General features: G+C 22.8%; 90 protein-coding genes, 7 tRNA genes, 1 rRNA gene and 2 pseudogenes (2 of these 100 running past the window's edge). 54 read left to right on the forward strand and 46 right to left on the reverse strand.

From position 1 onward, the window contains the following. The 7 genes from rpsB to dnaE form a co-directional block, all read left to right on the forward strand. Window positions 1–667, forward strand: partial view of a 30S ribosomal protein S2 gene (gene rpsB / locus APCICUMA2628_RS00750; RefSeq protein WP_154027321.1) — the 3' portion only. It extends 59 nt beyond the left edge of the window; only the last 667 of its 726 coding nucleotides appear in the window; its start codon lies beyond the left edge, outside the window; its stop codon occupies window positions 665–667. Window positions 668–722: 55 nt separating this feature from the next. Continuing rightward, on the forward strand, window positions 723–1,544 hold the full coding sequence (gene tsf / locus APCICUMA2628_RS00755) for a translation elongation factor Ts (protein ID WP_154027323.1): 822 nt from the start codon (window positions 723–725) through the stop codon (window positions 1,542–1,544). Between the two features lie 93 nt (window positions 1,545–1,637). Continuing rightward, a complete protein-coding gene (pyrH, locus tag APCICUMA2628_RS00760) occupies window positions 1,638–2,360 on the forward strand; it encodes a UMP kinase (RefSeq protein WP_154027325.1) in 723 nt (240 codons plus the stop codon). Window positions 2,361–2,409: 49 nt separating this feature from the next. Next, the gene (gene frr / locus APCICUMA2628_RS00765) at window positions 2,410–2,967 is read left to right on the forward strand and encodes a ribosome recycling factor (RefSeq protein WP_154027327.1); all 558 of its coding nucleotides are present in this window, start codon (window positions 2,410–2,412) and stop codon (window positions 2,965–2,967) included. 99 nt (window positions 2,968–3,066) lie between these two features. Further along, entirely contained in the window at window positions 3,067–5,493 is a 2,427-nt protein-coding gene (gene bamA, locus APCICUMA2628_RS00770; protein WP_154027329.1) for an outer membrane protein assembly factor BamA, read from the forward strand. A 76-nt stretch (window positions 5,494–5,569) separates the two neighbouring features. After that, entirely contained in the window at window positions 5,570–6,028 is a 459-nt protein-coding gene (gene fabZ, locus APCICUMA2628_RS00775; protein WP_232036804.1) for a 3-hydroxyacyl-ACP dehydratase FabZ, read from the forward strand. Window positions 6,029–6,324: 296 nt separating this feature from the next. Beyond that, the gene (gene dnaE, locus APCICUMA2628_RS00780) at window positions 6,325–9,849 is read left to right on the forward strand and encodes a DNA polymerase III subunit alpha (protein WP_154027331.1); all 3,525 of its coding nucleotides are present in this window, start codon (window positions 6,325–6,327) and stop codon (window positions 9,847–9,849) included. A gap of 121 nt (window positions 9,850–9,970) precedes the next feature. Here the strand turns inward: dnaE and proS are convergent, their stop codons facing one another. After that, complete coding sequence (proS, locus tag APCICUMA2628_RS00785; protein ID WP_154027333.1) at window positions 9,971–11,581, reverse strand: proline--tRNA ligase; 1,611 nt, start codon at window positions 11,579–11,581, stop codon at window positions 9,971–9,973. Window positions 11,582–12,058: 477 nt separating this feature from the next. Between proS and APCICUMA2628_RS00790 the strand changes: the two genes are divergently transcribed. Together APCICUMA2628_RS00790 and APCICUMA2628_RS00795 are read left to right on the forward strand one after the other, a co-directional pair. Next, complete coding sequence (locus tag APCICUMA2628_RS00790; RefSeq protein WP_154027335.1) at window positions 12,059–13,177, forward strand: EscU/YscU/HrcU family type III secretion system export apparatus switch protein; 1,119 nt, start codon at window positions 12,059–12,061, stop codon at window positions 13,175–13,177. 27 nt (window positions 13,178–13,204) lie between these two features. After that, window positions 13,205–15,295, forward strand: a complete 2,091-nt coding sequence (locus APCICUMA2628_RS00795) for a flagellar biosynthesis protein FlhA (RefSeq protein ID WP_154027337.1) — start codon at window positions 13,205–13,207, stop codon at window positions 15,293–15,295. 25 nt (window positions 15,296–15,320) lie between these two features. Here APCICUMA2628_RS00795 and argS read toward each other — a convergent pair whose 3' ends face one another. After that, window positions 15,321–17,036, reverse strand: coding sequence for an arginine--tRNA ligase (gene argS, locus APCICUMA2628_RS00800; protein WP_154027339.1), 1,716 nt, complete (start codon window positions 17,034–17,036; stop codon window positions 15,321–15,323). 441 nt (window positions 17,037–17,477) lie between these two features. Between argS and APCICUMA2628_RS00805 the strand changes: the two genes are divergently transcribed. The 8 genes from APCICUMA2628_RS00805 (at window position 17,478) to tadA (ending at window position 21,855) form a co-directional block, all read left to right on the forward strand. Continuing rightward, window positions 17,478–19,032, forward strand: a 16S ribosomal RNA gene (locus APCICUMA2628_RS00805). A gap of 61 nt (window positions 19,033–19,093) precedes the next feature. Further along, window positions 19,094–19,170 (forward strand) — tRNA-Ile (locus tag APCICUMA2628_RS00810). A 12-nt stretch (window positions 19,171–19,182) separates the two neighbouring features. Beyond that, window positions 19,183–19,255: transfer RNA gene (locus APCICUMA2628_RS00815), tRNA-Ala, on the forward strand. A gap of 92 nt (window positions 19,256–19,347) precedes the next feature. Next, window positions 19,348–20,055 carry a DNA polymerase III subunit epsilon gene (gene dnaQ / locus APCICUMA2628_RS00820; RefSeq protein ID WP_154027341.1) on the forward strand — a complete coding sequence of 236 codons (708 nt, stop codon included), beginning with the start codon at window positions 19,348–19,350 and terminating at the stop codon, window positions 20,053–20,055. 64 nt (window positions 20,056–20,119) lie between these two features. After that, window positions 20,120–20,193, forward strand: a tRNA-Asp gene (locus APCICUMA2628_RS00825). A 78-nt stretch (window positions 20,194–20,271) separates the two neighbouring features. Further along, window positions 20,272–20,823 (forward strand): nucleotide exchange factor GrpE, encoded by a 552-nt coding sequence (locus APCICUMA2628_RS00830; protein ID WP_154027343.1) that lies wholly within the window; start codon window positions 20,272–20,274, stop codon window positions 20,821–20,823. A gap of 75 nt (window positions 20,824–20,898) precedes the next feature. Next, on the forward strand, window positions 20,899–21,372 hold the full coding sequence (smpB, locus tag APCICUMA2628_RS00835) for an SsrA-binding protein SmpB (protein WP_269472304.1): 474 nt from the start codon (window positions 20,899–20,901) through the stop codon (window positions 21,370–21,372). A gap of 21 nt (window positions 21,373–21,393) precedes the next feature. Continuing rightward, complete coding sequence (tadA, locus tag APCICUMA2628_RS00840; protein ID WP_232036805.1) at window positions 21,394–21,855, forward strand: tRNA adenosine(34) deaminase TadA; 462 nt, start codon at window positions 21,394–21,396, stop codon at window positions 21,853–21,855. 15 nt (window positions 21,856–21,870) lie between these two features. On the opposite strand, the gene acpS is transcribed toward tadA, so the two are convergent. The 5 genes from acpS to lepA all read right to left on the reverse strand — a co-directional run bounded on the left by acpS (window position 21,871) and on the right by lepA (window position 26,584). Then, the gene (gene acpS / locus APCICUMA2628_RS00845; RefSeq protein WP_172598573.1) at window positions 21,871–22,251 is read right to left on the reverse strand and encodes a holo-ACP synthase; all 381 of its coding nucleotides are present in this window, start codon (window positions 22,249–22,251) and stop codon (window positions 21,871–21,873) included. Window positions 22,252–22,285: 34 nt separating this feature from the next. Continuing rightward, the gene (gene era / locus APCICUMA2628_RS00850) at window positions 22,286–23,128 is read right to left on the reverse strand and encodes a GTPase Era (RefSeq protein WP_154027351.1); all 843 of its coding nucleotides are present in this window, start codon (window positions 23,126–23,128) and stop codon (window positions 22,286–22,288) included. Between the two features lie 8 nt (window positions 23,129–23,136). Beyond that, complete coding sequence (gene rnc / locus APCICUMA2628_RS00855; protein ID WP_154027353.1) at window positions 23,137–23,817, reverse strand: ribonuclease III; 681 nt, start codon at window positions 23,815–23,817, stop codon at window positions 23,137–23,139. Between the two features lie 87 nt (window positions 23,818–23,904). After that, entirely contained in the window at window positions 23,905–24,771 is an 867-nt protein-coding gene (gene lepB, locus APCICUMA2628_RS00860; protein ID WP_154027355.1) for a signal peptidase I, read from the reverse strand. Window positions 24,772–24,793: 22 nt separating this feature from the next. Beyond that, entirely contained in the window at window positions 24,794–26,584 is a 1,791-nt protein-coding gene (gene lepA / locus APCICUMA2628_RS00865; RefSeq protein ID WP_154027357.1) for a translation elongation factor 4, read from the reverse strand. Window positions 26,585–26,913: 329 nt separating this feature from the next. Here lepA and mnmA point away from each other — a divergent pair, with 329 nt between their 5' ends. The 5 genes and pseudogenes from mnmA to lipA all read left to right on the forward strand — a co-directional run bounded on the left by mnmA (window position 26,914) and on the right by lipA (window position 32,980). After that, the gene (mnmA, locus tag APCICUMA2628_RS00870; RefSeq protein ID WP_154027359.1) at window positions 26,914–28,017 is read left to right on the forward strand and encodes a tRNA 2-thiouridine(34) synthase MnmA; all 1,104 of its coding nucleotides are present in this window, start codon (window positions 26,914–26,916) and stop codon (window positions 28,015–28,017) included. A gap of 180 nt (window positions 28,018–28,197) precedes the next feature. Next, window positions 28,198–28,959: an enoyl-ACP reductase FabI gene (locus APCICUMA2628_RS00875; protein ID WP_154027361.1), complete on the forward strand. Its 762-nt coding sequence runs from the start codon at window positions 28,198–28,200 to the stop codon at window positions 28,957–28,959. A gap of 142 nt (window positions 28,960–29,101) precedes the next feature. Further along, on the forward strand, window positions 29,102–31,051 hold the full coding sequence (locus APCICUMA2628_RS00880; protein WP_154027363.1) for an exoribonuclease II: 1,950 nt from the start codon (window positions 29,102–29,104) through the stop codon (window positions 31,049–31,051). 319 nt (window positions 31,052–31,370) lie between these two features. Further along, window positions 31,371–31,936, forward strand: a pseudogene (lipB, locus tag APCICUMA2628_RS02130) (lipoyl(octanoyl) transferase LipB). 90 nt (window positions 31,937–32,026) lie between these two features. Beyond that, on the forward strand, window positions 32,027–32,980 hold the full coding sequence (gene lipA, locus APCICUMA2628_RS00890) for a lipoyl synthase (RefSeq protein WP_154027365.1): 954 nt from the start codon (window positions 32,027–32,029) through the stop codon (window positions 32,978–32,980). Between the two features lie 196 nt (window positions 32,981–33,176). On the opposite strand, the gene sppA is transcribed toward lipA, so the two are convergent. The 7 genes from sppA to trpD all read right to left on the reverse strand — a co-directional run bounded on the left by sppA (window position 33,177) and on the right by trpD (window position 41,271). Further along, entirely contained in the window at window positions 33,177–35,045 is a 1,869-nt protein-coding gene (gene sppA, locus APCICUMA2628_RS00895; protein WP_154027367.1) for a signal peptide peptidase SppA, read from the reverse strand. 265 nt (window positions 35,046–35,310) lie between these two features. Beyond that, window positions 35,311–35,730, reverse strand: a complete 420-nt coding sequence (locus APCICUMA2628_RS00900; protein WP_154027369.1) for a hotdog domain-containing protein — start codon at window positions 35,728–35,730, stop codon at window positions 35,311–35,313. A gap of 238 nt (window positions 35,731–35,968) precedes the next feature. Beyond that, window positions 35,969–36,697, reverse strand: a complete 729-nt coding sequence (locus APCICUMA2628_RS02135; protein ID WP_420021843.1) for a YciC family protein — start codon at window positions 36,695–36,697, stop codon at window positions 35,969–35,971. Window positions 36,698–36,829: 132 nt separating this feature from the next. Next, complete coding sequence (gene trpA / locus APCICUMA2628_RS00910) at window positions 36,830–37,651, reverse strand: tryptophan synthase subunit alpha (protein WP_154027373.1); 822 nt, start codon at window positions 37,649–37,651, stop codon at window positions 36,830–36,832. Window positions 37,652–37,668: 17 nt separating this feature from the next. Continuing rightward, complete coding sequence (trpB, locus tag APCICUMA2628_RS00915; RefSeq protein ID WP_154027375.1) at window positions 37,669–38,844, reverse strand: tryptophan synthase subunit beta; 1,176 nt, start codon at window positions 38,842–38,844, stop codon at window positions 37,669–37,671. A gap of 37 nt (window positions 38,845–38,881) precedes the next feature. Continuing rightward, the gene (trpCF, locus tag APCICUMA2628_RS00920; protein ID WP_154027377.1) at window positions 38,882–40,252 is read right to left on the reverse strand and encodes a bifunctional indole-3-glycerol-phosphate synthase TrpC/phosphoribosylanthranilate isomerase TrpF; all 1,371 of its coding nucleotides are present in this window, start codon (window positions 40,250–40,252) and stop codon (window positions 38,882–38,884) included. A gap of 8 nt (window positions 40,253–40,260) precedes the next feature. Further along, window positions 40,261–41,271 carry an anthranilate phosphoribosyltransferase gene (gene trpD / locus APCICUMA2628_RS00925; protein ID WP_154027379.1) on the reverse strand — a complete coding sequence of 337 codons (1,011 nt, stop codon included), beginning with the start codon at window positions 41,269–41,271 and terminating at the stop codon, window positions 40,261–40,263. 582 nt (window positions 41,272–41,853) lie between these two features. Here trpD and APCICUMA2628_RS00930 point away from each other — a divergent pair. Next, window positions 41,854–42,606 carry a pseudouridine synthase gene (locus tag APCICUMA2628_RS00930; RefSeq protein WP_154027381.1) on the forward strand — a complete coding sequence of 251 codons (753 nt, stop codon included), beginning with the start codon at window positions 41,854–41,856 and terminating at the stop codon, window positions 42,604–42,606. 49 nt (window positions 42,607–42,655) lie between these two features. Here APCICUMA2628_RS00930 and APCICUMA2628_RS00935 read toward each other — a convergent pair whose 3' ends face one another. Next, window positions 42,656–43,471 (reverse strand): inositol monophosphatase family protein, encoded by an 816-nt coding sequence (locus tag APCICUMA2628_RS00935; RefSeq protein WP_154027383.1) that lies wholly within the window; start codon window positions 43,469–43,471, stop codon window positions 42,656–42,658. Window positions 43,472–43,657: 186 nt separating this feature from the next. Between APCICUMA2628_RS00935 and rlmN the strand changes: the two genes are divergently transcribed. From rlmN to glyA, 3 genes are all read left to right on the forward strand, one after another. Then, window positions 43,658–44,758, forward strand: coding sequence for a 23S rRNA (adenine(2503)-C(2))-methyltransferase RlmN (gene rlmN, locus APCICUMA2628_RS00940; RefSeq protein ID WP_154027385.1), 1,101 nt, complete (start codon window positions 43,658–43,660; stop codon window positions 44,756–44,758). A gap of 111 nt (window positions 44,759–44,869) precedes the next feature. Then, window positions 44,870–46,147 carry a histidine--tRNA ligase gene (gene hisS, locus APCICUMA2628_RS00945; RefSeq protein ID WP_154027387.1) on the forward strand — a complete coding sequence of 426 codons (1,278 nt, stop codon included), beginning with the start codon at window positions 44,870–44,872 and terminating at the stop codon, window positions 46,145–46,147. A gap of 109 nt (window positions 46,148–46,256) precedes the next feature. Then, a complete protein-coding gene (glyA, locus tag APCICUMA2628_RS00950; protein WP_154027389.1) occupies window positions 46,257–47,504 on the forward strand; it encodes a serine hydroxymethyltransferase in 1,248 nt (415 codons plus the stop codon). A 214-nt stretch (window positions 47,505–47,718) separates the two neighbouring features. Here glyA and APCICUMA2628_RS00955 read toward each other — a convergent pair whose 3' ends face one another. Together APCICUMA2628_RS00955 and mfd are read right to left on the reverse strand one after the other, a co-directional pair. After that, window positions 47,719–48,714 (reverse strand): beta-propeller fold lactonase family protein, encoded by a 996-nt coding sequence (locus tag APCICUMA2628_RS00955; RefSeq protein WP_154027391.1) that lies wholly within the window; start codon window positions 48,712–48,714, stop codon window positions 47,719–47,721. A 130-nt stretch (window positions 48,715–48,844) separates the two neighbouring features. Beyond that, window positions 48,845–50,932 carry a transcription-repair coupling factor gene (gene mfd, locus APCICUMA2628_RS00960; RefSeq protein ID WP_154027393.1) on the reverse strand — a complete coding sequence of 696 codons (2,088 nt, stop codon included), beginning with the start codon at window positions 50,930–50,932 and terminating at the stop codon, window positions 48,845–48,847. A gap of 665 nt (window positions 50,933–51,597) precedes the next feature. On the opposite strand from mfd, the gene gap reads away from it, so the two are divergent. Then, window positions 51,598–52,605, forward strand: a complete 1,008-nt coding sequence (gap, locus tag APCICUMA2628_RS00965; protein ID WP_172598581.1) for a type I glyceraldehyde-3-phosphate dehydrogenase — start codon at window positions 51,598–51,600, stop codon at window positions 52,603–52,605. 126 nt (window positions 52,606–52,731) lie between these two features. Here gap and APCICUMA2628_RS00970 read toward each other — a convergent pair whose 3' ends face one another. After that, the gene (locus APCICUMA2628_RS00970) at window positions 52,732–53,271 is read right to left on the reverse strand and encodes a flavodoxin (protein WP_154027397.1); all 540 of its coding nucleotides are present in this window, start codon (window positions 53,269–53,271) and stop codon (window positions 52,732–52,734) included. 793 nt (window positions 53,272–54,064) lie between these two features. On the opposite strand from APCICUMA2628_RS00970, the gene APCICUMA2628_RS00975 reads away from it, so the two are divergent. The 5 genes from APCICUMA2628_RS00975 (at window position 54,065) to pfkA (ending at window position 61,148) form a co-directional block, all read left to right on the forward strand. Continuing rightward, window positions 54,065–54,814: a Nif3-like dinuclear metal center hexameric protein gene (locus tag APCICUMA2628_RS00975; RefSeq protein ID WP_154027399.1), complete on the forward strand. Its 750-nt coding sequence runs from the start codon at window positions 54,065–54,067 to the stop codon at window positions 54,812–54,814. A gap of 62 nt (window positions 54,815–54,876) precedes the next feature. Next, a complete protein-coding gene (locus tag APCICUMA2628_RS00980) occupies window positions 54,877–57,678 on the forward strand; it encodes a 2-oxoglutarate dehydrogenase E1 component (protein ID WP_154027401.1) in 2,802 nt (933 codons plus the stop codon). 20 nt (window positions 57,679–57,698) lie between these two features. Beyond that, window positions 57,699–58,910: a dihydrolipoyllysine-residue succinyltransferase gene (gene sucB / locus APCICUMA2628_RS00985; protein WP_154027403.1), complete on the forward strand. Its 1,212-nt coding sequence runs from the start codon at window positions 57,699–57,701 to the stop codon at window positions 58,908–58,910. 374 nt (window positions 58,911–59,284) lie between these two features. After that, a complete protein-coding gene (gpmA, locus tag APCICUMA2628_RS00990) occupies window positions 59,285–59,977 on the forward strand; it encodes a 2,3-diphosphoglycerate-dependent phosphoglycerate mutase (protein WP_154027405.1) in 693 nt (230 codons plus the stop codon). A gap of 205 nt (window positions 59,978–60,182) precedes the next feature. Continuing rightward, window positions 60,183–61,148, forward strand: a complete 966-nt coding sequence (pfkA, locus tag APCICUMA2628_RS00995) for a 6-phosphofructokinase (protein ID WP_154027408.1) — start codon at window positions 60,183–60,185, stop codon at window positions 61,146–61,148. 251 nt (window positions 61,149–61,399) lie between these two features. Here the strand turns inward: pfkA and tpiA are convergent, their stop codons facing one another. The 5 genes from tpiA to serS form a co-directional block, all read right to left on the reverse strand. After that, on the reverse strand, window positions 61,400–62,164 hold the full coding sequence (gene tpiA / locus APCICUMA2628_RS01000; protein ID WP_154027410.1) for a triose-phosphate isomerase: 765 nt from the start codon (window positions 62,162–62,164) through the stop codon (window positions 61,400–61,402). Between the two features lie 452 nt (window positions 62,165–62,616). Then, a complete protein-coding gene (rpsA, locus tag APCICUMA2628_RS01005; protein WP_154027414.1) occupies window positions 62,617–64,287 on the reverse strand; it encodes a 30S ribosomal protein S1 in 1,671 nt (556 codons plus the stop codon). Between the two features lie 306 nt (window positions 64,288–64,593). Then, the gene (gene aroA / locus APCICUMA2628_RS01010) at window positions 64,594–65,892 is read right to left on the reverse strand and encodes a 3-phosphoshikimate 1-carboxyvinyltransferase (protein WP_154027416.1); all 1,299 of its coding nucleotides are present in this window, start codon (window positions 65,890–65,892) and stop codon (window positions 64,594–64,596) included. 61 nt (window positions 65,893–65,953) lie between these two features. Next, window positions 65,954–67,042: a 3-phosphoserine/phosphohydroxythreonine transaminase gene (serC, locus tag APCICUMA2628_RS01015; protein WP_154027418.1), complete on the reverse strand. Its 1,089-nt coding sequence runs from the start codon at window positions 67,040–67,042 to the stop codon at window positions 65,954–65,956. A gap of 84 nt (window positions 67,043–67,126) precedes the next feature. Further along, a complete protein-coding gene (serS, locus tag APCICUMA2628_RS01020; protein ID WP_154027420.1) occupies window positions 67,127–68,431 on the reverse strand; it encodes a serine--tRNA ligase in 1,305 nt (434 codons plus the stop codon). Between the two features lie 286 nt (window positions 68,432–68,717). Between serS and trxB the strand changes: the two genes are divergently transcribed. The 4 genes from trxB (at window position 68,718) to APCICUMA2628_RS01040 (ending at window position 72,635) form a co-directional block, all read left to right on the forward strand. Then, on the forward strand, window positions 68,718–69,683 hold the full coding sequence (trxB, locus tag APCICUMA2628_RS01025) for a thioredoxin-disulfide reductase (protein ID WP_154027422.1): 966 nt from the start codon (window positions 68,718–68,720) through the stop codon (window positions 69,681–69,683). 35 nt (window positions 69,684–69,718) lie between these two features. Further along, window positions 69,719–69,934 carry a translation initiation factor IF-1 gene (gene infA / locus APCICUMA2628_RS01030; protein WP_075474709.1) on the forward strand — a complete coding sequence of 72 codons (216 nt, stop codon included), beginning with the start codon at window positions 69,719–69,721 and terminating at the stop codon, window positions 69,932–69,934. 154 nt (window positions 69,935–70,088) lie between these two features. Further along, the gene (gene aspS, locus APCICUMA2628_RS01035; protein ID WP_154027424.1) at window positions 70,089–71,798 is read left to right on the forward strand and encodes an aspartate--tRNA ligase; all 1,710 of its coding nucleotides are present in this window, start codon (window positions 70,089–70,091) and stop codon (window positions 71,796–71,798) included. Window positions 71,799–71,909: 111 nt separating this feature from the next. After that, window positions 71,910–72,635, forward strand: coding sequence for a YebC/PmpR family DNA-binding transcriptional regulator (locus tag APCICUMA2628_RS01040; protein ID WP_154027427.1), 726 nt, complete (start codon window positions 71,910–71,912; stop codon window positions 72,633–72,635). 350 nt (window positions 72,636–72,985) lie between these two features. Here the strand turns inward: APCICUMA2628_RS01040 and pyk are convergent, their stop codons facing one another. Further along, window positions 72,986–74,428 (reverse strand): pyruvate kinase, encoded by a 1,443-nt coding sequence (gene pyk / locus APCICUMA2628_RS01045; protein ID WP_154027429.1) that lies wholly within the window; start codon window positions 74,426–74,428, stop codon window positions 72,986–72,988. Between the two features lie 416 nt (window positions 74,429–74,844). Here pyk and zwf point away from each other — a divergent pair, with 416 nt between their 5' ends. Together zwf and tsaB are read left to right on the forward strand one after the other, a co-directional pair. Continuing rightward, window positions 74,845–76,311: a glucose-6-phosphate dehydrogenase gene (zwf, locus tag APCICUMA2628_RS01050; RefSeq protein ID WP_154027430.1), complete on the forward strand. Its 1,467-nt coding sequence runs from the start codon at window positions 74,845–74,847 to the stop codon at window positions 76,309–76,311. Between the two features lie 419 nt (window positions 76,312–76,730). Beyond that, window positions 76,731–77,405, forward strand: coding sequence for a tRNA (adenosine(37)-N6)-threonylcarbamoyltransferase complex dimerization subunit type 1 TsaB (gene tsaB / locus APCICUMA2628_RS01055; RefSeq protein ID WP_172598575.1), 675 nt, complete (start codon window positions 76,731–76,733; stop codon window positions 77,403–77,405). A gap of 29 nt (window positions 77,406–77,434) precedes the next feature. Here the strand turns inward: tsaB and minE are convergent, their stop codons facing one another. Genes minE through minC form a run of 3 tightly spaced genes read right to left on the reverse strand, consistent with a single transcriptional unit; the run spans window position 77,435 to window position 79,254 of the window. Next, window positions 77,435–77,683 carry a cell division topological specificity factor MinE gene (gene minE, locus APCICUMA2628_RS01060; RefSeq protein ID WP_154027434.1) on the reverse strand — a complete coding sequence of 83 codons (249 nt, stop codon included), beginning with the start codon at window positions 77,681–77,683 and terminating at the stop codon, window positions 77,435–77,437. A 2-nt stretch (window positions 77,684–77,685) separates the two neighbouring features. After that, window positions 77,686–78,498 (reverse strand): septum site-determining protein MinD, encoded by an 813-nt coding sequence (gene minD / locus APCICUMA2628_RS01065; protein ID WP_154027436.1) that lies wholly within the window; start codon window positions 78,496–78,498, stop codon window positions 77,686–77,688. A 33-nt stretch (window positions 78,499–78,531) separates the two neighbouring features. Then, window positions 78,532–79,254, reverse strand: a complete 723-nt coding sequence (minC, locus tag APCICUMA2628_RS01070; RefSeq protein WP_154027438.1) for a septum site-determining protein MinC — start codon at window positions 79,252–79,254, stop codon at window positions 78,532–78,534. A gap of 248 nt (window positions 79,255–79,502) precedes the next feature. Between minC and rsmC the strand changes: the two genes are divergently transcribed. Further along, a complete protein-coding gene (gene rsmC / locus APCICUMA2628_RS01075; RefSeq protein ID WP_154027440.1) occupies window positions 79,503–80,534 on the forward strand; it encodes a 16S rRNA (guanine(1207)-N(2))-methyltransferase RsmC in 1,032 nt (343 codons plus the stop codon). Between the two features lie 19 nt (window positions 80,535–80,553). On the opposite strand, the gene APCICUMA2628_RS01080 is transcribed toward rsmC, so the two are convergent. The 4 genes from APCICUMA2628_RS01080 to APCICUMA2628_RS01095 form a co-directional block, all read right to left on the reverse strand. Continuing rightward, a tRNA-Leu gene (locus APCICUMA2628_RS01080) sits at window positions 80,554–80,638 on the reverse strand. A 34-nt stretch (window positions 80,639–80,672) separates the two neighbouring features. After that, window positions 80,673–80,743 (reverse strand) — tRNA-Cys (locus tag APCICUMA2628_RS01085). Between the two features lie 29 nt (window positions 80,744–80,772). After that, window positions 80,773–80,857: transfer RNA gene (locus APCICUMA2628_RS01090), tRNA-Ser, on the reverse strand. 83 nt (window positions 80,858–80,940) lie between these two features. Continuing rightward, a complete protein-coding gene (locus APCICUMA2628_RS01095; RefSeq protein ID WP_154027442.1) occupies window positions 80,941–81,981 on the reverse strand; it encodes an outer membrane beta-barrel protein in 1,041 nt (346 codons plus the stop codon). 1,096 nt (window positions 81,982–83,077) lie between these two features. Between APCICUMA2628_RS01095 and APCICUMA2628_RS01100 the strand changes: the two genes are divergently transcribed. The 10 genes and pseudogenes from APCICUMA2628_RS01100 to APCICUMA2628_RS01145 all read left to right on the forward strand — a co-directional run bounded on the left by APCICUMA2628_RS01100 (window position 83,078) and on the right by APCICUMA2628_RS01145 (window position 90,926). Further along, window positions 83,078–83,785, forward strand: coding sequence for a hypothetical protein (locus tag APCICUMA2628_RS01100; protein ID WP_154027444.1), 708 nt, complete (start codon window positions 83,078–83,080; stop codon window positions 83,783–83,785). A gap of 1,107 nt (window positions 83,786–84,892) precedes the next feature. Next, window positions 84,893–85,168 (forward strand): annotated as a pseudogene (locus APCICUMA2628_RS01110) (flagellar basal body P-ring protein FlgI); the annotation flags it as partial. Between the two features lie 374 nt (window positions 85,169–85,542). Further along, window positions 85,543–85,788 carry a S4 domain-containing protein gene (locus APCICUMA2628_RS02095; RefSeq protein ID WP_232036808.1) on the forward strand — a complete coding sequence of 82 codons (246 nt, stop codon included), beginning with the start codon at window positions 85,543–85,545 and terminating at the stop codon, window positions 85,786–85,788. Between the two features lie 59 nt (window positions 85,789–85,847). Next, a complete protein-coding gene (locus APCICUMA2628_RS01115; RefSeq protein ID WP_232036819.1) occupies window positions 85,848–86,507 on the forward strand; it encodes an RluA family pseudouridine synthase in 660 nt (219 codons plus the stop codon). Window positions 86,508–86,602: 95 nt separating this feature from the next. Further along, a complete protein-coding gene (rpmF, locus tag APCICUMA2628_RS01120; protein WP_154027448.1) occupies window positions 86,603–86,788 on the forward strand; it encodes a 50S ribosomal protein L32 in 186 nt (61 codons plus the stop codon). Window positions 86,789–87,100: 312 nt separating this feature from the next. Further along, window positions 87,101–88,069, forward strand: coding sequence for an ACP S-malonyltransferase (locus APCICUMA2628_RS01125; protein ID WP_154027450.1), 969 nt, complete (start codon window positions 87,101–87,103; stop codon window positions 88,067–88,069). Then, a complete protein-coding gene (gene fabG, locus APCICUMA2628_RS01130; RefSeq protein WP_154027452.1) occupies window positions 88,035–88,772 on the forward strand; it encodes a 3-oxoacyl-ACP reductase FabG in 738 nt (245 codons plus the stop codon). The genes APCICUMA2628_RS01125 and fabG overlap by 35 nt, the downstream gene beginning before the upstream one ends. A 78-nt stretch (window positions 88,773–88,850) precedes the next feature. Continuing rightward, complete coding sequence (acpP, locus tag APCICUMA2628_RS01135) at window positions 88,851–89,093, forward strand: acyl carrier protein (RefSeq protein ID WP_154027454.1); 243 nt, start codon at window positions 88,851–88,853, stop codon at window positions 89,091–89,093. Between the two features lie 12 nt (window positions 89,094–89,105). Beyond that, entirely contained in the window at window positions 89,106–90,086 is a 981-nt protein-coding gene (locus tag APCICUMA2628_RS01140) for a DNA polymerase III subunit delta' C-terminal domain-containing protein (RefSeq protein ID WP_154027456.1), read from the forward strand. Between the two features lie 36 nt (window positions 90,087–90,122). Continuing rightward, on the forward strand, window positions 90,123–90,926 hold the full coding sequence (locus APCICUMA2628_RS01145) for a TatD family hydrolase (RefSeq protein WP_154027458.1): 804 nt from the start codon (window positions 90,123–90,125) through the stop codon (window positions 90,924–90,926). Window positions 90,927–90,936: 10 nt separating this feature from the next. On the opposite strand, the gene asnS is transcribed toward APCICUMA2628_RS01145, so the two are convergent. The 3 genes from asnS to APCICUMA2628_RS01160 all read right to left on the reverse strand — a co-directional run bounded on the left by asnS (window position 90,937) and on the right by APCICUMA2628_RS01160 (window position 96,480). Then, window positions 90,937–92,334 carry an asparagine--tRNA ligase gene (gene asnS / locus APCICUMA2628_RS01150; protein ID WP_154027460.1) on the reverse strand — a complete coding sequence of 466 codons (1,398 nt, stop codon included), beginning with the start codon at window positions 92,332–92,334 and terminating at the stop codon, window positions 90,937–90,939. 210 nt (window positions 92,335–92,544) lie between these two features. Continuing rightward, a complete protein-coding gene (locus tag APCICUMA2628_RS01155; protein WP_154027462.1) occupies window positions 92,545–93,492 on the reverse strand; it encodes a rhodanese-related sulfurtransferase in 948 nt (315 codons plus the stop codon). A 111-nt stretch (window positions 93,493–93,603) separates the two neighbouring features. Next, entirely contained in the window at window positions 93,604–96,480 is a 2,877-nt protein-coding gene (locus APCICUMA2628_RS01160; protein WP_232036809.1) for a valine--tRNA ligase, read from the reverse strand. 659 nt (window positions 96,481–97,139) lie between these two features. Here APCICUMA2628_RS01160 and argF point away from each other — a divergent pair. After that, complete coding sequence (gene argF / locus APCICUMA2628_RS01165) at window positions 97,140–98,150, forward strand: ornithine carbamoyltransferase (protein ID WP_154027464.1); 1,011 nt, start codon at window positions 97,140–97,142, stop codon at window positions 98,148–98,150. 104 nt (window positions 98,151–98,254) lie between these two features. Beyond that, the gene (locus tag APCICUMA2628_RS01170; RefSeq protein ID WP_154027466.1) at window positions 98,255–98,617 is read left to right on the forward strand and encodes a Rid family detoxifying hydrolase; all 363 of its coding nucleotides are present in this window, start codon (window positions 98,255–98,257) and stop codon (window positions 98,615–98,617) included. Between the two features lie 84 nt (window positions 98,618–98,701). On the opposite strand, the gene APCICUMA2628_RS01175 is transcribed toward APCICUMA2628_RS01170, so the two are convergent. From APCICUMA2628_RS01175 to greA, 12 genes are all read right to left on the reverse strand, one after another. Then, a complete protein-coding gene (locus APCICUMA2628_RS01175) occupies window positions 98,702–100,447 on the reverse strand; it encodes a DEAD/DEAH box helicase (RefSeq protein WP_154027468.1) in 1,746 nt (581 codons plus the stop codon). Window positions 100,448–100,703: 256 nt separating this feature from the next. Then, entirely contained in the window at window positions 100,704–102,803 is a 2,100-nt protein-coding gene (gene pnp, locus APCICUMA2628_RS01180) for a polyribonucleotide nucleotidyltransferase (protein ID WP_154027470.1), read from the reverse strand. Between the two features lie 208 nt (window positions 102,804–103,011). Continuing rightward, the gene (gene rpsO / locus APCICUMA2628_RS01185; protein WP_154027472.1) at window positions 103,012–103,281 is read right to left on the reverse strand and encodes a 30S ribosomal protein S15; all 270 of its coding nucleotides are present in this window, start codon (window positions 103,279–103,281) and stop codon (window positions 103,012–103,014) included. Window positions 103,282–103,347: 66 nt separating this feature from the next. Next, entirely contained in the window at window positions 103,348–104,283 is a 936-nt protein-coding gene (gene truB, locus APCICUMA2628_RS01190; protein ID WP_154027474.1) for a tRNA pseudouridine(55) synthase TruB, read from the reverse strand. Between the two features lie 38 nt (window positions 104,284–104,321). After that, on the reverse strand, window positions 104,322–104,684 hold the full coding sequence (rbfA, locus tag APCICUMA2628_RS01195; RefSeq protein WP_154027476.1) for a 30S ribosome-binding factor RbfA: 363 nt from the start codon (window positions 104,682–104,684) through the stop codon (window positions 104,322–104,324). An 82-nt stretch (window positions 104,685–104,766) separates the two neighbouring features. After that, window positions 104,767–106,908: a translation initiation factor IF-2 gene (gene infB / locus APCICUMA2628_RS01200; RefSeq protein ID WP_420021844.1), complete on the reverse strand. Its 2,142-nt coding sequence runs from the start codon at window positions 106,906–106,908 to the stop codon at window positions 104,767–104,769. A gap of 446 nt (window positions 106,909–107,354) precedes the next feature. Next, window positions 107,355–108,842 (reverse strand): transcription termination factor NusA, encoded by a 1,488-nt coding sequence (gene nusA, locus APCICUMA2628_RS01205; RefSeq protein ID WP_154027480.1) that lies wholly within the window; start codon window positions 108,840–108,842, stop codon window positions 107,355–107,357. Window positions 108,843–109,127: 285 nt separating this feature from the next. Next, window positions 109,128–109,217, reverse strand: a tRNA-Leu gene (locus APCICUMA2628_RS01210). 149 nt (window positions 109,218–109,366) lie between these two features. Beyond that, on the reverse strand, window positions 109,367–109,615 hold the full coding sequence (gene secG, locus APCICUMA2628_RS01215; protein WP_154027482.1) for a preprotein translocase subunit SecG: 249 nt from the start codon (window positions 109,613–109,615) through the stop codon (window positions 109,367–109,369). Window positions 109,616–110,460: 845 nt separating this feature from the next. After that, complete coding sequence (gene ftsH, locus APCICUMA2628_RS01220) at window positions 110,461–112,284, reverse strand: ATP-dependent zinc metalloprotease FtsH (RefSeq protein WP_154027774.1); 1,824 nt, start codon at window positions 112,282–112,284, stop codon at window positions 110,461–110,463. Window positions 112,285–112,336: 52 nt separating this feature from the next. After that, complete coding sequence (locus APCICUMA2628_RS01225) at window positions 112,337–112,966, reverse strand: RlmE family RNA methyltransferase (RefSeq protein WP_154027484.1); 630 nt, start codon at window positions 112,964–112,966, stop codon at window positions 112,337–112,339. A 299-nt stretch (window positions 112,967–113,265) separates the two neighbouring features. Next, window positions 113,266–113,745, reverse strand: coding sequence for a transcription elongation factor GreA (greA, locus tag APCICUMA2628_RS01230; RefSeq protein ID WP_154027486.1), 480 nt, complete (start codon window positions 113,743–113,745; stop codon window positions 113,266–113,268). Window positions 113,746–114,214: 469 nt separating this feature from the next. On the opposite strand from greA, the gene APCICUMA2628_RS01235 reads away from it, so the two are divergent. From APCICUMA2628_RS01235 to rpmA, 3 genes are all read left to right on the forward strand, one after another. Beyond that, window positions 114,215–114,463: a BolA/IbaG family iron-sulfur metabolism protein gene (locus tag APCICUMA2628_RS01235; protein ID WP_154027488.1), complete on the forward strand. Its 249-nt coding sequence runs from the start codon at window positions 114,215–114,217 to the stop codon at window positions 114,461–114,463. Window positions 114,464–114,899: 436 nt separating this feature from the next. Then, on the forward strand, window positions 114,900–115,211 hold the full coding sequence (gene rplU / locus APCICUMA2628_RS01240; protein WP_154027490.1) for a 50S ribosomal protein L21: 312 nt from the start codon (window positions 114,900–114,902) through the stop codon (window positions 115,209–115,211). A 25-nt stretch (window positions 115,212–115,236) separates the two neighbouring features. Continuing rightward, window positions 115,237–115,343: the start of a 50S ribosomal protein L27 gene (gene rpmA / locus APCICUMA2628_RS01245; RefSeq protein WP_154027492.1), read on the forward strand. It continues 151 nt past the right edge of the window; the window shows 107 of its 258 coding nt (coding positions 1–107); it begins with the start codon at window positions 115,237–115,239; its stop codon lies beyond the right edge, outside the window.

The raw sequence follows: 115,343 nt of genomic DNA on the forward strand, positions 1-115,343 counted from the left end.
ACGATATTGGAACCCAAAAATGAAACCGTTTATTTTTGGTATTAAAAATAAAGTACATATTATTAATTTAGAAAAAACTTTGCCGTTATTACAATCCGCTATTATTGCGCTTCAAAAAATTATTCAACGTAATGGAAAAATATTATTTGTTGGAACTAAGCAATCTGCTAGACCAGGAATTAAATACATTGCGTTATCATGTCGTCAATTTTATGTGAATCATCGATGGTTAGGTGGTATGCTAACAAACTGGAAAACAGTCAGACAGTCAATTCATAAGTTACAAGATTTAGAAAAACAATCTATGGATGGTACATTTGAAAAATTAACAAAAAAAGAAGTTTTATTACGAACACGATCTTTACATAAATTAGAAAATAGTTTGGGTGGAATTAAAAATATGGGCGGTTTACCTGATGCAGTTTTTGTAATTGATACCACGCATGAACATATAGCTATCCAAGAAGCTAATCATTTAGGTATACCGGTATTTGCTGTAGTTGATACTAATTCGAGTCCTGAAGGTGTTAATTATATAATTCCTGGTAATGATGATGCAATTAGATCTATTAATTTATATTTAAGTATTTTATCTGATTCTTTATCTAAAGGCTACGAATCAAAACAAGAATCGTTAATTTTAAAAAAAAGATTACAGGAATCGTAATTTTAATGTTTTTAAAACAACATAACAATCATGTTAATATTGGATAATTGATATCATGGAAATTTCGAAAAAATTAATACAAGAATTGCGTATTAAAACTGGATCCGGATTTATGAATTGTAAAGTTGCTTTGCAGAAATCAAAAGGTAATATTGCAAATGCGATTGATTATTTAAGAACTGTAGGCGCCTGTATTGCGGATAGTAAAATAACACGTAAAACATTATGCGGACGAATATTTTTATATCAAGATAAATCTATTGCTGTATTATTAGAATTAAATTCAGAAACTGATTTTGTAGCAAATAATAATGAGTTTAAAATTTTTGGACAAACTGTAGTAGATTATGCCGGTATAAATAAATTGTTTGCTTTAAATGATTTAAATAATATTTTTAATGAACAAAGAATTTCTTTAATTGCTAAAATTCATGAAAATATTATTATTCGTAGAATTCAATATACTACAGGAAATATTATTTCTTCATATATTCATGCACATAAAATTGGCGTTCTAGTAAACGGGTTGACATTATCACCCATGAAAGATAATAAAGATCAGTATTTTAAATATGTTGCAATGCATATTGCAGCTTCTCGACCGTTGTTTTTATCTGAACAAGATATTCCAAAAGATGTACTGGAACGGGAAACACATATTCAACAAAATATTGCAAATAAAACCGGTAAAAATAATTATATAATTAAATCTATTGTTAAAGGACGTGTTGATAAGTTTATTAGTGAAATTACATTAATTCGTCAAAAATTTATTGTAGATCCTACAATTACAATTAATGATTATTTAAAAAAAAATTCTATTTCTATTTGTTCTTATATACGCATGCAAGTTGGAGAAACTACGTCAATTAATTAATATATTTTGATATAAATAAAATTGCGATAATATCGCATTATAAATAATAATATTAACAATTTTTATTAACAATATAGGTTCTAACACTTCATTATGAAAAATAAAAACAAGTATAATAGAATTATATTAAAAATTAGTGGAGAATTTTTAAAAGATAGTATAAATGGCAACATTAATATGATTTTTATTAAAAATTTAACACGACAAATACAGTTACTCACTAAAATCGGCATTAAAATTGGTTTAGTTGTAGGGGGCGGGAATTTATTTAGAGGTTCTGATTTAGAAAAATTAGGTATGCGACGAACCGTATCAGATCATGTCGGGATGTTATCAACTGTTATTAATGGATTATTACTTTATGAATTTATGAAAAAATATAATATTAAAATTAGAATTTTTTCATCATTGAATTTAGAAGGTATGTGTGAACGATATAGATTAGACGTAGTAAATAGTGCACTAGATGATGGATATGTGGTTGTTTTTTGTGGAGGATTAGGTGTTCCGTTATTTACAACAGATTCAGCGGCATGTATATATGCTATTGAACTTAAAGCGGATATTTTATTGAAAGGGACTAAGGTGGATGGAATTTATTCATCAGATCCGGTTTTTAATACATCAGCTACATTATATCAGACGTTAAGATATACAGAAGTTTTAAATAAAAAATTAAAATTTATGGATTATACGTCAGTAGTGTTGGCTCATGAACATAAATTGCCTATTTTAGTATTTAATATGTATAATCCAAAAATTTTAAATGATATTATCATCAACAATAAACCCGTTGGAACTTTGATTTATAAATAAATTTACTAATATAAATATATTAAATACGGAGTTATAAAAATAAAAAATTATGTTAATTACGTTAAAAGAACGTGTTTATATTCAAATGAATAAAAGTTTTTTATCATTTAATAAAGATTTAAGTAAAGTTCGTACTAATCGTATTTCACCAGATTTGTTAGACAATGTGTATATAGATTATTATGGTACGTCTACTGCACTAACACAGTTATCTAATATCATTGTAGAACAAAATAATATTTTAAAAATTACTTTATTTGATGTGTCTATTAAAGAGATTGTAGAAAAAACAATTATTAACTCTAATTTAGGATTAAATCCTGTATCTACTAATTCATGTATCCGTATTCCTGTTCCAGCTTTAACAGAATCTCGGAGAAAAGAATTTATTAAAATTATTAATCATGAAGCAGAACATGCACGGGTATCTATTCGAAATATTAGAAGAGAAGCAAATGATAGAATAAAAAGATTATTAAAAAAAAAAGAAATTACTCAAGATATAGCTCGAGAATTAAAACAAAATATTCAACAAAATACCAATTTGTTTATAAAAAAAATAAATGATATAACTATTATTAAAGAAAAAGAATTATTAATAATTTAGTTATTAATTTTTAATTTTAATGATGAAAAATAATAATCATATTTATTAAAAAATTTAATATTTAATATTTTATATTTTATATAGGAACGTAACACTTATATGTTATTAAAAAAAATTTTTTTTGTATGTTGTTTATGTTTTTCTATGTCTGTTTCCGCTGCAAATATAAAACATATTAAACGTATTTCGATACGTGGAATTCAAAATATATCTGCAAATAATATATTACGAACTGTACAATGTAATTTAGTAAAAGATAATACATCTATTAATGTTTCTAAGACGCTATCCTGTTTGTTAAAAACTAATCATTTTATTCACATTAATACCTGTAAATTAAATGATACTTTAGTATTTTCAGCACAAGAACATCCTATTATTAGAAATATTAGTATATCCGGAATTAATGATAAACAATGTAAATATTATACTGCATTATTGAGAAAATTTAATATTAAAAAAAATAGATTTTTTTATATATTTAATTTTAAGAAGTTTTGTTGGTATTTAAAGAAATCATATGAACTAAATGGATATTTTAATGTTTATTGTACTCTAAAAATTATACGCTATTCTAATAATACGGTTCAATTAAAAATCATGTTACATAATGGACCAGAATTATGTATATCAAAAATCATGGTTCATGATAATAAAATTTTTTCTAAAAGAAAATTATTACAAAATTTACCTCAATATCAGGATAGTTTATTGTGGAATTTTTTTGAATATCATAAATATGATAGTATGAGTTTTAAAAAATCTTTACATGCTTTATATGATTTTTATACGCATAACGGATATTTAGATTTTAAAATTAATAAAATAAAAAAATGTTACTCAACAAATAAGAAAGATATTAATGTTAAAATTAACATTAACGAGGGATCACAATATCATATTAAAAAAATTTTTATAAATACATGTGATAATTTATGTGTAGGAGTATCGGTCAATGATATAAAAAAAAATTTATTAAATATGCCTTATTGTACGGCCGTGATAAGTCAAGCCAAAAAAGATTTTAAAAACTTATTTTTAAAAAAAGGTTTATTGAATACTCGTGTTTTATTGCATACAGAATTAGATAAAAAAAATCATGTAGTATTTTTATATGTTGTAATAGATTCAAAAAAACAATTTTTTATTAAAAATATATTTTTTTCTGGAAATTATGATATAGAACATAAATTTTTAAATAAATTTATGTATAAACATAAAAATGATTTTTTTGATATTAATCTAATTAAGCAAGCTTGTGATAGTATGTTTAATACTGATTTATTTAATGATTTAAATGTGTACGCAACAAATAAAATATATGATAATAAAGTTGATGTTTATTTTTCTTTTAAAGAAAATGATAATACTAGAAATATAAATATATCAACTAATTATCAAAAAGGTAGAGGTCTTTTACTACAGTTATTATTAATAGAAAAAAATCTTTTTAATACCGGAAATCAATTATATGTTAAAATGTTACGAAATGTTTACGATACTCGTTTAAAAATTCATTTATTAAGGCCTTTGAGTGTGTTTAAAAATTTTTTTTTTAAATCACACGCTTTTGTTAATTGTATTCATGAAAAGTATGCTGTTCATAATAATTATATTAATAAATTATTTGGATGCAGTACTTCAATATATACACCGACAATAAAACACAAAAAATTTTCTATATTATGCGGATATGAAAAAGTACAAATTTTTTGTATATCTCCTCATGTTGCGGCGCTAAAATATTTAGCATCCCTTCCAAAAGATTTTTTTTTAAATTCACAAATAAATAATTTTCGTGTAAATGATTTTTTTATTAAATATAAATTCGATTTTAATAATATACGGACAAAAGATTTTTATAAAATAGGAACACATATAAAATTTATAGGTAAACTAATGTTACCTTATTCTGATAATTTTTATCATAAAATATTATTTAAAATAAATCAATATTTTCCTTTAGAAAATATGTATGATCTTATGGTACATAATTTTTTAGAATTTGGATCCGGATTAACGTTAAGTAAGAATGCTTTTCCGTTTTATGAGAATTATCAGTTTAATAAAAAAACAAGAAAAAGTGGTTTTCGAGATAATTCTATTGGTCCGGTAGCTATATACTATAAAAATAGTATTCAGACTGTTAGTGATTCAAAAAAACATGTTGTATCAAAATTTTATTCTTCCGCGGATTCTATAGGTGGAAATATGATGATACATGCTAATTCAGAATTATTATTTCCAGAAGTTAGAATCTTAAAAAAAATTTTTCAGTTATTTCAAGCAGGTGTATTTTTAGATGCCGTAAATATTTGGGATACTAATTGGAAAAATAATGTTGCATTATATTCTATAAAAAATGCTATAACTAATATAAAGCCTGATGATATACATTTATCTGCTGGTACTTTTATCCGTTTAAGTTCTATATTTGGTCCCGTTACTTTTACATATGCATTTCCGTTATATCCATATCATTTACCACGTCATTGTTTAAATAGATTTAGTTCTAATTTTGTATAATATTTTTATAAATTTTTATCATAATTATTATAAACAGTAATTATACTGTTATTTTTGTAAGGTAAAATACGTCATTATGAACAATATCATAGATGATCAATATACTTTTAGTTTAAAAGATATTTTACGAATTTTGCCACATCGATTTCCTTTTTTACTAATTGATAAAATATTAGATTTTAAAAAAAATATATATATACGCGCCTTAAAAAATATCACTGTAAATGATTTTTTTTTTTGTGGTCATTTTCCAAAAAAATTTATTTTTCCAGGTGTATTGATTATAGAATCCATCGCTCAATCGTGTGGTATATTACTTTTTTATTATAAAAAAAATAATTGTATTAAAAAAAAAATTTGCTGTTTAACCGGTATATATAATACACGGTTTATTCATCCAGTATATCCTGGCGATCAAATGATCATAAAAACATGTTTTAAAAAACAATTAGGTGGTATTTATTTATTTAAAGGTATAGTAACAGTAAAAAAATTGATTGTATGTCAGTCTACTCTTTCATTATCATTTTTATGAAATTATATTTATATTAAGAAATAATTAGAATTTTTTTATTTGGTAAAACATATAGTTTTATTTATTAAAAATATAAAATGATTAAAATCAATATATTTATATATTTTATATACTATATTTAATTTTTGTTGAATTAAAGGTTAATTTTATCTAATAATCTTAGAAATATTAAAGTTATTAATTATATTTATTTATTTATTTAAAAGGATATATATTGGTATATAGTTTTTTATAAATTAAATTTAATAAGATTTGTATCTTTGATTTTATTTTTATATCTACTATTTAGGTTAAATATGCGTTTAAATAATTTTGTACACCTACGTATCCATAGCGATTATTCAATGATGGATAGTATCGTAAAATTAGAAAAATTAATACAATATGCAAAAAATATGAACATGATATCCTTAGGTATTACTGATGTAAATAATTTGCATGGTATTATTAAATTTTATTTATTGGCTCGTCAAGCTGGTATTAAACCTATTATTGGTGTTGATATTGTGATTAAATCAAACATTATGAATGGTATGAAGTGTAATTTAACTTTGCTAGCTGCTGATAATTATGGTTATAAAAATATTATGGAATTATTATCTGAATCGTATAAGTTAGGATATGATAACAAGTTTGGGTTAACAGTGGAGATAGATTGTTTATTAAAATTTAAACGTGGATTATTAATTTTATCTGGAGGTATAAACGGAGATGTTGGTCAATGTATATTTAAAAATAATATAAATTTATTAAATCGTTGCATTTCTTTTTATAAAGAAAATTTTCCGAATAAATATTATTTAGAAATTTCTCGTATTGGAATGTCACGAGAAGAAGAATATATTAAATATATTAAATATATTTCTGATACACATTCTTTACCAATAGTAGCTACTAATGAAGTTTTATTTTTAAAGAAAAGTGATTCATATGTTCATAGGATTAAAGTTGCTATTTATAAAAAAAAAACTATTGCTGATCCAAAATTTATTTATAAATATACAATAAATCAATATTTAAAAAATCAAAATGAAATGATTAATATTTTTCATGATTATCCTGAATCAGTCATCAATAGCCTAGAAATTATAAAACGATGTAATGTTATTATTCCGTCCGGTTCTTATTTTTTACCTGTTTTTCCTACAGGTTTAGTAGATTTATATAAATTTTTTATAGAAAAAGCAAGTATGGGTTTAGAGGCGCGTTTAATAAATATTTTTCCTGATCCGATAGATAGAAAGATAAAAAAAAAAATATATTTTTCTAGATTACATCATGAATTATTAATTATAAAAAAAATGGGATTTGCTGGTTATTTTCTTATTGTAATGGAATTTATTCGGTGGGCTAAAAGCAAGCATATACCTGTCGGTCCAGGAAGAGGATCTGGCGCAGGATCTTTAGTTTCGTTTGCTTTAAATATCACAGAAATAGATCCTTTACAATTTAATTTATTGTTTGAACGATTTTTAAATCCTAATCGCATTTCTTTACCAGATTTTGATATTGATTTTTGTATGGACAAAAGAGATTTAGTAATTGATCATGTAATGAAAAAGTACGGTCGTGATTCAGTGTCGCAAATTATTACTTTTGGTACAATGGCCGCTAAAGCTGTTATTAGAGATGTCGGAAGAGTGTTAGGCTATCCATATGGATTAATAAATAAAATTTCTAAATTAATACCGTTAGATCCTAAAATGACTTTAAAAAAAGCATTTTTTATGAAAAAAGAATTAATAGATTTATATGATCATAATGATGATATTAAATTATTAATTAATATAGCTAAAAAATTAGAAGGAGTAATTCGTAATATAGGTAAACATGCAGGAGGAGTAGTTATTTCGCCTACTAAAATTTCTGATTTTGTACCAATATTATGCGATTCAAAAGGAAAAAATCAAGTTACACAATTTGATAAAAATGACATTGAATTTGTCGGTTTAGTAAAATTTGATTTTTTAGGCCTAAAAACTTTAACAATGATTGATATGATAGTTAAAATGATTAATATTAAAAATATACGTTTTAAAAAAAAAAAATTTTTTATTAATCAAATTGATTTACAAGATAAAAAAAGTTTTTTATTATTAAATAAATTTGAAACAACTTCTATTTTTCAATTAGAATCATTAGGTATGAAAAATTTAATTAAACGTTTAAAACCTGATTCTTTTGAAGATATTGTTTCCTTAGTAGCTCTTTATCGGCCCGGCCCACTACAGTCAGGCATGGTGGATAATTTTATAAATCGTAAACATGGTAATGAAGTTATTTCATACCCGGATCATAAATGGCAACATGAATGGCTGAAACCTATATTAAAATCAACATATGGAATTATTTTATATCAAGAACAGGTAATGCAAATTTCTCAAGTGTTATCAAATTTCACTCCCAGTGAAGCTGATATTTTAAGAAGAGCTATGGCTAAAAAAAATCCTAAAGAAATGCTAGAACAAAGGAAGTTATTTCAATCAGGTGCTTGTAAAAATTCCATTAGTTTACGGTTATCTAATAAAATTTTTGATTTATTAGAAAAATTTTCCGCGTATGGTTTTAATAAATCACATTCCGTAACATATGCTTTGTTAGCATTTCAAACTTTATGGTTAAAATCTAATTATTCTGCTGAATTCATAGCATCTGCTATGACTTTAGAGATGACGCGTACCAATAAAATTGTTAATCTATTTTATGATTCACGTCGTATGAATTTAACGATTCTTTCACCGAATATAAATTTTAGTAATTATTCTTTTTCTGTTAATGAGCACGGAGAAATACTTTATGGTTTAGGTGCTATAAAAGGATTAGGTAAATCTTCTGTTGATATCATCTTGCATGAAAGAGATCAACAAGGCGGATTATTTTCTGATTTTTTAGATTTGTGTGTTCGTTTGCTTTTAAAAAAAGTAACAAATCATATTTTTGAGATATTAGTAATGTCAGGAACATGTGATTGTTTTAATATATGTCGCGTTCAGTTATTTAATAATATTAAAGATATAATAAAGATTGCTAAACAAAAAATTTTATCTATACAAACTCAACAACATGATTTATTTCATTTAAATCATTTAAATATACAAATATTTTCAAAAAAAAATCATCAAAATAATTTTGAATTATTACATGAAAGATTTAATAATATTATCTCTACGATTTTAAAATGGGAACGAGAAACACTGGGGTTATATTTAACTCATCACCCTATTAAAAATTTTGTAAAGGAAATAGAATATTATACTGCCGGTGTCAGATTACACGACTGTTTATTAAAGAATATGACAGATAGGATTATCATTTCAGGTATTATTTTTTCTGTTAAATCATCATTTACGAAAAATAAAAATAAATTTTATATAATTACTTTAGATGATTCGTATAGTCGTTTAGATATATTTTTTTTTAATAGGTCTCATCATGTTACAGATAAATTATCTTATCAAAAAAATACTATTGTAGTTATTATTGGAAACTTATCATACGATTCTTTTAATAATAGATCCCGTCTTTTAGTACGCAGAATTTATAGTCTTGAAGAATATCGTAATATACGTATGCGAAGTGTTAAAATTTATATTAAACATGATATTATCATGAATAATCAGATATTTAATAAAATATATTATTATTTATCAAATAAAGTATATCCTGGAAATGTATTAATATCTTTTTTTTTAAAAAAAAAACATTATTTCAAACATAAATTATTTGATAAAATTTATCGAATATATCTTGATAATGATTTTTTAAATTATTTAAAAACATTTAAAAAAAATATAATCATTAAATTGAATTTTTATAAATAAATATTAATTATGTAAGTAATTTTATTTATAAATAAGAAAATTATTTTTAATATATTTAAGTAAATAAAATATTAAAGAATTAATTTTTTACAATTATTAAGTGTTATAAAAAATATTTAAATTATATAATGGTTTTAATAAATGGAAGTAATTGTGATATTAAAATTCTTTTTTTTGAATTATTTTTTCTTATATAAAATTCAATCTCTTTTGTTTCAATTGTATTAGAACTAATAATAATTCCATAAGGAATTCCAATTAAATTCATATCAGCAAACATTTTTCCTAAATTTTCTTTTCTGTTATCAAATAAAACATCAATGCAGTTATATTTTAATTTTTTATAAATTAATTTAGCTATATTGTTTATGTTTTTATTTTTATGCATATTTATTGGAATAATAAAGATTTGAAAAGGAGCCACACAATGGGGCCATATAATTCCGTTATTATCATGATTTTGTTCAATAATAGACGAAATAATTCTATTTATTCCGATACCATAGCAACCCATCTGTAATGTTTTTTTATTATGATTTTTATCATATATAGAAAAATTGATATTTTTAGAATATTTTTTTCCAATTTGAAAGATGTGTCCTATTTCAATACTATTTTTTATTTGAAGCTTATTTTTATTTGTATTGTCATAAATAAATTGACTACTATTTTTAGTAGTAATTACTTGATTAAATATTATTTTTTTGTTCCATAAAATTGGAGTTAATTGTTTATCAAACCATTTTTTTTTAATAATAAAATATGGCATATTCACTATTTTAGAATCTACTATTATAAAAATATTTTGATTATCATAAAATTTTTTATCAGTAGTTAACTTATATGTTAAAATCATTTTTTTAGATTTAATAAATTTTATAGGATGTTTGAGAATATCTATACGTTGCAAACTTTCTGTATTTAGAGATGTATACTTATGAATTAATAGGACAGCTATAGAATATTGGGATTGATTAGATTTAGTTTTTATTAAATAAATTTTAATTTTATTTTTTTGTTTATTATATTTATTAATATTAATAGCATCAGTTGAATATTTAGAAAAAATAATTTTATCTTCTCCGATATTAGATATAGCATGAAATTCATGAGATATAGATCCTCCCATAATTTTTGAGTCCGCTTCAATAATTTTAAAATCGAGTTGTAATTTTTTAAATATTTTTATATAAATGTTTTTAACGGTTTCGTATGTTTTTTGTAGTGAATGAGTATTAATATGGAATGAATACGCATCTTTCATTAAAAATTCTACGGATCGAATAACTCCAAATCTTGGTCTTATTTCATCCCTAAATTTTTTTTGTATTTGATAAAAAACTATAGGTAGTTGTTTATATGAATGAATTTCTTGATGTAATATATGATTAATAGCTTCTTCGTGTGTAGGGCTAAGTATATATTTTTTTTTTCTACGATCTATAATATTAATTAATTCTTTTCCATATAATTGTGTTCGTCCACTTTGATCCCATAATTTTTTTGGTTGTATAATAGGCATACAAAGTTCCATATATCCATGTTGATCTAATACATCAGAAATAATTTTTATTATTTTTTTAATTACTCGATACCCTGTAGGTAACCAAGTATATATTCCGGAAGATAACATTCGTATCATTCCAGAACGTAACATTAATTGGTGGCTTATTGACTCTGTATTTGCAGGAACTTCTTTCATAGTAGAAAGTAAATATTTAGTAGTAAACATGTTAAGTTTCCGGAATATAATAGATATATATTCTATAAATTAATAGAAGTAATTTTTACTATAAATTAGTAAATTAAATTTAATTTTATAAGTAATTTGTTGAATATAATTTATTTTTAAATCGATGATGAATTTTATTTAATATTTTGTTAAAAACAGTAAATGTATTCTTCTATATATATTGTTATTGTGATAATTATTAAAAAATAATAAAATGTAAATATATTATTTATTGATACTATTTTTTACGATTTTTAATCGTAATAAAGAAATTTTATTTTATATAACATTGATATATTAGGTATGTATATAAATTTATTATATAAATAATATTTATTAAAATAAATAATTTAATTAAAATAAATATAAATTTATTTATCAGTAAAATAACAAATGTAGTTAGTAATAGATATTAAATATAGTAATAAATAGTTATTATACATAAAACTAAATTGATTTGTATCAAGGTATAAATATATGAATTATAGCTTAAATGAAGATAAAACTGAAGCTGCAACTCCACATAAAATCAAAAAATTTCAAGAAAAGGGAGATGTTCAGCATTTATTTGATCTAAATTCTTTTTTTATTTTGTTTTTTTTTTGTTGTATATTTTATATCAATAAAAAATTTATTTTTTTACATTTATTAAAACTATTTATATTGAATTTAACATTTGAAAAAAAAATTATTAGTCAACCTCAATTATTTTTTTTACAAATATTACAGCATATAAAAATTTTTATTTTTTATTTTTTAATATTGTTTTTAGGAATATTATTTATATTAATGTTTTCACCTATTTTTATTCAAGGAAATATAGCGCAAATTAGATTTTTAAAAATTAGTTTCAATTCTTTAAATGTTGTAAATAATTTTAAAAAAAGAAATTTATTTGATATAGTAATTAATTTTACATCTAATTTGATAAAAATAATAATGATTATTATTATTACTTTGATATTTATGTGGAATCATTATTATTATATTGATAATTTTTATAAAAATTCATTATCAAAAAATATATTTATTGGTTTTTCTTGGATTTATAAATATATTTTATTAATTTTATTAATAGTAGGTATTATAGCTATTATTGATTCTATCATAAAATATTTTCAATACTTTAATAAACTTAACATGACTGTTCAAGAAATAAAGAACGAACAAAAAGAGATAGAAGGAAATGTATTAATTAAACAGAGAATTCAATTTTTAATGCGACGACAATCATTACATAGATTTTCTGTAACTGACTTAATAAAATCAAATGTAATTATTTTTAACGCTAAAAATTGTGCGATAGCAATATATTATGATCCAATCACTAAATCTTCCCCTAAAATACTTTTTAAAGGATTGGAAAAATTGTCTAGTTATATAGTTGAAATTGCACGCAAATATGATATTCCAATTTTTATTTCTAACTCTTTAGCAATTTATTTGTATAATCATTCCACTAGCGATAATCAGATTCCAAGTATTTTATATCCATCAATATCTAAAATTTTAGCGTGGGCATGGCAACTTAAACGTTGGAAACAATATGGTGGTATATATCCAACAATGCCAATTATATTTTTTAACAAGCAATAAATTATGTTATTAGGAGAATAATTATTAATGCGAAAATTATCTATTTTATTAAAATTTTTTAATAAAATCAATAATATGAGTTTGTATTCTTTATTTACTCCATCATTAATTTTAATGATTTTAAGTATGCTTATACTACCTTTACCATCTTTTGTTTTGGATTTATTTTTTACTTTTAATATTATTGTTTCAATAATTATTTTAATTGTTTCTATGTTTGTTACTGATGTATTAAGTTTTTCTTCGTTTCCGATAGTCTCGTTATTTTCTACATTATTGCGATTATCTTTAAATGTTGCTTCTACGCGTGTTATTTTATTAAACGGACATATGGGATTGTATTCTGCTGGTCATGTTATTGAATCATTTGGAGTTTTTTTAATTGGTGGAAATTTTTTTATTGGAATTATTGTTTTTATTATTTTAATAATTATAAATTTTATTGTGATTACTAAAGGTTCCGGAAGAATTGCAGAAGTAGGAGCTAGATTTATTTTAGATGCTATGCCTGGAAAACAAATGGCCATAGATGCTGATTTAAATGCCGGTATTATTTCTGAAAAAGAAGCTAAAAAAAGACGTATGAATGTATATAAAGAAGCTGATTTTTACGGGTCAATGGATGGATCCAGTAAATTTATTCGAGGTGATGCTATCGCTGGTATTATAATTATAATAGTAAATATTATAGGTGGATTAATTGTAGGAATGATTCAACATAATATGTCATTTTTACAAGCAGCTCAAATATACAGCATATTAACTATTGGAGATGGTTTAGCCGCTCAAATTCCTTCTTTAGTTATATCAATAGCTTCCGGTGTTCTTTTAACGCGGATTGGATCTGAAAAAATCAATGTTAGTGAACAAATAATTAGTCAGATTTTTAATAATTCTCAAGTTATATTTTTAAGTGGTATTGTATTTAGTATGATCGGTTTAATACCTGGAATGCCTAATTTTATATTTTTATTTTTTTCTATTAGTTTATTAATACTTTCATGGTATTTATATAGTAAAAATAATGTAAAAAAAAGTTTTTCTAAAATAGAAAATATAAAAGAAAATAAAATATTAATTTTTTCGTGGAACGATATTCAATTTGAATATTTAATTGCTTTAGAATTAAGTTCTATTTTTTTTCAATCTGCTTATCAAGATAAACATGATTATTTATTAAAAAAAATATATTTCTTAAGAAAAAATATTGCTAAAGATTTTGGATTTTTAATTTCTGATATTCATCTTATTCATAATTGTAAGTTAGAAGATGGACAGTATAAAATTTTAATTAAAGGAGTAGAACATGGATGTGGACATATTTTTTTAGATAAATTATTAGTTATTAATAATAATATTAGTACAGTTACTATTCCAGGAATTCAAGTAAAAGAACCAGTATTTGATCTTCCTGCTTTTTGGATTGACTCTAATAATAAAGAAATAATTATTAAAAAAAAACTATTAATTGTAAAACCTATTTCGGTAATTATTACACATATTAATAAAATTATTAGAAAAAATTTATATGATTTATTTGGTTTTCAAGAAACACAACAATTATTAGATCGTATTTCACAAATTTATCCACGTTTAGTAGAGTGTTTAATACCTAATATAATATCAGTTACAATATTACAAAATATTTTGCAAAATTTATTATACGAACATATATCTATTAAAGATATTAGAACAATTTTAGAAACGTTAATAAAATACGGTAATAGTATGAAAAACGATGTTGACAAACTTACTAATATTATTCGAATTGCGTTACGTAATTTTATTACACAAAAATTTTTTTTAAATGCTCTTAATATTCATGTAATTGGATTAAGTCCAAAAATAGAATGTATTTTGTTAAAAATAATTAATACTAAAGGTAGTCAATTAGAACCTTTATTTTCGGAAAAATTAATTAAACAAGCTAAATTATCGATTGTCATTCAAAAAAAAAATAAATCTCCATTAGTATTATTAGTTCGTCCTGAATTACGTAGTTTATTAGTAAAATTATTTATTACCAGTGTACCGGAATTAACAGTTTTATCATTTTTAGAAATTTCTGAAAATAGAACTATAAAAATAGTTCATACTATTGGTAGATCTCTAGAGTAATTATAATTTTTTATAAATATTATAATTACATCTTTTTAACTGTTTTAATACCTAACAAGTATAATCCTTTTTTAATTATTTTAGCTGTTAAAATAGATAATTTAATTCGACTGACTTTGATGTGTTTTTCTTTTGCGAATATAATAGAACAATTTTCATAAAATTTTGAGAATTGTCCAGCGAGATCGTATAAATATTTACACATCAAATGAGGAGTACCGTATTTTTCTAAATAAAAAACAATTTCTTCAAATTGTAAAATAGTTAATATCAGTTGTCTTTCAAATTTTGAAAAAATTTTAATAGAATATATTTTTGTATTAAAAGATAAATCAGCGTTATTAATAACAGAATGAATTCTTGTATATGCATATTGTATATAAGGCGCTGTATTTCCATTTAAGGATAACATTTGATCCCAATTAAAAACATAATTTGAAATTCTATTTTTCGACAAATCAAAATATTTTATAGCACCAATTCCAATATTTTGAGCAATAGAGTTGATTTCATAATTGTTCATATTCGGGTGTTTTTTTATTATTATTTTTTTTGCTTTATTGATACCTTTGTTTAATAAATCTATTAATTTAATTGTTTTTCCATGACGTGTTTTAAAAGGTTTATTATTTTTACCTAAAATCATTCCAAACGTATGATGTTCTAATAATATGTTATTTGGTATATATTGCGCTAATTTCGCTATCTCCCATACTTGTTGAATATGTTGTTTTTGTCGATTATCAATATAATAAATAATTCTATTTGCTTTTAGTACATTACATCTATATTTTATACACGCAATGTCCGTGGTTACGTATAAAAAGGCTCCATCTTTTTTTTGTATAACAACTCCCATTTTTTTACCTAGACGATTTTTAAATTGATTCAGATAAACAATAATAGAACCTTTGTGATTAACAGCAATTTTTTTTTTTTTAAGATCAGTTATAATTTCTGACAACATAAAGTTGTAGAAACTTTCTCCACGAATATCTTGGTTAGTAAGAGAAATATTTAATTTTTTATATATTAAATTATTTTTTTGTATAGTATGTTTTACAAGTAAATTCCATATTTTTAAACAATCTTTATTTTTTTTTTGTAAATTAACTACATTTGTTTCAGTTTTTTTTACAAAACGCGGATCTGTTTGATATCTTAAATTTGCTTGTTTATAAATTTTTTCAATTTTTTCAAGAGAAATATGTGACATCTGTTGTAATTGTGTAATTACGATTCCAAATTGTATACCCCAATCACCAATGTGATTTTGTCGTATTACAGTATGACCTAAAAATTCCATTAATCGAGCTGTTACGTCACCTAGGATAGTAGATCGTAAATGTCCTACATGCATATCTTTAGCTATATTAGGTGAAGAATAATCGATAATAATTGTTTGTGGATTTTTTGTAAATATATTAAAGTTTTTTTTATTATACATTTTATTGATGTATTTACATAACCAATCTGATTGTAAGGTTATATTGATGAATCCTTGTTGCGGAACTGATATTTTTTCATAGACATTAGATTTAATTAAATCATTAGCAATATTAACAGCGAGTTGATATGAAGAAGATGGTATTTTATTTTTTAATTTAATAATTCCGTTTACTTGATAATCAATTTCATTTTTTTTTATATTTTTTCGAATAATAGGATCAAAACTTTTCGGAATATTATATTTTGTACAAATTTTTTTGATTTTTTTTGTTAAAAATTTTTGAATATTCATAAGCGCACCAATATTGATGGTAATACATATATGTTTAGTAATATATGAATGGATTATAATAATAAACTGAAAAAACTATTTAATAGTAATTATTATATAGTAATTCTTAATTATTGTAAAAATTATCCCCCAGATCTTTAATAGAAAAAATAACAAGTTTATTATTATAGATTAATAATTTTTTAAGTTAGTTATTATTAAATAATTCTTTTATAATAAATAGTATATATTTTTAATAAAATTAAAATTTTTATAAATTAAAAAAAAATATGTTGACTTTTTTGTAAAAAACTATAAGATAGATCTTGTAACAAAAAACGTTCTTTAAAAAAATATTTCAGAAAATTTTTGTGGGCACATGAAAATTAAATGTTCAGATACAAATTATTCATTATTAATTTTAATATAAAAAAAAATTAGTTTTGTAATAAAAGTTATACGTAAATGAAGAGTTTGATCATGGCTCAGATTGAACGCTGGCGGCAAGCCTAACACATGCAAGTCGAGCGGCAGCGGGAAAATATTTATATTTTTGCCGGCGAGCGGCAAACGGGTGAGTAATATCTGGGGATCTACCTAAATGAGGGGGATAACTATTGGAAACGATAGCTAATACCGCATAATGTTGAGAAACTAAAGCAGGGGATCGGTCTTTTTTGAAGACCTTGCGCGTTTAGATGAACCCAGACGAGATTAGCTAGATGGTAAGGTAACGGCTTACCATGGCAACGATCTCTAGCTGGTCTGAGAGGATGGCCAGCCACACTGGAACTGAGACACGGTCCAGACTCCTACGGGAGGCAGCAGTGGGGAATATTGCACAATGGGCGCAAGCCTGATGCAGCTATGCCGCGTGTATGAAGAAGGCCTTAGGGTTGTAAAGTACTTTCGTCAGGGAAGAAAGTAATGATGCTAATATCATCGTTAATTGACGTTACCTGAAAAAGAAGCACCGGCTAACTCCGTGCCAGCAGCCGCGGTAATACGGGGGGTGCAAGCGTTAATCAGAATTACTGGGCGTAAAGAGCTCGTAGGCGGTTATTTAAGTCAGATGTGAAATCCCTGGGCTCAACCTAGGAACTGCATTTGAAACTGAATAACTAGAGTTTCGTAGAGGGAGGTAGAATTCTAGGTGTAGCGGTGAAATGCGTAGATATCTGGAGGAATACCTGTGGCGAAAGCGACCTCCTGGACGAAAACTGACGCTGAGGTGCGAAAGCATGGGGAGCAAACAGGATTAGATACCCTGGTAGTCCATGCCGTAAACGATGTCGACTTAGAGGTTGTTTCCTAAGAGAAATGACTTCTGTAGCTAACGCGTTAAGTCGACCGCCTGGGGAGTACGGTCGCAAGGCTAAAACTCAAATGAATTGACGGGGGCCCGCACAAGCGGTGGAGCATGTGGTTTAATTCGATGCAACGCGAAAAACCTTACCTGGTCTTGACATCCATAGAATTTTGTAGAAATATAGAAGTGCCTTCGGGAACTATGAGACAGGTGCTGCATGGCTGTCGTCAGCTCGTGTTGTGAAATGTTGGGTTAAGTCCCGCAACGAGCGCAACCCTTATCTTTTGTTACCAGCGGTTCGGCCGGGGACTCAAGGGAGACTGCCGGTTATAAACCGGAGGAAGGTGGGGACGACGTCAAGTCATCATGGCCCTTACGACCAGGGCTACACACGTGCTACAATGGTACATACAAAGAGAAGCAACTCTGCGAAGATAAGCAAACCTCATAAAGTGTATCGTAGTCCGGACTGGAGTCTGCAACTCGACTCCACGAAGTCGGAATCGCTAGTAATCGTGTATCAGAATGTCACGGTGAATACGTTCCCGGGCCTTGTACACACCGCCCGTCACACCATGGGAGTGAGTTGCAAAAGAAGCAGGTTTCCTAACCAAATTTTGGAGGGCGCCTACCACTTTGTGGTTCATAACTGGGGTGAAGTCGTAACAAGGTAACCGTAGGGGAACCTGCGGTTGGATCACCTCCTTAAAATATAAAACATTTGATTCGATCGTGCCCACAGAAATTTTCTGATTTATTATAGTAAAACAGGCTTGTAGCTCAGCCGGTTAGAGCACACCCCTGATAAGGGTGAGGTCGGTGGTTCAAATCCACTCAGGCCTACCATATATATTATAAGGGGCTATAGCTCAGCTGGGAGAGCGCCTGCTTTGCACGCAGGAGGTCAGCGGTTCAATCCCGCTTAGCTCCAATATTATTGGAATAATATTTATTTTAAATAAATTTATTTTAAATAATTTATATATTTTTATTCTGTAATTTTTTAATGAACGTATTTTTATAATGAATAATATAAATAAATCTAGAAAAGTGGTTCTAGATATAGAAACTACCGGAATGAATAAGACCGGTTTTTTGTATTTAAATCATAAAATTATAGAAATTGGAATTATTGAGCTTATTAATAGAAAATATACTGGACGATATCTACATTATTATCTAAATCCAGATCGTGGTATTGAGCAAGAAGCGTATAAAATTCATGGAATCTCTTTACATCAATTAACCGATAAACCTAGATTTAAAGATATTTATTTAAATATTATAAATTTTATAAAAAAATCAAAAATTATAGTTCATAATTCTATTTTTGATATTAATTTTTTAGATTACGAATTTAGTCAATTGAATATTGGAATTAAAAAAATTCGAGAATTTAGTGATATTATAGATACATTGGAAATGGCAAGAAAATTATATCCTGGAAAAAAAAATAATTTAGATGCTTTATGTCGTAGATATAATATAATAAATCCTCGTAACAAGGTACACGGAGCTTTGTTAGACGCTAAGATATTAATGAAAATATATCTACACATGACGAGTAGGCAAAAAGAAATATTTTTTACAAAAAAATATAGAACTGAAATAATTCCACCTATATCAAATAAAAAACTTAATGATAAATTATCAAAAATATTATTTGCATCTAAATTAGAAAATAAAAAGCATATAAAATATATGCGAAGTATGAATAAAGATTTGATTTAACTATTAATGTGAATTTTTTACTTAAATTAAGTTAAATGTAGATATTTTTATTAATTAATTAAAAGGTGCGGTAGTTCAGCTGGTTAGAATATCGGCCTGTCACGCCGGGGGTCGCGGGTTCGAATCCCGTCCGCACCGAAATTCATTATTTTAATTAAATTTACAATTTATATTGTAAAAAATATTTATATATAAATATATTCGGACAATATACTTATGAAATGTAATAATAGTCTTGATAAGTTATCTTCTAATAGAATAAATCAAGATAAAAATAACAAAGATATAGAAAATTATGAAGAATTTTTACAACAAAAAAAATTAAAAAAATTACATTTGCAACAAGATATAATAAATGATTCTAAATATTATGCTGATAAATTATTAAATTTTGAAGTAAGATTACACAAGAAAATTAATAATACATATAACTTTTTTCTTGAAAAATATTTTCTATCAATTTTGCCAGTTGTCGATAGTATAGATGCGTCAGTTCATTTATTGGAATCTTCAAATAAAAATAATTCAGAAATATATGTATATCTTAAAGATATACAAAAAAAATTTATATATTTATTTTCAAAATATAAAATATCAATTATTAATGCTATTGATATTCCATTTAATCCCGAATTTCATCAAGCAATATCTATTGATTTTTCCGGAAAGTATAAAAATAATTATATTTCTTATGTTATTCAACCAGGATACTCAATTAATAATAGATTATTAAGACCTGCATTAGTATCAGTTTCTCAAATTAAATAAAAATATAATTAACATATATACATTTAAAAATAATAATTGTATTTAAAATAAAATAAGGAAAAATATTAAATCATAATAAAAAAAAAAAAAGTTTTTTTTAATAAAAAGGTAAGCTATAATTTTATTATAGAAAAAACTATTACTGCTGGTCTTGTATTGCAAGGCTGGGAAGTAAAATCAATTCGAGCAGGATATGTTCAAATTACGGCAGGATATATTATAATTAATAGAAATGAAATATATTTAATCGGAACATATATTCAACCATTAGCTAATACTACTAATTTTTCTTTATGTCAAACAGACCGTATTCGAAAATTATTATTAACAAAAAAAGAAATTGAAATTATTATGTTATATAATACGAAAAAAGGATATACAATTATTCCTTTAAAAATATTTTGGAATAAATCTTGGTGTAAAATTCAAATTGGTATTGCTAAAGGAAAATCTACTCATGATAAACGATTAGATAAAAAAAATCGTGCTTGGAAAATTGAACAATCTGCTATATATAAGCGTATATCTTTAAATAATAAATATAATTAAATTTTTTAAATATGGGTTTTCATGAGTAGAATGAATATTGATAATTATTGGATGAAAAAAGCATTGAAACAAGCTTATTTTGGAAAAAAAAACGGCGAAATCCCAATTGGATCTATTTTAATTAAAGATAATAAGATTATTAGTTCATCATTTAATTCTTGTATTAAATTGTGTGATACTAGCGCTCACGCTGAATTATTAGCAATAAGAAAAGGTGGTAAAAAATTAAAAAATTATAGGTTATATTACACAACATTGTATGTTACTCATGAACCGTGTTTAATGTGTTCTGCGGCAATTATATCTGCCCGAATATATAGACTAGTGTACGGTTCTTATAGTACTAAAAAATGTAATTTTTCTTATTTCATGAATTTATTATATATTCATCAAATAAAACATCATTTAAAAGATATTACATCCGGAATTTTATTATCTGAATGTTCAGAGTTACTAAAGAAATTTTTTAAAAAAAAAAGATAATTTTTTAAAAAAAAATTAATTTTCCAATATAACTATCGATTGAGTATATTCAGATGTGTCTGTAATACTTAAAAAAATTTTTTTGACTTTTAATTGATGTAATTTGTTTTTAACATATCCGAACATTTTTATATGAGGTTTTCCTGTACGATTATGAACAATTTCACAATTTTTTAAAAACATATTGTTATATATTCCTAATCCCATTGCTTTAGCAGTTGCTTCTTTAGCAGTAAATATTTGAGCTAAAAATTTTTCTTTATGATATATATTGGTATATTCATCTAATTCTGTTTTTGATAAAATCTTGTTAGGTATTGCTATACCATAATTAATAATTAATTTTTTAAAACGCAAGATACTGACCATATCTATCCCTATACCGATGATTGACATCATAACCTCTTTTATTGCTAAATTATAAATTATTTTATTTTATTTTTACTAATATTTTAAAAAAAATTTTTTCTTTTAAAAAATTTTCTATTTTATTTTGCGATCGTATATGACATTGATTAATTTTAGCCCCTTTATATCCGATGATAATTTTTTTATGTTGTATATTTTTAACAAAAATAATACTAGATATAAAATATCTATTATTATTTTGTTGATAAAAATCAGAAATTTCTACTATGAATGAATATACTATTTCTTTATTTACGAGATTCATTAACGTATTCCGGATTATTTCAGCAATCAAGAATTCTTTAGTACACGTAGTTTTTTTAGTATGTACGTGTCTGTGAAATGAAGTTGGTAAGGTTTTTTTAATATAAATTAATAAATTTTTTAAATATATATTTTTTTTTGCTGAAATTAAAAAAATCTCATGATTTACAGTAAGTTTATTAATTTTTTGAATAAATGGTAATAATAATATTTTTTTTTTGATATAATCAATTTTATTGATAACAATAACATAATTATCATTATGTTTTTTAATATATTTTAATAATTTTCTTTCGTGATTAGTCCAAATAAAACTGTTTATAATAAAAATTATAATATTTACTTCATGTATCAAATTAAATGTATCGCGTAATTTCTTTTTTTCTATATTACTATAAATATAGTTAATACCCGGTGAATCAATTAATTCAAATTGTATTAATTTGTCAGTATATATTCCAGTAAGATGAGTTTGAGTTGTATTGGGTTTACGTGAAATTATAGAAATATTGGATTTAATTAATTTATTTAGTAAAGTGGATTTACCTACGTTAGTTCTACCTACTAGTAAAACTTTTCCAAAAATAGTTTCTTTTTTCATGTTATGTATTATTCTACTTCTAATCGAATTAATGCATTTTGAGCTGCATCTTGTTCAGCTTTTCTTCGACTAGCTCCTATTCCAATTAATATTTCTGATAATCCATTTATTTTACAATAAATAGTAAAAATTTGGTTATGTGCTGCACCGTATATTTGTCCAATATGATATACAGGTAATGGATAATGTTTAGATTGTAAAAACTCCTGTAATCGAGTTTTAGGATCTTTTTTAGTACTAATAGGGTTCATTTGTATAAAACGAGTTTTATACCACTGTAATACTATTTTTTCGACAGTATATATATTGCTATCTAAAAATATACTAGCTATTACAGCCTCTATTGCATTAGCTAAAATAGATTCTCGTTTAAAACCTCCACTTTTTTTTTCTCCGTGTCCTAATTTAAGATAACTACCCAGAGAAAATTCAGATGCAATTTCAGCTAATGTATTTCCTCGCACTAATGTTGCACGCATTCTACTCATTCCTCCTTCATTTACTTTTGGAAAATGATGGTATAGAGCTTTTGCTATAATAAAACTAAGAATAGAATCTCCTAAAAATTCTAATCGTTCGTTATGCTGTGTACTAGCACTTCTATGTGTTAAAGCATGTTGTAATAATGATACATTAGAAAATGTATAGCCTATAAATTGTTGTAGTTTATTCATCATTATTGAATGCATACGATGTTGATTAAAAATTAAAATGATTAATGTATTTGTTAAAATAATTAATATATTTCATATTATGAATATGATATATAAAATATTTTATAAAATTTTTTTAAAGATCCTATAAAATCGTATTTTTTTTAACCAATTTTTATTATGTATGTCTATACTAAACCAAATATATTTAGCTTTTCCTAAAATATTTTTTTTTGAAATAAATCCCCAAGATCTACTATCTGAACTTTTATCTCGATTATCTCCAATTACAAAATATTTATTTTTAGGAATAATCCATGTCCATTTTTTTTTAGAATTGCATTGTTTATAAAATGGATATATAGAATTTTTTATACCATGAGTTACGGATATATTATATATATAATTTTTATATTGTTCTTGATACTGCTCAATTTTTAATGAACGATATGTATTCATATTAAAAGTACCAGGATATTGATTATTTATCATGTTATTTTTTAAAGAAATAATTTGATATTTAATATTTTTTTTTGTTATAATGTATATTTTTTTTTTAAAAGGGTTATATACGATAGTATCTCCAGGCATACCTATAATTCGTTTAATGTAATATACAAGTTTATTATGAGGTGATTTAAATACAACAATATCATTTTTTTTAGGTTGATAATTTTTTATTACAATATTTTTTTTTGATAAATTATTTATAATACAAGAAAACTTTTGTGTGATAATATAATCACCCGTAAGTAATGTTGGATTCATAGAATATGAAAAAATTTTAAACGGCTCACAAATAAAACATCTAATACTACATATTATGATGATAATAGGAAAAATATAATTCAATTGATTTAATAATATATTATTATATACTTTTTTTTTTTTAAAAAAAGTAATATATAAATTTTTTATATGATTCAATATCCAGAAAGTACCTATGAGTCCAATTATTATTATTAATATATATTTATTTAGAAATTCCATATATAATTTTCTCGTATAATTATTAGTTAATTTGTAATATTGATAAAAATATTTCCTGAGGGATTTTCACGTTTCCTATAATTTTCATTCGTTTTTTTCCTTTTTTTTGTTTTTGTAGCAATTTTTTTTTTCGACTAATATCTCCGCCATAACATTTTGATAATACATTTTTTCTTAATTGTTTTATATTAGCTCTAGAAACAATGTTATTTTCAATAGCAGCTTGAATAGGTACATTAAATTGATGTCTTGGTATAATTTTTTTAATTTTATCTATTATATTTTTTGCGATGCTAATAGAATTTTTTCTATGACATATTGAAGATAATGCATCTATTTTAATTGAATTAATTAAAATATCAATTTTAACTAAATTACTTTTTTTAAAACCAATTGAATTATACTCTAATGAAGCGTATCCACTAGATATAGATTTTAATTGATCAAAAAAATTTGAAATTACTTCAGATAATGGAAGTTCATATTGAATAATAGTTTTTTTATCATGATATATTAAATTTTTCTGTACTCCTCTTTTTTTAATACACAAATTTATAATTTCTCCAATATATTTAGTTGGAGTTAAAATATTACAAAACGCTATTGGTTCTCTAATTTCATAGATATCATTATTTTTAGGAAATTTAGCTGGATTATCTAAATAAACTTTTTTTTTATTTTTAATAAGTATTACTTCATAAATAACTGTAGGTGCTGTTACAATTATTTTTATATTATATTCTCTTTCTAAACGGGATTGAATAATTTCCATATGTAATATTCCCAAAAATCCACATCTAAATCCAAAACCTAATGCTTGTGAATTTTCAGGTTCATAAAATAAAGAAGAATCATTTAATTGTAGTTTATATAAAGCTTCTTTAAATCGATTATATTGATCATTTTTTATAGGAAATAAACCAGCGTATATTTTTGGTTTAATTTTTTCAAATCCTAATAATAATTTGTTAGCGGGATTGACAAAAGAAGTAATAGTCTCGCCAACTAATATAGAACGAATATTTTTAATCCCGCAAATTATCCAACCAACTTCACCGCACGATAAAATAGATTTTAAGATTCGTTTTGGTGTAAAAATACCCATTTGATCAACCTGATATACCTGTTTAGTTCTCATGATAAAGATTTTATCTTTTATTTTTATAAAACCATTTTTTATACGTATTAAAGATACTACACCTAAATATTTGTCAAACCACGAATCAATTACTAATGCTTGTAATGAATTATGAGGACTTCCTTTAGGAGCGGGGATTACAGTTATTATTTTTTCCAGTAAATCTGGTATTCCTTCACCTGTTTTTGCAGAACATAAAACAATATTTTTAGTAGATATACCAATAATATCTTGTATATCTTTACAAACTTGACTCGGTCTAGCATTGGGTAAATCAATTTTATTCAAAATAGGCAAAATAGATAATTTCATTTTTAAAGCGCTATGACAATTAGCAATAGTTTGAGCTTGAACACCTTGAGCTGCATCTACTATTAATAAAGCACCTTCGCATGCTGATAATGCACGTGAAACTTCATATGCAAAATTAACATGACCGGGTGTATCAATAAAATTTAAGCAAAAATTTTTTCCTATTTTAGACATATGATTAATAGTTACGCTTTGCGCTTTAATAGTAATACCGCGTTCTCGTTCCAATTCCATGGTATCTAAAACTTGTTCTGACATTTCTCTTTTAGAAAGACCTCCACATGCTTGTATTAATCGATCAGATAAAGTTGATTTACCATGGTCTATGTGAGCAATAATAGAAAAATTTCTTATATATTTCATAATATAACTGAGACACCATTTTATTTTTAATTGATATTTTATATATATTTATAATATAAATTTATATTATTATTTTTTAAAATTTTCATTAATTTAAATATGTATATAAATACAGGATATATATCCTATATAATAAATAACAAAACATATTTTATGATATGTATATTATATTATATATATAATATATTTACTTATTTTAATTATTAAATGTTTATTTGATATAAATTTATAGTATAAAACTATTAACAAATTATTTTCAATATAAATGTTTTATTTTATATAAAAATTATTTTAATCGAATGTAATTAATATTATGGTGTAATAATAAAATGGAAAAAAAAAGAGTCATTTTAGCTATGTCAGGAGGAGTAGATTCTTCAGTTTCAGCGTGGCTTTTGTTAAAGAAAGGATATACTGTAGAAGGTTTATTTATGAAAAATTGGGATGAAGATGATTCAAATAATTATTGTTCCGCAAAAATTGATTTTACCGATGCACAATCAGTATGCAATCGTTTGGGTATTTTATTACATACAATTAATTTTTCAACAGAATATTGGGAACGAGTATTTAAGAAATTTATCCTAGAATATAAAAAAGGAAATACTCCTAATCCAGATATTTTATGTAATAAAATTATTAAATTTAATATTTGTTTAAATTTTGCTTTCAATCATTTACAAGCAAATTATTTTGCAACAGGTCATTATGCGAAAATTAAAAGAAAACGTAATAAATATTATTTATATAGAGCAAGTGATGATAATAAAGATCAAAGTTATTTTTTATATACTTTAAAGTCACAAATTTTATCAAAAATATTTTTTCCGTTATCTAATATAAAAAAGACACAAACGCGAAAAATAGCAAAAAAAATAAACTTATGTATATATCAAAAAAAGGATTCTACTGGTATTTGTTTCATTCAACCTAAAAAATTTAATTTATTTTTAAATCGATATATTCCTTATAAAACAGGAAAAATATTAACTATGTCGGGAGAATTTATAGGATTACATTGTGGATATGAATATTATACAATTGGCCAAAGAAAAGGATTAAAAATTGGCGGAAAGAAAAATAAAAATATGTATCCTTGGTATGTCGTTAAAAAAAACATTCAATTAAATATAGTTGTAGTTGTACAAGGATCTAGAAATCCATATTTATTATCATACGGTTTTTTAACAAAAAAAATTCATTGGATTTGTCATATATCGAGGGATTTTAAATTAAAATGTTTAGTACAAATTAGACATCAACATAAACCGATAATATGTTGTATATTTTATAATAAAAAAAGTCAGTATATTCAAATTTTATTTAATAAACCACTTGAACGAGTTGTATCTGGACAATCTGCAGTATTTTATAGTCATAGACAATGTCTAGGAGGTGCTAATATACATCAAAATATACCATATTTACCATAATGAATAATATTATTATATTTACTAATATTAGTAGTAAAATACTATATATTATAAACTGTAAATATAAAAATTATATTTTTTAAATAGGTTTACATCGAATATATATGTTTATATATTAATAATATTACTATTATTAATATATGATAAATATAAATTATAATTCAGGTACTAAATATACAAATGACTTTTTTAAAAAATAAAAAAATTTTAATTTTTGGTGTTAAAAACCATTTTTCAATTGCGTGGGGTATTGCAATCGCCATGTATAAACAAGAAGCTAAGTTAGCTTTTGTTTATCACGATATAAGATCTAAAAAAAATGTAACATTACTAGCACAAAAAGTTCAATCCAATATTATTTTAGAGTGTGATGTTACTTCAGATACTTCAATTGTTCAGTTATTTAAAAAATTATCTAAAATATGGAATAAAATAGACGGAATAGTACATTCCATAGCATATGTACCAATAATACAATTAAATAAAAATTATATTAAAGTTATTAATCGCAAAAATTTTTTAGATGCACATGAAATTAATTCATTTAGTTTAGTAGCTATTGTACAAGTAGCTAAAAAATTTCTCAATAATAAATCAGCAATTTTAACGTTATCATACATCGGAGCTATTAGGTATATTCCTTATTATAATATAATGGGTATTGCTAAAGCTTCATTAGAAGCTAATGTAAGATATTTATCTGCGTCTATAGGTAAAAATATACGAGTTAATGCAATTTCAGCTGGACCTATAAAAACAACAGCTTCTTATAAAATAAGAAATTTTCATAAAATTATAACGATAAGTAAAAATAATTCTTTATTAAATAAAAATATCACTATTCAGGAAATCGGAGATGTAGCGGCGTTTTTATGTTCTGATTTATCTCGTGGTATTACTGGACAAATTATATATGTAGATACAGGTAATAATATTGTTTAATTATCAAGATATACATTAGTATATTAATATTTCAATTAATTTTTTCTATTTACTTAATCTTAATAAGATTTAATCTTATATACATGTTAATTAAATCTTATTTATCTTTAATAACAAAAACATTATTAGGTTTATAAAAACTATGTTTCATAATAATCCTTTACTTATGCAATTAAAAAATAAGTTACGTAAAAAAAAACTTAAAGTAGAAGGAATTGTAAAAAGTACTATAAAAGGTTTTGGTTTTTTAGAGATTGATTCTAAAACAACATATTTTATTCCTCCTAAAAATATGAAAAAAGTTATTCATGGAGATAGGATTATAGGCTCTATTGAAGTAGAAAATAATAGAGAAATTATATATCCAAAAAAGTTAATAGAACCTTTTTTGAAAAGATTTATAGGATCGGTATATAAAAAAAATAACTCTATTTGTATACAACCTATTTATCCATACGTACGTGATATATTTTTTTATAAATATAAAACTTCTATTATCAGATCTTGGCAACAAGGTGATTGGGTAATAGCAGAATTAAAACATCATAGTTTACGTGATAAGAATTATTTTAGTATTAATATACTAGAATTTATTTCTGAAAAAGACAATCCGTTATCACCATGGTATGTGATTTTATCACGGTATAATTTAGAAAAACAATCGCCAATAGTAAATTTTTTAAAATTATTACCTAACAATATTTCTAATAATAATCGTATTGATTTAACGTGTTTAGATTTTATTACAATTGATAATTGTTATACCAAAGATATTGATGATGCTCTTTTTGTTGAAGAGACTAGTACAAATAAATTAGTATTAACAGTAGCTATTGCTGATCCTACGGAATATATCTTAGTAAATACCGAAATAGATAATATAGCTAGAAATCGTATTTTTACAAATTATCTACCTGGATTAAATATATCTATGTTACCTAAACAATTATCGGAAGATCTGTGTTCTCTGAAACCATATGTAAAACGACCAGTTTTAGCATGTCGCATGATAATTGATGATTATGGAAATATTATCATGAAAGAAACAGAATTTTTCTTAGCATGGATTGAATCGAAAAGTAAATTATCTTACGATAATGTATCTGATTGGCTGGAAAAATCAGGTAATTGGCAACCATGTAACAGTAAAATTGAAAAACAGATACTTTTATTAAAAAAAATATATAAAATTCGACGTTTATGGAGAAAAAAACATGCATTAATATTTAATGATCGTCCAGAGTATCGTTTTCATTTATCTAAAACGTGGGAAATATTAGATATATCTATGGAACATAGAAGAATAGCTCATAAAATTGTTGAAGAATCTATGATTTCAGCTAATATTTGTGCTGCTAATTTTCTAGATAAAAAATTAGGATTTGGATTATATCATGTTCATTCTGGATTTGATGTCCTTAATGCAAAAAATGCTGTTAAATTTTTAGAAAAATATAATATTTTTTATACTTCAGAAGAAGTAATGACATTATCTGGATTTTGTAAATTAAAAAGATCATTAGATGAGCTATCTAATGATTATGTAAATTACAGAATACGTAGATTTCAATCTTTTGGAGAAATTAGTATATTTTCTAAACCTCATTTTTCGTTAGGCCTTACTTCTTATGCAACATGGACTTCTCCAATCAGAAAATATAGTGATATGATGAATCATCGATTAATTAAATCAATACTTGATAGATCTAGTAACATTACTCCTCCTGATAATATCTTGTTATCACAAATTAATGATCGTAAACGAAAAAATCGAATGGCTGTTAGAGATATAGAAGAATGGTTATATGCTAAATTTTTTTATTCAATAAAATATGAAAATAAACATTATCCAGCCTATATTATAGATATTTATCGAGGAGGAATACGTGCACGTTTATTGAATACCGGTGCTTTTATATTAATTCCTTCTTCATATATACACGACATTCGTAATGAAATAATATGTTATCCAGAATCTGGAATTATATGTATAAAAAATAAAATTTATCATAGAGTTTCAGATAGAATTCTTGTACAATTATTATTTATTAATCGTGATACTAAAACAATTATAGCATCTTTGGTAAATTAAAAAGTATCTTTTCATAAATATAAAATTTCATAAATAATTAAATTATTGTATTTAATAAATATATTTTTATCTTTCAAATACTCGTTAATTTTATTGTATTAGTTAATTTTTTAATAGCAGTATTTTTATTAACAATCATAATTAATTATGTTATTTTAACTATAAAAATATTTTTAATAATTAAAATAATATAAGCATATTTTAATAAAAATTATTTTTCTTAAATATCTTGATTTTATAAACAAAACACTATAAAAATAATATGAACATTATTGTACGATATTTAAATTTATGCGATTGGCTCGAAACAGAAAAAAAAATGTATGAGTTTACAAAAAATAGAACTTTAAATACTATTGACGAATTATGGTTTGCAGAACATTATCCAGTCTTTACATATGGTATATCAGAAAAAAAATATAAAATGTCTTTTATTAATAAAATACCTGTATATCGTTCAATAAGAGGTGGAAAAATTACATATCACGGCCCCGGTCAATTAATTATATATTTATTAATTAATTTACAAAGAAAAAAAATAAAATTTTATAAATTAGTACAAAATATTGAAACGGTAATTATTAAATTATTAAAAGATTTAAATATATCTTCATATACAGACTATAACATGCCCGGAGTATATGTTAAAAAAAAAAAATTTGTTCATTAGGTTTTCGCATTATGAAAGGATGTTCTTTACATGGTTTATCTTTAAATGTTAATATGAACTTAATACCGTTTAAATACATTAATCCTTGTGGAAATAAAAATATTAAAATGACACAAATAAAAAATTTTAATCCAAATATTACAATACAAAAAATACAAAAGATTTTTATAAAAAATTTTTGTATTGTTTTTAATTATTTAATAACAAATAATTAATTCTTTAATTTTTATGGAATTAAAATTCCATAAAAATTATCTATTTTACTTATTATTTATTAATAAACAAAAATTTATAGAAGAATAAAAATGTTTCAAAAAAATAAAAAAAATATTATTAGTAAAAATAAAAATGATACATATCTTATATCTGATATTTCATCTTCTAATTCTAAATCATTTCTTTTAAAAAAGCCAAAATGGTTAAAAGTAAGATTACCTTCTAACATCAATAAAATTAAAAATATTAAAAATATATTAAAACATTATAAACTCCATTCTGTATGTGAAGAAGCACATTGTCCAAATTTACCAGAATGTTTTAATAAAGGAACTGCTACATTTATGATTTTAGGATCTATTTGTACACGTAAATGTCCATTTTGTGCAGTTAATAAAGGGAGACCGACTGCAGTAGATAATAATGAACCCAATAAAATATTGAATGCTGTTATTAAATTAAATTTGCAATATGTAGTTTTAACCTCAGTCTCTAGAGATGATCTGAAAGATGGTGGTGCTAATCATTTTTCTAATTGCATATATCAGATTAGAAAAAAAAAAAATATAAAAATAGAAATTTTAGTTCCTGATTTTCGAGGAAAGGAAAAAATAGCGTTAGAAATAATTACTCGATATCCACCAGATGTATTTAATCATAACGTTGAGAATGTTCCTAGACTATACTCCACTGTTCGGCCAGGAGCGAATTATATTAATTCTTTAAATTTATTACATCAATTTAAAAAAATATGTCCTCAAATTCCAACAAAATCAGGATTAATGTTAGGATTAGGTGAGAAAAAACAAGAAATTATATCTGTATTAAATGATTTAAAAAAAGTAGGTGTATCTATTATTACAATTGGACAATATATGCAGCCCAGTAAAGACCATTTACCTGTTATAAAATATATAACACCTGAAGAATTTATAAATTTTGAATATATTGCATTATCTATGGGATTTTCTAAAGTATTTTGTGGTCCTTTAGTTCGATCTTCTTATCACGCAGATCAACAGTATAAATCATATAAGGCGTGATTTTCTATCGAATATAGAAGAATACCATGTATATGTATATATACAATATGTATTCTTTTTTTTTTAAACAAAACAATATTTTGATACAAATAATTTTGTAGCATATATATGCTAATATTTTTTAAATAAGATATATGAGAACACCAATAAAAAAATAAATAAATTTTTTATTGGTATTTTTTCATGAAATTTTTTATTATTTAATTGTATATCCGTCGAAATAAAAAGAAACTAATTTATTTAATGTTAATATCTTCCACATTAAATAAATTCTATGATAAGCCATGAATATTTTATTTACTAAAATTTCAGAAAATAATTTTCGTAATATGTTTCTTAATATTACTTGAATTAAGTTATTAATTTGATTTTTAATATTTTTTGAAGCTATATTTTGTGGTGCTGTCCAAATAATATTAAAATCTTTTATTTTTGCTAATTCAGCTGCTTTTTCAATAGAGTCATCTAAATCACCTATTTGATCTACTAATCCTATTTTTCGTGCATCTTCTCCTAACCATACTTGTCCATTTGCAATTTTTTTTACATATTCATATGACTTATGACGTGATTTAGCTACAATTTTGATAAATTTTTCATATCCATGTGTGATATCTAACATCATTCTTTTTTTATACTGTGGTGACATATCATTAAACATATTAAATGAATTATTATGACGTGTGGATGTTTGAATTACTTTTATACCTATTAATGATAGTGTTTTTTCGAATGTTGGTATAACAGAAAAAATACCTATTGATCCAGTTGTTGTAGTAGAATGTGCGACAATATAATCTCCGGCTGTTGCAATCCAATAACCTCCAGATGCACTAATTTCTCCCATACAAATTACTAATGGTTTTTTAAATTTATGTAATTCAAGTAATTTTTTTCTTATAATTTCTGAATCTTCTGTGTTACCACCGGGGCTATTTATGCGTAAAACAACAGCTTTAACACGATCATCTTGTTTAGCTTTATCAATTTCATCTAAAATATATTTAATATTCATAGAACTGGATTCACTTACATTATTACCAATAACACCATCTGCTAGAATAACGGAAATTTTATTAGAATCTGGTTGTACTATTTGTTCATGAAGTTTATATTGGTTGATATCAATAGAATAATAATTATCAAGTTTTTTATTATGAAAAAACTTACGAATTACATATTTTTGTAAATCATCCGATGTAGTAATACGATCTATTAATCCGTAATGTAATGCATATTTTGCAAAATTATTGTTATTTTTATTGAGATATTTATCTATTTTTTTAGGATTAGGAAAAATAACGTGTACAGGAATTTTTCTATTACGAGCTATAATTTCTAAAAATTTTTGCCATTTATGTTGTAAAATATATTGATCCATTTTTTTATTTTTTTTTGAGGAAAAATTTTTTAAGATAGGATCTACTGCTGCTTTATATTGTCCTACTTTAAAGACATGCATGTGTATTTGAAATATATCCAAAAATTTTTTTAAAAATAATTTCTTAGTAGACATACCATTTAACTGAATTGATCCATGTGGTAATAAAAAAATTTTATTAGCAAAGCTTGATAAATAATATGCACATTGTGAATAACTACGTCCAATTGCAACAATTGGTTTTTTAGATTTTTTAAATTCATTTAATTTTTTTCCAAAGTATTCTAAAGTTACTTGATTACCAGAAAAAGTATTATCTGCATTTATTAATATACCTAATATTTTCGGATCTGTTTCTGCTTGTTTGATTTTTTGAATTATTTCAAAAATAGAGGTATTTCTTCTATTAGCATAATTATTACCTAAATAAGATGAATAAAATCCATTTGTTGGTATGTTTTGTATCGGTGATTCTATAATAGCATTCTGTAAATTTATAGTTAATATTTGATCTGGTATATTTTTAGCATCAATAACATTATTTTTTTTTGTTCTTGATAACATCCAAGCAAATAAACTAATCATTATTAATAATAAAATATTTAAAAATAATTCTCTCATTACATTTAAGAATTTATGTACATATCTTAATATTTTTATTAGTACCGTAAATAATATTCTCATACGAACAATTGACCTCTTTTAATAAAATAAAATATTTAAAAATATGTTGATAAATATATCATCGAATTTTTATATGCTTAATAAAATTGTAAAAATTATTTTCAATATTTACAAGTTCATACATCTAGTCTTACTAAATATTTTATATACATTTATTTATTAGTAGTTTCTAAAAACTATATTATATATCATATATTTATTATATATATAAAATTATAATCAACTATATTTCTTGTTATATAAAATGAATAATATATCATTAATATTATCTATTATTTTTAACAGTTGAAAACGATCTTGGTTTTCCGTAATCATCTATCGCTACATATATAAAAACTGCTGTATTAGTACAATATGTTAATCCATAAGAATGAGTATTTATTTTTTTAATCCATACTTCGATGTATGTTTGTATAGAAGTATTTTCAACACTAATAGTATTGGCGTAACAACTGACTAAATCTCCTGCAGATATTGGTTTGATGAAATATATGTTTTTAACGTGAACAGTAGAAATATTCCCTTTAGAGATTTTTTTAGCTAATATGCCTCCACTAAGATCCATTTGTGACATAATCCATCCGCCAAAAATATTTCCATTAACATTTTTATGAGATGGCATAGCGAGAGTTCTTAGCATTAAATTTTTATCACAAACAATATTAATATTTTTATAATTTGACATTGTATTCACTAAATAGTTATGATTGAAAAAAATTTTTTATAAAAATCATATTTAATTATTATTTTAATTTTTAAATGTATATATTCTATATAAAAAATATTAAATATTTATTTTTAATACACAATAGTTTGTCTTACTACATAATACATTGATTATATAGTTTTGTTTACTTACTAAATAAAATATCTATATATGTATAAATATACTTATATTATATAAATATTTAATATTTATTAAACTAAATAATATTTGTTATTTTATATAAAATATATAATCTAAACAAATAGATTATTATATAAGAAAAATATATATTTATAAAAACATTTAATATAAAAATATTTATATATATCGGAAATACATTTAATAATTTTAACAAAATTATTGTACATCCTTTAAAAATAAACCAAAAAAAAATAGTAGATACCATTAAATATATATTATTAATCATAATTTTTATACTAATTCTTAGTGTATAAAAAATATTCTTTTTTTCTGTTATGTATAAAATCATAGACAAAAAAAATAAAGTAGAGAATAATATTCGAGGAATTATAAAAAAACTATATTTTGTTTCTATTAACGAAAATTGTAAATAATATATTAAAATAAATAAAAAAAAAGATTTAAATATCTTTATTTGTGTATAAATAAATTTTTTTAATAAAGGTAAAGAAACAAAAGGAATTAGATTTAATACTAAACTAGTTAATATAAATTGACTAATTATTCTGATAATTGTTCTAATAAATTTTGAGTAAAAAATAATTTTTTTTTGGTTTATATCCATCATATATATTATATTAAATAAAGATAATTTTTCAAAATAATTTATACTATATAAAATAGACGCTTCATTGATATTAACGTTATATATAGATTCCGAAATTAGAGTAATCAATGCGCTAATGATTGAATATATTAATATTTTTTTTTTATTGTTATAAAAAAATTGATTTACATCAATCATTATAATATATATGTTAGACAAAATATATCTTTCCTTCTATTTTATTTCAACAATAATTATATATATTATGATATTTATATATCATATTGTATTATCATATATTTATATTTAAAATATAAATAACATTATATTTTAAATATAAATATTTTTTGTTTCATTTTTAAATATTTTTATTTTTTTTTGTATGTTAGTAATCATGACATTAGGATTAGTAATATTATCTTCTATTATTTTTACAATGCACGAACCACAAATAATACCCTGAACGCCGTTTTTTAGAATGTTTTTAATTTGACAAGATTTATAAATTCCAAATCCTTGTATAATAGAAGGTGATTTATATTTTTTTAATTTTTGAATTGTTTGTAATAATAATTTTTGTGAATACGTGTGTTGTATTCCTGTTACTCCTGGTCGTGAAACTAAATATACATATGATTGACTAATTTTTGCAATTTGTTTAATTAAACTTATTTCAGCATCCGGAGGACAAATAAAAATTGATGAAATATGATATTTATCAGCTATTTCTTTAAAATAGCGCGATTCTTCTATCGGTAAATCTGCAATTAAAACAGAATCAACTCCTGTAGAATTACAATATGAATAAAAATTTGATAACTTTTGATAAAAAACAAGATTAGCATAGGTTAATATCCCTATAGGAATATCTGGATATTTATCTCGTATATTTTTAATAATATCGAAACATTGCTTGGTAGATATTTTATTAGATAACGCTCTTGAATGTGCTTTTTGTATAGTAATTCCATCAGCAATAGGATCAGAAAATGGTATTCCTAATTCTAGAGCATCAGCACCATTTTGAATTAATATATTAATAATTTTTATCGATATATCTATAGATGGATCTCCTAATACTACAAAAGGAATAAAACAGCGTTCTTGGAGATGATTTAATTTTTTAAATAAAAACTGATATCGTAAGTTCATAATTTTAATTAAATTTATTAATTGATTTTTTGATTAATAGTAGCAAGATCTTTATCGCCTCGCCCTGATAAATTCACAATAATTGTTTGGGACTGGTCAGGATTATTATTCATTAACTTTAATGCATATGCAATAGCATGTGAAGATTCCAAAGCTGGAATTATTCCTTCCAATCTAGATAATTTTAAAAATGCATTAATTGCATCTTCATCTGTACTAGTAGTATAATAAACTCTATTTATAGATTTCAACCAAGCATGTTCGGGACCTACCGAAGGAAAATCTAAACCGGCTGAAATAGACCATGATTTTTTAATTTGTCCATCATTATTTTGCATTAAATATGATTTCATACCAAAATAAATACCTAATTTTCCTAATTTTAATGCAGCACCGTGTTGATTAGTATTTAATCCTAATCCTGCCGGTTCTACTCCAATTAACTTTACAGATTTATATTTTATAAAAGAAGAAAAAATTCCGATAGCATTAGATCCTCCGCCTACACATGCAATTACGTAATCAGGTAATTTTTTATTTTGTGATAAAATTTGTTGTTTGGCTTCTTTACCGATTATTTTTTGATATTCTTTTACAATAGTAGGATATGGATGGGGTCCAGCTGCTGTTCCTATCATATAGTGAGAATTAGAGTAACTATCTGACCAATCTCTCATAGCAGCATTACAAGCATCTTTAAGGGTTCCTGATCCAGACGATACTGAAATAACTTCAGCTCCTAATAGCTTCATTCTTAATACATTCTGAGATTGTCTATAAATATCTTTTTCTCCCATATATATGCAACATTTTAAATTCAATAAAGCACAAACTATAGCAGATGCTACTCCATGTTGTCCGGCTCCTGTTTCTGCGATAATTCGTGTTTTTTTCATTTTTTTAGCTAATAGACCTTGTCCTAACACTTGATTTGTTTTATGTGCACCTCCATGTAATAAATCTTCTCGTTTTAAATAAATTTTAGTTTTTGTGTTTTTTGTAATATTTTTACATAATGTTAACGGAGTAGGTCTGCCGGCATAAAAACATAATAATTTATTTAATTTTTTTTTAAATTTTTTATCATGTTGAGTTTTTACAAATGTTTTTTCTAATTCATATAAAGCAGGCATTAAAATTTGCGGAACAAACATACCGCCAAATTTTCCAAAATAAGGATTTAATATAGTCATATTATTAATTTTTTATAATTTAGTTAAAAAAAAGCTATTATTGTCGAGAGCATAATCGTAGCATTTTAAATGCTGATTTAAGTTTATGCGGATCTTTAATTCCAGGATATTTTTCTATCCCTGAATTTAAATCTAATCCATGAAATCCTAATGTAGATGCTGTAAAAATATTTTTTAAATTTAGACCACCAGCTAACATCATATTAGATATTTGAAACTTGCGGATTAAATTCCAATCAAATCTTCTTCCAGTACCTCCATTTTTGTGATCTAATATATAGCGATTGATATTTGAATTTTTATGAATAGTAGTATTTTTATTCATTGATATAGATTTCCAAATACGTATATGATTCGGTAATAATTTTTTTAAAATTTTAATAAATTCTTCATTTTCTTGACCGTGTAACTGTATTGCATATAAATTAAGTTCATGAACTTTATTTACAATATATTGAGGTTGTTCATTACAAAAAACACCAACATATTTTAACATAGTATTTTCAATAATTTTTTTACTTTGTTGATTATTAACATATCGTGGAGATTGAGGAATAAAAATTAATCCTCCATAAACACAACCCATCGTATCTGCTAATTTTGCAATAGTATTTTTTTTTAAACCACAAACTTTATTAGCGCCGTAAATTATTTTTCGTGTAGCAAATTCTAGATTACTAGAACGCATTAAATGTGTTCCTATTAAAAATCCATTTACCATATTACTTAACAAACGAACATTTTTATAACTATTGATACCTGATTCACAAACAATGATTTTATTGTTAGGAATTAATGGTGCAAGTTGTTTAGTACAATTTAAGTTGACAGATAAATCTTTTAAATTTCTATTATTTATACCAATGACTGATGCATTTAAGCTTAATGCACGTTGTAATTCTTGATAAGTATGTATTTCTGTTAAAATACCTAAATTCATACTAATTGCAATATTAGATAATTTAATATAAGTATTATCATCTAAAATAGATAACATCAATAATATTGCATCTGCTTGATGATAGCGCGCGTAATATATTTGATAAGGATCAATAAAGAAATCTTTACATAATAATGGTTTTTTTGTTTTTTTTCGTGCTTTTAACAAATATTTAAAATTACCTTTAAAAAATTTTTCTTCAGTTATTATAGAAATAATATCAGCATGTTTATTATAAACATTTATTATTTTTGAAATATTAAATTGATTATTAATTATTCCATTTAATGGAGATGATTTTTTACATTCTAATATAAATGACGGACAATTTTTTTTAAAAATTTTTTTAAAAAAAAATTTTGATTTTTCAATTTTTTCATGAAAAGAACTTAACGGCATTTTTTTTTTTTTATATTGAATCCATTGATATGTATTCTCTAATATTTTAGAAATTATATTTTTTTTCATAACATCATTTAATTAAATAATTTAGATAATCGAGAGAGTTTAAGAACAAATTGATATACTTGACCAGTATTAATAAAATTTAAAATATCTAATGTATTTTTACGTATATCATTATTACCTAATACTTTCATTAATAAAGCAACATTAATAGCAATAGTTTGTACGTATACAGATTCTCCTTTTCCTTGAAATAATTTTATAGTTTCTAAGTAGTTTTCCGTAATACTTTTATTTAAAATATAATTTTTATTATATCTTTTCGCGCCAAAATCTTCAGGAGATAATTCATATACTTTAATTTGTTCATTTTCTAATTCTACAATAGATGTATTAGAATATAAAGTAGCTTCATCTATACCGCCGCTATGCACAATAATTGCCTTGGTATATTTTAAATGCGCCAATATCTTTGCATACAACAGCATTAACTGAGGTTTATATACTCCAATTAATGCATAATTCGGTTTTGCAGGATTTAATAAGGGTCCTAATATATTAAAAATTGTTTTTATTTGTAATAAACTACGAATTTTCGATATTTTTTTAAAATTACTTAAATAATTATTAGCTAATAAAAAACAAATATTCATTTCATCCAAACATGTTTTAGATTGTTCAGAAGTAATATTTATATTTATATTTAATTTTTGTACTAAATTAGCAGATCCAAATCTGCTAGATGAACTGATATTACATATTTTAGCAATTTTAATACCATAGCATGCCGCAACAATTGCACTCACAGTAGATATGTTGAAACTATTTTTTTGATCACCACCTGTTCCTACAATATCAGATATACTATATTTAGATGTCGGAAATGATTTGATATGTTTCATCGCAGATTTTCTTGCACCAATAATTTCTTCGTATGTTTCTCTTCGAGATGACAGTATTGCTAGTATAGCAGCTATTTGTATATCATTTATATTTTCATGAAATATGTTTTCAAATAATATGTAACTTTCTGATTCATTTAAACATATTCCATTGTATATTTTTTTTAAAATTTTTTTCATATTTTTATGCAAATTTATCAAAAAATAATTTTTTATAATATATTTAGTATTTATAACAACATTATTGTTAATAAAATATAGGATATTATCTATGTAAGTAGTTTTACTTAAAAATATTATATTATTAATAATATTAAAATTTAATAAATAATTTTATTAATCAAATAATAAATGAATCTATTAAAATTAATATTTTTAAATCTTTTATATCTATTTATAACAAATTGTTATGTTATATTTAGTTATAACATATTTATTTTTAATAAAAATATATATTTTATATTATAAATAATATCTGTAAATATTATTCACATTAAATATTTTAATTAAAAAACATTTTTTTTTAAAATTATTATTACGATAACTATATTTCTATAATCAGTAGATTATATCAAACTGTTAGCAAAATAAAATTATTTTTTAAAAAATATTTTTATATGTAAGTTACAATAAAAAAATTTGTTTATTGAATATGTTAATTAACAATAATATGTTTCATATTAATAAATATTAATATGCGTTATTATAGAACAATAAATATTGTGCGTAAGTTTATATATACCTATATATAGGAAATATATTATGAAAGAAAGAATACAAAAAATTCTATCTCGTTATGGTTTTGGTTCTCGTCGTAATATTGAAAAAAAAATATGTAAAAAATTAATTAAAATAAATGGAAAATCTGTTTTTTTAGGACAAAGTTTTATAAGAAATGACATTCGATATATTTCTTTAGATAATAAAATTTATTTTTTAACACCAGATATAATAAGAATTATTATTTATAATAAACCTATTGGTGAAATATGCTCAAGAAAAGATACCAATAATAGAATCACTGTATTTAATAAATTACCTCAATTAAATCATTCTAATTGGATTAATATAGGTAGATTGGATATAAATACATCAGGTTTATTATTATTTACTAATTATGGGGAATTAGCATATAGATTAATGCATCCGCGTTATATGATTAAACGAGAATATTTAGTTAGAGTTTATGGTAACATATCTCATGAAAAAATTTTAATTTTAAAACATGGAATTAAAATAGGTAATTCTATTTCTAAATTTTTAGATATAGTGAGTTATAACAATAACAAAAAAAACCAATGGTTTAAAGTATCCTTATTACAAGGAAAAAATCATGAAGTACGATTACTGTGGAATTCTATAGGTATTAAAGTAAATCGATTAATTCGCATTAGTTATGGTGTAGCTAGACTACCTAAATATTTAAAACCTGGAAAATTTATAACATTAAATTCTACATATATCAATAAAATTTTTTATTCAGTAAATTTGAAATTATATAATTGTATGTTATAGATAATAATTATTATAAAACATATATTTATTCTAATTTTTAGAATATAAATTATTTATGAATTTTTATAGAATTATTTTTATGTAACATACGTGTTTTTTTTAAAATAAATTTTAATGTATTTGCTTGTCCAATAAGAAATATATTAGTATCAATATATCTATGTCCACCAATAAAATCAGTTATCAACGCACCTGATTCTCTAATTTGCAGTTCTCCAAAAATAATACGTAAAAATTTTTCATTAAATCCAATATAGGCATTAATTTTTCCAGAAGATAAATATGCTAAATCTAGAATAGAGCATCCGGTTTGTCGTAAAGATATTTTTTCTTGTAAAAATTGTTGTATAAATGATATATATAAATGATTATTTTTTATATTTTTTTTTTTAAAATAAAGCGCTATAACTTTATTTGGAATTTTATTTTCGTATTCACTGCCTCTAGCACGAAAACCATTTAATTGAGCACCTTGACCTTTAATGGCTGTAAATAGATCATTTTTAATTGGATCATATATTACTGAAATATATATTTCATTTTTTTCTTTTATAAGTATAGATAAACAAAAATGCGGAATTTTATTGATAAAATTCATGGTTCCGTTCAGTGGATTGATTAACCATTGATAATTATTAATAATCATTTTTTTTTTAGAACACGCGTTAATAATAGAATGATTAGGATAAGACCGATATATAATAGAATAAATTGATAAAAAAACTTTTTCTCTTATTGTGCGTATAAAATATAAAATTTTTGATCGTTCTGTAAGGCATGTTGTATTTTTTGAATCATAATATTGCGAAATGATCTTTCCGCCTGCTCGGATAGCTCTAATAGCTATATTTAATATAGGATTCATACAGTTATTTTCTCGTGTTTAATAATAATGTGAAATACAATTATAAATAAGAATAATTTTTGATATAAAAAATTGATTTATTTATCTAATAAATTATTTATTATATACTTATTTTAATAAATTTAAAAAGTTTCTTTATATTTTAATATTTAATTAAAAATAATTTATATAAACTAGGAAATAATAATGTTAAAAGAAAATTTTTTATTAAAAAAACAAAAAAATAAAATAAATTTATTAGATTTAAATTTTAAAAGTATGGTAAATTTTTTTTTGAAATTAGAAGAAAAAAAATTTAGAGCCATACAAGTTATGGAATGGATTTATAAAAAACATTGTGTAAATTTTGATGAAATGAATAATTTAAGTAATATATTAAAAAATAAATTAAAAGATATATCTATAATTCAGTTACCGGAATGTATAGAAGAAAAAAAATCTCATGATGGTACGATAAAATGGAAATTATTATGTCATAATGAATTTATTGAAACAATATATATTCCGGAAAAAAATAGAGCTACATTATGTATTTCTTCACAAGTAGGCTGCGCATTAAAATGTAATTTTTGTGCTACAGGTAAGTTAGGGTATACTCGTAATTTATTAGTTTCAGAAATTATTGGTCAAATCTGGTTTGTTATAAACAAAATACACCAATATAAATTAAAAAATTATGCTGTACATTCAATTACAAATATTGTAATGATGGGAATGGGTGAACCTTTACTAAATTTACGGAATATTATTCCGACTATAGATATTATAACACATAAATATGGTTTTCATTTTTCTAAAAATAAAGTAACTTTATCTACAGCAGGTGTAGTTCCAGCGATTAATAAAATTGCAGGTAAAATAGATATTTCATTAGCTATTTCTTTACACGCATCTAACGATAATATTCGTAACATGATTATGCCAATTAATAAAGTATATAACATTAAAATGTTATTAGCGTCCATTAAAAACTATCTTAGTAAATCTACTGCGAATCGCGGTATAGTAACAATTGAATATATTATGTTATTTAACATTAATGATAATGAATTTCATGCTCAAGAATTATCAATTTTATTAAAAGATATATCTTGTAAAATTAATTTAATTCCATGGAATTCTATTCACAATTCTTTTTATGAATGTAGTAGTAATAAAAGAATTATTAATTTTTTAAATTATTTAAGAAATAAAGGTTTTACTGTTACAATTAGAAAAAATAGAGGTTCTGACATTAACGCTGCTTGTGGACAGTTAATTGGACACAACAATATCATTAAAAAATAGTGAATTTTAATAGAATTTTTCTTCTAATTATTTTTCATAAAAATAAAAAATTTTCAAATCTATATTTTTTATTAAAAATTAATAATCTTAATATAGGAACTTTAATATTGTATGAGTATAAAATATCAATCAATCAGAGGTATGCATGATCTTCTTCCTAATGATGCTTATTACTTAAATACCATTGAAAAAGTTATAAAAAATATATTATATAACCATTCTTATTCAGAGATTCGTTTTCCGATTGTAGAAAAAACACAATTATTTAAGAAAGCTATTGGAAATAATACTGATATTATACATAAAGAAATGTATAATTTTTGGGATAAAAGACAAAAAAAAATCTCTTTGAGGCCAGAAGGAACGGTAAGTTGTATCAGAGCGTGCATACAAAATAATATATTTTATAATTCTAAAATTCAAAAATTATGGTATCATGGTCCTATGTTTCGTTATGAGAGACCGCAAAAAGGACGTTTTAGACAATTTGATCAATTAGGAGTAGAAGTTTTTGGTTTAAAAAATTTTGTTACTGACTATGAAGTTATTATGTTAACTGTAAAAATTTGGAAACAATTAAATTTATTAAAACATGTAACACTTGAAGTCAATTCAATTGGCCATTTAACAGATAGAAAAAATTTTGCATTGGATTTACAAAATTTTTTTAAAAATTATATTCATCAATTTACTCAGTATGAAAAAAAATTATTATCCGAAAATCCTATTCGTATTTTAGATAGCAAAAACATTTATATACAAAAAATATTAAAATTTGCACCTTTATTAAACAATTATTTGAATTCTTATTCAGATAGACGGTTTAAAAAATTATGTTGTTTATTAGATCACTCACAAGTAAGTTATAAAATAAATAATCAGTTAGTTAGAGGATTGGATTATTATAATGATACTGTTTTTGAATGGACTTCAAAATATTTAGGATCTCAAAATACTATCTGTGCCGGAGGACGTTACGATAATTTAGTAGAATATTTAGGAGGTAAAAAAAATGCAGCTATCGGTTTTGCAATAGGTATGAATAGGTTACTGATATTAAAAAAAATTATTAATCCTAACTATTTAAAAAATTTTTTTATAGACATTAATATTATTTTTTTAGAATCTATGTATTCAATATTTGCTATATATCTATCTGATAAATTACGTTTAATGTGGCCGAAATTTAGAATAAATACATCTTTTCAAGTATTAAAAAAAAATAATTACATGAATATTTCAAATAAAATGAAATCAAATTTTTTATTAATTTTAGAATCCGATATGCTCAATATGAATAAAATTTTAATTAAGAATATGTTTAAAAATACAAATATAATTACATCAATTAACCGGATCTTTAAAAATCCATGTATTTTTATTAATTAATCACTAATATATTTAATTAGTAAATAATATATTTTGTATAATTTTTATAAAAAATGTTTTTAAAAAATTTTTTAAAAAATTAATAATTTAAAGTAAATAATATATAAATATGATAAAAAAAATACTAAAAAAAACAGATCAAAAAATTTGGAATTTAATTAATAAAGAAAAAAATAGACAAGAATCATGTATTAATTTAATTGCATCAGAAAATTATGCTAGTAATTCTATACTAGAAGCTCAAGGTTCTTGTTTAACTAATAAATATGCTGAAGGATATATCGGAAATCGATTTTATAATGGATGTGATATAATCGATGATATTGAATTAATTGCTATTAATAGAGCAAAAAAATTATTTAACGTTGATTATGCTAATGTTCAACCTCATTCAGGTTCACAAGCTAATTTTGCAATACTTCAAGCTTTATTAAAACCTAAAGATATTATCTTAGGTATGCACTTAAATCACGGCGGACATTTAACGCATGGATCAATTGTAAATTTTTCAGGAAAAATATATAAATCTTATACATATAAAACTAATGCAGAAGGTTACATAGATTATAAAAATTTTAAACAGTTATCTTTTTTATATCGCCCTAAATTAATTATTGGTGGATTTTCGGCATATTCAGGAATATGTGATTGGAAATATATGCGACGTATTGCTGATCAAATTGATGCTTATTTTATGGTAGATATTTCGCATATTGTAGGTTTAATTATAGCCGGATTATATCCAAATCCTATTGATTATGCTCATGTCGTCAGTACTACTACACATAAAACGTTAGGTGGGCCTAGAGGAGGGTTAATTATTTCTAAAAATGGGAATAAACACTTATATTCAAAATTAGATGCAGCTGTATTTCCTGGCAGCCAAGGTGGCCCTTTAATGCATATTATTGCAGCTAAAGCTGTTGCTTTTAAGGAAGCTTCGGGTGAAAAATTTTTTTTATTACAAAAAAATATTTTATTTTTTTCTAAAAAAATGGTTGAAATATTTTTAAAAAGAAATTTTACGATCATATCAGGAAAAACAGATAATCATTTATTTTTAGTAGATGTATCTAAGAAAGGATTAACAGGTAAAAAAGCTAGCGATATACTCGCGCAAGCAGGTATTATTGTAAACAAAAATACTATCCCTAATGATCATAAAAGTCCATTAATTACGTCAGGAATTCGTATTGGTACTCCTGCAATTGCTAAACGTAAAATCAAAATCAATCATGTTATTAAAATAACAAATTGGATATGTGATATTTTAAATAATCCTGATGATTCAATACTAATAAACAATATAAGAAAAAAAATAAAAATAATATGTAAAAATTACCCTATCTATAAGTAGTAGAATTCATATAAAAAAAATACATTTTTATATGAATTAAAAATATTTTTAATGATGTTATGATACATAATATATATAAGATAATTTTTATTATATATATCTCCAAATGATTGAAATACATTATTTTTTTCATATAATTAATAAAAATATTAATTTTAATAAAAAATAAATTTAATAATTAAAGATAGTAAAAATTTTATAATATAATAGTTTATTACGTTAATAAGATCCATAACGGATTTTTTCCTGTAAATGTTTTCGCTTTGACTGATAAATGACCCGTATTACAATTTATATGATATATAATCATCATATTTGAAATTTCTCCTACAACTATTAGTAATTTACCATCTTTACTGATACAAAATGATCGGGGTTGTAGGGTCGTTTTATAGCTATCAATATACGATAGAATACCAGTAGTATTATCAATATTAAAAGCTGAAATAATGTGGTTTAAACGATCGCAAGCATATAAGTATTTTATATTAGGATGTATATGGATATCTGATGCCCAAAAACGATACATATTAGAATTTAATTTTAATGCAATTGATTGTATTAATAATAATTTAGCTAATTTATTATCGATTAACCATACATCAATTGTTCCATTTAATTCATTAATAGAATATAAATATGGATTAAATGGATGAAAAACAATATGTCGTGGACCGCTATTATATGCAGTAAAAATAACATTTCTTAATATTAAAGTGATTTTTTTATTTTTTTTTAAAAAAATACTATAAATATAAATTTTATTTTCTTTAAGGGCGGATATAAATATTAAGTTATATTTATAATGTATTTTAATACAATGACAACCTTGGATGTTTTCAATATTATAAATAATATTCTCAATTAATCCCGATGAATTTAATGAAAATAATTGAATTTTATTACCGTGATATGAAGCAATAAATAAAATTGTTTTATTTTTATTTAACGAAATATAATTAGGTGTGTTAAATATATTAATTTCATGAATTTTTTTAAATTCATTACATGAATTTTGTTTATATGTAACAATTTTATTGTTTATTGTTTCTCCAGCATATAATAATTTATCTCGACTATTGTATTTTAAAGGTTGAGGGCGTCCAGTAGAAGATAAAATAGATTTTTTTAATAGAATATAATTTTTTTTTAAAATCCAGTGTTCAATATGTTTGTTAATAGAACAAGAAACTAAAATATTTTTTTCCATACTTTTTCCAATAAAAATATATGTTTACAAAAATAATTATTTTATTTAACTTATAAAATATTAAATAATTATTATATGTGTATATGTACAACATACATATATAACATCATGTGACGATGATACGACAATATCAAGAATGTTTTATAATATTATGTAAAAATTTTTTTAACCAAAATAAGCTATCTTGATGATTTATAAAAGATTGATGATAGTATAATTTATCTTTTAGTAATTTCCAATCTTGCGGTTTACTTACAATTTTATTACATAACCAATTAATATTTAAAATGTTTTTTTTATAAAAAATCATACATATTTTTGTTAAATAAAATTTAATTTTTTTTATTCCAATTTTATAAGCTAAAATTCTTATTTTAGTTAATAAAAACAAATTTTCTGCGTGTTCTGGTAATTTTCCAAATAAATTATAAATTTCATATTTTATATTTTTTAATTCTTTATATGATTTAATACACGAAATTTTTTTATAAAAAATTAATCGAGTATTAACATTCTGAATATAATTTTCAGGTAAAATTGCTGATATATGTAACTGAATATCTACACGTTTATTGTTAGATTCTATTTCACTCAATGCTTTTGTATCATTACTTTTTATAATAGCATTAATAGCATTTTTTAAGAGTTTTTTATATAATTCAATTCCAATAGTTTTAATATGACCGCTTTGATTTTTTCCTAATAATTCACCAACTCCTCTAATTTCTGAATCATGCGTAGATAGTATAAAACCAGAACCTAAATTTGTAAAAGATTTAATAAGATTTAGTCTTTTTTCTGCTTTTTCATTAATCTTTACATGATTTGATGTAAAAAAAAAGGCATAAGCTTGTTTTTCAGAACGACCAATACGACCTCTTAACTGATGCAATTGTGATAATCCAAATTTATCTGCATTTTCTATAATAATCGTATTAACATTGCTTATATGTATTCCTGTATCTATAATAGTAGTACATAGTAATACATCAAATGACTTATTTAAAAATTTACACATTATATTATATAAATCTTTACGATTCATTTTTCCGTGACTAATTTGAATGCGCACTTCTGGTATTAGATTAGATAAATAATTTTTTTTTTCTTCAATATTTTGAATTTTATTATATATATAATATATTTGCCCACCTCGACTTATTTCTTTAAGAACTACTTTTCTTATAACTGTTGCACTAAAATTTTGAACGAAAGTTTTTATAGTTGATCGGTTTTTAGGAGGTGTAGATATAATCGATAAATCTCTAATACCTAATGAAGACATATGAAGAGTTCTTGGAATAGGAGTAGCTGTTAATGTTAATACATCTATATTTATATATAATCTTTTTATTAGTTCTTTATGGTGTACACCGAAACGATGTTCTTCATCAATAATTAATAATCCTAAATTCTTCCATATTAAATTTTTTGATAAAATTTTATGAGTACCTATTAAAACATTTATTTGTCCATTTTTTATGTTATTTTTAATTAATAAAGCTTCTTTTTTAGAAGTAAAACGTGAATATGTATTTATATTAAATTTATATTTATAAAATCTATTTTTAAAAGTTTTATAATGTTGTTGCGCCAATAATGTTGTTGGTACTAAAATAGCGACTTGTTTTTTGTTATCTAGAGCTATAAAAGTTGCTTGCATTGCTATTTCGGTTTTTCCAAAACCTACATCTCCACATAATAATCGATCCATAGGAATTGGTTTCATCATATCCGTAATAATCTCTTGAATAGATTTTTTTTGATCCTCTGTCATTATATAAGAACATTGATTACAAAAATTTTTATATTTAAGAGTATTTTTTTTAAAAGAAAATCCTTGTCTTAAAATACGATGAGATCTATTATCGATTAATTGAACAGCTACATCGTAAATTTTTTTTTTTATTTTATTGCATTCTGATGACCATTTTTTACTACCTAAAGTATTCAATGAAATTTCTGACAATATTGCAGAACTATATGAACTAATTAGATTAAGAGATGTAATAGGAACATATAATTTGGCTTGTTTTGCATACATAAGTATGCAATATTCTGTTATAATACCATTAGTATTTAAAGTACATAATCCAATATATTTACCGATACCATATTTGATATGTACTACTAGTTGATTTTTTTTAAATATTTTATTTTTTACAATCAAATTAGAAAAATTATTTTTTTCCTGTCTTAACACTATATTACGTTTCATTTAATAAATATATTCCAATATTTTAAAAATAAAAAAAAATATAATAATAATTATTATTATTAATAATAATTTTATTATTAACAAATTAAAATGATTGCTTTAAGGTTAATAAAAATATGTTTTATTTTAATATTTTCATATTTTTAAAATAATCTTAAAATAGTTAACCTGATATTCCATGATAAAAATCAATGTGTACTAATTTTATTTAAAAATATATATATTATATATATTTTTAATTTAATTAAAAATACTTTATTTTTATAGATAAATTTATTAATGACGATATTTATATAAAAACTATTTTAAAAAATTTAATAATAAAATTATTTCATATAAAAGTTGTATATAATTAAAACATTATTAAAATATTAAGTTTTAATTAATATTAATATTCAGATTTAATAAAAGTATATAATAATACTTGTATTGAAAATAATTCATAATTCATATACTATATGTATTTAAAAATCATTTTTTATGAAAAATTTATTAAAACTAATTTTAGTAATCACTAATGTTAATTAGTGATATAGTATATATACATTAAAATGTACAATTTTTAATTTATAAAAATAGATCGTTACTGTAATTATTTATTAATAAACATTATAATTAATATAATATAGTAATTTTTAACAAATATATTTTTACATTTATTGGTAATCATTTATATGAAAATTAAAGTTGCTATAAACGGATTTGGTCGTATCGGTCGAATGATATTTAGAATTGCTCAAAAAAGAGCAAATATAGAAATAGTTGCAATTAATGATTTATTAGACGCTAAATATATTGCATACATGATGAAATTTGATTCAACTCATGGTGTATTTATTGGATCTATTGAAACAAAAGAAAAATATTTAATTGTGAATAATAAAAAAATTATTATTTTTTCTGAAAAAGATCCTAAAAAAATTGATTGGAAAGCTCTTAACGTTGATATAGTTATTGAATCAACTGGAATATTTTTAACAACTCCATTAGCTTATCAGCATGTAATAGCAGGAGCTAAAAAAGTTATATTAACCGGTCCATCTAAAGATGATACTCCTATGTTTGTAAAAGGAGTAAATTTTAGTAAATATAACGGTCAAAAAGTTGTTTCAAATGCATCTTGTACAACAAATTGTTTAGCACCTTTAGCGAAAATAGTTAACGATGAATTTGAAATACTCGAAGGTTTAATGACCACAGTACATGCTACTACAGCTACTCAAAAAACTGTAGATGGAGTTTCTTTAAAGGATTGGAGAGGCGGTAGAGGGGCTTTACAAAATATAATACCTGCATCTACTGGAGCTGCACAAGCTGTAGGTAAAATTCTTCCTGAATTAAATAAAAAAATTACTGGAATTGCATTTAGAGTACCTGTCGCGAATGTCTCAGTAGTCGATTTTACTGTAAAATTAAAAAAAGAAGCAAATTATAAAGATATATGCGATGTTATCAAATTAGCTTCTAACACTTATATGAAAGATATTGTAGGTTATTCTAATGAATCAGTTGTTTCAAGTGATTTTAATGGATCACATTTAACATCAATTTTTGATGAAACAGCAGGTTTAGCTTTAAATAAAAATTTTGTAAAATTAATATCTTGGTATGATAATGAATTTGGATATTCAACAAAAGTATTAGATTTAGCTGAATGGATTTCATCCCGATAATTATATATATATCTATATATAATACATATATTGACAGTATTCAATACTATTTACTTTGATACTGTCAAATATTTTGTATTTAATATATTTAAAAATTATTATTAATATTTATTTGTAAAAATTATTTTAATTAGGACAATTATCCTGAAGATATAGATTTTTAATTTCTGAGATCACTAATTTTAACCATTTTTTTATACGTTCATTAGTTAATTTAGATTGATTATCTTCATCAATAGGTAATCCGAAAAAATGTGTTTTATTTTTTTGAGCTTTAGAATATTCAAAATTATACTCTGATATTGGCCATGATCCAACAAATCGAACGTTTTTTTTTTTTAAAAAATGATACATAATTCCAATTGAATCACAAAAATATTCTGAATAATCTTCTTGATCACCACATCCAAAAAGAGCAATTATTTTATCATTTAAATTAATTTTATTTAATATTTGTAACGATTCTTCCCAATCACATTGTAATTCTCCATAATACCAAGTAGATATTCCTAAAAATAAAATATTAAAATTTTCCATTTTTTTTAATGAAGCATTAGAAATATCAAATACATTTGATGAACTCAATCTCAATTTTTTTTGTATAATATAAGAAATTTTTTCTGTATTCCCGGTATCACTACCATAAAAAATACCTATTTTTTCCATTTTAACCTTCTTAAAAAAAATACTTATCTCTATTGAATTAGATTTAATTAAATTAAATTAAAGATAGTATCTTATACTATAAGAGTAAAAACTATTATTTTTTTGTATAAATACTGTTTTGTTTGATATTTGATTAGATCAATAAAAAAGTTATAAAAATATTTTGTTTATATATAAAAAATATTATAATATAATATTTATTAATAAAAATAATTTTTAATCATTTAATATCGTGAATATTATTAACATTTTTATAATAATAAAATTATAATATTAAGATATTATTAATATAAAAATATTAATTTTGTTAATTCAAGATAAATTTCTAAAATTGTATATAAAAATTATGTATATATCACATAAAAAAGATTCACTATATATTACATATGATTTGATCATAAAAATAACATTATTCAAATGTTTCATATAATAAACTTTTATTTTTATAAACATAATCTTCAGCAAATATGCTGATTCATATCAAATAATTTTGATAAATACGACTTTCAATCATATTAAAAATATCAACAAAACAAATTAATTTATTTAACATAAAATGTGTTCATATATATTGATATCTTTTTATAATTTATAATGGTTAGTTAAATAATTTTTACAAAAATAATTTTTAAATTAAATATTTTTATAAAAATATTTATACTGCATTTTAATATGTTTAAAATAAATTAAATGTCATACAAATCTAGCATTAATTTAAATTAATATCAATAAATATAAATCTATCATTATTTTTATAATAAATGAATACCTATAAAGTACAGAGTACGATAATATGAATAATTTTTTTCTTGAACAAATAATTAATAAAAAATTACATAGTAATAAATATAAATATGATTATACACCTAACGGTTTACAAGTAGAAGGTCGATCTGAAGTAACAAAAATCATTACTGGAGTAACAGCTTGCAAACGTCTTATCTATAAAGCTATACAATATAATGCAGATGCAATAATTGTACATCATGGTTATTTTTGGAATAATCAAGATAAAAGAATTTTAGGAATGCATAGAAAACGTTTAAAAATGCTGTTATCTAATAATATTAATTTATATAGTTGGCACATACCCTTGGATGTACATCCTAAATTAGGCAATAATGTACAATTAGGAAAATTATTAAATATTAATATTAGTAATAATATTACTCCATATGTACTATGTGGAAAATTTAAAAAAAAACATACTTCTGCGTCATTAATTAATATAATAAAAAAAAAACTGGATAGAACTCCATTTCATTACGGAAATACAGGTCCAAAATATATTAATCATATAGCTTGGTGTACTGGAAAAGGACAAAATTTTTTTAATCAAATTACACATTTAAAACTTGACGCTTATTTAACTGGAGAAATTTCAGAAGATACTGTGCATATTGCAGAAGAGAATAATATACATTTTTTTGCTTTAGGACATCACGCTACAGAAAGATCAGGCATTTCTGTATTAGGAAAATGGTTATCTTCGAAAGATAAAAATTTAAAAGTTAAATTTATTGATATATACAATCCTATTTAATAAATATAAAAATTTATTAAATCAAAACATATAAATAACTATATTCACAGTATTAAATTAAAATGACAAATAAAAAAAAAATATCTTTACATAAAAACGGATGGTTGTATGTAAGTAATCAATCATTTTTAGATAATATTTATAAAAAATTTTTATCTAATTCAAGATCATTAGATCCGTCTTGGAAAAAAATATTTAATAGTATATTAAATAAAAAAAATATATATAATAATATTATTAATCAAGAAAAAACTAAAAATATATATCAACCTATAATAAAAAATTCTATACATTCAGTATCAACAGATCATGAGATGTTTTTAAAAGAAAAATTTTTTAATTTGATCGATGCATATCGAAGATATGGACATTATAAAGCACGTTTAAATCCACTTAAATATCATAAAAAAAAAAAAAATATTCCCGAATTATCTTATTTATTTTATAAAATAACACCGAAAGAACTTAACCAATTAATTACTTTCAATTTTCTATTTTTTAAAAAAAAAATGAATTCTTTTAAAGAAATATATTTATTTTTTAAAAAAAAATATTCTAATTATATTGGTTTTGAATATATGCATCTTAACAATACTGATGAAAAAAAATGGTTACAAAATTATATCGAAACTAATCAAATTTCTCATACTTTATCCGATAAAGAAAAAAAAAATATATTAACAGACTTAATAAAATCTACTTCTTTTGAAAAATTTATTCATACTAAATTCCCAGGTCATAAACGTTTTTCATTAGAAGGGTGTGATATTTTAATACCTGTATTAAAAAAAATTATATTTTTTTGTATACAAAAAAAAACTAAAAAAATATTTCTAGGAATGGCTCATCGTGGAAGATTGAATGTAATGCATAATGTTTTAAGTCATAATGTATTACAAATGTTTCAAAATAATACTCTATCATTTAAAAGTCATAATGGTACAGGAGATGTTAAATATCATATAGGATTAACAAAAAGTATTCATAAAAATAAACAAGTAATAGAAGTTAACTTATTAGATAATCCGTCACATTTAGAAATTATAACTCCAGTTGTTATTGGATGTTGTAAATTTTTTATAGACAAACATCAAGATACCGAAAATCCTGTTCCAATTATTATACATGGTGATGCTGCTTTTATAGGGCAAGGAGTAGTACAAGAAACATTAAATATATCTCAAGTTCCTGCATATAATGTTTTTGGAAGTATACATATCATTATTAATAATCAAATTGCATTCACTACCTCTAACACAAAACATTTAAGAACTAGTTTTTATTGCACAGATATTGCTAAAATGATTGATGCTCCTATCTTTCATGTTAATGCTGATCATCCAGAAGAAGTTATGTTTGTAATTACATTAGCATTGAAATTTAGATATTTATTTAAAAAAGATGTTTTTATTGAATTAATGTGTTATCGAAGATTAGGTCATAATGAAGTAGATAATCCTTTTATAACTCAACCTAAAATGTATTCTATAATAAATCAGCATGAACGTATTTGTGTGTTATTTTCTAGAAAAATTATTGATTTATTAAATAAAGATGAAATTTCTTATAAAAAATTATACACACATTATAACAACAAATTAATTCAAAAATTTAAAAAATCTTATAAAAAATCCTATATTTCAATTATACCACGCAATAAAAAAAATCTATCAAATTCTTTAATTTTTACGCCCATTAGTTTTGATGATTTTAACAAAATAGCAAATGAATTATTTACGTTGCCTCAAGATTTAACAACACATACTCAAATAAAAAAAATTTTTTCAAATCGTGTACAAATGGCTAATAACCTCATTCCATTAGATTGGGGAACAGCTGAAAATTTAGTTTATGCTCATTTAATGTATTACGGAATCACATGTCGATTAACCGGAGAAGATGTCAGAAGAGGAACATTTTGTCAGAGACATGCCGCTATTGTTTGTCAAAAAAAAAATATTATATATATTCCTTTAAAAAATTTATCTAATATTAAAGGATCATTTTATATTTGGGATTCGGTATTATCAGAGGAATCTGTATTAGCATTTGAATACGGTTATTCTATAGTATCTCAAAATGTATTAAATATTTGGGAAGCACAATTTGGTGATTTTTCAAATGGTGCACAAGTTGTTATTGATCAATTTATAACTTCAAGTTTACAAAAATGGGGCCATTCTTCTTCTTTAGTAATGTTACTACCACACGGATATGAAGGGCAAGGACCTGAACATTCATCAGGACGATTAGAACGATATTTACAATTATGTGCTCAAAAAAATATTAAAATCTGTATACCTACGACAGTTTCTCAGTTTTATCATATTTTATTACAACAAGGCATAAATTTTTCTAAAATTCCATTAATTATTTTTACTCCAAAATCTCTCTTAAGAAATCCATTAACATTTATTTATATAAAAAAACTATTAAAAGAAAAATTCTATACCGTTTTATTAACTCAACCAAAAAATACATCAAAAATTATATCTCGTGTTATTTTTTGTTCAGGAAAAATTTATTATGAATTATTAAATTTTTATAAAAAAAATAACATTATTGATTCTATAATCATACGTATCGAACAATTATATCCTTTTCCGTACGCCTGTATCAATAATATTTTAAATAAATTTATTAATATAAAAAATTTTATATGGTGCCAAGAAGAACCTATGAATCAAGGTGGTTGGACATATATGTATTTTTATTTTAAAGAATACATATTAATAAAATATGATCAAATGTTTTTAAAATACGTTGGTCGTCCTAAATTATCTTCTACTGCTGAAGGAAATTTCATAGATCATCAAATACAACAAAAAAAAATTATTAAGTTAGCATTTTCTACATTAATGTAATTAAATTACAAGTGAAAACTATGAATAAAAATATCAAAATTTTAGCTCCTGATTTACCTGAATCAGTTAATAACGCGATTATATTAAAATGGCATAAAAAAATAGGAGATATGGTTCAAGAAGATGAATTAATCACTGAAATTGAAACTGATAAAATAATCTTAGAAATTTCATCTCCCGGTACTGGTATTTTAAACGAACAATTATTTAAAATAGGCGAAAAAATAAAATCTAGAACTATTATTGGATACATTATACCAACATCTTTAAAAAATGATATTAATAAAATTTCTAACAAACTTATAAAAAAAACTAAAAAAATATATTTTCTTACACCTAAAATGCGTAGATTAATTTCAAATAATAAAATTAATAAATCAAATATTAAAGGTATTAAAATATATGGAAAAATTTCTAAAAATAAATTCATTTTAAATAATCAATATAAATCTATATTATCAAAAACGTATCAAAATAAAAATAAAGAAATATCTTCAAAAAAAGATATCAATAAAAATTTATGTCACGATATTCGTTCTTTTCATCGAATTACTATGAGTCCATTACGACAAAAAATTTCAGAAAGATTACTATCAACCATTCAAAATACAGCTATGTTAACTACTTTTAATGAAGTTAATATGAAAAAAATTATATTAGCAAGAAAAAAATATAATGATATTTTTAAAAAAAGATCTAATAATAAATTAGGTTATATGTCTTTTTATATCAAAGCAGTAACACAAGCATTAAAAAAATTTCCAGATATTAATGCATCTATTGATGGTACTGATATTGTATATCATAATTATTATGATATTAATATTGCTATTTCTACTCCTAGGGGATTAATTACACCGATTTTAAGAAATACTGATCAATTATCTATGTTTGAGATTGAAAAAAAAATAAAATATTATTCTAAATTAGGTCAATCAGGTAAATTAAAATTAGAAGATTTACAATCTGGAACATTTACGATTACTAATGGAGGTGTTTTTGGTTCATTGTTGTCTACTCCTATAATTAATCCACCACAAGTAGCTATACTTGGAATGCATAATATCAAAAATAGACCAGTTGTATCGGATAATAAAATTAAAATACATCCTATGATGTATTTAGCTTTATCATATGATCATCAATTAATTGATGGAAAACAAGCAATACAGTTTTTAAATTATATTAAAGATATTATAGAAGATTTTTCACGAATTATTATTGATGTTTAGTATATATAAAATTATATAAACTATATAATTAGTTATACTACTATATAAATTAGTATAATTTAATCTTGCAATAAATAAGATAATTATCTATTATCACATATATATCATAATTCATGATGTATAAATATCTTTGAAATATTAAACATGTGTTCAATAATTTTTTATTAGGATAATGATCCTTATCATATTCTTTTTTTATAATTATTATTAATAATAATTAAAATTAATAATAATTAATATTATTAAATAATTTTTTAAAATATATCAAATATTAAATATTTATTTTTAATAATAAATATTTATTGTGTAACAGATATATCAATTGTGATAAAAATACCAATTATATAACGACACTATCATCATATAGGTGAAGAATGAATAATAAAAAAATAGTTTTAATGCGACACGGAGAAAGTCAATGGAATCAATTAAATCAATTTACTGGTTGGAAAGATATTAAGTTATCTGAAAAAGGAAAAAAAGAAGCATTATATGCTGCTAAACTATTAAAAAAAAATAAATTTTTTTTTGATATAGCTTATACATCAGTATTGAAAAGAGCTATTCATACATTATGGATAATTTTAAAAAAATTAAATCATATGTGGATACCCGTATATAAATCATGGAAATTAAATGAACGAAATTACGGATCTCTAGAAGGATTAAATAAAAAAGAAACTCTAAAGAAATATGGTAAAAAACAAGTTCAACTTTGGAGAAGAAGTTTTACAGAATGTCCACCACAAAAGAATTTTTCCGAAATTCAGTATATAATAAATAATAGAAAATATAAAAAATTAAAAAAAGAAAATATTCCATATTCTGAAAGTTTAGAAATGACGTTTAATCGAGTAATTCCTTTTTGGAAATCTACTATTGTTCCGCAAATGAAAAAAAATAAAAATATTATTATTATAGCACACGGCAATTCATTACGTGCATTAATAAAATATTTAAATCAAATTAATGATATTGATATAGAGAAATTAGATATTTCTACTGGATCTCCTATCGTATATGAATTTTCTCAAGATATTCAACCATTAAATTATTATTATTTATAAATAATAATTTAAAAATTTTTTAAATACTGATTAGTATAAATACCTTTATGATTCATTTCATGATATTTATATCTAAAATACAGTCTTGTTAATTATTTATTAGTATATTTTTAATTTTTAATTATTAAATACACTTTAATAATTACAAGACAATAATTTTTATATTATTTTTATTGCAATCAAGCATAAAGGTTACATATTTATCATGATTAAAAAAATAGGAGTTTTAACAAGCGGAGGTGATGCTCCAGGTATGAATGCAACAGTACGTTCTATAGTGTACACTGCCTTGAACAATAATATAGAAGTACTTGGTATCAAGAATGGTTTTTTAGGATTATATAATGATACTATGATACCGTTATACCAAGAAAGTGTTACTTCTTTAATTAATAAAGGTGGAACTTTTTTAGGATCATGTCGATTTTCAAAATTTAAATTAAAAGAAGTACAAAAAAAAGCAAAAAATAATATTTTGAATAGAAAAATTGATGCATTAATTGTTATCGGTGGTGACGGATCTTATATCGGTGCGCAATGTTTAACCGATATAGGTATTCCCTGCATCGGAATTCCGAGTACAATTGATAATGATGTACCTGGAACAGACTATACTATAGGGTATTTTACAGCATTGGAGACAATAGTAGGATCTATAGATAAATTACGAGATACCACATCTTCACATCAAAGAATTTCTATTATTGAAATTATGGGTCGTTATTGTGGAGATTTAACATTATTAGCGTCTATTGCTGGAGGATGCGAGTTTATTATCATTCCTGAAATGATTTATAAAAAAGAATTGTTATTATTAGAAATACAAAAAAGTATTAAAAAAGGAACTAAACACGCAATAATAGCTATTACTGAACATATATGTGATGTACATAAATTAGCAAAATATATTCAACAAAATACTAACCAGGAAACACGAGCAACAGTATTAGGACATATTCAACGAGGAGGAATACCGGTTGTATATGATAGGATTTTAGCATCTCGTATGGGTATTTATGCAGTACAATTACTTGTAAAAGGACATCAAGGAAAATGTATCGGAATAATAAATAATAAAATAATTCATAATGATATCAATTATGCATTACAACATATGACAAAATCGTGTAAAAAAAACTGGTTACATATGATAAAAAATCTTACTAATTAAAATTGTTTAAATAATATAGAATTTGGTAACATCAATAAGTGCCGGTAATCCGGCGCTTAAATATAAACTATTATTTAAAAGTATTAGATATTATTTATAAAAATATTTATCAAATAAATAATTTATTTATATGGAATACGTCTTATAAATAAGATAGTTTATAATTAATATTATAAATAAAATAAATAAATTTTTAAACTTTGTTAAAAATTTTTATAAGTATTACACTTATATTTTATATGTCATTTAAATTACATATTTATTGTTTTTATAATAGCGATGAATTCTTCAATTTGCAATGCAGCTCTTCCTAATAAAAAACCATCAATATCTTTTTGTTGAATAATATTTTTTGCATTATATTGTGTTACGGACCCTCCATATTGAATAAAAAAATTTTTTATTCTATTTTTTGTTTGGCTATGTATATATTGACGTATAAAACCAGCAATAAATTGTGCTTCTTGAGGTGTAGCTGAAATTTTTGATCCAATTGCCCATACAGGTTCGTATGCAATAATAGAATTATTAAATGCCTTTATTCCGCACACATCAAAAATTAAATCTATTTGTTTTTTACATATATTTATAGTATTATTTTCTACTTTTTCTTGTTTTGTTTCTCCAATACACAAAACAGGAATTAAATTTTCTTGTTTTAATAAATAAAATTTATTGGCAATCATACGGTCTGTTTCTTTATAATTGAATCTTCTTTCAGAATGACCAATAATTACATATTTAATCCCTATGTCTTTTAACATAAAAGGCGAGATATCCCCTGTAAAAGATCCAGAACAGTGATTATCAACATTTTGCGCTCCTAAAAAAAAATTTTTATTTTTAGAAAATAATAATTTTTGCATTAAATAAGAATATAAAACAGGTAAAGATATAACTACCGTACATTTTTTATGATAATCTATTAAAAAATTTTTTAATAATTTCAAAAAATTTTTAATAGATTGTTGTGTACCGTTTAATTTCCAATTACCTATAATGATTGGCTTAATCATTTTATTGCACCTTTATAAGCAATTATTAGAGTTTTGTATACTCAAATAATTGCTAATTATGTAGATTATTTATTGAATGATATTATATTTTATGGTATATAATAAAACTATATATTTTTAATTATTTTAATAAATACGGTTTATTCGATCTCTTAATTTTTTACAGGTTTAAATCAAGGAATATATTTTATTTTTAAATAAAATATCTTACCAATTTTAGGATTTCTATCTACTCTAGAATATCTTCAATGTAATAAAAAACTTCCAAAACCTCAAATTTAAATTCTATTTCCTTTTTTAAATAAGATGATATATACTCTAAAATAATTAGTAGTAAACATTTAATAATTTTTTCTAGAATATAAAATTTTTTTCAATATTTTTAGCAAATAACTCTGATTTTTATCAGATATCCTTTAAATAAAAATATTATAAAATATTTCGTAATTATTTTAACTTCGTGCATCTTCAAATGCTTGAGTCATAGTATTATCAATACTATTAGAATTCACTAATTTTTCTGTTAATATTTTTTTCTGTACATTCTTTAAATGGATTTCTTCCGTAATAGAGACATATACAATTCTATTTTTTTTATCAAATCCGATAATTTGTGTCAATAGATTATTTCCGGGAGATAATTGAGATATATATTTTTGACGATATTCGATAGGAATATTAGTTGCCTTTAAACATCCTTGAATTCCTTTTTCTATATTTAATAAGATTGCTTTTTCTTCAATCAATTTAATTGTACTCATTACTATAGTATTTTTTTTATTTTTTAAAATATATTGATGAAACGGATCTTCTTTTAGTTGTTTAATTCCCAATGAAATACGTTCTCTATCAGAATCAACTTGTAAAACAATTGCTTCTATATTTTGACCTTTTTTATATTTTTGTACAGATTTTTCTCCTGCTGTATACCATGATAAATCCGATAAATGTACTAGCCCATCAATTCCTCCATCTAAACCTATAAAAATTCCAAAATCAGTAATAGATTTAATTGTACCTTGAACTTTACAACCTTTATGATTTTTATCAGCAAATATTTTCCAAGGATTAATTTTGCATTGCTTAATTCCCAATGAAATACGTCGCTTAATTTCGTCTATATTTAAAATAGATACATTTATTATTTCTCCAGATTTTACAACTTTAGAAGGATGAATATTTTTGTTAGTCCAATCCATTTCAGAAACATGTACTAATCCTTCTACACCTTCTTCAATTTCTACAAAACAACCATAATCAGTTAAATTTGTTACATGTCCAGTATGTTTACTTCCTTCCGGATAACGTTCTGAAAGATTAGTCCATGGATCGATTCCTAATTGTTTTAATCCTAAAGATACTCGTGTTTTTTCTTCATCAAATTTTAATACTTTAACTTGGATGTTATCGCCGATTTTTACTATTTCACTGGGATGTTGAACTCTTTTCCAAGCCATATCAGTAATATGTAATAATCCATCTACACCACCTAAATCAATAAAAGCTCCATAATCTGTTAAATTTTTTACTATTCCAGCAATAATATTACCTTCTTGTAAATTTTTTAAAAGTTGATCACGTTCAGCACTGTTTTCTGATTCAATAACAGCTTTTCTTGAAACTACAACATTATTTCTTTTTTGATCTAATTTAATTACTTTGAATTCTAATTCTTTTCCTTCTAAATGTAGAGTTTCTCGAATAGGTCTAATATCTACTAGCGAACCAGGTAAAAAAGCTCGTATATCATTTAATTCAACAGTAAAACCACCTTTTACTTTTCCGTTAATAATACCAACGACATTATAAGATTCTAAATGAGCTTGTTCTAATTTAATCCAAGATTCATGTCTTTTAGCCTTTTCTCTTGACAAAATGGTTTCACCAAAACCATCTTCTATTGTGTCCAACGATACGTCTACTATATCTCCTATTTTTATTTCTAAAGCACCTTTGGAGTTTTTAAATTGCTCGATAGGGATAGAAGCTTCTGATTTTAATCCAGCATCTACCAACACTACATCATTATTAATACAAATTATAGATCCTTTAATAATTGATCCAGGACGAGTTTCTATATTTTTTAATGATTCTTCAAATAGTTCAGCAAAAGATATTGTCATATAAAATGTTCTATTAAAATAATATTATGAAAGTTTAAAATAAAATTTTTAAAATAAATTAAACATACATAAAAGCCAATAAAAACCATTTATTTCAAATGGAGTTCGATATAAATATGTATCACTTAATATATTCTACTTAAAAAGTAGAACAAATAAATAAATATACAAATATATATATTAAAATTATATAAATTATATTTATATATAAATAAGTTATTTGATTGTAGTATTAATTTTTTTTTTTAATAAAAATACAGTATCTTAATATTTATAATTAAGTAATTTTTATAAAAATAATTATAATTACGAATTTTTTGAATATTGACAAATTGAACGTAATTTATCAAAAAATAATGGAAATGTTTTGTTTACACAAGTTGGATTTAATAAAGTTACAGGAATTCCAGATAAAGCAATTAAAGAAAAACACATAGCAATACGATGATCATTATATGTATTAATAGTGGCATGTATAAATTTCTTTAACGGATAAACAATTATAAAATCAGTCCCTTCTTGTACATTAGCTCCAATCTTTCTCAATTCAGTTGCCATAGCATATAAACGATCCGTTTCTTTAACTCTCCAGTTATATATGTTTTTAATGTGTACAAATTGATCAGAATATAAACCTAACATAGCAAGTGTCATAGCCGCGTCCGGAATGTGATTACAATCTATAGTAATACCAAATAAATGATTTTTTTTACAAATTAAAGAATTTTTTTGCCAAATAATAGAAACGCCCATATTTTTTAAAATATCAATAAATGCGACATCTCCTTGTATACTATTTTTTTTAATATTATTTATTTTTACATAACCACCTTTTATAGCGGCAGCTGCTAAAAAATAAGTAGCAGAAGATATATCGCTTTCTACTAAATAATTTTGAGGAGAAATATATTTTTGATTTCCTTTAATATAAAAACGTTTATAATCATGTGAAATATCTACCGTCACACTAAAATCATTCATTAAATTAATTGTTAAATCAATATATGGCTTAGATACTAAAATATCTTCAATAATAATAGTTGTATCTAATTCAGCTAAAGGTGCTAACATTAATAATGAACTTAAAAATTGACTTGAAACGGTTCCATTGACGGTAATTATACCTCCTTTAAAACCTCCTTGTATATATAACGGTGGATATCCGATAGTATGAGTATATTCAATAATTGCTCCTCCTGATCGTAATGATGTTACTAAATGATCAATCGGCCTTTCTTGCATTCTTTTATCACCGGTTAAAATAATTTGATTATTATTTAATGATAATATAGCTAATAACGGACGCATAGCAGTTCCGGCATTACCTAAATTTAAAGTAATTTTTTTTTTTATATTAAATGATCCGGCAATACCTTGTATTGTACATTCTGATTTATTTTTATTGAAAGAATATTTTATTCCTAGTTGTGATAACGCGTTTAACATGTATTTTGTATCGTCACTATACAACAAATTTTTTATAGTTGTATTTCCAGAAGATAAAGCTGATAACAATAATGCTCGATTCGAAATACTCTTTGATCCTGGTAAACTTAATTCACCCGTAATACAATCAATTGGTTGCAAAGTTAAACTATTTTTCATATTAAATATAACCCCAAAATAAGTAATAAATATCTATATAAGATAGCTGTTTATATGAATTTTAACCAAATTTTTTCTCAAAAAATTTCATGAAATTAATAAGATGTTTTATACCTTTTATAGGCATAGCATTATAAATAGATGCTCTTATACCCCCAACTAACGAATGACCCTTTAAACCATATAATCTGTTTTTTTCAGCCATTTTAACAAACAAATCTGTCAATTCTTTTTTTTGTAAATGAAAAGTAATATTCATACGTGACTGATTGATAGGTACAATATAATTTTTATAAAAACCGGTAGAATGTAAATATTTATATAAAATTCGTGCTTTTTTTTTATTATTTTTTTCTATAAAATCTAAACCTCCTAATTCTTTTATCCATTTAAATACTAATCCAGCAACATACCATGAAAATACGCTAGGAGTATTTAACATAGAATTTGATTGAGCTAACAATTGATAATCTAAAATTGAAGGAGTTTGATAACTAACACTTCCTAACAAATCATTACGAATAATCACAAGTGTAATTCCAGCAGGACCGATATTTTTTTGAGCACACGCATAAATCATACCATATTTATCAATATTAATTTGACGTGATAAAATAGTAGAAGAAAAATCACCAATTATAATCTTATTTTTTAAAAAAGGTTCTTCAAAAATCTCTATTCCTTCAATTGTTTCGTTTGGACAATAATGTAAATATGTATTTTTATAAGATACTTTCCAATTTTGAATAGATTGAATATACACTTTATTATCTTGCGTAAATTTTCGTACATTGATAATATTAGGATTACAATATTTTTTTGCTTCCTTAGCGGCACATAACGACCAATATCCGCTATTGATGTAATCAGGTTTTATAAATTTTTTTGTTAAATTTAACGGTATTGCAGAAAATTGACCTCTTGCTCCTCCATGACAAAATAAAATATAATAATTTTCAGGAATATTTAAAATATAGCGCAAATTTTTTTCAGCTTGTAAAGTAAATTCTATAAATTTTGAACTACGATGACTAATTTCAATAATTGAAGATTTAGAATGATTCCAATTAAGAAAATTATTTTTTATTTCTAATAATACTTCTTTCGGAAGAATAGCGGGTCCAGGATTAAAATTATATATAGTAGACATATTTATCACCACTGTTAATTTATTTTTACATTTAATATTAGATATAAAATTTATATTTATGTTAATAAAAATTATTTCATTAGATTAAACTGAAAATTTCATACCATTCATGTATGGATATTGTAATACTTTAGGAATAGCAATATTCCCGTCTGAACATTGAAAATTTTCTAAAATAGCAGCTAAAGTTCTTCCTACAGCTAATCCGGAACCATTTAATGTATGTACAAAAAAATTTTTTTTATTATTGTTATCTCTATAACGAGCATTAATTCGTCTAGCTTGAAATTCACCTACCATAGAACATGAAGATACCTCTAGATATGTATTGAGACCTGGCAACCATACTTCTAAATCATATGTTTTTTGAGATGAAAAACCAAGTTCTCCTGTGCATAATAAAATTTTTCTATATGGTAATTGTAATAATTGCAATATCTTTTCTGCATGTTGCGTTAATATTTCAAGTGTATGCTCAGATTTTTCAGGATGTACAATTTGTATAATTTCAACTTTATCAAATTGACGATTTCGAATTAATCCTTTTACATTCTTTCCGTAAGTATTTGTTTCTGCTCGAAAACAATTACTTAAAGCAGTAAATTTTAACGGTAATTTTTTAGATGAAATAATTTTATTTTTTATTAAATTTATTAATGGTACTTCAGATGTTGGTATCAAAAATAAATTATTGTATTTATTTATTTTATAATTATTATGTATAGTATATGCATGGAATAAATCTGTTTTAAATTTCGGTAATTGTCCGGTACCAAACATGCAAGTATCTCGCACAATAGTTGGTACATATACTTCTTGGTATCCATGCATTTTAGTTTGTACATCTAACATAAATTGTCCTAAAGCTCGGTGTAATTGAGCAATAAAACCTTTCATAACAACATGTCCGGAACCGGATATCTTAGAAGAAGCATTCCAATCAAATCCTTGTAATTTATTACCAATTTCTATATGATTCATAATAGAGAAATTATATTTATTTTTTTCTCCCCAGTAATAAACGACTTGATTATTTTTTCCATTTATACCTATAGGTACATTACTATGAGGTATATTAGGAATAACTAACAACATTTTATATATTTTATTTTGTATTTTTTCTAATTTTTTTTTTAAAAAGTTAATACAAGTACGAGAATAAATTAACTGATTTTTAAAATCATCACAATTATGATAAATTTTTTTTCTATATATCATATGTTGTGATAATCGTTTATGTTCTGATATTTTCGTTTCACTATTAATTTGTAATACTTTACGTTTTTTTTCTAATTTTCTTAGTTTATCTGCATTTAAAGTAAAATTTCTTTTTTTTAACTGTTCTTGATAAAAAGAATAGTTATTTTTAATTTCATTAAAATTTAACATAGCATTTATAATTTTCCAATATATAATTTTTTTTAATAAACATTTGATATGTAAAAGATTATCTATCATAAAATAGATAATTATAATTTATAATATATATATTTATAAGAAAATATAAAACATATATATAAATATATTATATATGTAATAAACTATGTATTATGTATATTATATATATAATAGAGTCGTTATTCTATCATTATATACATATCTTAATTTTATTAAATTAACTAATTTTTAATTCAAAATATTTAATATAAAATACTTATAAATTGGAAACAAGATTATGAATCAAATACATCAAAAACATACACAATTAATAATTATCGGATCAGGTCCAGCTGGATACACAGCAGCAATTTATGCTGCCCGTTCAAATATTAATACAATTTTATTAACCGGATTACAACCGGGAGGTCAGTTGGTTAAAACCAATGAAATAGAGAATTGGCCTGGTGATTATAATAATATTAGCGGTAGTACATTAATGGATCGTATGTTACATCATGTAAAACAATTTTCTATTGATATCATTCAAGACACTATTGAATCTGTAAATTTTAAAAATAATCCTTTTGAATTAAATGGACAAGAAAACTATTACTACAGTGACGCTGTAATTATAGCAACCGGATCTTATACGAAGCTATTAAACATTTCTTCTGAAAATTTATATATGGGAAAAGGAATATCAACATGCGCTATATGTGATGGATTTTTTTATAAAAATCAATTTATAGCTGTTGTAGGAGGAGGAAATTCAGCAATTGAAGAAACTATATATTTATCTAATATTGTAAAAAAGATATATTTAATTCATCGTCGTAATCAATTTCGAGCAGATAAAATATTGATTAATAGATTATATCAAACTATCGAAAAAAATAAAAATATCATTATTCATTTTGATTCTACCATTGAAGATATTATAGGTGATAAATTAAAAATACAAAAAATTAAAATTTATTCTAAAAAAAATGATAAAATTAGTTATTTGGATATATCTGGATTATTTATTGCGATAGGACATACTCCAAATTCTAAAATTTTTTCTAAATATATTGACATTCAAGATAATTATGTAAAAATTAGTTGTAATCATCAAACAATAAAAACACAAACTAATATACCCGGTATATTTGCTGCTGGAGATGTATCTGATCAAATTTATAAACAAGCTATTACTGCTGCAGCTAGCGGTTGTATGGCCGCTATTGATGCTGAAAAATATCTAAATAACTATTTAAAATAATATGTATATATTACATATATATAAGGAATTATAAAATGAAAGAAAAAAGTATTGAAATGCAAGGTATAGTGATAGATACATTACCGAACACTATGTTTAAAGTAGAGTTAGAAAATAAACATATTATTATAGCTCATATATCCGGTAAGATGAGAAAAAATTATATAAGAATTTTAACGGGAGATAAAGTTACATTGGAATTAACACCTTATGATCTCAGTAAAGGAAGGATTATTTTCAGAAGCAGATAACTCTATATAAATAGTATTTAATTACTATGCTGAAAATTTCATACTAGCATAATCAGATGTATAATTCTCAACATCATCTATATTTATAATTTTAAGTAAATTTTATAAATAATAAGTTAATAAATTTTTATAAATATAAAACATTAGGATTGTTATGCGCACAAAGTATTGCGGTAAAATAACATCAAAAGATGTAAATAAAATAATTACTATATGCGGCTGGATAAATAAAACGCGAATTTTAAAAAATATGATTTTTATTGATGTACGTGATAATACAGGGATCATACAAGTTGTTTTCAGTAAAAAATATATTGATGATTTTTCGGAAGTATTGACATTACGTAATGATTTTTGTATACAAGTTAATGGATTAGTTACTTTAAAAAAAAAACCAAATTTATTAAACTTTCCTGTATCAACTAATCTAATAGAAATTAGAGCATTTAAATTATTTATTTTTAATAAAACTCTACCTATACCATTAGATTATAATAAAAAAAATAAAGAAGATATACGATTTAAATTTCGTTATTTAGATTTACGTCGTGATGTTATGCTTAAAAATATACAAATAAGAAATAAAGTAAATATATTAATAAGAAAATTTTTTTCAAAAAACAAATTTATAGAAATTGAAACTCCTATTTTAACTAAATCAACTCCAGAAGGAGCATCCGATTATTTAGTAAATAGTCGATTATATCCCGGAAAATATTATGCTTTACCACAATCACCTCAGTTATTTAAACAATTACTAATGATATCTGGTATAGATCGATATTATCAAATTGCAAAATGTTTTCGAGATGAAGATTTACGATCAGATCGACAACCTGAATTTACTCAATTAGATATAGAAATGGCATTTATAAAACCATGTTATTTACGAAAATTAATAAATGATTTAATTAAAAAATTATGGTTATCTATTCAAAATAAAAAGTTAAAAGAAATAAAAAAAATTAGTTATTATAAAAGTTTATATTTATATGGTACCGATAAACCTGATTTAAGAAATCCTATTAAATTTATTGAATTAAATCATATATTTAAAGATAAATATACTAATTTTTTTCCATGGTTATCATTATATAAAACAAATAGAGTTATTGGAATTAATATTCCTAACGGAATAAAAAATATTTCAGATAAACAAATCACTGTCTATAAAAAATTCTTGAAAAAATTTTATATACATAAATTAATATGTATAAAAATTATTAATATAGAAAAAGATTTAACAGATCATAATCAAAATTTTAATAAAGATATTTTATATAAAATATTTTCTAATATTAAAATACATGATGGTGATATCTTGTTTATAATAGCAGAAGAAGTCAGTATAGCAAATACTGCATTGAGTGCATTACGAATAAAAATAGGATTAGAATTAAAATTAACTGATTTAAAAAATATATATCCTATTTGGATTATAGATTTTCCTCTATTTAAAATAGATAAAAATAATAATTTAAAATCCATGCATCATCCCTTTACAGCACCTAAAAATAGCAGTATACAGAAAAATTCTATAAATATAGATCCGTTAGAAGTTTTATCTAGTGCATTTGATTTAGTTATTAATGGTTATGAAATAGGAGGCGGTTCACAACGTATTCATAATTATAAAATACAAACCGAGATTTTTGATATTTTAAAAATTAGTAAAAAACAACAAAAAGAAAAATTTGATTTTTTTATTAATGCTTTAAAATACGGCGCTCCTCCTCATGCTGGTTTAGCTTTAGGTTTAGACCGATTAACTATGTTATTAACAAATAGTAATACCATTACCGATGTAATAGCTTTTCCTAAAACTACTTCAGCAACTTGTTTAATGACTGGAGCACCTTGCTAGTAATAACAAAAATATTAAAATATATAGACTATAATAAATTTTATTTATTTTTATGAATAAATTTATTATAGATTTTAAAAAAAAATTATTTAAATTAATTAATGAGGAAATATGTCTGGACATAGCAAGTGGGCAAATACAAAACACAGAAAAAATGCTCAAGATATAAAACGTAGTAAAATATTCACTAAAATAATAAAAAAAATAACAACATCTAGCGCAAAATACGGATCAGATATCAATAAAAATTTTAAATTAAGAAATATTTTAGAGAAAGCTCATGCATATAACTTAAAAAAAAAATTGATTAACAATGCTATACAACGTAGTTCAAGATTAAATAAGAAAGATAATTTTAAAACTATGAAATACGCAGGATATGGTCCAGCAGGAACAGCTTTAATTATTCACTGTCAAACTAATAATAGTAATAGAACCGTATCCAGTATTAGAAATATATTCTCTCGTTTTAATGCACGATTAATTAACTATGATAATATCAAATATTTATTCAATTTTTTTTATATATTAACAATTAACATGACTTTACATAATAAAAATTCGTTATTAAATATAATTAATAAGAATAATTTATTTTATAATAAAAAAATAAATAAAAATTCTTTAAATATAACTGTTCAGATGAAAAATTTTGTAAAAATCAAACAATATTTATCAGCTCATTCAATTACTATCGATAATAGTAATACACTGATTACTCCTAAAATTATACAAAATTTAGACGATAAAAATAGTATTTTATTAAAAAATATGATTAATTTATTAAAAAAAATAAATGAAATTATATATATAATTCATAACGGAAAAGTATGTTAAAAAAAAATGATGTAAATAAATTATTTAAATATTAAATTAATTTAATGTAAAAATTACATATTAAATAAATAATTATGTTATATACAATATAATTATTTGTTTTAATAATTTAAAAATATATATTAATTGTCTGAACTGACTATATATGATAAATAATTCATTTTAATATATATAAATATATGTTAATTAAATATTATGTTTATAATTATAAACTTACAAAATATCATATATAAATCATTAATAATTATGTGATTAATAAAATATTTATATATATAAATATATATCAATGTTATCATATTTAGTCAATACAGAATTTTATTCTTTTTTTAAAAAAACTATGTTATGAAATTTTATTTAATATTTATAATTTTACACATATTAGCAGTTTCTTGTTCTTTTTCTTGATTTGATTTTATTAAAACAATATTAGTATTTTTAATTAATAACTGTTTATCTTTTAGTAACTGTATACTGTTATTTACAACATTATCTTGAATAAAATTATTATCTAAAAAGATCGGAACTACACCTCTATACAAAGAAGATAACCGTAATTGCTTAATACAATTAGATACATAAAAAATCGGCAATCCAGATGTAATTCTTGAAGTTAACAAAGCAATTTCAGGTGTTGTTAACACAATAATAATTGCAGAAACGTTATTTAAATGATTTGCTATATACATGGCTGACATAGAAATTGCTTCAGCAATACTATTAAATTTTTTGTGTAACCGATGTTTAGAAATATTTGCAGACGGGACTTTTTCAGCACCTAAACAAATCTTTGACATAGTTTGTACGGTTATTACGGGAAAATTACCTGATGCTGTTTCTGCTGACAACATAACTGCATCCGTACCATCCAAAACAGAATTAGCAACATCCATAACTTCTGCTCGTGTAGGAAACGGATTTATAATCATAGATTCCATCATTTGTGTTGCTGTAATAACTACACGATTTAATTGTCTTGTTATTTTAATTAATTTTTTTTGTATTCCAATTAATTGATGATCACCAATTTCAACTCCTAGATCACCTCTTGCGATCATAATAGCATCAGATTCTAATACAAGATCTTTTATTATTTCATCAGATAAAATAGCTTCTGCTCGTTCAATTTTAGCAATAATTTTTGCTACGCTACCAGCTTGCTGTATTAATAGACGTGCTTTCTGTAAATCTTGTCGAGATCTTGGAAAAGATACTGCTAAATAATCTACATCTAATAATGCGGCTAATTTAATATCTTGTTTATCTTTCTCCGTTAAAGCAGATGCAGATAAACCTCCTCCAAGTTTATTTAAACCTTTATTATCAGATAAATATCCGCCTATAATTACTTTTGTATAAATTTTTGTATTATTTTTTTTAATAACTTTTAATTGTATTTTTCCGTCATCTAATAATAGAATATCATCACATGATACTTCGTTAGGAAGATTAGTATAATTAATTCCTACGGCATTAATATCGCCTTGATATTTATCAAGATTTAAATCTAAAACAAAATAATCATCGTTGTTCAAAAAAATTTTATTTGTTTTAAAACTAGAAATACGTATTTTAGGTCCTTGTAAATCACCAATAAGAGCTACAAAACAATTTAATTCTTTTTCTATCAATCTAATTTTTTTTACTCTATTAATATGGTCTTCTGCAGTACCATGTGAAAAATTCAATCTTAATACATTAACTCCAGATCGGATCATATCTTTTAAAACATTTTTATTATCAGTTGCAGGTCCTAATGTAGAAACAATTTTTGTCCTTCTAATAGAAGTGATCATTTAGTACGTCCTTAAATATATAAATAATATACAAAAAAATTTTATTTAAAAATCATTATTTTTATTAAAATACAAATAAATATATTGCTATAAAATCAATAATTTTTATTTATTATAAAAATATGTCACGCTATATAACAGGTTTATTGATTAATAAACAAAAATTATTAATTTTTAATATTAAAATATTAATATACTTTATTATATATCTTGTTTTATAACATATATTATATATAATATAATTTTTAATTAAAATATTAATTAATTTATTATCAACAATAATAATATCTATTTAAGTTTTAAATTATTTTATTTTTATTAATAATAATATTAATAAAAATTTATATAATATATTCATATATTATGTTATTAATAAGAATATTAAAAATATCATTAATATAATATTAAGGTTTGTTATGACATTAAAAATAAAAAACTATAATTTATTTATCTTTGGAACTAAAAGTGATTTAGCTCAAAGGAAAATATTTCCAGCTTTGTATCAATTAGAAAAAAAAAATAAACTCAAACATAATATGCAAATTATCGGGATTAGTCGATCAAATTGTAGTACAAAAGAATATATAAATATCATTTTTAATGCTTTAAAAAAATTCTTAAATGAAACCATAAATTTATCTATATGGAAAATATTAAAAAAACGTTTTGTTTTTTGTAAAATAGACATCAATAATATTCAAAATTTTAAAAAATTAGTTATTTATATTAAAGAAAAATATAATATTCTCATTTATTATTGTGCTGTATCATCAGATATGTTTGTAAACATCTGTAAAGGTCTAGCGTCTATCAAATGTAATAAAAAAAATTCTAAAATTATTTTAGAAAAACCAATCGGAAAATCTTTCAGTACATTTTATAAAATAAATCAATCTATTAAAAATTATTTTTCTGAAAAACAAATCTTTCGTATTGATCATTATTTAGGCAAAGAAGCGATATTAAATCTTATTTCATTAAAATTTGCTAATCCATTATTTTATAATATTTTAAATAACAATTATATAGATCATGTACAAATAACATTAGCAGAAAGCATCGGAATAGAAAATAGATGGGATTATTTTAATAAAACTGGACAAATTATAGATATGGTGCAAAATCATATTCTACAAATTATTTCTATTTTTACAATGGATATACCTAAATCATTACATAAAAAACATATTCATGAGGAAAAAATAAAAATTTTAAAATCTTTACGTAATATTAATAATCATAATATACATAAATACGTATCTTTTGGACAATATTCTTCAGGTATAATTAATACAAAATCCGTCAAAAGTTATGTACATGAAAATAAAGCAGAAAAAAATAGTACTACTGAAACATTTGTTTCTATAAAATTATATATAGATACCAAATTGTGGCGTAATGTACCCTTTTATATCCGTACCGGAAAAAGATTACCTAAAAAATGTTCAAAAATTGTTATTTTTTTAAAAAATATAAAAAATATATTTGTTAATAATATAGATTTAAATACCGACTTCAATCGTATTACTATTGATTTACAATCAACACCTAAAACTACTATAAAATTATATAATAAAATACCCACATTAAATTCAAGTTTTGAATTAAAACCTTGTAAATTATCTTTTGATAATAAAAAATATTTTCCGTATAATTATATACCTCAAGAATATGAACGATTATTAAGCGAAATAATACAAAATAATCAATTTTTATTTCTTAATTACAAAGAAATTGTGTATTCTTGGAAATGGATTGATCCAATAATACAAGCATTTAAAAAAAATCCATTATTATTACAATACTATTCTGCTGGTACTTGGGGACCTAAATCATCCTGCGATTTGATCAAACAAGATAATAGACGTTGGGATAATAATTAATTTATTAATAAATATAATAAAAATAATTTTTTATGTATAATAAATGATTTCATACAAATAAAATCCACAAACATAAATTCACTTATATAAAATATATCTTTAAATTTTTTTATACAAAAAAAAGTATAATATATACACCGTACATGATAAAATCCTGATATATTAATTAGTATTCAATACTTAACATAATCATGCACCACCATAATAGTATTAGTAAATAAATTTATTCATTTTAATTAAAAAAGAATTATGATCTAAAATTCATTTATATATTTTTAAAATAATTATTTATAGATAAAAAAATCTATATATCATGTAGACGATATCAAATATTTTTTATGAAAATTATTAAATGTAAAAATAATTTATTTTATAAAAAGTTAATTTTAATAAAATATAAAAAGAAGCACATATTAAATATGAACTTTAATTATACAATGTTAGCATTAGATACAACATTATATTCCTGTTCCGTATCTTTGTTATATAAAGGAACAATATATAGTTTATTTGAACTGTGTTCAAATACTCATGAAAAAAAAATATTAGATATGATCACAAAAATATTAAATCAAGTCAATATTAATTTATGTAATCTTGATTACATTACATGCACAATAGGACCTGGAAGTTTTACTGGAATCAGAATATCTATAGGAATTTCGCAAACAATATCTATTCTTTATAGAATTCCTGTTATAGGTTTTTCTACCTTACAAATTTTATCGGAACAAAGTTGGAAAATTAATAGAATAAAACGTGTTTTAATTATTATTCAAATTTCTAAAAAACAGATTTTTTGGGCTAAATATTTAAAAAATAAAATAGGTCTATGGGTTGGTGGATATACTGAAAAATTATTTAATAATATAAATATCGTTAAAAAAAAAATAATGAAATGTTCAGGTATTTGGTCAACTATCGGATGTAATATAAACATAAAAAATTTTAAAAAATCTATTAAATTATGTCATACACATATCACTACCCCGCATTCTAAATATATTATATTATATGCAATACAATATTTGAAATATCACAAGTATTCTGATATAACACAAATATATCCTAGATATTTACATAAAATACATTAAAAATACAATAATTCGTTATTTAATACAATTTATTCTATAGGAATATTAATTTTTATAGTACAAATATTATTATTATTTTGACATACATCAAAAAATATTTTATTCGGATGAACTTTAGAATACTTCGTAATTACTAATGATAAATCATTTTTCAATTGCGAGAAATAATACGGTTCATATCTATTTCTTTTATTTTTTTCAATTAATATTTTTAATCTTTCTTTAGCTAAATGAGCTGTATATTTTTTTTTTGATAAAAATAAATCTATTAATATCATTATTATCTCCTAAACAACCATTGTAAAAAACTTTTTTTTTCTTCTAAAAAAAATCGTAATGGAATATTAATTCCTAATAAACGTTGTACTGTATCAAAATATGCTTGACCGGCAATAGATTTAGTATCTAATATCACAGCTAATCCTTGATTAGAAGATTTTAATACAGCACTATCTTCTGGTACAATACCAATTAAAGGAATTTGCAATATATCTGTTACATCTTCCGTACTTAACATATCACCTTGTTTTACTTTATTAGAATTATATCTATTTAAAAGTAAATATTCTTTTATAGGAGTATCACTATGTTCGGATCTTTGTGATTTAGATGATATTATTCCTAATATTCGATCAGCATCTCGAATAGATGAAATTTCTGGATTAGTAACTACTATAACTTCATCCGAAAAATAAAACGCAAGAATAGCACCATTTTCTATTCCGGCTGGTGAATCGCATATAATGAAATCGAAATTCATTTTTAATAACATCTCTAAAACTTGTTCTACTCCGGATTTTGTTAAAGAATCTTTATCTCTTGTTTGCGACGCCGGTAACAAAAATAAATTTTTTGTACGTTTATCTCGTATTAAAGCCTGATTTAAAGTAGCTTCTTTATTAATTACATTAATAAAATCATATACTACTCGACGTTCACAACCCAGTATTAAATCTAAATTTCTTAATCCAATATCAAAATCAATGACTACAGTTTTTTTACCTTGTAGAGCTAAACCGGTAGCAATAGAAGCGCTAGAAGTGGTTTTACCAACACCCCCTTTACCCGATGTAATAGTTATAATACGAGACATATAATCAACACCCTTATTTTATGTATAAAATATTTATTTTAAATCTTTAATAAATAAAGTATTATTTACTAAACTAATTTCAACACTTTGACCTAAGAATTTTATTGGTATTTGTTCAATAGTTAAATATTTTCCTGCAATAGCAATTAATTCTGCAAATAAAGATGTACAAAAAATTCTTTTAGTCATATCTCCATGTACCCCGGCTAATACTCGACCTCGCATAATACCATATATATGAACGTTACCGCCAGAAATTAATTCTGCTCCTGAACTAACATTGTTAGTAATTATTAAATCATGATTAGGTGAATAAATTTTTTGACCGGAACGTATTATATAATCAATTATATCGCTTTTATAAGATAAAAGATTTGATAATGATAAATCTATAGATTTTTTTTTGTATGCATTATAAGTATTATTTTGATACATTCGCGACATTACAATCGTTGATTCAGATAAAATAGGTATACCTGTTTTGAAAATTATTTTTTTTAAATTTTTATCCTTACAACCAATAATACCAAATAAAAATAAACCAATAGACAAGATAAAATCTTGTACACGAATCCAATCAAATGAATAGAATAAAGATTCTATATTTAGAATAATCGGTATATTTTTAAAGAAAGAAGGAGATTCTTGTACTTTTTGATATAAAAATTTTTTAAAATAATTGAATTTTATTTTATTCAGATAAATTACTAAAATAGTAAAATTTTTTTTTTTAAAAGTTACGCGTTGATTTTCCATAGTTTTAAACTCAATATACTAATATTATTAGTATATAATACTTTTTAGAATTAAATAAATATTTATATACTAAAATATATAATTTAATAACAGTAATATGCTATTAATTTATAATTTTATAAAATATAAATTAATAATTATTAAATTAATAAATTTGTTTTCTTTAATAAAAATAAACATTTGAATATTTTTTAAAAATTCATTTAAAACAATTGCTACAATTTTTGTAATTATAATAATATAAAATTATGAATAGTAAAAATACTAAATATTTAAAAAAATCTAAAGAATATAAGTTATTAAAAAAAAATTTTCAAATATTTAATAATAAAACTACAATTTTATCAGGACTAATTCCACAAGATTTATATTATCCTAATTTATTTAAACGATCTGTTATATATACTAATGACTATCATTTATATAAAAAAAAATCTAATGAAAAAAAAAAAAATATAATTTTTAATTATTCTGATAATTCAAAAAAACTTTTTAAATATCAACAGTTAATTTATTTTTGGATGAAAAATAAGAAAGAAGCTAAACTACAGATAATCTATTTATTAACATGTATATCTAATAATTGTATTATATATGTAATAGGAAAAAAAAAAAGTGGTATTAATAGTATTAATAAAATATTTATTAAATACATACAATTTAATAAAATAGATTATGCTAGAAATTGTTGTTTATATCACGGGTATATATTAAAAACACCTAAATTTATTTTAAAAAAATTTATCAAAAAATATATCTGGAATAACATTATTATCTATAGTTTACCCGGAATATTTGGATATAAAAAAATAGATCTAGGTAGTAAGTTGCTTATATCTACATTTAATAAAAATATTACGGGACAAATATTAGATATAGGATCAGGAACAGGGATTATAGGTATTGCTATAGCAAAAAAAAATCCATTAATATATTTAACATTAATTGATATTAATAACGTAGCCATTTGGTGTAGTAAAAAAAATTTAGTAAAAAATAATATTCAAGGAAAAGTTTTATTAAGTAATATTTATTCTAAAATAGAAAAAAAATACAATTTAATTGTATCTAATCCGCCATTTCATCAAAATTTAAAAATTAACTTAAATGTGATAACGAAAATAATAAAAAATGCAAAAAAATATTTAAAAAAAAAAGGTGAATTACGTATCGTAACAAACTCTTTTATATCATGTGATTATATTTTTAATAAATATAATATAAAATATAATATACTTTTAAAAACTAATAAATATAAAATATTTCAAATAATCAAGTAAAAAATATTAAATATATCTATACCCGGAGCGGGACTTGAACCCGCAAAGCCATAAAAGCCGAGGGATTTTAAGTCCCTTGTGTCTACCGATTTCACCATCCGGGCAATAAATTATTTTTATATATATACTAACTTTAAAAGGCGCGTCCCGGAATTGAACCGGGTTACACGGATTTGCAATCCATTACATCACCATTCTGTCAACGCGCCATAAAATTTTTTATATATATATTATATGATGGAGGAAGAGGGATTCGAACTCTCGGATAATTTCTCATCGACGGTTTTCAAGACCGCTGCCTTAAACCACTCAGCCATTCCTCCAAATATAGAGACATTATACTAAGAACTAAAAAAAAAGTAAAGTAATTCAAAAACGTTTTTAAAACCATATATATTTAATTAAATTAACATGTATTTTTTTTTAAAACTTTATTAATTAATAATTTTTGATTATTTAAAATATTGCACAATCTGTGTGTTTTATTAGAAATACAATCGAATCCTTGAATAACAACATTTTTTCTTATAAATCCGTGTTTTATAAAATATTTAGAAACTTCTAAAGATCGTTTAAGAGATAGTTTCATCATATTATTTTTTATATTTTTAATATTTGTACAACTAGTAATAATTAAAAAAAATTTATCTTTTCCTGTTAATAAAATTCGATTATTAAATCTATTTAATTTACGATATATACACGAAGATAATTTAGGATTATTTAAATAACAAGAAATATTATTTTTTATATCTTTAATATTTTTTTTATTTTGTAGAAATAATTTTCTATTAATGTTATGAGCATTGATACTATCAGACTTCACATAAGGATATAATTTCCATGATAGTCCTACATTAATGTTGTTTAATATACTCAATAAACTCTTAAAATCTACTTGATTTAATTTTTTGTTAAGATGAAGATGTACATCACATTGCAAATATTGATTTAATACATACTCCATACCAACAGATAAAATCGGATAAAATTTTTTATATTTTTGTAACACAAAAATATCTTTTAATTGTTTATTATTTATTGTTGCTTTTAATTGTGCACCTAATTTTGTATAAAAATTAATATTTTTTTTAATCGGATAAATAATATTTGCAGCATATTCTATATTAGAGATATATGTATTTAATTTATTACTTCGTATATCTTCAATAAAATTTTCTAAAATATTAGCTTTTAATTCTACATTTAAATAAGGATTAAATTGATATTTAGAAAAAATACCCGGACGTAAAGTAATAATGCTTTGTGTAATACTACGATAGTTATAATAATATAAATTTTTATATTTATGAAATATTTTCATCGGATGCAAAGCATTGAATTGAACTCCAAAATTGAATTTTTTTATATCAGATGAACCCTTTGCATGTGCAGTTGATAAAAAACTAGTCATAACCAAAATGAATAAAATAGTAATTTTTTTCATATATATTCCGTTCTTTGATGTTTAATAATCGTAATAATTTATTTTTTATATGCAATGTTGCATTAAATATAATTGAATATTACTATAATTACATTATATATAAAATTAATAAAATATACATATAAAAATAATTCTATACAAACGACTTAAATATCATCTACACTGAATTTTTCATTTTAAAAATAAATTCAAAAATCATGTTATAAATTTTTAATTTAAATACATTTAATCAACTCAAAAACTAATAAAGTTAATATTTTTAAAATATTTGTTTAATCTAAAAAAGAGATATAGTTGTTTTTAAAGTTTTAAAAACAATATTTAATATGTAATAATTGATATTATTAGAATTAATATTATTGATATAATTAATATATAACTTAATAAATAAAAAACTATAAATCTATTATTTAATAATTAATTAATTTTAAAAATATCTTGAATTATATTAATAATGATAAATATCAATTATATTTATCTGTTTATTAGTTCTAGTTATTAATTTTAATTTTTTAATTAAACTAAAATTAATAACATTTATACTGTATATACTTATTTAAGTATTTTAAACATAAATCCGTACAACTTTATATTTACTATTTTATATGGTAAATATAAATAGTATTATTACATTATTAAATATAAATGAATATTTTTATATTTTTTATATAAAAAATATAATTATATTATATCATATAAATAATATAAATTGATTTGTTTAAAACATATTATTATATTATAATATAATTATTATAATATAATAATATGTTTTATTTAAAAATTTTGTTAAAATAATAAATATATATTATGATATAATATATTTTTAAATAAATATAAAATATTTAGATATTAAAAATAAATAATAAATTTATTAATAAAGTTATTATTTATATGTTATAATTATAAATTAATTTATATTAAATTTAAATTAAATTAATTGTATATAAATAATATTATTATTAATTTGATATATTTTTGTTTGTTTTATAAAATAAATTAATCTAGTATCAAGATACTATTTAATAGATTACTTTATATTTAAAATTTATATATAAAATGAAATAAATAAAATAATATATTTAAAACGGAGCTATACATGAAAACTAGAATACTTTCAACTACTCTTTTAAAAGATAAAAACGTAATAAGTAAAAATACAATACATAATAAAAAAATTGATCAAATAGATATAGATCTTGATAAAAAATACGCATATAACATTAAAATTACTTCTGATGCTAGAAAAATAATAAACAAACAAGATATTGAATCTGATGAAATCCATATTCAACCTTCTAACACTGATGAATCTTCTACTAACATAGAAGACACAGAAATTGGTTGGTTTTCCGTATTAGATGATCAAGGTTATGAAAGATTCATACGTGATGGACACGTTACTATAAATGAGAATAGAGAAGTAGCTATGGATAATTATACTGCATTAAGTAATAACGATCGACCAATTATTGTACCTAAAAATGAAAAAATACTTATAAAAGCTGGTGGAGTTATTGTTATTAAAGAAGATTTTCATCAAAAAGGTAGTGAACCAGTATTTTTAGGTCAATTAAAATCTACATCCTTAAATGATGGCGATGTTATAGCACGTGATGGTAGTAAAATGTATGATTTAAATGCATCAGGGTTAGAAAAATATAAAAAAAATGATTTAAAGCTTAAATCTAAAGGTCTATCAGACGATATGATCATTCAAAATTATAAAAAATCAACTATTAAATTAATAGATACGTTAAATGTAATTCGATTGATTGAATCAAATATGACTAATAAAAACAGATAGAGATTAACATACAATATTAAAATATATGTATGTATCTTACATAAGAGTAATAAATATACATATTTAAAATATGTCATGGAAACTGGATATTTACCAGTTTCTGTGAATAAAAAAATATCATTTATTAATATAAATTATTTATATATATGAATTGAAAATATAAATTTTTTATTTATATAACGATATAAAAACATTTAATAATAATTAATTCATGTTAAAATAAATGATTATAATATAAGTTCAAGGTATCAATTTTGATAATAAATTTATTTTTCTTAATACTCAAAATATTTTATACGCTGTATTAATGATATCCAATATACATATGCCATTAATGTCTTATTTACACAAAACTCACCAATCTAATATTTTTAAATTAATTCAGATAAAATCTATTAAAATAAAAAAATAATTAATTTTTATCCATCATGGTATACTAATTATCAAAATTACCATATTGGAAATAATATAATAATATTATTTAATGAGAAAAATAATTTTCTTGCTACGATAAAAATTAAAAAAAATAATTCAATATTTTTAAATAAATTTTATTTATAAATTTTTATATAAAAAAAATATAAAATAATAATATTATTACAAAAATAATATTTATTTAAATATAAAAAATATTATATGTATAATCTTATACATACTAGTATATCAGTACGAGTGATCTCGATTTTAAATAATAAATATTTAAACATATTTTAAAAAAAAATATTTATTAATGATAATTTTGAAAAAAAATAGAATTTTACGGAACAATAAATCCACAAAAAATAAATTTAAATAATTCTATTAATTCTAATCAAATATCTAATTTTATAATTAAGTATATTTATACTAATTACGAAGAAAAAAAATTTTTGTTTTAAAAAATATTTATTTATTTTTTTTAAGAACAATAAATCTATTATTATACATAACAAACAGAATTGATATATTCAATAATTTTAATTGCATGAAAAAATTATTAGTATTAAAATATATAATAATTGTATATATTTTTATGAATTACACATCGATTGCATACGCAAAAAATTCATAATATACTGAAAATTTCAGACATTAATAATACTTATGTAATAGGATGGATTAGTTGTCGGTGTAAACGGAGCTGGAGATTCTACATCACAAATTCCTTTTACATATCAATCATTAAATAATATGTTAAATAAATTCGAAATTAATGCTCGGTATAATCCAAAAATACAAACTAAAAACACAGCTTCTGTATTAGTAATAGCAACCATTTCGCGATTAAATTATATTGGACAAAAAATTAATATCATAATATCTTCTATTGGAAATGCTAAAAATTTAAATGATGGTATCTTATTAATGACACCTTTACAAGATATTCATAAAAAACTTATGTAATTGCTCAAGGTATTATACTATTAATACAACATGATAATTCATCCTCTTTTAAAAATATTTCTACTAATCAATATTCTTCTAATCGAAAAAAAATGATTAATGGTACAATAATAAAGAAATTTGTATCAGATAAAAATAATATAAATGACAATGGTTCCATAATACTTTAATTGATAGATGATGGCTGGAATTTATCAAAAAATATTTGTAATTTAATTACTGCACGTTATTTCAATATAGCTTCAATTATTAATTTTAATACTATACAAATAAATATCCCGACAAATATAATTTTACAAAAAAATATACATAAAGAAAAGAATATAATATAATATTAAATAAAATCCATGTCATTTACTAATAAAGATTAATATATGAATATTACAGGCTCCATTAATAAATCTATTGTAATTACACCAAATTCATCTAAACAAAGAATCGATAATTTTTTATTCAAATCTTTGAAAAAGATACCAAAAAGTATGATATATCGTAGTTTAAGAACCGGAAGAATAAAAATCAATCAAAAAAAAGTACGTCCATACTATAAACTTAAAGTGAATGACTGCATTACATTACATGCAATTTCTATAGAAATAAAAAAAAAAAAATTTTTTTAAAAAAATCGGTAATTAATTTATTTTTAAAAAATATTTTATTTGAAGATAAATATTTAATTATTTTTAATAAACCACACGGATTCGCAGTACACGGGGGCAGCGGAATCAATTATGGGGTTATAGAAATATTTAGAAATATCCGTCAAGAATTAATATATCTAGAATTAGTTCATCGCATCGATAAAGAAACATCAGGTATATTAATACTCGCTAAAAAACGTTCTATTTTACGAAAAATGCATGAAAATTTACGAAATAAAAAGATACATAAAGAATATTTAGCATTATTACATGGACATTGGTTAAAAAAAAATACTATTATTAATCTTCCGTTACTTAAAAAAAAAGGTATAAATCAAAAAAAAAAAGTATGTGTTCATGCACAAGGTAAGCCTGCTATTACAAAATTTAAAGTAAATCAATATTTTTATAATACAACCTTAATATCTATTATCCCAGTAACAGGTAGAACACACCAAATTCGAGTACATACATCACAATTCGGACACCCCGTTGTTTTTGATAAAAAATATGGAAATTATAAAATAGAAAAAAAAAATATTAGTAAAAAAAATACTAGATTACTCTTACATGCTTATAAAATTTTTTTTTTACATCCCAAAAATAATAAAAAAATTTTTATAATTGCACCGTTAGACGAGCAATTTAAAAAATTATTAAAAATTTTTTCAAAAAAAAATAATTTTTATAATTTTTAAATTTATATACAAATCATATAATCAAAATAATCAAATTTATTAATAAATATTTTTATAAAAAATAAAATTATTTTTAATTATTTTAAGGAAAAAAAATGGCAGTACAAAAAAGTAAACCTAGTCGAGCTACAAGAGGCATGAGACGATCTCATGATCATATTTTTGAAAAAAAAATTTCTATCGATAATACGTCTAAAGAAATACATATTCGACATCATGTAACAAAAAAGGGTTATTACAAAGGAAAAAAAACTTTTCTATTCTATAAAAAATCTGAATAATGATATCTAAAACAAAGAATTTTTATAAAAGAGATTATTTTTAAATTATTTATATAAATTTGTTTATATAAAACATATTATCAATTTAAAATTGATATATATAAATTTATACATATAAAATATATTGAATTTTTAAAATATCTATTTTATATATTGAAATAGTAAGAGAAATTACTATATATATAAATATAAGCGTCGTTATATTTTTTAAAAATAAAAGTAACGAAGTTTATATAAAAATATATTCTATATACTATATCTATTTAGATATAGTATATAGAATATATTCTCAAAAAACGGTACTTTTAATTTATGCATAAAATTTCATTTATTTTTCCAGGATATGGATTTTATAATATAAAATTCCTAAAATCATTTTTTAAAAAACATACAATTATTAAAAACACATTTAATGAAGCTTCAGACTTATTACATAAAAATATATATAATAATTTTTTAAAAAACAATAATAACTCTATTTATATAAATAAAAATATATATTTACTAACCTTTATTTCATCTATTGCAATATACAGATTATTAAATCAAGAAATATCTATTAAACCTACAGTACTAGCAGGACATAGTTTAGGTCAATATTCTGCACTCGTATGCAATGATAATATGTCATTTAGAGAAGCATTAAAAATTATTACTATACGAAATAAAATTATGTTATTAGCAGTTAAAAATATACAAGTACTAACATTAGTAGTTATTGGATTGAATTACGTATTAGTTAAGCAAATTTGCTCCTTAACTTTTCTTATAGACCAAGTATTCATATCTATCATTAATTCACATAAACAAGTAGTTATTACGGGAAATTATTCAGCTGTCTATACTGCTGGTAAAATATTTAAAAAACAATTTCGTGCAAAAATAATTCGATTGCCTACTTCAATTACGTCACATTGCATATTATTAAAAAAATATAAAAAAATATTTTCTAATTATTTAAATAAAATAACAATTTCGACAGGAAAATATCCAATTATTAGCAACCATAACGCAGCTATTATGTACACTATTCAAGATATATATTTAGCTTCAATAAAACAAATATATAAAAAGGTTCAGTGGGAAAAAAGTATAAAAAAAATTATTTCTATGGGAATAGATGTTTTTATCGAAATAGGGCCAGGACAAATATTAACAAATTTAAATAAAAAATATTTTAATGTCGCATCGTATGCTACTAGTAGTAATCAGAAATTATCATTAGTTATGGATATACTCAAAAATCATGAAAAAAAAAATTGCTTTAGTAACAGGAGCTAATAAAGGTATCGGAAAAAAAATTTCTATAGAATTAATGAATTCAGGAATATATGTAATCGGTACAGCTACCACAGAAGTAGGTATTAATAATATTAAAAAAAAATTAAAAAATCAAGGAACTAGTATTTTAATAAATTTTATAGATATATCTATAACAAAAAAAACAATTAAAAAATTAATTAATAAATATAAAACTATTGATATATTTGTACATAACGCGGGTATTATAAACGATAATTTATTAATAACTATGCCGGACATAAAATGGAATCATGTTATTGACGTTAATTTATCTTCAATATTCTATATCACAAAAATTATTATCCCGGCTATGATTAAACAAAAATACGGACGTATTATCGTTATTAGTTCAATTATAAGTTGTATTGGACAAAAAGGACAAACAAATTATGCTGCATCAAAATCAGGATTAATTGGATTTTCTAAATCTTTAGCATTAGAAGTAGCATCCAGAGGAATTACTGTTAATTTAGTATCTCCGGGGTATATATTGACAGATATGACAAGAAAAATATTATCTTCTAAAAAAAAAGAAATTTTAAATAAAATTCCGATGGAACGATTTGGAACACCTCAAGATGTTGCAAATGTAGTTTCTTTTTTATCATCAAAACAATCATCTTATATAACTGGTCAAAATATTCATGTTAATGGAGGGATGTATGTTGATCTTGCTACATAAAATTATTAATATATAAAAAAAAATAAACTATATAATCACAATTATTTTCATTTTTTTAATAAAAATAGAGATATTTACATGAAAAATATTATTAATCGCATAAAAAAAATTGTCGAGCGCCAATTTAAAGAAAAAAAAAAAAATATTTCATTAAATACTGAGTTTAAAAAAGATCTGCGAGCAGATTCATTAGATTTTATAGAATTAATTATGCTATTAGAAGAAGAATTACAAATTGAATTGTTTGATATGGAACCAAATAAAATAAAATCTTTACAAGATCTTATTACATATATTATAACACAAATAAAAAAAAAATAATAAAATATATATATGAATAAATATCCCTGGATAATAAATCAATATCACGATTTAATTAATAAATACAGTAATAGTACATTACATCCAATAATTTTAATACAATCATCACTTGGTATTGGAACTTCACAATTAATTTTAAATATATCTAAATGGATCCTATGTTTTCATAAAAAAAAATATTCTAACTGCAATAATTGTCAGTCATGTTTACTATTTAATTATAAAAATCATCCTGATTTTTATAACATAAGTAATGTTATTAACAATAAATATATTGGAATTAATTTAGTTCGCAATGTTATTAATAACATATATAAAACATCACAACAAGGAGGAGCAAAAATAATATATTTTTCAAATATTAATATTTTTACTGCTGAATCAAATAATGCTTTATTAAAAACCTTAGAAGAACCTCCAAAAAATACTATATTTTTTTTACGTACTACAAACATAACGCAAATTATTAATACAATTAAGAGTAGATCTACTATATACTACATTAGTAATCCTAAAGAAAAAGTTTCTGTAAACTGGTTAAAAACTTTTAATAAAAATTATTCTTATATACATTTAATAACAGCACTACGGATAAATAACTATTCTCCTATATTAGCTCATAAATTTTTAAATAATAATGAATTTGATAAACGAAATATATTTATGAATGCAATTCAAAAATATATTACCTACAAAGAAAATGTATTATTAACTATAATTTTTAAATATGATTCATCAATAATCACTAAATATATTAGTTACTTACTGTTAGATATAATAAAATATCGAATATGCAGAAAATATAAAATAAAAAATTTAGATCAAGTGCAATTAATTAAAAAAATCGCGTGTATCAATACGAATCAGACTTTAATAAATAGTTTAATATCCTGGATTCAGTATGTACAAATATTGTCTAGTTCATATACTATTGATAAAAAATTAATATTTATTGAACAAATTTTATCTTGGATAAAGATACTACGTATTTAATTAATAATATATATTATTATAAGGAATTTAAAAAAAATGTTTTTAATTGATACTCATTGCCATATTAATAAATTAAATAATAATCATCAAATTTTAGACTTAAAATATTTTTTAAAAAAAGCATATAAAAAAAATATAAAACTTTTTTTATCCATAGCTACTTCTATTGAAGATTTTAATCATTTATATAAATACACGAATCAATATAAAAATATATTATTATCATGCGGATTGCATCCTAATTATGAACATCATGATAATGACTTAAAAATTATGAAATCACTAATAAAAAATGATAGGGTTATCGCAATTGGAGAAACCGGATTAGATTTCTATAGAACTATACAAAAAAAAACCACACAAATAAAATTATTTAAATATCATATATACTTATCTAATAAAACAAAAAAACCTATTATTATTCATAATAGACATGCTGATAACGAAATACTCAATATATTAAATTTTAATAAAAATAAAATATGTTCAGGAATAATACATTCTTTTACAGGAAATATAAATTTAGCAAGAAAGTTCTTGGATATTGGATTTTATATATCATTTTCAGGAATCATTACTTTTAAAAATTCAGATTACTTAAGATCAATATTAAAATTTATCCCATTAAACAGATTATGCATAGAAACTGATTCGCCGTATTTATCTCCTGAACCACATCGAGGTATAAATAATCAACCATCTTTTTTATACTATATCGCAAAAACAATTCAAAAAATATTAAAAATAGATTTTTCAATGTTTACTAACATTTTAAATAAAAATTTTTTTAAATTATTTAAAATTAATACAAATATATATAACCATTTATCATTGTTATGATAATAATTATTTAAAAATCTGCACGCCCTACTGTTCTCGGAAATGGAATAACTTCTCTAATATTTTTAATACCCGTAATAAATAATATAAGTCGTTCTAGCCCTAAACCAAAACCAGCATGAGGCACTGTTCCATATCTTCTTAAATCTTTATACCAATCATAATCTTTTTTATTTAATCCCATTTCAGATATTCGAGAATCTAAATATTGAATTCTATCTTCTCGTGCGGATCCACCGATAATTTCACCAATCTGCGGAACAAGTATATCAAATGCAGCAACTGTTTTGTTATCATCATTTACTTTCATGTAAAAAGCTTTTAACATTTTAGGATAATTTATTATTATAATCGGCGCTTTAAAATAAACATGTACTAAATATTTTTCTTGATTGGAAGATAAATCTTTTCCCCACACAATATCATCAGTAAAAATATGTTTATTTTTTAATAAAATATTAATAACATCAGTATAATTTATAATTATAAAATTAGTATGTATAAAATTATTAAGACGATTGATAATATTCTTGTCAATAGTTTTCTGCAAAAAAAGTAATTCTGAAATACAATTATTTAATACATCCATAATAGAATTTTTTAATAATTTTTCTGCAAATAAAAATATTTCATTAATGTTAGAAAAAGATTTTTCTACTTCTAACATCCAAAATTCTGTTAAATGTTTTTTTGTATTAGAATTTTCTGCACGAAAAGTAGGACCAAAAGAATATACTTTTGATAACGCACATGCGTACGCTTCTAATGTTAATTGACCAGAAACTGTTAAAAATACTTTTTTTTTAAAAAAATCTGTATTGTTATTAAGGTTATTTTTAATAATACTACGATTATTGATATCTAACATAGATACTTTAAACATAGATCCAGCTCCCTCTGCATCAATACTAGTGATGATAGGAGTTGATACCCACAAATATCCATAACTATTAAGAAACTGATTTAATGACTGAAATACCGTACTTCTAATTCTTGAAATAACTCCAATTAAGCTAGTACGTGGACGTAAATGACAAAAGTTTCTAATATGCTCTATAGTGTGTTTTTTAGCTGAAATAGGATATAATTCAGGATGATCTATCCAGCCAAGTATACGAACATATTTAGCTTGTATTTCATATACTTGTAAATATCCTTTAGATAGAATCAAATTACCTGTTATTTTTACAGAACAACCAATTGTTAATTTTATAATTTCAGTATAATAATTAGATAACAATTTTGACGCTACTATTTGTATAGTCTGTGTAGACGAACCATCATAGACTGTTAAAAAGGATATTCCTATCTTAGATAACCTATTATTACGTATCCAACCATAAATAGTAACCACTTTATGTAAATAATTATTTTGTGTATAAATATCAACTATAGATGTTTTTTTCATAATTATTCCTTATTGAACATCAATAATATATATGTTTATTATTCATATATATGAATGTAATGCTATTTAATTAATTTTTAATTATTATGAGAATAATATACGATAAAAAACAAAATTTATATCTAAAAAATAATAATATTATTATCGCAATATCATTGCATACTATAAAATATTTAATAAATTTAAATAGTTAATATGAAAATCATTACTTTATTCATGAATAATATTTTTACATTCTAAACAACAACATGAATCTAATTTAATAGAACATGATCGACATTGGATAAATAAACGATGACAAAGATTATTAAAACAATTTATATGTGTCCGGTCTGTATATTCATCACAAGTTATACACTTAGATAAAATATCATTAGTGATTTTTTCCGACAAACGAGCATCAAAAACAAAAATTTTTCCTTTAAAATAATTAGGTAAATTATATTTTTTAACTTGTTTGATGTAACTTAAAATACCGCCATATATATGGTAAATGTTAGAAAAACCATGATGTTTTAACAAAGCAGTAGATTTTTCACAACGGATGCCTCCGGTACAATACATAACAATTTTTTTATGTTTATGTAATTTTAAATATTTTGGTAATTTTTTTAATTGTTCACGAAACGTTTGAGCAGGTAAAGTAATTGCGTTGCTAAAATGCCCAATTTCATATTCATAACTATTTCGCATGTCTAAAAATATACAATCTTTATCAAAAAAATATTTATTTACTAAAAAAGCATTTAGATAAATTCCTTTGTTATTCCTATTAAAATAAAAATTATTAATTGTACTCGATACAAGTTGTTTTTTAATTTTTATTTTTAAATTCCAAAAAGCTATTTTTTTATTCTCTATCGTGTAATTCATATACATTCGTTTAGTTTTTTTATCAATTCTTTTAAAAAAATGTTTAAAATACCTATATTGTATATCAGAAATACTAATTAGTGCATTAATTCCTTCTTTTGCAATATAAATTCGTCCTAAAATATTTTTTTTTTCTAATTTAGATGTTATTAAATTTAATAATTTTTTAGGGTCTTTAACAAAAAAATATTTATAAAAAGAAACGATCATATTTTTATGACTAACAACTTCATTATAAATATTTTTTAAATTAGTTTGTAATTTTTTTTTTATTATTCTATGCATAGTTTATAACCAATTTTATTTTTCATAAAAATTAACTAATATAAATATATATAAAATAAAACATTAATTAATCAAAATGAACGTATTTAAAGTAAAAAAATATTTATAATTTTATACTAGTAATTTTTGAAATAATTTTTGTTTTTGATGATTCATCTTTTTTAAAGAATTTTCGGAATTCTTTAATGATAATTTTTGTTCTGATATAAAATATGACGGTGCTTTTTTTAAAAAATTCTTATTTAATAATAAAGACTTAATTTTTTTAATATTTTTATTAATTACTAAGATTTTTTTATCAATACGTTTTAATTCTATATCAATATTTAATTTCGAATTTATTAAAATAAATATCTCTACATCATCTATAATTCGCATTATATATGAAGAAAGATTATCTATATCTACAATTTCAGTTAAACAATCTAAATACGCAATTTTTTTTAATAAAGTATTATTTTCGTTTAAAAAAACTTTTTGATCTAAAGAAATATTTTTTAAATATACTTGTAACAGTGTTGTATGTTTAACTTTGGTATCTACTCGAACACATCGTAAAACAGAAATAATTTTTTTAAACCAAGACATAAACTTATTGATGTCACTATTATTATAGTGACTATAATATTTCGGAAATGAATTTAAAAAAATAATAGAATTAAATTGTTTATTCAATTGGTATAAAAAATTCCAAATATATGTTGTAATAAATGGCATAATAGGATGTATCATTAATAAAATTGCACTTAATATTCGAAATAAAGTATTTTTAACAGCATTAACCTCATAATCTAAACCAAACTGTAAAATTGGTTTTATCATTTCTAAATATTGATCGCAAAAAATATTCCATATAAATTTATATAACAATCTAGATAAACGATCAAATCGAAATAATTTTAACAAAACGTGATATTTATTAATAACATTATTTAATTTAAAATAAATCCAATGATCTAGCAAAAGAGAAGAAAAAATTTTTTTTTGATATACAGTATTTTTGATATTCTTAATTACAAATCGACTAGCATTCCAAATTTTATTACAAAAATTTTGATATCCATTTAAACGATTCATGTCCCAATTAATATTTCTGCTTGTAGTAGCTAATGAGATAAATGTATACCGTACTGCATCAGTACTATGTGCGCAAATACCATGCGGAAAATATTTAATAGTATTATTTTTAACTATTTTAGATATTTTTTTGTTATGAATTAAATTTTTTGTCCTTTTTTTTATTAGTTTTATTAAACTAATTCCATCAATCATATCAATAGGGTCTAAAACATTACCATTAGATTTTGACATTTTTTGACCGTTTTCATCTCGTATTAATCCTGTTAAATATACTGTTTTAAAAGGAATTTGAGCATTTCCATGTTTATCTTTTAAGATATACATAGTAATCATAATCATACGAGCAATCCAAAAAAAAATAATATCAAAACCACATACTAAAACATCAGTAGGATGAAAAATTGATAATTTTTTGTTATCAACAGGCCAACCTAATCCGGCAAATGTCCATAAACTTGAAGAAAACCACGTATCTAATACATCTGGATCTTGAAAAAGTAATATATCTTTATCCAAAGAATATTCTTGTCGAATAGATGTTTCGTTTTCACCTACATAAATATTATCGTGTACATCATACCAGACTGGAATTTGATGTCCCCACCATAATTGACGAGAAATACACCAATCTTGAATATTATTCATCCAAGATAAAAACATATTAGTATATTGTTGGGGTATAAAAACAATTTTTTTTTCTTTTACGGCATTAACAGCTGTAATAGATAATAATTTTGTACTCAAATACCATTGATTTGTTAATTTAGGCTCTAAAACAACGCCACTTCTATCCCCATAAGGAATACTATTCCTACATATAATAGATTTTTTTAAACATCCTATCTTTTTTAACATTGACAAAATTTTCTTACGTGCCAAAAATCGATCTAAAGATCGTAAATCTTTTGGAATAAAACTATTAAATAATTTTATTTTTTGACCGCGATAATTAAAAATATTTAATTTATTTAATATTGTTCCACTTTTAGAAAAAATATCAATCATTGATAATTTATTACGTTGACCGATTTCATAATCATTAAAATCATGAGCGGGAGTTACTTTCATACATCCAGTCCCTTTTGACATATCAATAGATACATCGCTAATAATGGGAATAATTCGATCAACTATAGGAACTTTAACAAAACAACCGATATATTTTTTATATCTAACGTCATCAGGGTGTACTGCTAAAGCGGTATCTCCTAATAATGTTTCTGGTCGAGTTGTAGCAATTACTACACTAGCTTTATTAATAAATTTTATATGACGACAACTATCATGTATTAAAAAATATTCAATATACCACATTGTATTTGAACCGGCGCGATTTTCAACTTCTAAATCAGATACTACAGTTTTAAATTTTGGATCCCAATATACTAGTTTCTTATTTCTATAAATTAATCCATCTTTATATAACATAATAAAAACTTTTTTAACGGCTATAGAAAAATCAGTATCTAATGTAAACCGTACTTCGTTCCAATTAATTAAATGGCCTAATCGTTTGATTTGATCAAACATAATAGATTCAGATTTTTTCTTCCAATTAAAAATTTTTTTAATAAATTCTTTTCTAGTATACGAGTTTTTATTTTTTCCTTTCTGTTCAAATAAATTACGTTCCACTACCATTTGCGTAGCAATACCTGCATGATCAGTTCCCATTTGTAACAAAGCATTTTTTCCAGACATACGATGATATCGTATTAAAACATCCATAATAGTCTGTTGAAATGCGTGTCCTATATGTAAATAACCAGTTATGTTAGGCGGTGGAACCATGATACAAAAATTATTTTTTATAATATTTTTGTTATCAGAACAAAAAAAATTATTTTTTTTAAAAATTTTTTGTATTTTTTTTTCTATTAAAATAAAATTAAAATTTTTATCCATCATATTTTTTAGTTACATTAGTTTATTTGTTTAGTAATATACATGATAATCATCATTAATTTTATATTGATAATTAAATATATATTTTTAAATATATTTAGCATATAAAAATATGATAATATAGTAATTCATATAAATATTTTAAATAATTTTTTAATGAATATAAAATATATTGTTAACAACATTAAGATTAATATCTTTATATTACTAAATAATAGTGATTTTACTATATTTATATTATAAAAAATAATATAAAATAATTAGTATTCAAAATACTAAATAAGTATTATCCTGAAAATTAACAATTAAAAACCTATATACTAATATACAAAATATAAATTATAATCACTATGTCCATACAAATGATTATGTTATGTATATAACATATATTACTTTCCAACTAAATCATAAAATATCATCTATATATTAGGACATAAATTTATTATTTTCAATTAAATTTTAATATAATTAAATATATTTAATTATATTAAAATTCATTAATATATGAAATAAATATTATTATTATGTTATATATAAACATAATAATATATATATAGATATATTAGCATATAAAATATCTATTCCGGATAACTGATCTTTATATATATAAAAATATAATATTTATTCACTTAATATAAATTTATATTTATAGGAAAAATAATATGAAAACATTATATCAAAAAAGTTGCCTAAAATTATCAGATTTTACATCCAAAGAAATATTTTATTTGATAAAATTATCAAAATTTTTAAAAACTAATAAAAAAAATAAAAAAGAAAAAAAATATATTAAAGGAAAAAATATAGCGTTAATTTTTGAAAAACCATCTACTAGAACAAGATGCGCTTTTGAAGTTGCAGCATATGATCAAGGAGCACACACTACATATATAGGACCTAATGATACCCATATTGGATACAAAGAATCTATTGAAGATTCAGCTAAAGTATTAGGAACTATGTATGATGGTATCCAATATAGAGGATACTCCGATTCAATACTTACGGATCTTAAAAATTATTCTAAAATACCTGTTTGGAACGGATTAACAGACAAATTTCATCCCACTCAAATTTTAGCGGATTTACTTACTATCAAAGAAACTTTTCCTGAAAAATTATTAAAAACCATTCACTGTGCATACGTCGGAGACGCTCAAAATAATATTGCTAACTCATTAATAGAAGCTGCGAATATAATAAATTTTAAATTAAATATTATATCTCCTACATCATATTGGCCTCAAAAACAATATTTATCTAACAAATATCCCGTATATAATAAAAATATTTTTTACACTAGCAATGTTCAAGAAGGTGTAAAAAATGTTGATTGTATTTATACAGATGTATGGGTTTCTTTAGGAGAAAATAAAGATATATGGAAAAAAAGAATAAAAGAATTATATCCATATCAAGTTAATGAAAAAATGATAGATTTAACTAATAATCCTAATATTAAAATATTGCATTGTTTACCTGCATTACATAATAAAAAATCTGTAATTGGATTTAAAATCCATAATAAATTCAACATTTATAACGGATTAGAAATCACTGATAATATCTTTAATTCCTGTATTAACTTAAGTTTTCAACAATCTGAAAATCGATTACATACCATTAAAGCCTTATTAGTATCATGTTTATCAAAAGAAAAAATTTTATACTAAAATATGTTTATTATTTTTATAATAAAAAACATATTTAATTATCGTATTTAATACAATTCACGATTAGTAATTATCATTAATGTCATAATAATATGGAAAAATATATGTTAACAAAAAAAATATTTGGACCTTATTCTCCTATTTTAAAAATAAATAATTTATTTTTTATTTCAGGACAGATTCCAATCAATCTAACTACCGGTGTTATACCAAAAAATATATCCGAACAAACAACTTTAATATTAAAAAATATGAATATATTGTTACAAGAAAATAAAATAAGTATTAAAAATATTATTAAAACCACTATTTTTACAACAAAAATGGATAAATTAAAAGAAATTAATTTATCCTATCAAAAATTTTTTGATAAATATACTAAAAAATATCCAGCTAGATCATGTGTTGGTGTATCAGAATTACCTAAAAAAGTATCTATAGAAATTGAAGCAATAGCATCTATATAACAGATATTATAAAAATATGCCACATAGTGGCATAAAAAATATATAAATTGATAATTTAATCACATTAATGATATTAATAGAACCTTAAACGTTATTTTTTTTATAATTTTGACGATTTCGAGATATAAAATTTTTTTTATTTTCACGAAATACAGGATTTTTTAACAATTTTATATTAATAGGTTTATTTAAAATACGTGTACGCAACAAACAAATCAATAATCGTTTAGAATGACTTTTTGGTAATTCAATAGTAGAATAATTAGAAAATAAACGAATATTACCAATTAAGCGACTACTAATATCTCCTTCATTTGCAATTGCTCCTACAATATGACGAACTTCTATTCCATCATTACGACCTACTTCGATACGACAAATAATCATATTATCTAATTTTTTACGATCTTGTACAAAACGAGATGGTGAATATCTTTTAATGGCAGTATATTTATTACTATTAGTTACAGAAAACAAAGAATTATTTTTAAAAGACAAAGAAGCATATTTTCTATCTGGCGGAATAATTAACGGACGTTCTCCTTGCACTAATTTTAGTAATGCTGCTGATAACTTTTCGAAACTCCAACCATCTTTTAAATTTAATTTATACAATAATAATTTATATGATTCTAAATCACAACTATCTAATTGATTTTGTATTTTTTCTGAAATAACTTTTAATCTACATTGAGCTACTAATTCAGATTTTGGTAATTGTATTTCTTGAATAGAATGTTTAATAATTCTTTCTATATTATGTAATAATCTACGCTCACGATATTCTACAAATAATAATGCTCGACCAGTACGACCTGCTCGACCAGTACGACCAATACGATGCACATATGACTCTGCATCCATCGGAATATCATAATTAATAACAAAACTAATACGATCTACATCTAATCCTCGTGCAGCAACATCCGTAGCAATTAATATATCTAATTTTCCCGTTTTTAATCGATCTAACGTTTGTTCTCTTAATAATTGATTCATATCACCATTTAGTGCTGCACTATTATATCCATGTTTTTCTAATGTTTCTGCTACTTCTAAAGTAGTATTTTTAGTACGGACAAAAATGATAGTAGCGGAAAAATCTTCAACTTCTAAAAATCTAATTAAAGCATCAGTTTTTTTTCCACGTACTATCCAGTAACTTTGTTGTATATCAGGACGTGTTATTCCAGTAGATTGTATTTTAACTTCTTTAGGTGCATTCATAAATCGTTGAGATATTCTACGAATCATATTAGGCATAGTAGCTGAAAATAATGCAGTTTGGTGTTTTTTAGGAATTTGTGACATAATATTTTCTACATCCTCTATAAAACCCATACGCAACATTTCATCCGCTTCATCTAATACCAGACTACGTAGATGTACTAAATTCAAAGTGCCTCTTTTTAAATGATCTAACAATCTACCGGGTGTTCCTACAATAATCTGCGGACCTTTTCTAAGTACTTGTAATTGAATATCATATCTTTGACCGCCATATAATGCTAATACTTGTATTCCACTTAAATATTGAGAAAAATCAGAAAATGCTTTTGCTACTTGAATAGCTAATTCCCTAGTAGGGGCTAAAACGAGTATCTGAGGGGATTTCAAAGAAATATCAAGATTATTTAATAACGGTAATGCAAATGCAGCTGTTTTACCACTACCTGTTTGAGCCATTCCTAAAACATCTTTACCGGATAATAAATAAGGAATACAAGTAGATTGAATTGGTGAAGGTTTTGTATATCCTAATTTTTTTAACGATTTTAATAAAATAGGATTAAGCCCAAAAATAGAAAAAGAATGATGAATTTGAGTCATGCAGAGTATAAGCCTCTTTATGTTACAACTATGGCCAGTCTACTACATAACTCATAATGAAAATATATTAATATTTTCATTGCAGAAGAGTATGAACCGGCTATATTGCATATATATAAATTTTTTAAAAAACAATAAATTTTTAATAAAAATTTAAATATTAAATATTTAATATTTAAATAATATAATAAAAAATTTATTATACAATAAATGTCAAAAATAAGATAGTCTATAAAAATTAGAAAAAGTAAAATTTTTATAATCTATTTAATAAATTAGTATCTTTCATGCTTAAACGAATACGTCCTTGTCGATCTACTTCTAATACTTTTACAGAAATAATTTGATCAATTTTTAAATAATCAATAACTTTATCAACTCTTTTATGTGAAATTTGAGAAATATGTATTAATCCTTCTCGTCCGAAGCCGATAGAAACAAACGCTCCAAAATCTAAAATACGTGTTACTTTACCGGAATAAATTTTTCCAATTGTAATATCTGCGGTAATTTCTTTAATTCTACGCATAGCGTGTTTAGCTTTTTCTCCTACTGTCGCAGAAATTTTAACTATTCCGTCATCTTTAATTTCAATAACTGTACCTGTTTCTTCAGTTAACATTCTGATAATAGAACCACCTTTGCCAATAACATCTTTTATTTTTTCCGGATTAATTTTCATAGTATATATTCTAGGAGCAAACTTAGAAATATCACTTCTAGGAATATTTAAAGTAGCCTCCATAATATCTAATATTTTTAATCTTGCAGATTTTGCTTGATATAATGCATCTTTAATAATATCACTCGTAATACCGGAAATTTTTATATCCATCTGCAAGGCAGTAATACCTTTTCTACTACCAGATACTTTAAAATCCATATCTCCTAAATAATCTTCATCCCCTAAAATATCTGATAAAATTACATAAGAATCTTTTTCTTTTATTAGACCCATAGCGATTCCGGCAATAGCTGATTTAATAGGAATTCCTGCGTCCATTAAAGCTAAAGATGCTCCACATACAGAAGCCATAGAAGAAGAACCATTCGATTCTGTTATTTCGGACACTAAACGAATCGTATATGGAAATTGTTCAATATTCGGCATAACAGCTACAAAACTACGTTTAGCAAGTTTTCCGTGACCAATTTCTCTTCGTTTCGGTGATCCAACTATTCCAATTTCACCAACAGAATACGGTGGAAAGTTATAATGAAATAAAAAATTATCAGTTCTATCACCTAATAAATCATCTAAATTTTGTGCATCTCGTGATGTTCCTAATGTAGCGGAAACTAATGCCTGCGTTTCTCCTCTAGTGAACAATGCAGATCCGTGAACACGCGGGAGTACTCCTGTTCTTACATCAATCGGTCTAATTTCATTATTCATTCGTCCATCAATTCTTAATTTACCTTTCAAAATACGATTACGTACGATTTTTCTCTCTAATAAATAAATAATTTCTTCAATTTTAGAACTAGTTAATAGATTATCATAGTCTAATAAATCTATAATGACTTTTTGTTTAATTTCGCTTAACTTATTTAATCTTTCTTTTTTCGTAAAAATATGATATGCATATTCAATATCTTTTTTGACTCTTTGAGATACTAATTCATATAAAATATGATCGGGTGTATATACATTAAAACTAATATTAGGAATTTTATTTGCTTTTTTAGAAAAGTAATAAATATTATCAATTAAAAATTTTTGATTTTCATGTCCGAATAAAATAGCATTTAAAATATTTTCTTCAGATAAAACATGAGCTTCAGCTTCAACCATTAAAATAGTATTTTTAGTTCCTGAAACTACTAGATCTAAACAACTTTTTTTAATTTTTTCTATTGACGGATTTAAAACATATTGATTATCTATAAATCCTACACGTGCAGCTCCTATAGGACCTGAAAAAGGTAATCCAGATAAGCATAATGCAGCAGATACACCAATAATAGAAATTATATCAGGATTAATTTGAGGATTTACTGAAATAACTGTTGCAATAATTTGAACTTCATTTAAAAAATCTTTAGGGAACAAAGGACGTATTGGTCTATCAATTAATCGAGAAATTAAAATTTCATTTTCACTAGGACGTCCTTCTCGACGAAAAAAACCACCTGGAATTCTACCTGCAGCATAAGTTCGTTCTTGATAATTTACAATTAAAGGGAAAAATTTTTGTCCAGACAATACAGGAGCTCCACTCACTATAGTTATAAGTACAGTAGTATCATCCATACTAGCTAAAACTGAAGCGGTAGCTTGTCGTGCAATTACTCCTGTTTCTAATATAATAGAATGCTGACCATATTTAAATTTATGTATAATTGGTTTTAACAAAATGAATATCCTTAAATAAAAATAATCTAAAAAATATTTATATGTTTGTATAAAACAATGTAATATTAAATACTTTTTAAAAAAATTAAAATTATATTTTAATAAATATAAAATATACAGAAAAGAACTATCATAAATCTTTTCTGTATATAAATTACACTCTATTTTTAATAAATTTTAATACTATAAATAACTACCTAATAATAAATTAATAACGTAAATTAAGTTCTTTAATTAAAAAAAGATAGTGCTCACGTTGATTAGATTTAATATAATCTAATAATTTTCTACGCCGAGAAACTAATTTTAATAAACCTTTACGGCCACAATGATCGTTACGATGTAAAATAAAATGTTTTTGTAAATAATTTATTTTTAGCGTTAATAATGCAATCTGTACTGATGAATTACCGCTATTATTATCCGATCCCCCGTGCTTTAAAATTACATCTTTTATTAAGGATGTATTTTTTAACATAACAACTCCTACATAAAAATTTATAAAAAGCAAATGTTAAATGCATTATGACATTATTTGTTAAAATTAATTATTTAAGATACATTTTGGAATTAACAGTCCTAGTTTATTTATCTTCCCGATTCCTAAAAATATCTTATTAATACCAGATACTACTCGTACTAAACCTATCTTAGAAAAGATAAATAAAGATATACATATATTTTTTTTAAAATCCTCTATATCTTTATTAAATAATTTTACTTGAGGATATTGTAAAAATATAGAACTAATCGGTAATAAAAATGTTTTTAACATACTATTTTTATAAAAACTATATATTTGTTTTGTATGTTTATTTTCAACCGAATATAAATTCGATAATTTTATTAATTGTGATGAATAATATGGACCAACTTGTAAACGACGTAAAAAAATTACATGCGCTCCACATTTTAATAGTTTACCGATATCATATACTAAACTACGAATATATGTTCCTTTTGAACAAGAAACTGTAAACTCTATAAAGTTATGAACTCTTTGAATAAAATTTAATTGATAAATTACAACTGTTCTCGTACAACGAGATATTACGATACCTAATCGAGCATATTTATATAATGGAATTCCATAATATTTAACAGCTGAATACATAGGTGGAATTTGTTTTATTGTGCCAATAAATTTATTAAAAATATCAATAATATCATTTGTATTTACGTATACCGGGCTAGTATGAATAATTTTACCTGATAAATCACCAGTAACTGTACTAATTCCTAATTTTGCAATTACATGATATTTTTTTACTGAATTTGTCAAATATTGTGAAAATTTTGTTGCATAACCAAATAAAATAGGTAAAACACCCGTAGCTAATGGATCTAACGATCCTGTATATCCGGCTTTATGAGCATAGAAAATTTTTTTAACATGCTGTAGCGTACAATTAGATGAAATACCTTTCGGTTTATCTAGCAATAAGATTCCAGAATCATATTTATTATCTTGATAATCCATATTAAACCTAAACGTATAAGTTTTTATAAAATATATAGTTAATTAACTAATTTAGTTTTATTAATTAAATTAGAAATAAACATACCTGTTATATAAGAAGTATCATGAAAAAAGCATAATTTAGGAATAATACGAACATATAACTTTTTCTTAATAAGAGAACGAATAAACCCTTCTGCTTTTTGCAATATTTTTAATATTAATTTAATAATTTTTTTATCTTGATAGTTTGAACATGTAAAAAATATTTTAGCGTAACTTAAATCAGAAGATAATTTTACTTCTAATATTGTAATTAAAAAAATTAATCTTGGATCTCGTAAATGTCTTTGAATAATCACAGCAATCTCTTTATGTAAAAGACGCTCTAATCGTACTGATCGACTAAAATTTTTTAACATATCATTTCCTAATAATTATTAATTTTAATATATAAAAAATGTATAATAGATACAAAATTTTAATTTAAGTATAAATAATCATTTATTTTAAAAATTTAAATACCTCAATTACATCTCCTATTCTAATATCATTATAATTTTTTACTCCAATACCACATTCAAAACCGATGCGAACTTCAATAACATCTTCTTTAAAGCGACGCAATGATTCTAATTCACCTTCATAAATAACAATATTATCACGTAATACCCGTATTGGATTAGATTTTTTAATAATACCTTCTTTTACCATACATCCTGCCACTAAACCAAATTTAGGAGCTTTAAAAATACTTCTAACTTCTGCTAGTCCAATTACTTTTTGTTCATTAATTGGTATTAACAAGCCAGACATAACTACTTTGACATCACTAATTAAATTGTATATTATTGAATAATACCGAACATTTAAATGTTCTAATTCTATTACCTTTTTCGCGGAAATATCTGCACGAACATTAAATCCTATTAAAGTAGATGCAGTGGTAATACTCAAATAAGCATCAGTTTCTGTAATAGAGCCTACTCCGGACATAATAACATTTATTTTAATAACTTTATCAGAAATTAAATTTAATGAATCTAATATTACTTCTAAAGATCCCTGTGTATCTGCCTTTAAAATAATATTCAAATCAGATATTTTTTTTGTACTAATTTGATCAAATAAATTATTCATATCAATTTTTTTTATATTTGATAACTTATTTTCTCGATACTGTACTTTACGATATAACGATAATTCTTTAGCTTTCTTTTCATTACGAACAACGATTAATTTATCTCCTGTTCTTGGAACACCGGATAAACCAAAAACTTCTACGGGAATTGACGGTCCAGCTAAAGAAACATTTTCATGAAATTCATTCCTAAGTAATTTAATTTTTCCGTGTTCTGCCCCGCAAATAGCAATATCATGTATATGTAAAGTACCTTCATTAATTAACACTGTCGCTACCGGCCCACGCTGAATATCTAAAAAAGATTCAATAACTATACCTGTAGCCATTCCTGTATGTACTGTTTTTAATTCTAGCATTTCTGCTTGCAATAAAATTGCAGATAATAAATTATCAACACCAATACCTGTTTTAGCTGAAACTAATACAAATATATTTTCTCCACCAAATTCTTCGGAAATAATGGAATACTTCATTAATTCTTTTTTTATTTTATTTATATTAGATGTCGTTTTATCAATTTTATTAATTGCTACTATTATTGGTACATTTGCATTTTTAGCATGCTGAATAGCTTCTATAGTTTGCGGCATCACCCCGTCGTCTGCTGCTACTACTAAAACTACTATATCAGTAATTTTAGTGCCTCTTGCTCTCATAGCTGTAAATGCAGCATGTCCAGGAGTATCAAGAAACGTAACAATACCTTGAGATGTATTAACATGATATGCACCTATATATTGTGTGATACCTCCTGCTTCTTTAAAAGCAACTTTAGTGGATCGAATATAATCTAATAATGACGTTTTTCCATGATCAACATGTCCGACCATAGTAACAATAGGCGGTCTCAATTGTAATATACCATTTCCAAAATCACGATCTTTCATTAAATAATATTCTAATTCATTGTCTGGATATACGTGTACCTTATGGCCCATTTCTTCTATTACCAATTGAGCTATATCTTTCTCTAGAATTTGGTCTGAAGTTGCAGATATTCCCAAATTCAGTAAAATATTAATAATTTTAGATTGTTTAACTGCTATTTTGTTAGATAATTCTGAAACTGTTATATTGTTACCAATACTGATTACTTTGTTTATAATTTTGGTAGGTTTATTAAATTTTTGATGTAACATAAAATTTTTTATTAAACATGATTTATTTTTTTTTTTATAATTTACAAATTTTTTTTCCGATCCTTTTAACATAGACATGTTATTTTTTTTTTTATTTTTTTTATTTTTAATAAATTTAATTAATTTTTTATTATCAGTGTTATTACTGATAATGATATTTTTATCCTGAACATTATCTATATTTTTGTTATTTACTTGTTTTATAGAATTAAAGTTATTTTTTTTACTTGTTAATACATTATTATTATTTAACCGATTAAACTTTGATGATTTTTGATACATAAATTGTTTAAATAAATTATTTGTATTTTTTAAATTTTTTTTTGATACAGAAATATCAGTTTTAGTAATATTAGAGTCCATAGGATGTAAAGATTGTTCATGCGCATTGATCATTTTTTTTTTATGATCTTTAATTAATAATTCATTATCATGATTATCTCTTATTTTTTTAAATTTCACTGTTAAAATTATCTCTTTTATTGTAAAGGTATATTCCATTAAAAACTAATATTATAAAATCTATTAAAATATATATATAAAATATATGTATAAAATATATGTTACACATACTCTCCTTCAAGAGTAAAACAATTCTTAATAATACAAATATTTTCATTAAAATAAATGAAAATATGTTTTTTATATATATAAAATTTTTTAATAAAAAATGATTAAAGCATTTTTTTATATAAAAAAATCATTCTGCATTAAACAAAATATTACATAAATTTTTTAAAAAATAATTTAATATTCTTTAAAATGTTCTTAATGATGTCTATAATAAATTTCATATTTTATACTCCATATTATTTACGTTCATGAAACCAACAAATATTTCTAGCTTCCATAATTAATTTACCAGCTTGGATAGATGTTAATGCTGTAATATCATTTAAATCATCAATACTCTGTTCAGCTAAATGTTCTAAAGTATATATTTTTTTTTCTATTAATTTTTTAATTACAATTTTATTAATATGTTTTAAGTGTAATAATCCTGAATCTATACAATTTTTATTAAATTTTTCAACTGATTTATCAGAATAATTTTTTAAAATAAATATTGCTTTTTTTTGGATGCTTAAAATAACATCACTTTTAATTCCTGTAATAGATAATAATGCATGTATTGGTGCATTGGCAATAGATTGTATTGAATAAAATCCTGCACTAACTAATGCTGAAATATTATTATCAGTAAGATTTAATTTATTTTTAAAAACTTGAAAACACTCTTTTTTTTTAAATTTATTATTTTTTTTTAAATCAAGCGAAGTCATGACATTTAGTTCCCATCCTGTTAATTGTGATGCTAGACGAACATTTTGCCCGTTTCTTCCTATAGCTTGAGCTAAATTACAAGCTTTAACAGATATGTTAATAGTATTAGTACTACTATCTAAAATAATTGACGATACATCAGCCGGAGACATAGAATTAATTACAAATTTTTCTGGATTATTATCCCATAAAATTACATCAATTCTTTCTCCACATAACTCGCTAGAAACGGCCTGAACTCGCGCTCCTCTCATACCAACACACGCGCCTACTGGATCAATTCTACCGTCACATGTCATAACAGCTATTTTAGATCTTAATCCAGGATCACGAGCAATAGCTTTAATTTCTATTAATTTTTCCCCAATTTCAGGTACTTCAATACGAAATAATTCAATTAACATATCTGCGTTAGACCGACTAATAAATAGTTGCGCGCCGTGTGTTTCATGAGAAATATTATATAATAAACCTCGAACTCTATCATTAATCCTAAAATTTTCTCTAGGTAACATATCTTCTCGCATAATTATACCATCGATATTGTTACCAACATCTAAAATAATATAATCTCTGTTAATTTTTTTTACTGTACCTGTAATAATATGACCTTTTTTTTTATAAAATTGATTAATACTAATTTCTCTTTCAGCTTCTCTAACTTTTTGTATAATAACTTGCTTGGCTATCTGCGTAGCAATACGATCAAAAGTTACTGAGTGAATACAGTCTTCCATATAATCATCTAATTGTATAGCTTTATCTTCAAAACGAGCTGCTTCTAATGTAATTTCTTTAGTTGGATTAGATACAATATTCACTACTAACCATCTTCGATATGTATTAAAACTACCGTTTTTGCGATTTATACATACTCTAATATTAATATCTTGATCATATTTTTTTTTAGTAGCGATAGCTAAAGCACTTTCTAAAGCTTCAAAAATTTTTTCTCTTGGAATAGATTTTTCATGTGAAACAGCATCTACTACAGACAATATTTCTTTGTTCATATCAGCTATCCTTCAATTAAAAATGGATATATTTAACCAAATAAACAAGTCAAAAGAAAAATAAATTTTTATTAATCTAAATAAAATAACAATATTTTATGTATAAAATTAATTTTTTATCATATTAAATAGTTTTTGTAATAAATATTACTAATCAATATTAGTATATATACCGTTTACAACAAAAAACCCCGAACTGTTCGGGGTTAAAATATTAAATAATACCATCATACAAATAAACGTGATATAAATATCAAAAAAGAAAGAAAAAAGAAACATAATTTATACCGAAGACGGGATTCGAACCCGTATACTCTTTTAAAATTAAGTACTATCTCCTCAAGATAGCGTGTCTACCTATTTCACCACTTCGGTTAAAATTTGTTATACTAGTGTAATTTATAAATTTATACTAAATCAATGAAAATAATTAAAAATAAAAATATTATTATTATCTGAAATGACTATTAATAACATTTAATTACCTTTGTATATAAAAAATAATAAAAATTATTTATCAATAATTATACATGTAAACTACTTGTAGTCCACGCGCTAAACTTGCATAATAATATACTTACTACAAAAAATAATACTAATAATACTAATATTATATACATCATTACATGACTTTTTGAATGCTCAGTAAACAATTGAGATGAATAATCATTCGTATTAGCAGATAAATTATTACCTGAGCTATACTGAAATATAATAGTAGTAACCAATAAAAAAGAAATAATCACAAATATAATTAATAAAAAAAGATGCATAAAAATACCATATATATTATCGTAATGTTGATTACGACATAATGAATTAATATAAATTATTTATATTGTTAAAAATTTAACAAACAAGACAGTTGTTATTTTATATATTGTACAATAATACATATAAATAAAATACTATATAATAGTTTTATATTTATAAAATTGTGTTTTAAAAATAATTATTTATATTTATATCAACGATAATTATTTGAAATAAAAAACTTTAAAAACATATTACCTATCTCTAATAGAGCTTATAACAAATATAAGACATAAATAGTATATATCTCTAAGATATATACTATTTATGTCTATCGTGCATCACGTGATACATCATTAGATGTATATAATCTACATATACCTATAATTTTAAAAATAATTATTACATATTTATGATCCATGATCATAAATATGTAATTATATACACTATATTAACTATAAATACAAAATATTTTGTTAAAATTATTATTTTTAGTTGTTAACAAAAATTAAATCTTTATATATGTTTACATATATCTTTTATAATATCAAAATTTATTTGTTACATATGTCATATATATTTTGTATTAAAAATATATTTCATATCCATAAATATATTCTATACAAAATATAGAATATATAAAATCGATTGATTTTATATATCAAATACTTATTAATGATATCTATTTTTATGATAGATATCATCAATTTATAATATTTTTAACTATCGACCATACATAAAAATAATTTTGTTATACTTACTTATTAATTCATTTAATAAATCATACAAATTAATAAATATTAAAGTTAACATAATACATAAAAAATAAAAACAATTTACATTATTTGCATGATAAATATCATGGTCAACGTAAATGCCATCCTTCCGGATCACGCACTAATTTTCTAGACATTAAATCATCAATTTGTAACGAATTAATAGTTTCATATTTTATTAAAGCATCTTTCATAGCGTGAAGAATATCAATATTTTCATGCAAAATTTTTTTTGCACGTTGATAATTTATATCAATTAATAATTTTATTTCTTCATCAATATCCTGTATAGTTTTATCAGAAAAATACTTATTTTGAGATACTGATCGATCTAAAAAAAATTCTTTATCTTCTTCTGTATATAACAATGGTCCCAGCTTATCTGAAAAACCCCACTGAGTTACCATTCTTCGCGCTAAATTAGTAGCTGTTTTAATATCATTACACGCACCAGTAGATACTTGATCTAATCCGTAAATAATTTCTTCAGCTAAACGTCCTCCGTATAATGTAGAAATCTGACTTTCTAATTTTTGACGATTAGCGCTAAATATATCATGTTTTGGTAAAAATAATGTGACTCCTAAAGATTTTCCTCTAGGAATAATTGTAACCTTATGTACCGGATCATGACCCGGAACTAATCTTCCAACAATAGCATGTCCTGATTCATGGTATGCAATAGATTCTCTTTGATTATCTGTCATAACAATAGATCGTCTTTCAGATCCCATTGTAATTTTATCTTTAGATTTTTCAAATTCTAACATAGTGACAGCTATTTTATTACAACGAGCTGCTAATAAAGCTGATTCATTCACTAAATTAGCTAGATCAGCACCTGAGAATCCAGGAGTACCTCTAGCGATTACTATAGGTATTACATCATTAGCAATAGAAATTTTACGCATATGAATTTTTAAAATTTCTTCTCGTCCAACAAGATCTGGTAAGGATACTACTACTTGTCGATCAAATCTACCCGGCCTTAATAAAGCAGGATCTAAAACGTCCGGTCGATTTGTTGCAGCTACTAAAATAATTCCTTCATTACCTTCAAATCCATCCATTTCTACTAATATTTGATTTAAAGTTTGTTCACGTTCATCATGACCACCTCCTACACCAGTTCCTCTTTGTCTACCTACTGCATCAATTTCATCAATAAAAATTATACAAGGCGCATATTTTCTTGCATTTTCAAACATATCGCGTACTCGAGAAGCACCGACTCCTACAAACATTTCTACAAAATCAGATCCTGAAATTGTAAAAAACGGAACATTAGCTTCACCGGCAATTGCTTTAGCTAACAATGTTTTGCCTGTACCGGGAGGACCAACTAGTAATATACCTTTAGGTATTTTACCGCCTAACTTTTGAAATCTTTGTGGTTCTCGTAAATATTCAACTATTTCGGAAACATCTTCTTTTGCTTCTTTACATCCAGCAATATCTAAAAAAGTAGTTTTAACTTTATTTTTAGATAACATTTTAGCTTTACTTTTACTGAAAAATAATGCTCCTTTTCTACTACCGTTTTGTACCTGTTTCATTAAAAAAATCCATATTCCCGCTATTAAAAAAATAGGAAACCATGAAAAAAATACAGAAATTAAAAAATTTTGTGAATCTGGAGTAACACCAATAATAACGATATTTTTTTCTAATAACATATTTAATAATTGAGAGTCATAAACAGGCATATAAGTAATATACTTCGTCATATCTTTTCTAGTAACTTCAATTTTTTTGCCATTAATTTGAGTTTCAAGAATTTTATTCTGATTAACTTCTGATAAAAACGTAGAATAATTAATATTAGAATTATTTGTAGTATATATATTTAAAATTTGAATTAATGACATTAATATAACTGACACAAAAAACCAAAAAGTTAAATTTTTAACTATATTATTCAAACGATAACCCCACTTTATACTAATATTAAAATAAAATAAAAAATTACATTTTAAATCTGCGAGCTATAATAAATACTTCCCGAGAATTAACACGTGAAGAGCGTGGTTTATAAATTTTTACTATATTAAATATATTAAAAATTTTTTGTATATATTCTTTAAAACCATGCCCTTGAAATAACTTCATAATTAAACACCCGCGCTTTGATAACACAGACATAGAAATTTTTAATACAATATTACTCAATTTAAACATATTAGCGTTATCCACAATAGAACAACCGCTAATATTCGGTGATATATCTGACATAACGACGTTCCAAGAATGCTCTTTAAGACAAAGAAACATTTTTTTTTGAATAAATATGTCAGTAATGTCTCCATTAAAAAATTTCACATTTTTTAATGGACGCATTGGTAAAATATCATATGCAAATATAATTCCTGACTTTCCTATTTGTCCGATAGCATATTCGGACCATCCGCCAGGATGAGATCCTAAATCTATAATTTTCATTCCAGTATAAAAAATTTTTTCTGATTCATTAATTTCTTTTAATTTAAACCATGCTCTAGATCTTAAATTTTTTCTATTTCTTTCTTTAACATAAGGATCGGAAAAATGTTTTTTGAGCCAATTTTTAGATTTATTTAATCTTTTTATGAAAATCATATTAATATATAATACCAAATATAATGAAATATAAAAATTATATTAAAAAATTTAAGCAAAATTTATAAAAAATAATTATTAATATTCTTATACTTAAATAATATTAACAATAAAAATATATAATATATCTCTGCACACATGTACTTATATATTGATATATCAATTTCATTAAGGTTTATTATACATAAAAAATATTTATTTTTTAATATACCTTAATATTTATTATATTCAATATATTAATATTCTACACAACTGTAGTATTAAATTTTATGTTGATAAACAAATAAAAATTTTTAGTATTAAATATACTCAATCTTTTTAATTAAATATTCTGTAGAACCTGAAGGAGTATTTACCATTACAATACTATTTTCTTTTTTTCCAATTAAAGCTCGTGACATTGGTGAATAAATAGAGATAGAACACTCTTTACAATTTGCTTCATCATCACCAACAATAGTGTATATAAAAATTTTATTTGTACACATTTGTAATATTATTACAGTAGATCCAAAGATAACGATACCTTTAAAAGATATTTTTGTAACATCAATCATTTCAGAACATAATAATTTACTTTCAATTTCGCAAATTTTATTTTCACAAAAACTCTGTTCTTCACGAGCCGCATGATATTCGGCATTTTCTTTTAAATCACCTAATTGTCGAGCATTAGAAATCGCTTCTACAATAAATGGTCGTGTATTATACTTTAATTTTTTTAATTCAGATTTTAATCGATTATAACCCCGTAATGTCATGGGAATTTTATTCAACAATCTTACTTCTCCTTTGATATTTTATATAAAAAATAAAATTAAACATATCTTATTAACATAGGATGTTTATCCTGGTCATATATGATATATATATCAAGAATATAAATTTTATTTTATATTTAAATACTAAATTAGTATATATATTATATAATATTAATTATATTATTATTTTAACAAATTAAATAACTATTAATTATTGTATAATTTTATTTTTATCAAAAATAATAAAATTTATTAAACATATAAATATATAAAAATATTTATATATTTTTTATTATTATGTTATAAAAATCAAACTATTTTTTATAGTATAGTTAATTTAAAAATATTTATACAAATAAATTAGTCTATATATAGTAGAAAACTAATATATTTATTAACAATACATATAGTTACTCACTATTGATGAATTATAATAATTTATATATAAATTTTATTATTAATTAATGTTTAAAGTTGAGTTGAAATTATGAATTTAGATAAAATCTGTGCTGTAATTAAAAAAAAATTAACATTAAAAAAAATATATATATCAAAATATGATAATAATATCACTATTACCGCAATAGGAAATTTTTTTATAGGTATGAATTCTCTAGAAAAACAAAAAAATATATATAAAATATTAATGCCGTATTTTATAAAAAAAGAAATTCATGCTATTAAGATACATACATATACGATATCTGAATGGAATCAAAAAAAATCTCATACTTAATAACGTATATATACATTAATAAAATACGATAATTATACTAAATAGTATCTCCAATCAATAAAAATTTAATAGTATAAAAAAAACTATGTTAGTTTTTAACTAAATCAAAAATTTATTTAATAAGAATCAATATTCTGCGTATATATGTATATCTTTAATTTTATTAAATAATAATATTTATTATTTTAATAATAAAAATTATTTATGTAATGTACATTACAAATAAAAATATATGTTACATAACATTAATATTATTAATATAAAGTGATATAATTATCATACATTATATAGATGTTATTAAGATAATAATACTACATATAAAATATGTTTTAAGTATTCAATACTTGATCAATGTTATTTTATTAACATATATTTTTTAAAAAATATATTATAATAACAATATTTTTTTACTTTTAAAATATATCGAGAAAAGATTATGTATGCAATACTGTTAGATCGCAATAAACAATATAAAGTAAAACTTGGTAACATTATTCGATTAGAAAAAATCAATGTAAATATTGGAGAAGTGATAATATTTAAAAAAATAATATTGTTATCAAATAATCAAGAAATATCTATTGGAACACCAATATTACCGAATATTTCTATAGAAGGATCTGTATATAAACATGGAAGATATAAAAAAATAAAAATTATAAAATATAATCGTCGTAAACATTATAAAAAAAATCAAGGACATAGACAATATTACACAGACGTTAAAATTAACAATATTAAATATTAATAAAAATATTACTTAAGGACATAAAATGGCTCATAAAAAAGCTGGTGGTTCTTCTAGAAATGGTAGAGATTCCCATTCAAAAAGACTAGGTGTTAAAAAATTTGGAGGAGAATATGTATATCCAGGAAATAT

The organism is Buchnera aphidicola (Cinara cuneomaculata), assembly GCF_900698865.1.
Classification (GTDB): Bacteria; Pseudomonadota; Gammaproteobacteria; order Enterobacterales; family Enterobacteriaceae; genus Buchnera_F; species Buchnera_F aphidicola_AA.

What these genes read in the sequence shown, in the direction of transcription:
- tsf (WP_154027323.1), top strand. Translation starts at nt 723, where the DNA reads ATGGAAATTTCGAAAAAATTAATACAAGAATTGCGTATTAAAACTGGA.
- pyrH (WP_154027325.1), top strand. Translation starts at nt 1,638, where the DNA reads ATGAAAAATAAAAACAAGTATAATAGAATTATATTAAAAATTAGTGGA.
- frr (WP_154027327.1), top strand. Translation starts at nt 2,410, where the DNA reads ATGTTAATTACGTTAAAAGAACGTGTTTATATTCAAATGAATAAAAGT.
- bamA (WP_154027329.1), top strand. Translation starts at nt 3,067, where the DNA reads ATGTTATTAAAAAAAATTTTTTTTGTATGTTGTTTATGTTTTTCTATG.
- fabZ (WP_232036804.1), top strand. Translation starts at nt 5,570, where the DNA reads ATGAACAATATCATAGATGATCAATATACTTTTAGTTTAAAAGATATT.
- dnaE (WP_154027331.1), top strand. Translation starts at nt 6,325, where the DNA reads ATGCGTTTAAATAATTTTGTACACCTACGTATCCATAGCGATTATTCA.
- proS (WP_154027333.1), bottom strand. Translation starts at nt 11,581, where the DNA reads ATGTTTACTACTAAATATTTACTTTCTACTATGAAAGAAGTTCCTGCA.
- APCICUMA2628_RS00790 (WP_154027335.1), top strand. Translation starts at nt 12,059, where the DNA reads ATGAATTATAGCTTAAATGAAGATAAAACTGAAGCTGCAACTCCACAT.
- APCICUMA2628_RS00795 (WP_154027337.1), top strand. Translation starts at nt 13,205, where the DNA reads ATGCGAAAATTATCTATTTTATTAAAATTTTTTAATAAAATCAATAAT.
- argS (WP_154027339.1), bottom strand. Translation starts at nt 17,036, where the DNA reads ATGAATATTCAAAAATTTTTAACAAAAAAAATCAAAAAAATTTGTACA.
- dnaQ (WP_154027341.1), top strand. Translation starts at nt 19,348, where the DNA reads ATGAATAATATAAATAAATCTAGAAAAGTGGTTCTAGATATAGAAACT.
- APCICUMA2628_RS00830 (WP_154027343.1), top strand. Translation starts at nt 20,272, where the DNA reads ATGAAATGTAATAATAGTCTTGATAAGTTATCTTCTAATAGAATAAAT.
- tadA (WP_232036805.1), top strand. Translation starts at nt 21,394, where the DNA reads ATGAGTAGAATGAATATTGATAATTATTGGATGAAAAAAGCATTGAAA.
- acpS (WP_172598573.1), bottom strand. Translation starts at nt 22,251, where the DNA reads ATGTCAATCATCGGTATAGGGATAGATATGGTCAGTATCTTGCGTTTT.
- era (WP_154027351.1), bottom strand. Translation starts at nt 23,128, where the DNA reads ATGAAAAAAGAAACTATTTTTGGAAAAGTTTTACTAGTAGGTAGAACT.
- rnc (WP_154027353.1), bottom strand. Translation starts at nt 23,817, where the DNA reads ATGCATTCAATAATGATGAATAAACTACAACAATTTATAGGCTATACA.
- lepB (WP_154027355.1), bottom strand. Translation starts at nt 24,771, where the DNA reads ATGGAATTTCTAAATAAATATATATTAATAATAATAATTGGACTCATA.
- lepA (WP_154027357.1), bottom strand. Translation starts at nt 26,584, where the DNA reads ATGAAATATATAAGAAATTTTTCTATTATTGCTCACATAGACCATGGT.
- mnmA (WP_154027359.1), top strand. Translation starts at nt 26,914, where the DNA reads ATGGAAAAAAAAAGAGTCATTTTAGCTATGTCAGGAGGAGTAGATTCT.
- APCICUMA2628_RS00875 (WP_154027361.1), top strand. Translation starts at nt 28,198, where the DNA reads ATGACTTTTTTAAAAAATAAAAAAATTTTAATTTTTGGTGTTAAAAAC.
- APCICUMA2628_RS00880 (WP_154027363.1), top strand. Translation starts at nt 29,102, where the DNA reads ATGTTTCATAATAATCCTTTACTTATGCAATTAAAAAATAAGTTACGT.
- lipA (WP_154027365.1), top strand. Translation starts at nt 32,027, where the DNA reads ATGTTTCAAAAAAATAAAAAAAATATTATTAGTAAAAATAAAAATGAT.
- sppA (WP_154027367.1), bottom strand. Translation starts at nt 35,045, where the DNA reads ATGAGAATATTATTTACGGTACTAATAAAAATATTAAGATATGTACAT.
- APCICUMA2628_RS00900 (WP_154027369.1), bottom strand. Translation starts at nt 35,730, where the DNA reads ATGTCAAATTATAAAAATATTAATATTGTTTGTGATAAAAATTTAATG.
- APCICUMA2628_RS02135 (WP_420021843.1), bottom strand. Translation starts at nt 36,697, where the DNA reads ATGATTGATGTAAATCAATTTTTTTATAACAATAAAAAAAAAATATTA.
- trpA (WP_154027373.1), bottom strand. Translation starts at nt 37,651, where the DNA reads ATGAACTTACGATATCAGTTTTTATTTAAAAAATTAAATCATCTCCAA.
- trpB (WP_154027375.1), bottom strand. Translation starts at nt 38,844, where the DNA reads ATGACTATATTAAATCCTTATTTTGGAAAATTTGGCGGTATGTTTGTT.
- trpCF (WP_154027377.1), bottom strand. Translation starts at nt 40,252, where the DNA reads ATGAAAAAAAATATAATTTCTAAAATATTAGAGAATACATATCAATGG.
- trpD (WP_154027379.1), bottom strand. Translation starts at nt 41,271, where the DNA reads ATGAAAAAAATTTTAAAAAAAATATACAATGGAATATGTTTAAATGAA.
- APCICUMA2628_RS00930 (WP_154027381.1), top strand. Translation starts at nt 41,854, where the DNA reads ATGAAAGAAAGAATACAAAAAATTCTATCTCGTTATGGTTTTGGTTCT.
- APCICUMA2628_RS00935 (WP_154027383.1), bottom strand. Translation starts at nt 43,471, where the DNA reads ATGAATCCTATATTAAATATAGCTATTAGAGCTATCCGAGCAGGCGGA.
- rlmN (WP_154027385.1), top strand. Translation starts at nt 43,658, where the DNA reads ATGTTAAAAGAAAATTTTTTATTAAAAAAACAAAAAAATAAAATAAAT.
- hisS (WP_154027387.1), top strand. Translation starts at nt 44,870, where the DNA reads ATGAGTATAAAATATCAATCAATCAGAGGTATGCATGATCTTCTTCCT.
- glyA (WP_154027389.1), top strand. Translation starts at nt 46,257, where the DNA reads ATGATAAAAAAAATACTAAAAAAAACAGATCAAAAAATTTGGAATTTA.
- APCICUMA2628_RS00955 (WP_154027391.1), bottom strand. Translation starts at nt 48,714, where the DNA reads ATGGAAAAAAATATTTTAGTTTCTTGTTCTATTAACAAACATATTGAA.
- mfd (WP_154027393.1), bottom strand. Translation starts at nt 50,932, where the DNA reads ATGAAACGTAATATAGTGTTAAGACAGGAAAAAAATAATTTTTCTAAT.
- APCICUMA2628_RS00970 (WP_154027397.1), bottom strand. Translation starts at nt 53,271, where the DNA reads ATGGAAAAAATAGGTATTTTTTATGGTAGTGATACCGGGAATACAGAA.
- APCICUMA2628_RS00975 (WP_154027399.1), top strand. Translation starts at nt 54,065, where the DNA reads ATGAATAATTTTTTTCTTGAACAAATAATTAATAAAAAATTACATAGT.
- APCICUMA2628_RS00980 (WP_154027401.1), top strand. Translation starts at nt 54,877, where the DNA reads ATGACAAATAAAAAAAAAATATCTTTACATAAAAACGGATGGTTGTAT.
- sucB (WP_154027403.1), top strand. Translation starts at nt 57,699, where the DNA reads ATGAATAAAAATATCAAAATTTTAGCTCCTGATTTACCTGAATCAGTT.
- gpmA (WP_154027405.1), top strand. Translation starts at nt 59,285, where the DNA reads ATGAATAATAAAAAAATAGTTTTAATGCGACACGGAGAAAGTCAATGG.
- pfkA (WP_154027408.1), top strand. Translation starts at nt 60,183, where the DNA reads ATGATTAAAAAAATAGGAGTTTTAACAAGCGGAGGTGATGCTCCAGGT.
- tpiA (WP_154027410.1), bottom strand. Translation starts at nt 62,164, where the DNA reads ATGATTAAGCCAATCATTATAGGTAATTGGAAATTAAACGGTACACAA.
- rpsA (WP_154027414.1), bottom strand. Translation starts at nt 64,287, where the DNA reads ATGACAATATCTTTTGCTGAACTATTTGAAGAATCATTAAAAAATATA.
- aroA (WP_154027416.1), bottom strand. Translation starts at nt 65,892, where the DNA reads ATGAAAAATAGTTTAACTTTGCAACCAATTGATTGTATTACGGGTGAA.
- serC (WP_154027418.1), bottom strand. Translation starts at nt 67,042, where the DNA reads ATGTCTACTATATATAATTTTAATCCTGGACCCGCTATTCTTCCGAAA.
- serS (WP_154027420.1), bottom strand. Translation starts at nt 68,431, where the DNA reads ATGTTAAATTTTAATGAAATTAAAAATAACTATTCTTTTTATCAAGAA.
- trxB (WP_154027422.1), top strand. Translation starts at nt 68,718, where the DNA reads ATGAATCAAATACATCAAAAACATACACAATTAATAATTATCGGATCA.
- infA (WP_075474709.1), top strand. Translation starts at nt 69,719, where the DNA reads ATGAAAGAAAAAAGTATTGAAATGCAAGGTATAGTGATAGATACATTA.
- aspS (WP_154027424.1), top strand. Translation starts at nt 70,089, where the DNA reads ATGCGCACAAAGTATTGCGGTAAAATAACATCAAAAGATGTAAATAAA.
- APCICUMA2628_RS01040 (WP_154027427.1), top strand. Translation starts at nt 71,910, where the DNA reads ATGTCTGGACATAGCAAGTGGGCAAATACAAAACACAGAAAAAATGCT.
- pyk (WP_154027429.1), bottom strand. Translation starts at nt 74,428, where the DNA reads ATGATCACTTCTATTAGAAGGACAAAAATTGTTTCTACATTAGGACCT.
- zwf (WP_154027430.1), top strand. Translation starts at nt 74,845, where the DNA reads ATGACATTAAAAATAAAAAACTATAATTTATTTATCTTTGGAACTAAA.
- tsaB (WP_172598575.1), top strand. Translation starts at nt 76,731, where the DNA reads ATGAACTTTAATTATACAATGTTAGCATTAGATACAACATTATATTCC.
- minE (WP_154027434.1), bottom strand. Translation starts at nt 77,683, where the DNA reads ATGATATTAATAGATTTATTTTTATCAAAAAAAAAATATACAGCTCAT.
- minD (WP_154027436.1), bottom strand. Translation starts at nt 78,498, where the DNA reads ATGTCTCGTATTATAACTATTACATCGGGTAAAGGGGGTGTTGGTAAA.
- minC (WP_154027438.1), bottom strand. Translation starts at nt 79,254, where the DNA reads ATGGAAAATCAACGCGTAACTTTTAAAAAAAAAAATTTTACTATTTTA.
- rsmC (WP_154027440.1), top strand. Translation starts at nt 79,503, where the DNA reads ATGAATAGTAAAAATACTAAATATTTAAAAAAATCTAAAGAATATAAG.
- APCICUMA2628_RS01095 (WP_154027442.1), bottom strand. Translation starts at nt 81,981, where the DNA reads ATGAAAAAAATTACTATTTTATTCATTTTGGTTATGACTAGTTTTTTA.
- APCICUMA2628_RS01100 (WP_154027444.1), top strand. Translation starts at nt 83,078, where the DNA reads ATGAAAACTAGAATACTTTCAACTACTCTTTTAAAAGATAAAAACGTA.
- APCICUMA2628_RS02095 (WP_232036808.1), top strand. Translation starts at nt 85,543, where the DNA reads ATGAATATTACAGGCTCCATTAATAAATCTATTGTAATTACACCAAAT.
- rpmF (WP_154027448.1), top strand. Translation starts at nt 86,603, where the DNA reads ATGGCAGTACAAAAAAGTAAACCTAGTCGAGCTACAAGAGGCATGAGA.
- APCICUMA2628_RS01125 (WP_154027450.1), top strand. Translation starts at nt 87,101, where the DNA reads ATGCATAAAATTTCATTTATTTTTCCAGGATATGGATTTTATAATATA.
- fabG (WP_154027452.1), top strand. Translation starts at nt 88,035, where the DNA reads ATGAAAAAAAAAATTGCTTTAGTAACAGGAGCTAATAAAGGTATCGGA.
- acpP (WP_154027454.1), top strand. Translation starts at nt 88,851, where the DNA reads ATGAAAAATATTATTAATCGCATAAAAAAAATTGTCGAGCGCCAATTT.
- APCICUMA2628_RS01140 (WP_154027456.1), top strand. Translation starts at nt 89,106, where the DNA reads ATGAATAAATATCCCTGGATAATAAATCAATATCACGATTTAATTAAT.
- APCICUMA2628_RS01145 (WP_154027458.1), top strand. Translation starts at nt 90,123, where the DNA reads ATGTTTTTAATTGATACTCATTGCCATATTAATAAATTAAATAATAAT.
- asnS (WP_154027460.1), bottom strand. Translation starts at nt 92,334, where the DNA reads ATGAAAAAAACATCTATAGTTGATATTTATACACAAAATAATTATTTA.
- APCICUMA2628_RS01155 (WP_154027462.1), bottom strand. Translation starts at nt 93,492, where the DNA reads ATGCATAGAATAATAAAAAAAAAATTACAAACTAATTTAAAAAATATT.
- APCICUMA2628_RS01160 (WP_232036809.1), bottom strand. Translation starts at nt 96,480, where the DNA reads ATGATGGATAAAAATTTTAATTTTATTTTAATAGAAAAAAAAATACAA.
- argF (WP_154027464.1), top strand. Translation starts at nt 97,140, where the DNA reads ATGAAAACATTATATCAAAAAAGTTGCCTAAAATTATCAGATTTTACA.
- APCICUMA2628_RS01170 (WP_154027466.1), top strand. Translation starts at nt 98,255, where the DNA reads ATGTTAACAAAAAAAATATTTGGACCTTATTCTCCTATTTTAAAAATA.
- APCICUMA2628_RS01175 (WP_154027468.1), bottom strand. Translation starts at nt 100,447, where the DNA reads ATGACTCAAATTCATCATTCTTTTTCTATTTTTGGGCTTAATCCTATT.
- rpsO (WP_154027472.1), bottom strand. Translation starts at nt 103,281, where the DNA reads ATGTTAAAAAATACATCCTTAATAAAAGATGTAATTTTAAAGCACGGG.
- truB (WP_154027474.1), bottom strand. Translation starts at nt 104,283, where the DNA reads ATGGATTATCAAGATAATAAATATGATTCTGGAATCTTATTGCTAGAT.
- rbfA (WP_154027476.1), bottom strand. Translation starts at nt 104,684, where the DNA reads ATGTTAAAAAATTTTAGTCGATCAGTACGATTAGAGCGTCTTTTACAT.
- infB (WP_420021844.1), bottom strand. Translation starts at nt 106,908, where the DNA reads ATGGACTCTAATATTACTAAAACTGATATTTCTGTATCAAAAAAAAAT.
- nusA (WP_154027480.1), bottom strand. Translation starts at nt 108,842, where the DNA reads ATGAACAAAGAAATATTGTCTGTAGTAGATGCTGTTTCACATGAAAAA.
- secG (WP_154027482.1), bottom strand. Translation starts at nt 109,615, where the DNA reads ATGCATCTTTTTTTATTAATTATATTTGTGATTATTTCTTTTTTATTG.
- APCICUMA2628_RS01225 (WP_154027484.1), bottom strand. Translation starts at nt 112,966, where the DNA reads ATGATTTTCATAAAAAGATTAAATAAATCTAAAAATTGGCTCAAAAAA.
- APCICUMA2628_RS01235 (WP_154027488.1), top strand. Translation starts at nt 114,215, where the DNA reads ATGAATTTAGATAAAATCTGTGCTGTAATTAAAAAAAAATTAACATTA.
- rplU (WP_154027490.1), top strand. Translation starts at nt 114,900, where the DNA reads ATGTATGCAATACTGTTAGATCGCAATAAACAATATAAAGTAAAACTT.